98 protein-coding genes and 2 pseudogenes (2 of these 100 running past the window's edge) are annotated in these 112,936 nt (G+C 74.4%); 39 read left to right on the top strand and 61 right to left on the bottom strand.

The window, feature by feature from the left end; genetic code table 11:
• The 3 genes in view from IEX99_RS09085 to IEX99_RS09075 are tightly spaced (at most 43 nt apart) and all read right to left on the bottom strand, a layout consistent with a single transcriptional unit that may run on beyond the window.
• Positions 1-78: the beginning of a DMT family transporter gene (locus tag IEX99_RS09085; protein ID WP_188899693.1), read on the bottom strand. Its footprint begins 783 nt before the window's first position; the window shows 78 of its 861 coding nt (coding positions 1-78); it begins with the start codon at positions 76-78; its stop codon lies off the left edge, out of view.
• 43 nt (positions 79-121) lie between these two features.
• The gene (locus tag IEX99_RS09080) at positions 122-1,459 is read right to left on the bottom strand and encodes an NAD(P)H-dependent oxidoreductase (RefSeq protein WP_188899692.1); all 1,338 of its coding nucleotides are present in this window, start codon (positions 1,457-1,459) and stop codon (positions 122-124) included.
• Positions 1,460-1,487: 28 nt separating this feature from the next.
• Complete coding sequence (locus IEX99_RS09075) at positions 1,488-2,486, bottom strand: NAD(P)H-quinone oxidoreductase (RefSeq protein ID WP_188899691.1); 999 nt, start codon at positions 2,484-2,486, stop codon at positions 1,488-1,490.
• A gap of 141 nt (positions 2,487-2,627) precedes the next feature.
• On the opposite strand from IEX99_RS09075, the gene IEX99_RS09070 reads away from it, so the two are divergent.
• Positions 2,628-3,911: an ABC transporter substrate-binding protein gene (locus IEX99_RS09070; RefSeq protein ID WP_229677895.1), complete on the top strand. Its 1,284-nt coding sequence runs from the start codon at positions 2,628-2,630 to the stop codon at positions 3,909-3,911.
• Positions 3,912-3,941: 30 nt separating this feature from the next.
• On the opposite strand, the gene IEX99_RS09065 is transcribed toward IEX99_RS09070, so the two are convergent.
• From IEX99_RS09065 to IEX99_RS09035, 8 genes and pseudogenes are all read right to left on the bottom strand, one after another.
• Positions 3,942-4,787: an arginase family protein gene (locus tag IEX99_RS09065; RefSeq protein WP_188899690.1), complete on the bottom strand. Its 846-nt coding sequence runs from the start codon at positions 4,785-4,787 to the stop codon at positions 3,942-3,944.
• A gap of 31 nt (positions 4,788-4,818) precedes the next feature.
• On the bottom strand, positions 4,819-5,826 hold the full coding sequence (locus IEX99_RS09060) for a Bug family tripartite tricarboxylate transporter substrate binding protein (RefSeq protein ID WP_188899689.1): 1,008 nt from the start codon (positions 5,824-5,826) through the stop codon (positions 4,819-4,821).
• Positions 5,827-5,924: 98 nt separating this feature from the next.
• Positions 5,925-7,013: an ABC transporter ATP-binding protein gene (locus IEX99_RS09055; RefSeq protein WP_188899688.1), complete on the bottom strand. Its 1,089-nt coding sequence runs from the start codon at positions 7,011-7,013 to the stop codon at positions 5,925-5,927.
• Positions 7,014-7,020: 7 nt separating this feature from the next.
• Positions 7,021-7,920: a sn-glycerol-3-phosphate ABC transporter permease UgpE gene (ugpE, locus tag IEX99_RS09050; protein WP_188899687.1), complete on the bottom strand. Its 900-nt coding sequence runs from the start codon at positions 7,918-7,920 to the stop codon at positions 7,021-7,023.
• Entirely contained in the window at positions 7,920-8,801 is an 882-nt protein-coding gene (gene ugpA, locus IEX99_RS09045; protein WP_188899686.1) for a sn-glycerol-3-phosphate ABC transporter permease UgpA, read from the bottom strand. The genes ugpE and ugpA overlap by 1 nt, the downstream gene beginning before the upstream one ends.
• A gap of 21 nt (positions 8,802-8,822) precedes the next feature.
• A pseudogene (gene ugpB / locus IEX99_RS09040) lies at positions 8,823-9,968 on the bottom strand (sn-glycerol-3-phosphate ABC transporter substrate-binding protein UgpB); the annotation flags it as partial.
• A gap of 12 nt (positions 9,969-9,980) precedes the next feature.
• Positions 9,981-10,181 carry a hypothetical protein gene (locus IEX99_RS22435; protein ID WP_229677893.1) on the bottom strand — a complete coding sequence of 67 codons (201 nt, stop codon included), beginning with the start codon at positions 10,179-10,181 and terminating at the stop codon, positions 9,981-9,983.
• Positions 10,182-10,260: 79 nt separating this feature from the next.
• Entirely contained in the window at positions 10,261-11,454 is a 1,194-nt protein-coding gene (locus IEX99_RS09035; RefSeq protein WP_188899685.1) for a diaminopropionate ammonia-lyase, read from the bottom strand.
• A 66-nt stretch (positions 11,455-11,520) separates the two neighbouring features.
• Between IEX99_RS09035 and denD the strand changes: the two genes are divergently transcribed.
• Complete coding sequence (gene denD, locus IEX99_RS09030; RefSeq protein WP_188899684.1) at positions 11,521-12,504, top strand: D-erythronate dehydrogenase; 984 nt, start codon at positions 11,521-11,523, stop codon at positions 12,502-12,504.
• A gap of 346 nt (positions 12,505-12,850) precedes the next feature.
• Here denD and IEX99_RS09025 read toward each other — a convergent pair whose 3' ends face one another.
• Complete coding sequence (locus tag IEX99_RS09025; RefSeq protein ID WP_188899683.1) at positions 12,851-13,321, bottom strand: acyl-CoA thioesterase; 471 nt, start codon at positions 13,319-13,321, stop codon at positions 12,851-12,853.
• A 329-nt stretch (positions 13,322-13,650) separates the two neighbouring features.
• Here IEX99_RS09025 and IEX99_RS09020 point away from each other — a divergent pair, with 329 nt between their 5' ends.
• A complete protein-coding gene (locus IEX99_RS09020; protein ID WP_188899682.1) occupies positions 13,651-14,643 on the top strand; it encodes a tripartite tricarboxylate transporter substrate binding protein in 993 nt (330 codons plus the stop codon).
• Between the two features lie 167 nt (positions 14,644-14,810).
• Here the strand turns inward: IEX99_RS09020 and IEX99_RS22830 are convergent.
• Positions 14,811-15,281: pseudogene (locus IEX99_RS22830) on the bottom strand (aldolase/citrate lyase family protein); the annotation flags it as partial.
• Positions 15,282-15,449: 168 nt separating this feature from the next.
• On the opposite strand from IEX99_RS22830, the gene IEX99_RS09010 reads away from it, so the two are divergent.
• Positions 15,450-16,442 (top strand): tripartite tricarboxylate transporter substrate binding protein, encoded by a 993-nt coding sequence (locus IEX99_RS09010; protein ID WP_188899681.1) that lies wholly within the window; start codon positions 15,450-15,452, stop codon positions 16,440-16,442.
• Between the two features lie 126 nt (positions 16,443-16,568).
• Here IEX99_RS09010 and IEX99_RS09005 read toward each other — a convergent pair whose 3' ends face one another.
• Genes IEX99_RS09005 through IEX99_RS08990 form a run of 4 tightly spaced genes read right to left on the bottom strand, consistent with a single transcriptional unit; the run spans position 16,569 to position 21,127 of the window.
• On the bottom strand, positions 16,569-17,762 hold the full coding sequence (locus IEX99_RS09005) for a M20 family metallopeptidase (RefSeq protein ID WP_188899680.1): 1,194 nt from the start codon (positions 17,760-17,762) through the stop codon (positions 16,569-16,571).
• A gap of 15 nt (positions 17,763-17,777) precedes the next feature.
• Entirely contained in the window at positions 17,778-18,779 is a 1,002-nt protein-coding gene (locus IEX99_RS09000) for a tripartite tricarboxylate transporter substrate binding protein (RefSeq protein ID WP_188899679.1), read from the bottom strand.
• An 18-nt stretch (positions 18,780-18,797) separates the two neighbouring features.
• The gene (locus IEX99_RS08995; RefSeq protein ID WP_188899678.1) at positions 18,798-19,676 is read right to left on the bottom strand and encodes a fumarylacetoacetate hydrolase family protein; all 879 of its coding nucleotides are present in this window, start codon (positions 19,674-19,676) and stop codon (positions 18,798-18,800) included.
• Entirely contained in the window at positions 19,676-21,127 is a 1,452-nt protein-coding gene (locus IEX99_RS08990; RefSeq protein ID WP_229677892.1) for an amidase, read from the bottom strand. The genes IEX99_RS08995 and IEX99_RS08990 overlap by 1 nt, the downstream gene beginning before the upstream one ends.
• 183 nt (positions 21,128-21,310) lie before the next feature.
• On the opposite strand from IEX99_RS08990, the gene IEX99_RS08985 reads away from it, so the two are divergent.
• Complete coding sequence (locus IEX99_RS08985) at positions 21,311-22,135, top strand: class I SAM-dependent methyltransferase (protein ID WP_188899677.1); 825 nt, start codon at positions 21,311-21,313, stop codon at positions 22,133-22,135.
• A gap of 81 nt (positions 22,136-22,216) precedes the next feature.
• Complete coding sequence (locus IEX99_RS08980) at positions 22,217-23,128, top strand: polysaccharide deacetylase family protein (protein WP_188899676.1); 912 nt, start codon at positions 22,217-22,219, stop codon at positions 23,126-23,128.
• Positions 23,129-23,164: 36 nt separating this feature from the next.
• Here the strand turns inward: IEX99_RS08980 and IEX99_RS08975 are convergent, their stop codons facing one another.
• The 4 genes from IEX99_RS08975 to IEX99_RS08960 form a co-directional block, all read right to left on the bottom strand.
• Positions 23,165-24,751, bottom strand: coding sequence for a gamma-glutamyltransferase (locus IEX99_RS08975; RefSeq protein WP_188899675.1), 1,587 nt, complete (start codon positions 24,749-24,751; stop codon positions 23,165-23,167).
• A 204-nt stretch (positions 24,752-24,955) separates the two neighbouring features.
• The gene (locus tag IEX99_RS08970; protein WP_188899674.1) at positions 24,956-25,465 is read right to left on the bottom strand and encodes a hypothetical protein; all 510 of its coding nucleotides are present in this window, start codon (positions 25,463-25,465) and stop codon (positions 24,956-24,958) included.
• Between the two features lie 695 nt (positions 25,466-26,160).
• Complete coding sequence (locus IEX99_RS08965; RefSeq protein WP_188899673.1) at positions 26,161-27,309, bottom strand: bifunctional 2-methylcitrate synthase/citrate synthase; 1,149 nt, start codon at positions 27,307-27,309, stop codon at positions 26,161-26,163.
• A gap of 278 nt (positions 27,310-27,587) precedes the next feature.
• Positions 27,588-29,126: an MmgE/PrpD family protein gene (locus IEX99_RS08960; RefSeq protein ID WP_188899672.1), complete on the bottom strand. Its 1,539-nt coding sequence runs from the start codon at positions 29,124-29,126 to the stop codon at positions 27,588-27,590.
• A gap of 202 nt (positions 29,127-29,328) precedes the next feature.
• Between IEX99_RS08960 and IEX99_RS08955 the strand changes: the two genes are divergently transcribed.
• On the top strand, positions 29,329-30,717 hold the full coding sequence (locus tag IEX99_RS08955) for a dihydroorotase (RefSeq protein ID WP_188899671.1): 1,389 nt from the start codon (positions 29,329-29,331) through the stop codon (positions 30,715-30,717).
• A 28-nt stretch (positions 30,718-30,745) separates the two neighbouring features.
• Here the strand turns inward: IEX99_RS08955 and IEX99_RS08950 are convergent, their stop codons facing one another.
• Positions 30,746-30,994, bottom strand: a complete 249-nt coding sequence (locus IEX99_RS08950) for a GDCCVxC domain-containing (seleno)protein (RefSeq protein WP_188899670.1) — start codon at positions 30,992-30,994, stop codon at positions 30,746-30,748.
• 259 nt (positions 30,995-31,253) lie between these two features.
• Here IEX99_RS08950 and IEX99_RS08945 point away from each other — a divergent pair, with 259 nt between their 5' ends.
• From IEX99_RS08945 to IEX99_RS08930, 4 genes are all read left to right on the top strand, one after another.
• Positions 31,254-32,204, top strand: a complete 951-nt coding sequence (locus tag IEX99_RS08945; protein ID WP_188899669.1) for an N-carbamoyl-D-amino-acid hydrolase — start codon at positions 31,254-31,256, stop codon at positions 32,202-32,204.
• A 103-nt stretch (positions 32,205-32,307) separates the two neighbouring features.
• Positions 32,308-34,062, top strand: a complete 1,755-nt coding sequence (locus IEX99_RS08940) for a flavin-containing monooxygenase (protein WP_188899668.1) — start codon at positions 32,308-32,310, stop codon at positions 34,060-34,062.
• 26 nt (positions 34,063-34,088) lie between these two features.
• On the top strand, positions 34,089-35,072 hold the full coding sequence (locus tag IEX99_RS08935) for an N-carbamoyl-D-amino-acid hydrolase (protein ID WP_188899667.1): 984 nt from the start codon (positions 34,089-34,091) through the stop codon (positions 35,070-35,072).
• A 119-nt stretch (positions 35,073-35,191) separates the two neighbouring features.
• Positions 35,192-36,226: a Bug family tripartite tricarboxylate transporter substrate binding protein gene (locus tag IEX99_RS08930; protein WP_188899666.1), complete on the top strand. Its 1,035-nt coding sequence runs from the start codon at positions 35,192-35,194 to the stop codon at positions 36,224-36,226.
• 55 nt (positions 36,227-36,281) lie between these two features.
• On the opposite strand, the gene IEX99_RS08925 is transcribed toward IEX99_RS08930, so the two are convergent.
• Together IEX99_RS08925 and IEX99_RS08920 are read right to left on the bottom strand one after the other, a co-directional pair.
• The gene (locus IEX99_RS08925) at positions 36,282-37,178 is read right to left on the bottom strand and encodes a TauD/TfdA dioxygenase family protein (protein ID WP_188899665.1); all 897 of its coding nucleotides are present in this window, start codon (positions 37,176-37,178) and stop codon (positions 36,282-36,284) included.
• A 63-nt stretch (positions 37,179-37,241) separates the two neighbouring features.
• Complete coding sequence (locus IEX99_RS08920; protein ID WP_188899664.1) at positions 37,242-37,934, bottom strand: aspartate/glutamate racemase family protein; 693 nt, start codon at positions 37,932-37,934, stop codon at positions 37,242-37,244.
• 189 nt (positions 37,935-38,123) lie between these two features.
• Between IEX99_RS08920 and IEX99_RS08915 the strand changes: the two genes are divergently transcribed.
• The 3 genes from IEX99_RS08915 (at position 38,124) to mtnA (ending at position 40,584) form a co-directional block, all read left to right on the top strand.
• A complete protein-coding gene (locus IEX99_RS08915; protein WP_188899663.1) occupies positions 38,124-38,579 on the top strand; it encodes a DUF983 domain-containing protein in 456 nt (151 codons plus the stop codon).
• On the top strand, positions 38,572-39,105 hold the full coding sequence (locus IEX99_RS08910; protein WP_188899662.1) for a UPF0262 family protein: 534 nt from the start codon (positions 38,572-38,574) through the stop codon (positions 39,103-39,105). The genes IEX99_RS08915 and IEX99_RS08910 overlap by 8 nt, the downstream gene beginning before the upstream one ends.
• Positions 39,106-39,486: 381 nt before the next feature.
• Positions 39,487-40,584, top strand: coding sequence for an S-methyl-5-thioribose-1-phosphate isomerase (gene mtnA, locus IEX99_RS08905; protein WP_188899661.1), 1,098 nt, complete (start codon positions 39,487-39,489; stop codon positions 40,582-40,584).
• Positions 40,585-40,633: 49 nt separating this feature from the next.
• Here the strand turns inward: mtnA and IEX99_RS08900 are convergent, their stop codons facing one another.
• The gene (locus IEX99_RS08900; RefSeq protein ID WP_188899660.1) at positions 40,634-40,888 is read right to left on the bottom strand and encodes a hypothetical protein; all 255 of its coding nucleotides are present in this window, start codon (positions 40,886-40,888) and stop codon (positions 40,634-40,636) included.
• Positions 40,889-41,105: 217 nt separating this feature from the next.
• Between IEX99_RS08900 and IEX99_RS08895 the strand changes: the two genes are divergently transcribed.
• From IEX99_RS08895 to IEX99_RS08880, 4 genes are read left to right on the top strand one after another with little or no spacing between them, the layout of a single operon-like run.
• Entirely contained in the window at positions 41,106-41,984 is an 879-nt protein-coding gene (locus IEX99_RS08895; protein ID WP_188899659.1) for a transporter substrate-binding domain-containing protein, read from the top strand.
• A gap of 43 nt (positions 41,985-42,027) precedes the next feature.
• Positions 42,028-42,771: an amino acid ABC transporter ATP-binding protein gene (locus IEX99_RS08890; RefSeq protein ID WP_308421478.1), complete on the top strand. Its 744-nt coding sequence runs from the start codon at positions 42,028-42,030 to the stop codon at positions 42,769-42,771.
• Between the two features lie 4 nt (positions 42,772-42,775).
• Positions 42,776-43,456: an amino acid ABC transporter permease gene (locus tag IEX99_RS08885; protein ID WP_188899658.1), complete on the top strand. Its 681-nt coding sequence runs from the start codon at positions 42,776-42,778 to the stop codon at positions 43,454-43,456.
• 2 nt (positions 43,457-43,458) lie between these two features.
• Positions 43,459-44,139, top strand: a complete 681-nt coding sequence (locus tag IEX99_RS08880) for an amino acid ABC transporter permease (protein ID WP_188899657.1) — start codon at positions 43,459-43,461, stop codon at positions 44,137-44,139.
• A 21-nt stretch (positions 44,140-44,160) separates the two neighbouring features.
• Here the strand turns inward: IEX99_RS08880 and IEX99_RS08875 are convergent, their stop codons facing one another.
• Genes IEX99_RS08875 through IEX99_RS08865 form a run of 3 tightly spaced genes read right to left on the bottom strand, consistent with a single transcriptional unit; the run spans position 44,161 to position 45,760 of the window.
• Complete coding sequence (locus IEX99_RS08875; RefSeq protein ID WP_188899656.1) at positions 44,161-44,631, bottom strand: DUF3237 domain-containing protein; 471 nt, start codon at positions 44,629-44,631, stop codon at positions 44,161-44,163.
• A gap of 47 nt (positions 44,632-44,678) precedes the next feature.
• Positions 44,679-45,098: a rhodanese-like domain-containing protein gene (locus IEX99_RS08870; protein WP_188899655.1), complete on the bottom strand. Its 420-nt coding sequence runs from the start codon at positions 45,096-45,098 to the stop codon at positions 44,679-44,681.
• A 2-nt stretch (positions 45,099-45,100) separates the two neighbouring features.
• Positions 45,101-45,760, bottom strand: coding sequence for a peroxiredoxin (locus IEX99_RS08865; RefSeq protein ID WP_188899654.1), 660 nt, complete (start codon positions 45,758-45,760; stop codon positions 45,101-45,103).
• Positions 45,761-45,959: 199 nt separating this feature from the next.
• Between IEX99_RS08865 and IEX99_RS08860 the strand changes: the two genes are divergently transcribed.
• Positions 45,960-47,588 (top strand): long-chain-fatty-acid--CoA ligase, encoded by a 1,629-nt coding sequence (locus tag IEX99_RS08860; RefSeq protein ID WP_188899653.1) that lies wholly within the window; start codon positions 45,960-45,962, stop codon positions 47,586-47,588.
• Between the two features lie 47 nt (positions 47,589-47,635).
• The gene (cuyB, locus tag IEX99_RS08855) at positions 47,636-48,346 is read left to right on the top strand and encodes a cysteate racemase (protein WP_188899652.1); all 711 of its coding nucleotides are present in this window, start codon (positions 47,636-47,638) and stop codon (positions 48,344-48,346) included.
• A gap of 29 nt (positions 48,347-48,375) precedes the next feature.
• Here cuyB and IEX99_RS08850 read toward each other — a convergent pair whose 3' ends face one another.
• Positions 48,376-49,152 (bottom strand): response regulator, encoded by a 777-nt coding sequence (locus tag IEX99_RS08850; RefSeq protein ID WP_188899651.1) that lies wholly within the window; start codon positions 49,150-49,152, stop codon positions 48,376-48,378.
• A gap of 319 nt (positions 49,153-49,471) precedes the next feature.
• On the opposite strand from IEX99_RS08850, the gene IEX99_RS08845 reads away from it, so the two are divergent.
• On the top strand, positions 49,472-54,784 hold the full coding sequence (locus tag IEX99_RS08845) for a PAS-domain containing protein (RefSeq protein ID WP_188899650.1): 5,313 nt from the start codon (positions 49,472-49,474) through the stop codon (positions 54,782-54,784).
• A gap of 30 nt (positions 54,785-54,814) precedes the next feature.
• Here IEX99_RS08845 and IEX99_RS08840 read toward each other — a convergent pair whose 3' ends face one another.
• Positions 54,815-55,024, bottom strand: a complete 210-nt coding sequence (locus IEX99_RS08840) for a hypothetical protein (RefSeq protein WP_188899649.1) — start codon at positions 55,022-55,024, stop codon at positions 54,815-54,817.
• Between the two features lie 170 nt (positions 55,025-55,194).
• Here IEX99_RS08840 and rpsD point away from each other — a divergent pair, with 170 nt between their 5' ends.
• A complete protein-coding gene (gene rpsD / locus IEX99_RS08835) occupies positions 55,195-55,812 on the top strand; it encodes a 30S ribosomal protein S4 (RefSeq protein WP_188899648.1) in 618 nt (205 codons plus the stop codon).
• 243 nt (positions 55,813-56,055) lie between these two features.
• The gene (locus tag IEX99_RS08830; protein WP_229677891.1) at positions 56,056-56,886 is read left to right on the top strand and encodes a hypothetical protein; all 831 of its coding nucleotides are present in this window, start codon (positions 56,056-56,058) and stop codon (positions 56,884-56,886) included.
• 25 nt (positions 56,887-56,911) lie between these two features.
• On the opposite strand, the gene IEX99_RS08825 is transcribed toward IEX99_RS08830, so the two are convergent.
• From IEX99_RS08825 to purC, 8 genes are all read right to left on the bottom strand, one after another.
• On the bottom strand, positions 56,912-58,189 hold the full coding sequence (locus IEX99_RS08825; RefSeq protein ID WP_229677890.1) for a glycosyltransferase: 1,278 nt from the start codon (positions 58,187-58,189) through the stop codon (positions 56,912-56,914).
• Between the two features lie 114 nt (positions 58,190-58,303).
• A complete protein-coding gene (grxD, locus tag IEX99_RS08820; RefSeq protein WP_188899647.1) occupies positions 58,304-58,642 on the bottom strand; it encodes a Grx4 family monothiol glutaredoxin in 339 nt (112 codons plus the stop codon).
• A 26-nt stretch (positions 58,643-58,668) separates the two neighbouring features.
• Positions 58,669-58,902: a BolA family protein gene (locus IEX99_RS08815; RefSeq protein ID WP_188899646.1), complete on the bottom strand. Its 234-nt coding sequence runs from the start codon at positions 58,900-58,902 to the stop codon at positions 58,669-58,671.
• A gap of 5 nt (positions 58,903-58,907) precedes the next feature.
• Complete coding sequence (purL, locus tag IEX99_RS08810) at positions 58,908-61,130, bottom strand: phosphoribosylformylglycinamidine synthase subunit PurL (RefSeq protein WP_188899645.1); 2,223 nt, start codon at positions 61,128-61,130, stop codon at positions 58,908-58,910.
• 8 nt (positions 61,131-61,138) lie between these two features.
• Positions 61,139-61,843 (bottom strand): phosphoribosylformylglycinamidine synthase subunit PurQ, encoded by a 705-nt coding sequence (gene purQ / locus IEX99_RS08805; protein ID WP_188899782.1) that lies wholly within the window; start codon positions 61,841-61,843, stop codon positions 61,139-61,141.
• Positions 61,844-61,934: 91 nt separating this feature from the next.
• Positions 61,935-62,198 (bottom strand): hypothetical protein, encoded by a 264-nt coding sequence (locus IEX99_RS08800; protein WP_188899644.1) that lies wholly within the window; start codon positions 62,196-62,198, stop codon positions 61,935-61,937.
• A 39-nt stretch (positions 62,199-62,237) separates the two neighbouring features.
• Positions 62,238-62,477, bottom strand: a complete 240-nt coding sequence (gene purS / locus IEX99_RS08795) for a phosphoribosylformylglycinamidine synthase subunit PurS (RefSeq protein WP_188899781.1) — start codon at positions 62,475-62,477, stop codon at positions 62,238-62,240.
• 2 nt (positions 62,478-62,479) lie between these two features.
• On the bottom strand, positions 62,480-63,244 hold the full coding sequence (purC, locus tag IEX99_RS08790) for a phosphoribosylaminoimidazolesuccinocarboxamide synthase (protein ID WP_188899643.1): 765 nt from the start codon (positions 63,242-63,244) through the stop codon (positions 62,480-62,482).
• Between the two features lie 490 nt (positions 63,245-63,734).
• Here purC and IEX99_RS22665 point away from each other — a divergent pair, with 490 nt between their 5' ends.
• Positions 63,735-63,860, top strand: a complete 126-nt coding sequence (locus IEX99_RS22665) for a hypothetical protein (RefSeq protein ID WP_268237468.1) — start codon at positions 63,735-63,737, stop codon at positions 63,858-63,860.
• A gap of 91 nt (positions 63,861-63,951) precedes the next feature.
• Here the strand turns inward: IEX99_RS22665 and IEX99_RS08785 are convergent, their stop codons facing one another.
• The 11 genes from IEX99_RS08785 to glmU form a co-directional block, all read right to left on the bottom strand.
• Positions 63,952-64,737: an RNA methyltransferase gene (locus IEX99_RS08785; RefSeq protein WP_188899642.1), complete on the bottom strand. Its 786-nt coding sequence runs from the start codon at positions 64,735-64,737 to the stop codon at positions 63,952-63,954.
• Positions 64,734-66,161 (bottom strand): cysteine--tRNA ligase, encoded by a 1,428-nt coding sequence (cysS, locus tag IEX99_RS08780; RefSeq protein WP_188899641.1) that lies wholly within the window; start codon positions 66,159-66,161, stop codon positions 64,734-64,736. Before cysS ends, IEX99_RS08785 begins: the two co-directional genes overlap by 4 nt.
• 1 nt (position 66,162) lies before the next feature.
• On the bottom strand, positions 66,163-67,506 hold the full coding sequence (gene gltX, locus IEX99_RS08775) for a glutamate--tRNA ligase (RefSeq protein WP_188899640.1): 1,344 nt from the start codon (positions 67,504-67,506) through the stop codon (positions 66,163-66,165).
• A gap of 112 nt (positions 67,507-67,618) precedes the next feature.
• Positions 67,619-68,017, bottom strand: a complete 399-nt coding sequence (locus IEX99_RS08770; RefSeq protein WP_188899639.1) for a hypothetical protein — start codon at positions 68,015-68,017, stop codon at positions 67,619-67,621.
• Positions 68,014-69,681: an NAD+ synthase gene (locus tag IEX99_RS08765; RefSeq protein WP_188899638.1), complete on the bottom strand. Its 1,668-nt coding sequence runs from the start codon at positions 69,679-69,681 to the stop codon at positions 68,014-68,016. Before IEX99_RS08765 ends, IEX99_RS08770 begins: the two co-directional genes overlap by 4 nt.
• Positions 69,682-69,767: 86 nt before the next feature.
• Positions 69,768-70,967, bottom strand: coding sequence for a beta/alpha barrel domain-containing protein (locus tag IEX99_RS08760; protein WP_188899780.1), 1,200 nt, complete (start codon positions 70,965-70,967; stop codon positions 69,768-69,770).
• A gap of 34 nt (positions 70,968-71,001) precedes the next feature.
• On the bottom strand, positions 71,002-72,381 hold the full coding sequence (locus IEX99_RS08755) for a class II 3-deoxy-7-phosphoheptulonate synthase (RefSeq protein WP_188899637.1): 1,380 nt from the start codon (positions 72,379-72,381) through the stop codon (positions 71,002-71,004).
• Between the two features lie 325 nt (positions 72,382-72,706).
• Complete coding sequence (gorA, locus tag IEX99_RS08750; RefSeq protein WP_188899636.1) at positions 72,707-74,086, bottom strand: glutathione-disulfide reductase; 1,380 nt, start codon at positions 74,084-74,086, stop codon at positions 72,707-72,709.
• Between the two features lie 85 nt (positions 74,087-74,171).
• A complete protein-coding gene (gabD, locus tag IEX99_RS08745) occupies positions 74,172-75,650 on the bottom strand; it encodes an NADP-dependent succinate-semialdehyde dehydrogenase (RefSeq protein ID WP_188899635.1) in 1,479 nt (492 codons plus the stop codon).
• 83 nt (positions 75,651-75,733) lie between these two features.
• Positions 75,734-77,557: a glutamine--fructose-6-phosphate transaminase (isomerizing) gene (gene glmS / locus IEX99_RS08740; RefSeq protein WP_188899634.1), complete on the bottom strand. Its 1,824-nt coding sequence runs from the start codon at positions 77,555-77,557 to the stop codon at positions 75,734-75,736.
• 3 nt (positions 77,558-77,560) lie between these two features.
• A complete protein-coding gene (glmU, locus tag IEX99_RS08735; RefSeq protein ID WP_188899633.1) occupies positions 77,561-78,889 on the bottom strand; it encodes a bifunctional UDP-N-acetylglucosamine diphosphorylase/glucosamine-1-phosphate N-acetyltransferase GlmU in 1,329 nt (442 codons plus the stop codon).
• A gap of 279 nt (positions 78,890-79,168) precedes the next feature.
• Between glmU and IEX99_RS08730 the strand changes: the two genes are divergently transcribed.
• On the top strand, positions 79,169-80,053 hold the full coding sequence (locus IEX99_RS08730; protein ID WP_188899632.1) for a sulfurtransferase: 885 nt from the start codon (positions 79,169-79,171) through the stop codon (positions 80,051-80,053).
• A gap of 50 nt (positions 80,054-80,103) precedes the next feature.
• Here the strand turns inward: IEX99_RS08730 and IEX99_RS08725 are convergent, their stop codons facing one another.
• The 3 genes from IEX99_RS08725 to IEX99_RS08715 form a co-directional block, all read right to left on the bottom strand.
• The gene (locus tag IEX99_RS08725) at positions 80,104-80,856 is read right to left on the bottom strand and encodes an SDR family NAD(P)-dependent oxidoreductase (RefSeq protein WP_188899631.1); all 753 of its coding nucleotides are present in this window, start codon (positions 80,854-80,856) and stop codon (positions 80,104-80,106) included.
• A 115-nt stretch (positions 80,857-80,971) separates the two neighbouring features.
• Entirely contained in the window at positions 80,972-82,612 is a 1,641-nt protein-coding gene (locus IEX99_RS08720) for a flavin-containing monooxygenase (protein ID WP_188899630.1), read from the bottom strand.
• Positions 82,613-82,988: 376 nt separating this feature from the next.
• A complete protein-coding gene (locus IEX99_RS08715) occupies positions 82,989-84,122 on the bottom strand; it encodes a TAXI family TRAP transporter solute-binding subunit (RefSeq protein WP_188899629.1) in 1,134 nt (377 codons plus the stop codon).
• A gap of 134 nt (positions 84,123-84,256) precedes the next feature.
• On the opposite strand from IEX99_RS08715, the gene IEX99_RS08710 reads away from it, so the two are divergent.
• The 3 genes from IEX99_RS08710 (at position 84,257) to IEX99_RS08700 (ending at position 88,874) form a co-directional block, all read left to right on the top strand.
• Positions 84,257-86,200 (top strand): TRAP transporter permease, encoded by a 1,944-nt coding sequence (locus IEX99_RS08710; protein ID WP_229677888.1) that lies wholly within the window; start codon positions 84,257-84,259, stop codon positions 86,198-86,200.
• 543 nt (positions 86,201-86,743) lie between these two features.
• Positions 86,744-87,289: a TRAP transporter small permease subunit gene (locus IEX99_RS08705; RefSeq protein WP_229677887.1), complete on the top strand. Its 546-nt coding sequence runs from the start codon at positions 86,744-86,746 to the stop codon at positions 87,287-87,289.
• Positions 87,290-87,299: 10 nt separating this feature from the next.
• Entirely contained in the window at positions 87,300-88,874 is a 1,575-nt protein-coding gene (locus IEX99_RS08700) for a TRAP transporter large permease (RefSeq protein WP_188899627.1), read from the top strand.
• A 328-nt stretch (positions 88,875-89,202) separates the two neighbouring features.
• Here the strand turns inward: IEX99_RS08700 and IEX99_RS08695 are convergent, their stop codons facing one another.
• On the bottom strand, positions 89,203-90,195 hold the full coding sequence (locus tag IEX99_RS08695) for a TRAP transporter substrate-binding protein (protein ID WP_229677886.1): 993 nt from the start codon (positions 90,193-90,195) through the stop codon (positions 89,203-89,205).
• A gap of 607 nt (positions 90,196-90,802) precedes the next feature.
• On the opposite strand from IEX99_RS08695, the gene IEX99_RS08690 reads away from it, so the two are divergent.
• The 5 genes from IEX99_RS08690 to glgP all read left to right on the top strand — a co-directional run bounded on the left by IEX99_RS08690 (position 90,803) and on the right by glgP (position 99,002).
• Positions 90,803-91,921 carry a transposase gene (locus IEX99_RS08690; RefSeq protein ID WP_188899625.1) on the top strand — a complete coding sequence of 373 codons (1,119 nt, stop codon included), beginning with the start codon at positions 90,803-90,805 and terminating at the stop codon, positions 91,919-91,921.
• Positions 91,922-92,473: 552 nt separating this feature from the next.
• On the top strand, positions 92,474-93,082 hold the full coding sequence (locus tag IEX99_RS08685; RefSeq protein ID WP_188899624.1) for a Spy/CpxP family protein refolding chaperone: 609 nt from the start codon (positions 92,474-92,476) through the stop codon (positions 93,080-93,082).
• Between the two features lie 360 nt (positions 93,083-93,442).
• Positions 93,443-95,014, top strand: a complete 1,572-nt coding sequence (glgA, locus tag IEX99_RS08680; RefSeq protein WP_188899623.1) for a glycogen synthase GlgA — start codon at positions 93,443-93,445, stop codon at positions 95,012-95,014.
• Positions 95,015-95,259: 245 nt separating this feature from the next.
• A complete protein-coding gene (locus IEX99_RS08675) occupies positions 95,260-95,601 on the top strand; it encodes a hypothetical protein (RefSeq protein WP_188899622.1) in 342 nt (113 codons plus the stop codon).
• 1,688 nt (positions 95,602-97,289) lie between these two features.
• Positions 97,290-99,002, top strand: coding sequence for an alpha-glucan family phosphorylase (gene glgP / locus IEX99_RS08670; protein WP_188899621.1), 1,713 nt, complete (start codon positions 97,290-97,292; stop codon positions 99,000-99,002).
• 100 nt (positions 99,003-99,102) lie between these two features.
• Here glgP and IEX99_RS08665 read toward each other — a convergent pair whose 3' ends face one another.
• Positions 99,103-99,297, bottom strand: a complete 195-nt coding sequence (locus tag IEX99_RS08665) for a DUF2842 domain-containing protein (RefSeq protein ID WP_188899620.1) — start codon at positions 99,295-99,297, stop codon at positions 99,103-99,105.
• Between the two features lie 194 nt (positions 99,298-99,491).
• On the opposite strand from IEX99_RS08665, the gene IEX99_RS08660 reads away from it, so the two are divergent.
• The 3 genes from IEX99_RS08660 (at position 99,492) to IEX99_RS08650 (ending at position 101,829) form a co-directional block, all read left to right on the top strand.
• Positions 99,492-100,007: an adenine phosphoribosyltransferase gene (locus tag IEX99_RS08660; RefSeq protein ID WP_188899778.1), complete on the top strand. Its 516-nt coding sequence runs from the start codon at positions 99,492-99,494 to the stop codon at positions 100,005-100,007.
• A gap of 245 nt (positions 100,008-100,252) precedes the next feature.
• Positions 100,253-101,266: a hypothetical protein gene (locus tag IEX99_RS08655; RefSeq protein ID WP_188899619.1), complete on the top strand. Its 1,014-nt coding sequence runs from the start codon at positions 100,253-100,255 to the stop codon at positions 101,264-101,266.
• Positions 101,267-101,511: 245 nt separating this feature from the next.
• Complete coding sequence (locus IEX99_RS08650; RefSeq protein WP_188899618.1) at positions 101,512-101,829, top strand: hypothetical protein; 318 nt, start codon at positions 101,512-101,514, stop codon at positions 101,827-101,829.
• A gap of 209 nt (positions 101,830-102,038) precedes the next feature.
• On the opposite strand, the gene IEX99_RS08645 is transcribed toward IEX99_RS08650, so the two are convergent.
• The 7 genes from IEX99_RS08645 to flgE form a co-directional block, all read right to left on the bottom strand.
• Positions 102,039-102,839 carry a DUF1217 domain-containing protein gene (locus IEX99_RS08645; protein ID WP_188899617.1) on the bottom strand — a complete coding sequence of 267 codons (801 nt, stop codon included), beginning with the start codon at positions 102,837-102,839 and terminating at the stop codon, positions 102,039-102,041.
• Entirely contained in the window at positions 102,832-103,203 is a 372-nt protein-coding gene (locus IEX99_RS08640; RefSeq protein ID WP_188899616.1) for a flagellar biosynthesis regulator FlaF, read from the bottom strand. The genes IEX99_RS08645 and IEX99_RS08640 overlap by 8 nt, the downstream gene beginning before the upstream one ends.
• Positions 103,200-103,637 carry a flagellar biosynthesis repressor FlbT gene (locus IEX99_RS08635; RefSeq protein ID WP_188899615.1) on the bottom strand — a complete coding sequence of 146 codons (438 nt, stop codon included), beginning with the start codon at positions 103,635-103,637 and terminating at the stop codon, positions 103,200-103,202. Before IEX99_RS08635 ends, IEX99_RS08640 begins: the two co-directional genes overlap by 4 nt.
• Positions 103,638-103,734: 97 nt before the next feature.
• On the bottom strand, positions 103,735-104,559 hold the full coding sequence (locus tag IEX99_RS08630) for a flagellin (RefSeq protein ID WP_188899614.1): 825 nt from the start codon (positions 104,557-104,559) through the stop codon (positions 103,735-103,737).
• A gap of 115 nt (positions 104,560-104,674) precedes the next feature.
• A complete protein-coding gene (locus tag IEX99_RS08625; RefSeq protein ID WP_188899613.1) occupies positions 104,675-105,742 on the bottom strand; it encodes a flagellin in 1,068 nt (355 codons plus the stop codon).
• 14 nt (positions 105,743-105,756) lie between these two features.
• Positions 105,757-107,283, bottom strand: a complete 1,527-nt coding sequence (locus tag IEX99_RS08620; protein ID WP_188899612.1) for a flagellar hook-associated protein FlgK — start codon at positions 107,281-107,283, stop codon at positions 105,757-105,759.
• A 54-nt stretch (positions 107,284-107,337) separates the two neighbouring features.
• Positions 107,338-108,636, bottom strand: coding sequence for a flagellar hook protein FlgE (gene flgE / locus IEX99_RS08615; protein ID WP_188899611.1), 1,299 nt, complete (start codon positions 108,634-108,636; stop codon positions 107,338-107,340).
• A 1,535-nt stretch (positions 108,637-110,171) separates the two neighbouring features.
• Here flgE and IEX99_RS08610 point away from each other — a divergent pair.
• The 3 genes from IEX99_RS08610 to fliF all read left to right on the top strand — a co-directional run.
• Entirely contained in the window at positions 110,172-110,621 is a 450-nt protein-coding gene (locus tag IEX99_RS08610) for a flagellar hook-length control protein FliK (protein ID WP_188899610.1), read from the top strand.
• A 28-nt stretch (positions 110,622-110,649) separates the two neighbouring features.
• Entirely contained in the window at positions 110,650-111,336 is a 687-nt protein-coding gene (locus tag IEX99_RS08605; protein ID WP_188899609.1) for a flagellar hook assembly protein FlgD, read from the top strand.
• Positions 111,337-111,514: 178 nt separating this feature from the next.
• A protein-coding gene (gene fliF, locus IEX99_RS08600) for a flagellar basal-body MS-ring/collar protein FliF (RefSeq protein WP_188899608.1) crosses the window boundary here: on the top strand, positions 111,515-112,936 show its 5' portion. It continues 270 nt past the right edge of the window; 1,422 of the gene's 1,692 nt are visible here — the first part of the coding sequence; it begins with the start codon at positions 111,515-111,517; its stop codon lies beyond the right edge, outside the window.

Genomic DNA, 112,936 nt, shown 5'->3' with positions numbered 1-112,936 from the left:
CACGGCGGCCTTCGTGACCGGCCAGGTGCCGCCGAACAGCACCACGGAGACGCCGAGCATCGCGAAGGCCGGGCCCATGCGGCCCGGCGATCCCGCCGCCGCCCCGGCGCGCGCGCTTCCCTCAGGCGAAGCCGGCCTCCATCTCCGCACGGATGCGCACCGCCTCCGAGGCGGGATCGAGCGCGACATCGGCGCGCGTCACGATCGCCCCCTCCGCCACGTCGCGCAGCAGCCTCACCCGATGCGCCAGCCCGATCGGCAGCGCCCCGAGGGCGCGCGAGCGCGCCGCGGGGACGCACTTGCCCCACACCGTCGCCCCGCCGTCGCCGTCCAGCACCTCCCCCGCCCTGAGCGCGCGCTTGGCGACCGCCACCACGTCGGCGCGCCACGCCTCCGTGCTCCCCGTCGGCTCCCCCCGAAGGGCGGCGGAGGCGACGGAGACGCCGAGCTCCAGCCCGATGAGGTGATAGGGCCGCCAGAGCGCCGCGTAGCGTCCCGTCTCGTCGGTCGCGACGCCGTACTCGGAGAAGCAGCGGCGCGCGTACTCCGTCTCGCCCTCGAACACCGCATAGACGCCCCAGCGCAGATCGTCCGGGATCGCCGTGCCGTCGCGCCGCACCGAGGACACCACCTCCACCATCCCCTTGCGCGCCAGCACCCCGCCCTCGTCGCGCGGCCGCAGCACCCGGGGCAGCTCGGAGGTGCCGGCGGGCGGGAACAGCAGCCCGTCCTCCGGCGGGGCGAGGCCGGTGGCGTTGGCGATCGCCGCCATCTCGATCCCCGACTTCGTGCCGTCGAGGAAGGAGTTGAACATCTGCGGGTTCATCCCGCCGGCGCGCGCCTGCTCCTCCGTCAGCCCGTAGAACCCCCAGACGGTGGCCGGCGTGGAGGCGTGGAAGTGCGGCAGGTACTTCGTGCCCTTGCCGGCGGCCACCACGGGGAAGCCCGCGGCGCGCAGCGTGTCCACCAGCTCGCACACGAGCGCCGGCTGGTCGCCATAGGCCATCGAGTAGACGACGCCCGCCCTCGCCGCCTCGCGCGCCAGCAGGGGGCCGGCGAGCACGTCCGCCTCCACGTTCACCATCACCACGTGCTTGCCGTGGGCGATGGCGTGGCGCGCGTGGCGCAGGCCGGCGGCCGGATCGCCGGTGCACTCCACCACCACCTCGACGCGCGGATCGGCGATCAGCGCCATCGCGTCCTCGGTGAGGTGCGTCGTCCCGCGGCGCGCCGCCTCGTCGAGCGACGCCGCGGCATGGGCCTCCGGCGGCCAGTGCACGCTCGCGAGCCGCTGGCGCGTGCGCGGCAGCGACAGATCGGCGATGCCGAGCACATGCAGCCCCGGCGTGGCGCGCGCCTGGTGCAGGAACATCGCGCCGAACTTCCCGGCCCCGACCTGCGCGACGCGGACGGGCCGGCCCTCGGCGGCGCGGCGGAGCAGCAGGCGGTGGAGGCTCACCGCCGCCGCCCCGGCCCGGCGGCGCGCCTCACCGCGCCACCTCGAGCATGATCTTGCCGATGTGCGCGCTGCTCTCCATCAGCGCGTGCGCCTTCGCCGCCTCGCGCAGCGGGAACACCGCGTGGATCACCGGCCCCGCGCGCCCCTCCGCCAGGATCGGCCAGACCTTCGCCTCCAGCGCCGCCGCGATCGCGCCCTTCTGCGCCGTGGTGCGCGGCCGCATGGTGCTGCCCGTCACCGTCAGCCGCCGCAGCATGATCGGGCGCAGATCCGCCTTCTCCGCCTCGTGGCCGCCGAGGAAGGCGATCAGCACCAGCCGCCCGTCCCAGGCGAGGCAGCGCAGGTTGCGCTGGAAATACGCCGCCCCGACCATGTCGAGCACGACGTCCACCCCGCGCCCGCCGGTGAGCTTCCTCACCTCCTCGGCGAAGTCCTGCTCGCGGTAGTTGATGGCGGCGTCGGCGCCGAGCCTCAGGCAGGCCGCGACCTTCTCCGCGCTTCCCGCGGTGGCGAAGACCTTCGCCCCGAACTCCTTGGCGAGCTGGATCGCCGTGACCCCGATGCCCGAGGTGCCGCCGTGCACCAGCGCCGTCTCGCCCGGCGCGAGGCGCCCATGCCCGAACAGATTCGCCCAGACGGTGAAGTAGGTCTCGGGCAGCGCCGCCGCGCGCAGCGCGTCGTATCCCTTCGGCCAGGGCAGGCACTGCGCCTCCGGCACGGTGCAGAATTCGGCGTAGCCTCCGCCGTTGGTCAGGGCGCAGACCCGGTCGCCCGGCTTCCACCGCCGCACCTCCGGGCCGACGGCGACGACCTCGCCGGCCACCTCCAGGCCGAGCACCGGGCTCGCGCCGGGGGGCGGCGGATATTCGCCCTTGCGCTGCTGGACGTCCGGACGGTTCACCCCCGCGGCCAGCACGCGGATCAGCACCTCGTCGGCCTTCGGCTGCGGCACCGGGCCGGTCGCGGGGACCAGGACCTCCGGCCCGCCGCCGTCGCCGTGGGCGATGTAGGTCATCGTCTCGGCCATGGCCCCTCTCTCCCCTCCAGGTGCGGCGCCGACGTGAACCCGCCGCTTCGCCGCCCGTCAAGCCCGTCCGGCGGGGTTGCGCCGCGCCCGATCGCGTCCGAACATCCGCCGCGCCTCGCGTCGCTTCCGGGAGTGGAACCCGTGTCCGCCGCTCAGCTGCACCGCCGCCCGCTGCTGCTGGGCACCGCGGCGTTCGCCGCGACGGCCGCGCCCGCGGCCGTGCCGGCGCGCGCGCAGCCGCAGCTGCAACAATCGCCACAGCCGCAGCCGGCGGCCGAGATCCGGCTCGGCGCGCTCTACCCCCTCTCGGGCCCGTTCGCGCTGCTCGGCGACGAGAGCTTCCGCGGCCTCGAGCTCGCGGTCGAGGAGTGCAACGCGCAGGGCGGCGTCCTCGGCCGCTCCGTCCGCCTGGTGAAGGCGGACGCCACCGACCCCGCCCAGGCGGTCGCCGAAGCGCGGCGCCTGATGGCGCAGGAGCGCGTGTTCGCGATCCTCGGCACCCGCTCCTCGGCGCTGTCGCTCGCCGCGAGCCAGGTCGTGGAGCTGCAGGGCGTCCCCTACATCGAGCTCGGCGCCACCGCCGACGCGATCACCGAGCGCGGGTTCCGCAACCTCTTCCGCACCTGCCCGCGCGCCTCGGACTACGCCGCCGTCGCCCTCGACGCCATCGTCGAGGTGCTGGCCCCGCCGCACGCCACCGATCCGACCGCCTTCAAGCTCGCCCTGGTGCACGAGGACGCGCCGGGCGCGCAGTCCGCCGCCGCGGCGATCGAGCAGCAGGCCGCCCAGCGCGGCATGCAGCTGGTCGAGAAGATCGCTTACCCGCCGCGCTCGGGGGACCTGGCCGGGCTCGCCCCGCGGCTGCGCGGCATCGGCGCCGACATCCTGCTGCACCCCGGCGGCCAGCAGGCCGACATCGTGCCCCTCTTCCGCGGCATGCAGGAGGCGGGCTGGCGCCCGCGCATGGTGATCGGCACCGGCGGCGGCTATTCGCTCGCCGAGACCGCGCGCACCGTCGGACCGGACTTCGAGGGCGTGATGAACGTGGACGTCACCCAATTCGCGGTGCAGGAGCGGATCGCCCCGGGCGTCGGCGCGTTCGCGGAAGGCTACAAGCGCAAGTACGGCTCCGAGCCGCGCACCGGCGATTCCCTCGCCAACGCCTTCGGCGCGCGGGTCTTCCTCGACGCGCTGCGGCGCGCCGGCGCCGCCGAGAAGGACCGCCTGCGCGCGGCGCTGCTCGCCACCGACATCGCCGAGGGCACCACCGCCACCGGCTGGGGGGCGCGCTTCGACGACAAGGGGCAGAACCAGCGCGCCCGCCCCTTCCTCGTGCAGTGGCAGGGCGGCCAGCTGGTGACGGTGTTCCCGCCGCCCGCCGCGGTCGCGCCGCCGCGCCCCCGGCTCGGCCCGCCACCGGGCTGATTCCCGATCCCGCGATCGCGGCCGATCCGCCTACGGCGCGGCGAGCCGCTCCACCACCGGCCGCAGCACCTCCGCCCCGATCGCCGCGGCGATCGCGGTGGCATGCGGATCGAGCGGCGCGTCGAACTCCGCCGCCTCGAGCCCGACGACGCGCCCCGTGTCCGCGAGCGCGGCGAGGCAGGCGCGCAGCTCCGCCGGCTGCAGCCCGCCGGGCACCTTGTATTCGGCCGGGAAGGCGGCGGGGTCGAGCACGTCCCAGTCCACGTGCACGAGCAGCGGCCCCTCACCGGGCAGTGCCCGGCCGAGCCGCGCCACCAGGTCCGGCCCCGGCGGGACGCGCCGCACGCCATGCGCCTCGATCAGCGGCACCTCGGTCGGGTCGAGGTCGCGCGCCCCCACCATGACCAGCCGGCGCGGATCGAGGCCGCTGCCCAGCCCGCTGTCCCACAGCCCGGCTGCGGCGCTCAGCACCATGCCGCCGAGATAGCCGGTCGGCGTGCTCTCCGGCGTGTGGAAGTCGCCGTGCGCGTCGAACCACACCACGCCGAGGCCCCGATGCGCGGCGGCGAAGCGCGGCAGGGTGGCGATGCTGTTGGCGCAGCGTCCGGCGATCACGATCGTCCGCTCGCCGGCGCCGAGGCCGCGCGCCAGGCGCTCCGACACGGCCTCGAGCAGCGGGCGGGCGCGGCGCAGCGCCGGCTCCCACGGCTCGCGCCGCGGCGCGGCGTCCGGCTCGCCGAACGCCTCGGGCGTCAGCCCGTGCCGCTCGGCCAGCGCCCGCGCGAGGGCGGCGGCGCCCCGCATCGCGCCCGGCGTGCGGTCGCTGACGGGGCCCTGGACCAGGATCAGCCGAAGGCCGGGAGCGTTGCCGCTCATGGCGGCCCAACGCGACGGCGCCGGGGCGGGTTCAGTTCACCGTGATGCCGGCCTGGCGGATGATGGCGCCCCACTTCTCCATCTCGCCCTGCATCCACCGCACGGCGCCGGCCGGCGTGGTGTCCGAGGCGAGCTGCATGGTCAGCTCGGTCAGCCGCTGCCGGATCGCCTCCTGCTGGAGCACCCGGTTCACCGCGGCGTTCAGCGCCTCCACGACCGGCTGCGGCGTGCCGGCGGGCACCAGCATCATGTGCCAGGTGTAGGCCTCGTAGTCGGGCACGCCGCCCTCGATGAAGGTCGGCAGGTCGGGCGCGAAGGGCGCGCGCTCCCGCGTGCTGATGGCGAGGCCGCGCAGGTCGCCGCGCTGGATGTAGGGCAGCGCGCTCGCCGCGACGTCCACGATCATCGGCACGCGCCCGCTCAGCACGTCCGGCAGCGCGGCGGAGGAGCCGCGGTAGGGGATGTGGTTCACGCGCAGCCCCCCGGCCTGGCGCAGGAACAGCTCGGTCGCGAGGTGCACCGCGCCGCCGTTGCCGGAGGAGGCGTAGTCGTACCGTCCCGGATTCTCCCGGCACAGCCGGATCAGATCGGGCAGGGTCTGGGCTGGGAAGTCCTTGTTGACCATCAGGATCATCGGGATCTGCCCAACCAGGACGACCGGCGTGAAGTCGGCCACCGGATCGAACGGCAGGCGCGGGAACAGCGCCGGCAGAACGGAATGCGCGATGGTGGTGTAGAGCACCGTCTGCCCGTCCTTCGGCGCCTTGGCGACCACCTCGGTGCCGACCACCACGCCGGAGCCGGTGCGGTTCTCCACCACCACGCGCTGCGGCAGGACCTTCGAGAGCTCCTCCGCGATCAGTCGTGCCGGAACGTCGGTCGGACCGCCGGCGGCGAAGGGTACGACCATGCGCACCGGCTGGTTCGGCCAGTTGCCGGCGGCGCCCTGGGCGGCGGCCGGGCGGCCGAGCGTGGCCGGCCCGGCGGCGCCGATCGCGGCGGCGGCCGAGCCGAGGACGAGATGGCGGCGGCGATGCATGGGGCCTTCTCCGATGTCCCGGCAATTCCGCGCATCTCAATGGGATCGCCCGCGCCCCGCGTCAACGGCGTCGCACCGCGGGCCGCCTCCCCCGGGGCTCAGGCGGGCAGGGGATCGAGCCGCCGGCCGGTCTCGGCGTCGAAGACGTGCAGCGCCTCCGCCGGAAGCAGGAGCGGCAGGACCGTGCCCGCCTGCGGCGCGCCGGCGCCCGGCAGCCGCGCGGTGAAGGCCTCGCCGCCGGGCAGGCGTCCGTGCAGCACCGTCTCCGAGCCGAGCGGCTCGGCGAGGTCCACGGCGAGCGGAATCCCGTCCTCTCCCGCCGCGGCGGCGCGCACATGCTCGGGCCGCACGCCGAGGACGAGCCGCCGCCCCTCCGGCCCCGGCCGCGCGCCGTCCGCGAAGCGCAGCACCGGCCCGGCGGCGAGCGCGGCCGCGCGTCCCTCCGCGGCGAGCCTCGCCTCCAGGAAGTTCATCGCCGGGCTGCCGATGAAGCCGGCGACGTAGGTGTCCGCCGGCCGCGCCCAGACCTCCATCGGCGTCGCGATCTGCGCCGCGCGGCCCTGGTGCATGACGACGAGGCGGTCGCCGAGCGTCATCGCCTCGGTCTGGTCGTGGGTGACGAACAGCGAGGTCACGCCGAGCCGCCTCTGCAGCCGCCGGATCTCCGCCCGCATCTGCACGCGCAGCTTCGCGTCGAGGTTGGAGAGCGGCTCGTCGAACAGGAACAGCCGGGGCTCGCGCACGATCGCCCGCCCCATCGCCACGCGCTGCCGCTGCCCGCCGGAGAGCTGGCGCGGCCTGCGGTCGAGCAGCGCCGAGATGCCGAGCAGCTCCGCCGTCTCCTGCACGCGGCGGCGGATCTCCGCGCGCGGCACGCGGCGGATCTTCAGGCCGTAGGCCATGTTGTCGAACACGCTCATGTGCGGATAGAGCGCGTAGTTCTGGAACACCATGGCGATGTCGCGGTCCGCGGGCTCGAGCGGCGTCACGTCCCGCCCGTCGATCAGCACGCGGCCCCCGGTCGGCGTCTCCAGCCCGGCGACGATGCGCAGCAGCGTGGACTTGCCGCAGCCGGAGGCGCCGACGATCACCACCATCTCCCCGTCGGCGACGGCGAGGTCGATGCCGTGCAGCACCGGCACGGCGCCGAACGACTTCCTCACGCCCGCGAGCTCGAGGGTGGCCATGCGCGCGCTACTTCTCCGTCTCGGTCAGGCCGCGCACGAACCAGCGCTGCATCAGCACCACCACCGCCACCGGCGGCAGCATCGCCAGCACCGCCGTCGCCATGATGGTGTTCCACTCGTTCTGCGCGTCGCCGGTGCCGATCATCTTCGAGAGGCCGACGACGATCGTCTCCAGCGAGCTGTCGTTCACCACGAGCAGCGGCCAGAGGTACTGGTTCCAGCCGTAGATGAACAGGATCACGAACAGCGCCGCGATGTTGGTGACCGAAAGCGGCACCACCACGTCCCGGAAGAAGCGCAGCGGGCCGGCGCCGTCCATCTTCGCCGCCTCCACGTACTCGTCCGGGATGGTGAGGAAGAACTGGCGGAACAGCAGCGTCGCCGTGGCGGAGGCGACCAGCGGCACCACCAGCCCCGCCATGGTGTTGATCAGGGCGAGATCCACCATGACCTGGAAGGTCGGGATGATGCGCACCTCCACGGGCAGCATCAGCGTGAGGAAGATCATCCAGAAGAACGCCATGCGCCCGGGGAAGGAGAAGAACGCCACGGCGTAGGCGGAGAGCAGCGAGATCGCGATCTTCCCTGCCGCGATCAGCAGCGCCATCAGCGCGCTGTTCCAGAGCATCACCGCCGCCGCCGTGGTGCGGAACCGCCCCCCGCCTTCCGCCCAGGCGGTGGCGTAGTTCCCGATGGCGTGATGCCCCGGCAGCAGCGGCACCTCGCCCCGCCCGATCGTCGCCGCGTCGTGCGTCGAGCCGACCAGGGTGATCCAGATCGGCAGGGCGAAGACGAGCACGCCGAGGACCAGCCAGCCATGCGTCCAGGCGCGGTCGAGCAGGCGCCGCCGCCGCGCCGCGGCCGCCGCCCTGCCCTCCGCCGGGCCGATGCCCTCCGGCGCGCGCATCAGTAGTGCACCCGGCGCTCGACATGGCGGAACTGCACCGCCGTCAGGGCGATCACGATCGCCATCAGGATCACGCTCTGCGCCGCCGAGCCGCCGAGGTTCAGGTTCTGCACCCCGTCCACGTAGACCTTGTAGATCAGCGTCTCCGTCGCCTTGCCCGGCCCGCCGCCGGTCAGCGCGTGGATCACCCCGAAGGTGTCGAAGAAGGCGTAGGTCAGGTTCACCACCACCAGGAAGAAGGTGGTGGGCGAGAGCAGCGGGAACACCACGGTCCAGAACCGGTAGGCCGGCCGCGCGCCGTCCATCGCCGCCGCCTCCAGCACCGAGCGCGGGATGGACTGCAGGCCCGCGAGGAAGAAGATGAAGTTGTAGCTCACCTGCTTCCAGGCCGAGGCGAGGATCACCAGCGCCATCGCCTGCGCCCCGTTCAGCTTGTAGTCCCAGGCGATCCCCGCCGCGTTCAGCGCCCGCCCGACGAGCCCGATCGAGGGATGGAACAGGAACAGCCAGAGCACCGCCGCCACCGCCGGCGCCACGGCGTAGGGCCAGATCAGCAGCGTCTTGTACGCGCCCGCGCCGCGGATCTGCTTGTCCGCCAGCACCGCGAGGAACAGCGCCGCGCCGAGCGCGAGCGCCGCGACCGCGGCGGAGAACACCGCCGTGTTCCATACCGCGTTCAGGTAGAGCGGATCGGCCAGCACCTCGCGGAAATTCTCGAGGCCGACGAATTCCGAGCGCAGCCCGAACGGGTCCTCGCGCAGCACGCTCTGCCGGATCGCCTGCCCCGCCGGCCAGAAGAAGAAGACCAGCGTCACGGCGATCTGCGGCGCGAGCAGCAGGTAGGGCAGGACCTTGCCGCGGAAGATGACGCGCCTGCGCATGGCCCTGGCCGAGGGCGGCGGTCAGCCGCCCCGGTTCTGCCGCTCGAAGTTGCGCAGCACCTGGTTGCCGCGGCTCGCCGCGTTGTCCATCGCCTGCCGCGCGTCCTGCTGCCCCTGGAAGGCCCGCTCCATCTCCTCCTGGATGATGTTGCGGATCTCGACGAAGCCGCCGAGGCGGATGCCGCGGCTGTTCTCGGTCGTCCGCCCGCCGCCGCGCAGGAGCTGGCGGATCGGGATGTCGGCGCCGGGGTTCCGCTCGTAGTAGCCGCTCGCCCGCACCTGCTCGAAGGCCGTGCGCGTCACCGGCAGGAAGCCGGTCTCGGTGTGCCACCTCGCCGCCACCTCGGGCCGGGCGAGGTAGCGGAAGAACTCCGCCACCGCGCGCCACTCCTCGGCGCTGCGGCCCTGGTTCGGGCCGCGGTTCATCGCCCAGAACGCCGCGCCCCCGATGATCGAGTTGATCGGCGCCCCTGGCACGTCCGGATAGTAGGGCAGCATCGCCACCCCCCACTCGAACCGCGCCTCGCGCAGGATGCGCGCGCGCAGGCCGGAGGAGGCGAACAGGACCGCGCACTCGCCGGAGGGGAACAGCGCGTCCCCCGCGGCGTCGCGCCCGCCGTAGCGGAACAGCCCCTCGCGCTGCCAGTCCACCAGGTTCTGCACGTGGCGCACCAGGGTCGGGTTGTTGATCCTGAGCTCCGCGTCGAGGCCCTCGAACCCGTTCGCCCGGGTGGCGAGCGGCAGGTCGTGGATGGCGCTGAACTGCTCGATCTGGATCCAGGTCGGCCAGGCCGTGCTCATCGGGCAGGCGACGCCGGCCGCCTTGAGCCTGCGCGCCGCCTCCGCCACCTCCGGCCAGGTCTCCGGGAAGCGTTCCGGGTCGAGCCCCGCGCGGCGGAACGCGTCCTTGCTGTAGAAGGCCACCGCGGTCGAGGAATTGAACGGCATCGCCATCTGCCGCCCGTCGGCCGTCGCGTAGTAGCCGCGCACCGGGGCGAGGTAGTCGTCGAAGTCGATCTCCACCCCCGCCTCGCGCAGCAGCTCGTGCACCGGCTTCACCGCGCGGCCGGCGGCCATCATCGTGCCGGTGCCGACCTCGAACATCTGCACCACATGCGGCGCGCTGTTGGCGCGGAACGCCGCGATCGCCGCCACCATCGTCTCCGGGTAGGAGCCGCGTTAGGCGGGCGCGACGCGGTAGCGCGGCTGGCTGCCGTTGAAGTCGCCGACGATGCCCTCGAGGATGCCGCCGAGCGGCTGCGGCAGCCCGTGCCAGAACTGGATCCCGACCGTGGCCTGCTGCGCCCGCGGCGCCGCGAGGGGCAGCGCGGCGGCGAGGCCGAGGCCGGCGGCCCCGGCGGCCAGGAAGCGGCGCCTCATGACCTTGTCCTCTCCCGTGGATGAGCCCGGGCGGCTCCCGGCTACATGGCCGCCATGGCGCCCCTATTACAGGAACGCGTCAGTCCGATGAAGCGCCGGCCACCTGCTCCGGCCTCCGCCCGACCAGCCGCGCATAGACCTCGGGGTCGGTCGCCCCCTCCGTGCCGAACAGCAGCACGCGGCTGTCCGGCCCGAGCCCCAGCGCGGTGCGCGCGATCGGCTCGCGCGCGGCGAGCAGCAGCCCGGCAAGGCCGGCGACCGCGCTCTCCCCCGCCACCACCGGCGGGGTGCGCGCGGCCAGCGCCTTCATGCACGCCACCGCCGCCTCGTCCGGCACCGCCATGAAGGCGAAGGCGCCCCGCTCCAGCTCCTGCCAGGCGAGCAGCGAGGGCTCGCCGCAGGCGAGGCCCGCCATCAGCGTGTCGAGCTCGCCGCGCACCGTCGCCGGCTCGCCGGCCTCCGCGCTCTCGAGCAGGCACGCGGCCCTGTCCGGCTCGACCACCACCACCTTCACCGCGTCCCCGTAGCGCGCGCGCATCTGCGCCGAGACCGCGGCCGCGACGCCGCCGACCCCGCCCTGCACGAAGGCGTGGGTCGGCGGCGCCGGCATCTGCTCCGCGGCCTCCTCGGCCATCACCCGGTAGCCCTGCATCACGTCGCGCGGCACCTCGGTATAGCCGGGATAGGAGGTGTCGGAGACGACGAACCACCCCTCGCGCTCCGCCGTCCGTTGCGCCTCGCGCACGGAATCGTCGTAGGTGCCCTTCACCTCCCGCACCTCGGCGCCGTAGCGGGCGATCGCGTCGCGCCGCCCCCGGCTGACATGCTCGTGGACGAAGATCACGCAGCGGCAGCCGAAGCGCCGGGCGCCCCAGGCGACGGAGCGGCCGTGGTTCCCGTCGGTCGCGCAGGTGACGGTGATGCGCCCGGTCGCCTCCCGGTACTTCCCCTCGACCAGCTCGGCCGAGGTCGCCGCGCCGGCGACGCCGCGCCTCGCCAGCTCCGCGACCAGCAGCCGCGCCACCGCATAGGCGCCGCCCAGCGCCTTGAACGAGCCGAGGCCGAAGCGCCCCGCCTCGTCCTTGTAGCGCACCGCCGCCACGCGCGCCGCCTCGGCCACGTCGGGCAGGTCGAGCAGCGGCGTCGGGGCGTAGCCGGGCCAGGAGGCGATCTCCTCCTTCGCCCGGCGGAAGCCGGACTCCGGCAGCACGACGGTGCCGGGCGTGCCGTGCCGGCGGTTGAGCAGGAAGCGGAACGGAAGGGCGGGGATCATGGCCGGCACCTTGGCGCGCGCCGCGCGGCGCGGCAACCTCCGCGCGTGGAGAGGCAGGAGGCGGCGATGCGCGTCACGATCCTCGGCGGCAACGGATTCCTGGGCCGCAAGCTGGCCGCGCGCCTGGCCCGCGACGGCGCCCTCGGCGGCCGCCCGATCGCGGAACTGACGCTGTTCGACCTCACCGAGCCGGCGCGGCTCGAGGCCCCCTTCCCGGTGCGCCGGATCGCCGGCGACGTCGCCGACCAGGCCGCCGTCGGCGGGGCCATCCCCCCCGGCACGGAGGTGGTCTTCCACCTCGCCGCCGTCGTCAGCGCCCAGGCGGAGGCCGACTACGATCTCGGCCTGCGCGTCAACCTGCACGGCACCCTCGCGGTGCTGCAGGCCTGCCGCGCGCTGGGGACGAAGCCGCGCGTGGTGTTCACCTCCTCCGTCGCCTCCTTCAGCGGCGGGCAGGAGGCGGTGCTGCCGGACGACGCGCGCCAGCTCCCCACGAATTCCTACGGCGCGCAGAAGGCGATCGGCGAGCTGCTGCTGCAGGACGCCTCGCGCCGCGGCTTCCTCGACGCGGTCAACCTCCGCCTGCCGACCGTCATGGTCCGCCCCGGCCGGCCGAACCGGGCGGCCTCCTCCTTCGTCTCCGCGATCATCCGCGAGCCGCTGCTCGGCCTCGCCACCGATTGCCCGGTCCCCGAATCCTTCGCCGTCTGGATCTGCTCGCCGCGGAGCGCCGTCGGGTGGTTCCTGCACGCGGCGACGATGGACACGGCGCCGCTCGGCCTCGACCGCGGCATCAACCCGCCGGGACGCAGCGCCACCGTCGCCAAGATCCTGGAGGCGCTGGAGCGCGTCGCCGGCCCCGAGGCGCGCGCCCGCGTGCGCTTCGTCCCCGACCCGGAGGTCCAGGCGATCGTCGAGGGCTGGCCCGCCGCCTTCGAGGCCGAGCGGGCGCGCCTCCTCGGCTTCGCCGAGCAGGAATCCCTCGAGGAGCTCGTGCGCGCCTTCGTCGCGGAGGACCTCGAGGCGACGCGGCGCGACCGCGGCCTCTGATCGGGTTCAGGCCCGCCGGCGCCCGCACGGCGCGGGCGGCGCGCCGACCATCAGCCCGCTGGCGGCGGCGAGGAGGTACCACGTGGCCCGGTCGGTGTAGCGCCCGGCAAGGGCGTTCGGGAGCTGCTCGATCGGCGCGTCGGTGGCGGGAGACCGAGCGCGAGCACGATGGCGCCGACGATCAGCAGCCGACGCCGGCGATCCGGCTGGTGGTCATGGCGGGCCGCCTTCCGGTTGGCCGGGCATCGCCCCGGCACAACGCAACGGACCGGACATGGTCGCGCGGACGGCCCCACCGCCGCGCAGGCGGGAGGGCGGGGCGCCTCGCCCGACGCGGACGGTCCCTTCAGCCGCCGCTCTCGTCAGTCGCTCCGTCCACCTCCAGCAGCGCGCGGCGCACCTCGGGCGGGATCGCCGTCTTCTCGCCGCTGCGGCTGCGCACCAGCACGCAGACGGCGCGCGCCGAGCACACCAGCCCGTCGCCGCGCCGCCACATCGCGTACTCGTGCACGAAGCTCGATCGGCGGAAGCTCGGCGTGCGCTGGGTCAGCAGCACCTCGTCGTCGAAGCCGGCGGCCTTGAGGTAGCGGACGTCGAAGTGGATCACCGCCGGCCCCGGCTCGCCGGGCCCGAAGCCGCCGCCGCAGCGCAACCACCAGGCGACGCGCAGGTCCTCGAACAGCACCAGGTAGGCCGTGTGGTTGACATGCGCGTGCATGTCGCACTCGGACCAGCGGATGCGGTGGTGCCGCGCCTGGCTCCAGTCGCCCTCGACCAGGAACCGCGCCCGGTCCGACTCGGTGATCGCCGACCTCATGCCGCCTCCCCCGCGTGCCATGGCCGCGGCGTTCTTGCCCGGAGGCGCGGGGCAGACGCAAGGCCGGGCGCGAGGCGCGGTGGCCTCCGGCCCGGCGGTCCGGCCGGTGGCCCGCAGCGTCCGATCCGTCCGCCCGGCGGCCGGGCACGGTCACGGAGGCCGCCGCATCGCGCCCGCGCCGCGACGCGTGCCCGGAGCCGGGCGCCACGGCCCGCCGAGCATGCCGCGATCGTCGCGGCGCGAGCGCCCCTGCCGTACGGAATGCTTGAAACCGGCGAAGCCGCCGGGCCACCCTTCCGGGCAAGGAAGCGATGAAAAGGAGGAACGTCATGCTCACCCGCCGCCAGGTCGGAGCCGCGACGCTCGGCGCCGCCGCAGCGCTCGGCGCCCCCGCGGTCGCCGGCGCGCAGCCGTCCGAGGCCTGGCCGAACCCGAACCGCCCGGTCGAGGTGATCGTCCTCGCCAACGCGGGCGGCCCGGTGGACGTCATGACCCGGCTGATCCTGCCCTTCGTCGCCGAGCGCATCCCCGGCCTGCGCACCGTCGTCACCAACCGCCCCGGCGCCGGCGGGCAGATCGGCCTCGAGGCCACCTTCAACGCCGCGCCGGACGGCTACACCCTCGGCGCCACCACCATCCCCGCGCAGATGGCGATCCCGATCGAGCGCCCGACGCGCTACCGGGCGATGGACTTCACCTTCATCGCCAACATCGTCGAGGACCCCAACGCCTTCTACGTCCCCGCCGACAGCCCCTTCCGCACCATCGGAGACCTGATCGAGCGGGCCCGCGCCGCCCCGGGCACGATCCACTGCGCGACCACGGGAATCGGCTCGGACGACCACATCTTCCTGCTCGCCTTCGAGGCGGCCGCGCGCATCCCGCCGCTGGTCCACGTGCCCTTCACCGGCAACGCGCCGCTCTTCTCGCAGCTCCTCGGCGGGCACCTCCAGCTCGCCGCGGTGAACATCAACGACGCGATCGCGCTGATGCGCGAGGGCCGGGTCCGCGCCCTGGCGATGGCCGGCACGGAGCGGAGCCGCTTCGCCCCCGAGGTGCCGACCCTGCGCGAGCTGGGCTTCGACATCGTCACCGGCGCCTCGCGCGGCATCCTCGGCCCGCCCGGCTTGCCCGGGCCGATCGTGGCGAAGCTGGAGGAGGCGTTCCGCGGCGCCCTCTCCGACCCCCGCTTCGTCGCCGACGCGGAGCGCCAGTTCATGCCGCTCCGCCCGCTGGTCGGCGCGGAGTACAGGCGCATGGCGCAGGGCGTGGATGACATGGTGCGCAGCCTGTGGGAGGTGCGCCCCTGGCGCGAACGCTGAGGACCGGCGCGCGGCACCGGGGCGCGGCCCGCCGCCCGGCCCGTCGCCGGGCGGCCAGCGCCTCCGCGCGCCGCAGCAGGCGCCGCGCCGCAAGATAGGTCGGCACCTCCACGAACAGCCCGTCCACTTCGGCGCGGTCCTCGCCGCGGGCGCGCGGTGACGCGCGGGCTCGCCCGGGCGATCGCCAGCGTCCGCACCACCCCGGCGGCGGTCTCCACATTCGGGACGATCTCGGTGCGCCCCGGCACCCGTTCCAGCGCGGCGATCGCCTCGTCCAGCGCCTGCACCTGCCCGTGCGAGACCACCTTGCTCATCATCACCACGTCCGACTCGCCGGCCATGGCGGCGGCGAGATCCTCGCGCCCGCAGTCCTCGAGCGGGTTGATGCGCACCGCCGCCACCACCCCGGCCGCCCGCCAGGCGAGGAACAGCGCGGCGCACAGCGCCCGCGCCTCGGGCCGACGCCCGGGCGGCGTGAAGTCCTCCAGCTCCTGGATCAGCACGTCGGCGCCCAGCCCCGGTGCGGCGCGCAGCACCGTCTCCTCCGCGCCCGGCAGGAACAGCCAGGAGCGGCGCAGCGCAGGGGGCCGGACGCGGCGATCCGGACCGGGGGACCCGTCCGGGCTCTGGCACGGCATGTCCCGAGCCTATGGGCCGACGATGCCGCCGGCAACCGCGGCCGCGCCCCCCATGCGAGGCGCCGATGCGCGCGCGACGCGCCCAGCCCGCCCTTTTCGTGACCCTTGAACCGCGTCGCGCAGCGAGCGACGCTCGGCCTCGACGATCCTCCGGAGGAAAGGACAGCCATGACGACCACGCCGATCCGCCGCCGCGCCGCGCTCGGCGCAGGCGCGGCCCTGCTCGCGGCGCCGCCCGCGCTCCGCGCGCAGACCGCCGCCGCGGCCTGGCCCACCGAGCGGCCGATCGAGGTGATCGTCCCCTTCCCGCCCGGCGGCGGGGTGGACGTGATGACCCGGCTGATCCTGCCGCTCGCCCAGGCGCGGCTGCCCGGCAGCAACTTCGTCGTCCTCAACCGTCCCGGCGCCGCCGGCCAGATCGGCCTCGAGGCGACCTTCAATGCCGCGCCCAACGGCTACACCATCGGCGCCACCACCATCCCCGCCCACAGCGGCATCGCCATCGAGCGGCCGACGCGCTACCGCCCGCTCGACTTCACCTTCCTCTGCAACATCGTGGACGACCCGAACGCGATCTTCGTCCGCGCCGACTCGCCGATCCGCAGCCTCGGCGACCTGATCGAGCGGGCGAAGGCGGGACCGGGGCAGATCAATTACGGCACCACCGGCATCGGCTCCGACGACCACATCTTCATGCTGGAGCTGGAGCACGCCGCGGGCCTGCCGCCGCAGACCCACATCCCCTTCGCCGGCTCCGCGGTGCTGACCCCGCAGCTCCTCGGCGGCCACCTCGACATGGCGGTGGGCAACGCCGGCGAAATGATCACCCTCGGACGCGAGGGCAAGGTGCGCGGCCTTGCCGTCGCGACGGCCGAGCGCATGCGGCAGGCGCCCGACGTGCCGACCTTCCGCGAGCTCGGCTACGACCTGGTCGCCGGCGCCTCGCGCGGCCTGGTCGGCCCGCCGGGCATCCCGGAGCCGATCGCCGCCCGCCTGCGCGCCGCCTTCGGCGAGGCCATGGCCGACCCCGCCTTCCAGCGCGACGCCGAGCGACTGGTGATGCCGCTGCGCCCGCTGCTCGGCGAGGACTACAGGAAGATGGCGTCGGAGGTGGACGCGCAGCTCCGCGCGCTGTGGCAGAGGAGGCCGTGGCGCGGCTGACCGGCCCGGGGCGCCGCCCGCGCGCCGCGGCGCGCTACCGGGCCGGCGGCATCGCGGTCGCCGCGGCCGTGCCGCCGGCCGGCCCTCCCCCGCCTCCCGCGGCGCGGCCGCGCGCTCGGCCCCCGCTCAGAGGCCCGTCCTGTCCAGCCGCAGGATCGCGCGGGCCAGCGCCTGCGCCCGCGGCACCATGCTGTCCACCATCAGGTACTCCTCGGGGCTGTGCGCCCTGCCGCCCACCGGGCCCACGGCGCAGAGCGTCGGCGTCCCGACCGCCGCGGTGAACCCCGAGTCCGCGCAGCCGCCGGAGAACTCGCCGTCCGCGGTGAAGCCGGTCTCCGCCGCCGCCGCGCGGTACAGCTCGAACAGCCTCGCCGAGGCCGGCGTCTGGGTCAGCGGCAGGAACTCCCCCTTCACGGCGAGCGTCGCGCGCGTGCCGGGCACGAAGCTCCGCGCCACGATCTCGTGGATCTTCCCCACGATCTCGTCGCGATCCGCCGGCTCCACATAGCGCAGGTCAATCTGCCCCTGCGCCCAGGGCGCCACCGTGTTCACGCTCTGCCCGCCGCTCACCAGCCCGACGTTGAGGGTGATGCCGCGGTTGAGGTCCGTCAGCGCGTGGATCGCCTGGATCTTCCGCGCCAGCTCCTCGATGGCGCTGATGCCCTCCTGGAAGTTCCCGCCCGAATGCGCCGCCCTGCCCTCGATCTCCATCGCCATGAAGACGCCGCCCTTGCGCCCCGTGACGACGTTGCCGGAGGGCCGCCCGGGCTCGGCGTTGAACACCACCCGCGCCTGCCGCGCCTCGGCCTCGATCACCGGCCGCCCCTCCGGCGAGCCGATCTCCTCGTCGCCGGTGAACAGGCCGACCAGCGGGCCCGGCGCCCCGCCGAACTTCGCGAAGGCGGCGAGGACGAACATGTTCATCACGATGCCCGCCTTCATGTCGGCGACGCCCGGGCCGTAGGCCTTGTCGCCCTCGATGCGGAAGGGCCGCCGCCGCGGCTCCCCCTTCGGGAAGACGGTGTCGCGGTGGCCCATCAGCACGATGTTCCGCTTCTGGTTGCCGCTGGCGGCCCGCGCCGCCGCCCCGCCCGCCACCGTCGCGCGCAGGCAGTCGCCGTGCTTCTCGCGCGGGATGGTCTCGACCGGGATGCCGTGGGATTCGAGGAAGCGCCGCACCTGCGCGCCCACCGCGTCCACGCCCGCCTTGTCGTAGCTGCCGCCGTCGGTGTTCACCATCTCGCGCAGCGCCTCGATCATCGCCTCGCGCTGCCCGGCGAGCCAGGCGGTGATCCGCGCCTCGATCGTCTCCCCGTCCATCCGGCCGGTCCCCCCTCAATCCACCTTGCCGATGCGCTGCACGGCGCGGATCAGCCGCGCCGAGTCCTCGCGGAAGAAGCGCTCGAACGCCTCCCCGTCGCGGTAGTCGATCGGGCTCCCCGCCGCCTCCAGCGCCCGCCTGAGCTCGGGGTCGGCGACCGCCTGGCGCAGCGCCGCGCGCAGCCGCTCCTGCACCGCCGCGGGCGTTCCCGCCGGCGCGAACAGCCCGGCCCAGATGTAGAACTCGACCTCCGGATAGCCCTTCTCGATGAAGGTCGGCACCTCCTCGAAGCCCGGCGCCCGCCGCGCCCCCCAGCAGGCGAGGGCCCGCAGCTTCCCCTCGCGCACATGCGGCAGCGCCGGCCCGGGTCCGGAGGAGAGCGCCTGCACCGTCCCCGACAGCAGCGCCGTCATCGCCGGCCCGCCGCCCTGGTAGGGCACGTGCAGCAGGTCGAGCCCCGCCGCGCTGGCGAACATCGCCATCGCCACGTGCAGGGTGGAGTAGTTGCCGGCCGAGGAGTAGGTGATCTGCCCCGGCCGCCGCTTCGCGTCCTCGACGAACTCCTCGAGCGTCCGCCAGGGCGCGTCCGCGCGCACCACGAGCAGCGTCGGGTCGGCGGTGATCAGCGCGATCGGCGCGAACTGGTCCACCGTGTAGGCGGGCGGCCGGCCGTACAGGCGGTCCGCCTCCGGCAGCACCGCGAGCGAGGAGAGCGCCATCAGCAGCGTGTGGCCGTCCGGCGCGGCGCGGGCGACGAAGGCGTTGCCGATCGCCCCGCCGGCGCCGCCGCGGTTCACCACCGGCACCGGCACCCGCCAGATCCGCTCGAGCGCCGCCGCCACCGGCCGCGCCACGACGTCCGCCTGCCCGCCCGGCGGGAAGGCCACGACCATCGTCACCGCGCGCGAGGGGTAGGCCGCCGCGTCCTGCGCCGCGGCCCGTCGCGGCGCGACGACCGGCGCCGCCGCGACCGGCGCGATGGTGGCGAGGCCCCTGAGCAGGTGCCGTCTGCGCATGTCCGTCTCCTCTCCGCTTCAGCCCACCGGGTTCTCCAGCACGCCGATGCCGGAGACCTCGATCCGCACCACGTCCTTCGGCCTGAGGAACCGCGGCGGCTGGAAGCCGATCCCCACGCCCGCCGGGGTGCCGGTGGCGATGATGTCGCCCGGCTCGAGGGTGATGCCGGCGCTGATGGTCTCGATCAGCGTCGGGATGTCGAAGATCAGATCGGCCACCGTCGCGTCCTGGCGCAGCTCCCCGTTCACCCAGGTGCGCAGGCGCAGCGCGCCCGGGTCCGGCACCTCGTCGGCGGTCAGGATCGCCGGCCCCATCGGGCAGAACCCGTCCAGCCCCTTGCCGAGGATCCACTGCCGGTGCCGGTGCTGCAGCGTCCGCGCCGTCACGTCGTTGACGATGGTGTAGCCGAAGACGTGCCGCATCGCCTCCGCCCGGCGGATGCCCCGCCCGCCGGCGCCGATCACCACCGCCAGCTCGCCCTCGTAGTCCACCGAGCCGGTCGGATCGAGATAGGAGGGGATCGGCTCGCCCGGCCCGATGACCGAGGTCGGCGGCTTGGAGAACACCACCGGCGCCTCCGGCACCACCTCCTTCGCCGTGGCGTCGAAGCCGGAGCCGGCGAACTCCTTCGCGTGCTCGCGGTAGTTCTTGCCGACGCAGAAGACGTTCTTCGCCGGACGCGGGATCGGCGCCAGCACCTGCGCCCCCGCCACCACCGGCGCGGCCGGGAGACGCGCCGCCGCCCGCGCCAGCGCCGCCGGCCCGGCCGCGATCACCGCGCGCATGTCCTGCGGCAGCGCCGCGTCCACCAGCACGAGGTCGCGCACCAGCCCGTGCGCGTCCAGCGCGCCGACCCGCACCCCGCCCTGCGGATCGCGGAAGGTCACCAGCCGCATCAGCCCCTCTCCTCTCGCCGCGCCGCCGCCTCCGGATCGGCGAGCGGCACCGCCGCGGCCCGCTCGATCGCCCGCGCCCCGCGCAGCGCCAGATCGTCCCGGTACATCGCCGCCACCACCTGCACCGCCCTCGGCATCCCCTCCGCGTCGAGTCCGACCGGCACCGTGACCGCCGGCTGGCGCGTCAGGTTGAAGGCGAAGGTCCAGGGCGCCCAGTCGCGCCACAGCGCCTCCGCCGGGCGCAGCGTCGGCGCGTCGGCGGCGAAGGCCGCGGTGGGGGTGGCGGCGGTCAGCACCAGGTCGTAGCGCTGGTGGAACCGCGCCATGGCGTGCGCCGCCTCCAGCCGCATCGCCTCCGCGGCGAGGACGTCGGCGGCGCCGACCGCACCCTCCCGCGCCGCCACCTCGCGGATGCCGGGCTCGAGCAGCTCCCGCTTCTCCTCCGGCGTCAGCGCCACCACGCGGGCGAGCGCCACGGCCCAAACGCGGCCGAAGATCGCGCGCGTGTCGGGCAGGCCGGGATCGGCCTCCTCGACCACCGCGCCCTGCTCCTCCAGCAGCCGCGCGGCGGCGGCGAGCGCCGCCTCGCCCTCCGCGTCCAGCGGCGGATCGAAGCCGAGGCGGCGCACCAGCGCGACGCGCAGCCCGGCCACGCCGTCCTCGATGCCCTGGCGCCAGTCGCGCGGCTCGTCCGGCAGGCAATAGGGATCGCGCAGGTCGAAGCGCGCCATGGCGGAGAGCATCAGCGCCGCGTCGCGCACGCTGCGCGTCATCGGCCCCGCCACCGCGATGTGCCCGAAGGCCCCGTGCGGCCACTGCGGCACCCGCCCGAAGGTCGGCTTCACCCCGACCAGCCCGCTATAGGCCGCGGGGATGCGGATCGAGCCGCCCGCATCGGTGCCGATGTGCAGCGGCCCGAAGCACGCCGCCCCCGCCGCCCCGGCGCCGGAGGACGATCCCCCCGGCGTGCGCCGCGGGTCCCAGGGGTTGCGCGTGATGCCGTGCAGCGGGCAGTCGCCCGGCGACTTCCAGCCGAACTCCGTCGTCGTCGTCTTGCCGAGGATCACCGCCCCCGCCGCCTTCAGGCCGAGCACGGCGGGCGCGTCCTGCGCGACCGGCGCCGGGTCGGTGGTGCGGCTGCCGCGCCGCGTCGGGAAGCCGGCGAGGTCCAGCAGGTCCTTCACCGTCGCCGGCACGCCGTCGAGCGGCCCGATCGGCCGCCCGGCCATCCAGCGCGCCTCGCTCTCCCCGGCGGCGACGACCGCGCGCGGGTTCATCACGGCGAAGGCGTTGACCCAGGGGTTGTAGCGCGCGATGCGCTCGGTCACGGCCTGCAGCGCCTCCACCGGCGAGAGCGCGCGGCGCGCGTAGAGCGCGAGCAGGGTCTCGGCGGTCATCAGGGCAGGATCGGTCGCGTCCATCGGCAGGCCTTCGGCAGGCGTGCGCAGCATGACGGCTCCCCCGCCCGAGGCAACCCCTGCCGCGCCGCAGGGGCATCGCGCCAGCGGGCGAAGGCGTGGTCGCGTCCCGCCGCCGCCCGCTCGCCACGCCGCTGGGCAGGCCGCGCGTCATCGCGTATCGCAACGGCAACGCCGATCCGCGGATCGCCCCGCGCCCCGAAAGGACGCACCGACATGCAGGCCGACCACCCGCCCGCCGCCCCCGGCGATACGCCTTCCGCCGCGGCCGCGCCCCCGGAGCCGGCTCCGGCCGCGCCGGGGCGCGATCCGCGCCTGTTCGCGCCCCCGCTCGGCGGCGAGAGCTATCTCCAGGTCCTGACGCGCCTGCACAGCGTCCTGCAGCCGCGCACCTATCTCGAGATCGGCGTGCGCACCGGGGCGTCGCTCGCCCTCGCCGCCTGCCCCTCGATCGGCGTGGATCCGGCGATGGAGCCGTCGGCCGCCGCCCTCGGCCGGAAGCCGGCCCTGTTCCTGTTCCAGATGCCGAGCGACCGGTTCTTCCAGCAGCACGACCCCTGCGCGCTGCTCGGCGGCCCCCTCGACATGGCCTTCCTCGACGGCCTGCACGAGTTCGAGACCCTGCTGCGCGACTTCCTCAACACCGAGCGGCACTGCCGGCCGAACTCGGTGATCGTGCTGCACGACTGCCTGCCGACGGATGCGGGAATGACCCGGCGCGCCCAGAGCGGGCCGCGCGGCCCGACGCGCGACCCCAACGTCTGGACGGGCGACGTCTGGAAGCTGGTGCCGATCCTGCGCCGGCACCGGCCCGAGCTGCGCCTCCACCTGCTGAACGCCCGCCCGACCGGCCTCGTCCTGATCACCGGCCTCGACCCGGGGAGCACGGTGCTCAGCCGGCGCTACCACGAGATCGTCGAGGAGTTCGCGCCGCTCGACATCGCGGAGATCGGCGTCACCGCGCACCTCGCCTCCCTGCCGGTGCGCGACACCCGCGCCTACCGCGCGCCGCAGGACCTGCGGCGCCACTTCTGGCTGTAGCGCCGACGGGCCGGGCTTCCCCCGCGCCGCGCCGGGGCGCAGCATCGCCGCGCACCCGCCGCGACCCGGAGGATTCCCCGCATGCCCGACACCTCGCCGCCCGGATCCGCCCGGCCCTGGGAATGGCCGGAGTCCCATTGGCGCAAGATCGTCGGCCGGGCCCGCGCCGGACGCTCGCTCCGCCCCGCCTCCTGGCCGGGCGGCGCCCGGTGCTGCGTCGCCCTCTCCTTCGACGCCGACCACGACACCATCCCGCTGCGCGACGGCGACGAGAGCCCGATGCGCATCAGCCAGGGCCAGTACGGCAACCGCCAGGGCGTTCCGCGCATCCGCGCCCTGCTCTCCCGCCACGGCATCCGTGCGAGCTTCTTCTACCCCGCCGTCTCCGCCCTCCTGTATCCGGAGGAGGTCCGCGCCGTCGCCGACGACGGTCACGAGATCGGCCTCCACTCCTGGATCCACGAGGCCAACACCCGCCTCCCGCCGGGCGTCGAGCGCGACCTCACGCTGCGCGCCGCCGAGGTCCTCGAACGCCTGTCCGGCCGCCGTCCGGTCGGCATCCGCACCGCGAGCTGGGACTTCTCGGCCGACACCCTCGCGATCATCCGGGAGATGGGGCTGCTCTACGACTCCAGCCTGATGGCCGACGACGACCCCTACGAGCTGCTCGACGACGGCGAACCGACCGGCATCGTCGAGCTGCCGCCGGAGTGGATCCGCGACGACGCGGTCTACTTCAACATGGTCCGCTTCTCGGCGCTCCGCCCCTACACCCCGCCCTCGGCGGTCGAGGAGATCTTCCGCACCGAGTTCGACGGCGCCTATGCCGAGGGCGGCCTGTTCCTCCTCACCCTGCACCCGCACGTGATCGGCCACCGCAGCCGCATCGCCCTGCTCGAGCGCCTGGTGCGCCACATGAAGAGCCACCCCGGCGTCTGGTTCGCGACCCACGAGGAGGTCGCGCGCCACTGCCTGGCCGCCGCGCCGCGCTGAGGGGCGGGCGGGCGCAAGGCGCGGCCGCCGCCGGCTCTACTGCGCCACCGCCGCGCTCCAGGGCGAGATGGCGTCGCTGATCCCGACCCGCTCGCCGTCCGCCCGCACCTGGATCAGGTTCGGGCAGGCGAAGTTCACCGGCAGCACCGCGTGCTCCACCGACTCCACCGGCGCCCCATCCGCGGCGATCGCCTCCACCACCGCTCGCGGCAGCCGGCGGTCCGCGGTCACCCCGTCCGGCCCGGAGACGTCGATCCGCGGATGATGCGCCGCCCGCTCCGGGTCCATGCCGAAATCCGCCACCAGCGACAGCATCTGGAACACCGACGCCATGATCCGTCGCCCGCCGGAGGCGCCGCACGCGATCTCCGGCCCGCCGCGCTCGCCCGCCGCGATCACCGGGCACATGTTGGTGAGCGGCCGTCTGCCCGGCGCGATCGCGTTCGGCGTGCCGGGGCGCGGGTCGAACCACATCACCCCGTTGTTCATCAGCACGCCGGTGCGCGGCAGCACCACCCGCGAGCCCATCGAGGAGAGCAGCGTCGTGGTCATCGCCACCATCGAGCCCTCGGCGTCCACCACGCTGAGGTGCGTCGTGCAGCTCTCCGCCGCGCGCGGCTCGCTCTCGCCGAGCCCGGCCAGGCGCTCGGCGTAGGCGGCGCGCATCACCCGGGCGAGGCGCGCGTACCAGGCCGGCCCCGGCTCGGTCCCGCCGAAGGGCGCGTCGGCCATGCCCTCGAGCACGCGCCGCAGCGTCGGCGTTGCGGTGAGGCCGTTGGAGAGCATGAGCCGCCGTCCGCGCCAGGGCACCTCCACCGCCGGCAGCACACGGGCGCGGCAGCCGGCGAGGTCGGCGGCCGACAGCACGCCGCCCATCTCCCGCACGTCCGCGGCGATCGCCGCCGCGATCTCCCCCTCGTAGAAGTCGCGCAGTCCGGCCCGCTGCAGCCGCTCGAGCGTCGCCGCCAGGTTGCCCTGGGAAAGGAAGCCCGGCGTCCCCTGATAGGGCGGCACCGGCGGTAGCCCGTTGGGCAGGTAGATGCGCGCGCTCTCCGGATAGAGCCGCAGCACCGCCGCCGAGCTCGCGATCTTCAGCGTGGTGAACCAGTCCTGCGGCAGCCCCCGCTTGGCCAGCGCCACCGCCGGCGCCAGCACCTCGGCGATCGGCAGGCGTCCGTGTCGCTCGTGCAGCAGGGCATAGCCCGCCACTGCCGAGGGGATGCAGAAGGAGAGCGGGCCGTGGATGTTGCGGTCGCCCTCCACCTCGGGCCAGGCGAACAGATCGAGCTTCATCCGCCCGGTCAGCGGGAAGGCGGAGGGATCGAGCCCGCGCGGCGCCACCGGCCCGAAGTCGAAGGTCTCCGCCCGCGCCGCGCCGGCCGCCATGTGCTGCGCGAAGCCGATGCCGCCGATGCCGCTGTTCCATGGCTCGAGCGTGGCGAGCGCGAAGGCGGTCGCGACGGCGGCGTCGGCGGCGCTGCCGCCGGCGTCGAGGATCGCCACGCCGGCCTCGGCGGCGGCCTTGCATTGCGCCGCCACCATGCCGCGGCGCCCGCGCGCGGCGGGCTTCGCCAGCACCCAGTGCTGGGTGGTGTGCGGGGAGGGGGTGAAGTCGAGGGCCATGCGGGTTCGCGTCCTCTCTCGCCATGACGCGTCCGCGCCGGCAGGGGGCGGCGGCAACGCGTGCGCGCCGCATCGTCGGACCGATGCCGCATGCCCGCAAGCCGGACCGGGCCGGCGCCCGCCAGCCCACCCCGGCCGGCGCATGCGAAAAGGGCGCCGCCCGCTCGCGCAGGCGACGCCCCTTCGCCGGGATCGCTCAGTGCGTCACATGGAGGAGGGCTCGCCGCCCTCGCCGCCGGCCGGAGCGGCCGCCGCCGCGGCGGCCGCCGCGGCCTTCTTGCGCGCGCGGGTCGCGGCCGCCTTCTTCGCCGCCTCGGAGCGCGAGGTGGTGCCGGCTTTCGCCGCCGCGGCGCGGCGCGCCGGCGCCTTCCGCGCCGTGCCGGCCGCCGCCTTGCGGGCGGTGGTCTTGCGCGCGGTGGTGCGCTTGGCGGCGGCGCGCGGCGTGGTCGCCCTGCGGGCCGTGGTCCGCTTCGCCGCCGTGGTCCGCTTGGCGGGCGCCTTCTTGGCGACGGTCTTGCGCGCCGCCGGCCGCTTCGCCGCCGTGGTCCGCTTCGCCGCCGTGGTCCGCTTCGCGGTGGTGGTGCGCTTCGCCGCCGGCTTGCGGGTGGCCGGCCGGCGGGTGCCTGCGGTGCGGCGGCTGCCGGACATCGCCATCGCCTGGGCGCGCGGCGCGCCTTCCGCGTTCACGGTGGTCTCGTTGGTGTCGGTCGTCATTGGGTCAGGATCTCCGTTAGCGTTCCCTGGAGGAGCGGCGGCGTTTGGCCGAATGCGCGCCGGATGGCCGGAAGGGGCCGGCCGGCCGCATCGGGACCGTGCGTCGCGCCGCGGAGCAGCGGGGAGGGGCGTGCTGAGGTCCGGGTGGACCGCGCGGAACCGCGCGGCCCCCCTTCGGCGGCGGCGCGCGGATCCCGAATCGCGCGGCGCCGTTCCTGTCGCCGTCCGGTGTCGCAGGCGCCGCGGGGGTGCACGATGATCTTCGCGGCATCGCCGGGCTGCATCGCGCCTTCCTCGGCCTCTCTCCCGCCGGCACGGAGCGCGCTGTGTCCGCCCCTTGGCGGCGGCGCCTCCTGCGGCGGTGCGGCCTCCGCGCCTGCGGGGGCCACGAGCCTGCGGTCCATGGACCGTCCTTCCCTGCTGCGCGGCGTCGCCTCGACGATGCTCGGTGCGAGCCGTCCGACTTGCTGCGGCGGAACTCGCTTCGACGAATCGCGTGCAGCGACGCGCGCGCGAATCACGCTATCTGCACGCGCACCATGCATGTCAACAAAATCCGTCACATGCGCACGGGATTTGTGTGCGTCACGGCCTGCGCAGCGCGCGTCCGTGCCGAGCGATCATCCCGATGCGCCGGACAGGCCCGGCGCCAGCGCGGCATGGCGTCTCCGCGCCGGCGCCGCGCGTGCCGCCCGTCAGCCGCGCTGCGCCAGCGGCACCACCGGGCGCTGCTCGACGCCGGTGTACCAGGAGAGCGGGCGGATCAGCCGGTTGTCGGCCATCTGCTCCAGCACGTGCGCCGCCCAGCCGGTGATGCGGGAGGCGACGAAGATCGGGGTGAACAGCGGGATCTCGAAGCCCATCAGGTAGTAGGCGGGCCCCGCCGGGAAATCGAGGTTGGGGTGGATGTTCTTCCGCCGCAGCATCTCGGCGGCGAGGATGCGGCTGATCTCCATCCAGCGCCGGTCGCCCACCACCTCCGCCATCCGCTCGGCGTACTTGGTCATGGTCGGCACCCGGCTGTCGCCCGACTTGTAGACCCGGTGGCCGAAGCCCATGACCAGCGCCCGGTGGTCGAACTTGCCCTCGAGCCAGGCCGCCGCCTTCTCCGGCTCGCCGATCTCCTTGAGCATGTGCATCACCGCCTCGTTGGCCCCGCCGTGCAGCGGGCCCTTCAGCGCGCCGATCGCGCCGGTGATGGCGGCGTGGATGTCCGCCCCGGTCGAGGCGATGGTCCGGGCGGTGAAGGTCGAGGCGTTGAAGGTGTGCTCGGCGTAGAGGATCAGGCTGACGTCGAAGGCCTTCACCACCTCCGGCTGGGGAACCTTCCCGAACACCACGTGGAAGAAATTCTCGCTGAAGGAGAGCTTCGGGTCCGGCGGGACCGGCGCCTGGCCCTTCGAGAAGCGGTGCGCCGCCGCGATCGCGGTCGGGATCTTGGCGAGCAGCCGCATCGCCTTGCGCCGCGTGGCGGCGTCGGAGACGTCCGCGACCTCCGGGTCCTCCATCCCCATCAGGGAGACCGAGGTCCGGATCGCGTCCATCGGGTGGGCGTCGCGCGGGTAGCCCTCGATCGCCTTGAGCAGCCGGGGGGAGAGCGCCCGGTTCGCCGCCTCCTCCTTCCGGAAGGCGTCGAGCTGGGCGCGGGTCGGCAGCTCCCCGTTCCAGAGCAGGTAGGCGACCTCCTCGAAGCTGCAGTTCTCGCAGAGGTCCTGCACCGCGTAGCCGCGGTAGGTGAGGCTGTTGGTCTCCGGCATCACCTTCGAGATGGCGGAGACGTCGGCATAGACCCCGACGAGGCCCTTCCGGATCTCGGGCTGCGGCTGGGTCGTCGCGTCGCTCATGGCTGGGCTTCTCCCGTTGCGTGCAGGACCGGGCGGAGCCGCCGGCGCCCCGCTCCGGGGCACGCGGCGGACCCGCCCCTGGCGTTCACCGCGCCGCCGCCGCTGGCGCGACGGAGGCGCAGCCGGTGTCGTTCAGGGAACGCGCGACGGGCATGGTTGCGCCGGATCGCGCGCCGCGCCAAGCCGGCGCCGGCGCGCGGCCGGGCGATCACCTATATATATGTGCGCGGCGCCACGGCCCCGGCACGGGCGCGCGGGGACGGCGGGTGCCGCCGGCCTCAGAAGATGCCGGGCCGTCCCTTGACCAGCGCGCCGTCCGGCAGCGCCACGTTCAGCCGGTGCAGCTCGCCCGGCTTCAGCCGCCGCAGCTCCTGCGCCGCCTCGAGGAAGCGCTCGGACTCCGCCGGCGCGATCAGCCCATCGGTCAGGATGCGGAACTTGCGGATGTAGTCCTCCCGCCCGAAGGGCCGCGCCCCGAGCGGGTGGGCGTTCGCCACCGCCATCTCGTCCTCGATCCGCGAGCCGTCGCTGAGGAAGATCTCCACCCGCGCCCCGAACGCCTTCTCGTTCGGGTCGTGGGAGTGGTAGCGCCGCGTCCACTCCGGGTCCTCGCGGGTCTCGATCTTGTGCCAGAGCCGCACCGTGTCGGGCCGGCCGGCGCGCTCCGGCGTGTAGCTGTCCACGTGGTGCCAGCGCCCGTCCTGCAGGGCGACGGCGAAGATGTACATGATCGAGTGGTCGAGCGTCTCCCGGCTCGCCTTCGGGTCCATCTTCTGCGGGTCGTTCGCCCCGGTCCCGATCACGTAGTGGGTGTGGTGGGAGGTGTGGATGACGATCCGCTCGATCGCCTCGAAGTCCTTGATCCGCTCCCGCATGCGGAAGGCGAGGTCGATCAGCGCCTGGCTCTGGTACTCGGCCGAGTGCTCCTTGGTGTAGCTCGCGAGGATCGCCCGCTTCGGCTCCCCCGCCTCCGGCAGCGGCACCTGGTAGTAGACCGGCTCGTAGACGCTCGCCCGCCCGTCCCGGTCCGCCTTGGTGCGGCCGGAGAGGATCCAGGCGACCACCGAGTCCTCGCCCTCGTAGATCGGGCTCGGCGCCCCCTCGCCGCGCATCGCCCGGTCCACCGCCTCGACCGCGAGCTTGCCGGCGTGCGCCGGCGCGTAGGCCTTCCAGGAGGAGATCTCCCCCTTGCGGCTCTGGCGCGTGGTGATGCTGACATGCACCGCCTGCTGCACCGCCTGGTAGATCGTCGCCTGGTCGAGGCCGAGCAGCGTCCCGATCCCCGCCGCCGCCGCCGGGCAGAGATGGGCGATGTGGTCCACCTTGTGCTCGTGCAGGCAGATCGCGCGCACGAGATCAATGTGGATCTCGTAGGCGGTGGCGAGGCCGCGGATCACCTCCTCGCCCGACCGCCCCATGCTCTGCGCCACGGCGAGCACGGGCGGGATGTTGTCCCCGGGGTGCGAGTAGTCGGCGGCGAGGAAGGTGTCGTGCATGTCGAGCTCGCGCACCGCCGTCCCGTTCGCCCAGGCGGCCCACTCCGGCGAGAACCGCCGCCCGGCGTCCACGCCGAAGATCGTCGCCCCCCCGTCGCGCGGATGGCCGAGCGCCATCTGCCGCGCCGAGACCACCGGGCGCCGGTTGACCGCGGCGATCGCCACCGCGGCGTTGTCGATCACCCGGTTGACGATCATCTCGGCCACCGCGTCCTCGACCGGCACCGGGTCCACGGCGACCCCGGCGATCTTCCAGGCGAGCTGCTGCTCGCGCGGCAGCAGCGCCTTGGACGGATGGACCTTCACGGGATGGAGCTGCATCGGCGGGCGATCCCTCGCGCTGGTTCAGGCCGGGCGGCGTTCTCCCGCCGGCGGTCCACGGCGTCAATTGCGCCCGTCCGGCCGCCTGCCCGCGACCGGCGCGCCGCGACGCGCCGCGGCGGCTGTTCGCGCCCCGCGCGCCGGCCTAGGGTGTCGCCATCCCCTGCCGGCGAAGGCCGACGACACCGAGGACCCGACGCGCATGGACCAGCCGCCCTTCGACCGCCTCATCCGTGGCGACCTCGTCCTCCCCGACCGCGTGCTGCGCGACGGCTGGATCGCCGTGCGCGGCGAGGCCATCGCCGCGATCGGCGAAGGCCCGCCGCCGCCCGCCCGCGAGACCGCCGACCATTCCGGCCGCCTGGTCCTCCCCGGCCTGGTGGACGGCCACATGCACACCTCCTCCTCGACCGGCTGGCCGGGCATCGAGGGCGCCACCATGTGCGCCGCCGCCGGCGGCGTCACCACCTGCGTGGACATGCCCTACGACGTCCCGCGCCCCGTCACCGACGCCGCGATCCTCCGCGAGAAGGTCGAGTGGGTGGAGCGCCTCGCCCATGTGGACGTCGCGCTCTACGGCACCATCCGGAAGACGGGCGGCGTGGACGCCATCCCCGGCCTCGCCGAGGCCGGCGCCTGCTCCTTCAAGCTCTCCACCTACGAGTACGACCCGGTCCGCTTCCCGCGCATAGACCACCCGACCATGGTCGAGGCCTTCCGCGCCATCGCCCAGACCGGCCTGATGGTCGCCGTGCACAACGAGGACCAGGAGATCGTCGTCCGCCTCACCGAGGAGGCGAAGGCGCGCGGCGACACCTCGCCCATCTGGCACTGCCGCACCCGCCCGCCGCTCTGCGAGACCATGGCCGACCTCGAGATCTTCGAGATCGGCCTGGAGACCGGCGCCCACGTCCACATCGCCCATTCCTCCCTCGCGCGCGGCTTCGAGATCGCCGAGGTGTTCCGCCGCATGGGCGGCAAGGCCACCGGCGAGGCCTGCATCCAGTACCTCTGCATGACCGAGGAGGACATCGTCCGCCTCGCCGGCTTCGGGAAGTGCAACCCGCCCTTCCGCACGCGCGAGGAGGTCGAGCGCATGTGGCGGGCGCTGGCCGCCGGCCAGGTCGCCTACGTCTCCACCGACCACGCCCCCTGGCCGCGCGAGCGCAAGGAGTACAGGGGCGACATCTTCGCCCTCGGCGCCGGCCTCACCGGCCTGCAGAGCTTCGCGCCGCTGATGTACACGCTGCTCACCGAGCGCTCGCTCCCCCTCACCTGGATGGCGCGCTACTGCGCCGAGCGCCCGGCGCGCTTCCACGGCCTGTTCCCGAAGAAGGGCGCGATCCGGGTGGGAAGCGACGCCGACCTCTGCGTGCTGGAGCCCGGCGACTTCACCTTCGACGAGCGCGACATCCGCGACCGCGAGGACGCCAGGTGGTCGCCCTATCACGGCCGCCCGATGGCCGCGCGCGTCGCCGCCACCTACCTGCGCGGCCGCTGCGTCTGGGACGGGCGGGAGGTGAAGGCCACGCCGGGCACCGGCCGCTTCGTGCCGCGGCAGACCACGGGCACCTATCTCGGCGAGGAGTGATCCGCGCGAGGGCCGCGGGGCGGGGCCGTCATGCCGGGCGCCCGCCGCCCGGTCCCCGCTGCGGGGCGGCCGCCGGGGGGCGGCAGGCGCCCTCGGCCTGCACCGGCGGGCATGGCGTGTCGCCGTAGGAGCAGAACACGCAGCAGTCGCCCGCCCTGGGCCGCAGCGCCGCGCCGCAGCCCTTGCAGTCGTAGAGGATCCGGCAGGCGTCGGTCGGCATCGTCTCGGTCCGGCGGTGGCCGCACAGCGGGCAGGTGATGGTGGACGAAAGGATCATGACCGCAGGATAGGGCGGCCAGGCCGAGGCTTCACCCGTCGTCGCCCGGCTCCGGCCCCGGACCGGGGGCATCCGGTCCCGCCGCGGCGTTGCGCGCCCGATCATGTTCATCGCATGTTCGCCCTTCCATCCGGCGCGCGCAGCGTGCAGCCGGCCGCGCCCCCGCTCCCGCCCACCGCCGTGTGCCGCCGCCCCCCTGCCCAGCGCCGCCCGGCCCTGCCAATCTGGCCCCCTCCGCGCCGCAAGGACGATCGCCGTCATGACCGCAAGCTCCCGCACGATCCGCGTCGCCGGCGCCCAGATGGGCCCAACCCAGCGCGCCGACTCCCGCGCCCACACGCTCGACCGCCTGATCGCCCTGCTCGAGAACGCCGCCGCGCAGGGCGCGCAGCTCGTCGTCTTCCCCGAGCTCGCCCTGACCACCTTCTTCCCGCGCTGGCCGATGGAGGAGGCCGAGCTCCTCAGCTACTTCGAGCGCGCCATGCCCAACCCGCAGGTGCAGCCGCTCTTCGACCGCGCCCGCGCGCTCGGCGTCGGCTTCTATCTCGGCTACGCCGAGCTCGCCGAGGACGGCCGCCGCTTCAACAGCGCCATCACCACCGGCCCGGACGGCGTGATCCTCGGCAGGTACCGCAAGGTCCACCTCCCCGGCTCGCGGGAGATCCGCCCGGGCCAGCGCTACCAGCAGCTCGAGAAGCGCTACTTCGAGTACGGCGACCTCGGCTTCCCCGCCTTCCGCGGCCCGCGCGCCTGGGGCTCGCCGGTGCTCGGCATGCTGATCTGCAACGACCGCCGCTGGCCGGAGGGCTGGCGCTGCTACGGCCTGCAGGGCGTCGAGCTGATGCTGATGGGCTACAACTCCGCCGCCTACGACCCCAACGGCGGCGAGAGCGAGAGCGCGGAGCTGCGCACCTTCCACTCCACCCTCGCCGTGCAGGCCAACGCCTACATGAACGCCACCTGGGCCGTCTCCGTCGCCAAGGCGGGCGTCGAGGACGGCGCCGGCCTGATCGGCGGCAGCGTCATCGTGGACCCGAACGGCCTCGTCGTCGCCCAGGCGAAGACGCTGGAGGACGAGGTGATCGTCGCCGAGGTGGACCTCGACGCCTGCCGCCAGGGCAAGGAGAAGATGTTCGACTTCGCCGCCCACCGCCGCCCGCAGCACTACCGGCGCATCGTGGACCAGGTCGGCGCGGTCCCGCCGGCGTGACCGGAGCCGGGTTGCCGCACCACGGGGCGGGGCCCAGTATCCCCGCCAAGCGCCCGCGCCGGCCCGCCCCGCCGACGCGGCCATTCCGGAGGAGACTCGCGCCATGGACGGCACCCTGATCGGCACCTCGGCGGAAGCGGCCGCCACCGCATGGCTCGACGCCTTCGAGCGCGCCCTGTCCGGCCGCGACCCCGCGCGGATCGGGGCGCTGTTCCATGCCGACAGCCACTGGCGCGACATCCTCGCCTTCACCTGGGACCTCCGCACCGCCTCCGGCCCCGCCGCCATCGCGGAACGCCTCGGCGCGGCGCTCGCCCGCATGCGGCCGCGCGGCTTCGCCCTCGCCCGCGGCCGCACGCCGCCGCGGCGGGTGCGGCGCGCCGACACCGAGGCCATCGAGGCGATCTTCACCTTCGAGACCGCGATCGGCCCCTGCAACGGCGTGGTGCGGCTGGTGGAGGCCGGAGGCGCGCCGCGCGCCTGGACGCTGATGACCGCCCTCGACGAGATCCGCGGCCACGAGGACCCCGCCACCGGCCGCCGCTGGAAGGAGGTGGACTGGACGCGGAACTTCGGCGGCGAGAACTGGCTCGACCGCCGCAACCGCGCCCGCGCCTACGCGGACCGCGACCCGGCGGTGCTGGTCGTCGGCGCCGGGCAGGCGGGCCTCTCCGTCGCCGCGCGGCTCGGCCAGCTCGGCGTGGACACGCTGGTCGTGGACCGCGAGGCGCGGCTCGGCGACAACTGGCGCCGCCGCTACCACTCGCTGACGCTGCACAACGAGACGCGCGTCAACCACCTCCCCTACATGCCCTTCCCGCCGACCTGGCCGGTCTTCATCCCGAAGGACATGCTCGCCAACTGGTTCGAGCTCTACGCCGAGGCGATGGAGCTGAACGTCTGGACCGGCACCGAGCTCGCCGGCGGCGCCTGGGACGAGGCGGCGCGGCGCTGGGAGGTGCGCCTGAAGCGCGCCGACGGCACGGAGCGGGTGATGCGCCCGCGCCACCTCGTCTTCGCCGTCGGCGTCAGCAGCATCCCCGTCACGCCCGACCTGCCGGGCCTCGAGGAGTTCCGCGGCACGGTGCTGCATTCCGGCGACTACGGCAGCAGCACGGAATGGCGCGGCAAGCGGGCGCTCGTCCTCGGCACCGGCACCAGCGGGCACGACGTGGCGCAGGACCTCTGCACCGGGGGCGCCGAGGTCACCATCATCCAGCGCAGCCCGACGATGGTGGTCAGCCTGAGGGAGGCGCAGTCCGCCTACGCCCTCTACGACGAGGGCATCCCCTTCGAGGACTGCGACCTCCTCGCCACCTCCTTCCCCTATCCGGTGTTCCGCCGCGCCCACCAGCTCCTCACCGCCAAGGGGCGGGAGGCCGACCGGGCGCTGCTGGAGGGGCTGGAGCGGCGCGGCTTCCGCCTCACCTTCGGCCCCGACGACACCGGCTGGCAGATCATGTACCAGAACCGCGGCGGCGGGTACTACTTCAACGCCGGCTGCTCGGAGATGATCGTCGAGGGCCGCGTCGGCCTGCTGCAGTACGACGCGATCGAACGCTTCGCGCCGGAGGGCGCGCTGCTCAGGGACGGCACGGTGAAGCGCGCGGACCTGATCGTGCTCGCCACCGGCTACGCGAACCAGCAGGAGGTGGTGCGCCAGGCCCTCGGCGACGCGATCGCCGACCGCGTCGGGCCGGTCTGGGGCTTCGACGCGGAGGGCGAGCTGCGCAACATGTGGCGCCCGACCGCCCAGCCGGGACTGTGGTTCATCGCCGGCAGCCTCGCGCAGTGCCGCATCTACTCGAAGACGCTCGCGATGCAGATCAAGGCGCGCGAGCTCGGCCTGGTCGGGTGACGGGCGGGCCGGAGGAGCACCGCGCCATGCCCCGCATCGTCACCCTCGCCGCCGCGCAGCTCGGCCCGATCCAGAAGGCGGATGGCCGCGAGGTCGCGGTCGGCCGCATGGTCCGCCTGATGGAGCGCGCCCATCGGCGCGGCGCCGAGGTCGTCGTCTTCCCCGAGCTGGCGCTGACCACCTTCTTCCCGCGCTGGTACCACGAGGACCTCGCCGATGCCGACCACTGGTACGAGACGGCGATGCCCTCCGACGCCACCGCCCCGCTGTTCGAGGCGGCGCGCAGGTACGGCATCGCCTTCCACCTCGGCTACGCCGAGAAGACGCCGGAGGGGCGCCGCTTCAACACCGCGATCCTCGTCCATCCCTCCGGCGAGATCGTGCTGAAGTACCGCAAGGTCCACCTCCCCGGCCACGCCGAGTACGACCCGCGGCGCAGGGTGCAGCACCTGGAGAAGCGCTATTTCGAGGTCGGCGACCTAGGCTTCCCGGTGGTGCGCGCCCCGGTCGGCGCGCAGGAGGCCAACGTCGGCCTGATGATCTGCAACGACCGCCGCTGGCCGGAGGCCTGGCGCGTGATGGGGCTGCAGCAGGTCGAGATCGTCATGCTCGGCTACAACACGCCCTCGCTCAACATGGAGAACCGCGGCTTCGAGGCGCACCACCTGCGCGTCTTCCACTCGCATCTCAGCGTGCAGGCCGGCGCCTACCAGAACGCCTGCTTCGCCGTCGCCACCGCCAAGGCCGGCACCGAGGACGGGCACGAGCTCTTCGGCCACTCCATCATCGTCAACCCGCAGGGCGAGATCATGGCCCAGGCGACGAGCTGGGACGACGAGCTGATCGTCGCCGACTGCGACCTCGACATGTGCGCCCTCGGCCGCAGCACGATCTTCGACTTCGCCCGCCACCGCCGCCCGGAGGCCTACCGCCGCATCGTCGAGCAGACCGGCAGCGTCGCGCCGCCGGCCTGGCGGCCGGGCGGCGGCACGGCGCAGGCGGCGGACTGACGCGGCAGCCGGATCCCGCGCGGCGCCGGCGCGGTCTCGCGCACGGGCTCGCGGCGGCCCGGTCCTCGGATATGATGCCGCCTGTGCGGCCGAGGACCGGGCCGCAGGGAGGCAAACGCATGCGACCTCACACCACGTCCGCCCCGGCCAAGGGACCCGCGGCCGGCACCCGCCGCGCCGTGCTCGGCCTCGGCCTCGCCGGCTCAGCCGCGGCCGCCGTGTCGCCGGCGCGGGCGCAGCAGCGGGCCCAGGGCCCGGACTGGCCGACCCAGACGATCCGGTACATCAACGTGTTCGCCCCCGGCGGCACGACCGACATCATGGGGCGCATCTGGTGCACGAAGATGTCGGAAATCACCGGCCAGCAGTTCGTGATCGACGTGCGGACCGGCGCGGCGGGGACGGTCGGCTCCACGGCGATCGCCCGTGCGGCGCCGGACGGCACGACGATCGGCCTCGGCTCCATCGCGCCGCTCGCCATCGCGCCGTCGCTCTACCCGAGCCTCGCCTATGACGCAGGGCGCGACTTCACCTACATCAGCGGGATGTTCCAGATCCCGAACATGCTGGTCGTCAACAACGACCTTCCCGCACGCACCGTGCCGGAGCTGATCGCCCTGCTGAAGCGCGAACCGGGGAAGTACGTGTTCGGCTCCGGCGGCACGGGCACGACGGTCCACCTCTCGGGCGAGATGTTCAAGCAGATGGCCGGGGTGGACATGGTCCACGCGCCCTACCGCGGCGAGGCGCCGGCGTTGACCGACATGCTCGGCGGCCGCGTGCACATGGTGTTCGGCAACATCCCGAGCGCCATCGCCCATGTCCGCCAGGGCACCGCGCGCGCCCTCGCCGTCACCGGGGCGCAGCGCAGCCCGGTCGCGCCCGACGTCCCGGCCATGGCGGAGTTCCTCCCGGGATTCGAGATCACCTCCTGGGGCTGCGTGGTCGGCCCCGCAGGCATCCCCGCACCGATGGTCGAGCGCATGGCGGCGCTCTCCAACCGCGCGCTCGACAACCCGGATCTGGTGAGCAGGTTCCAGGAGAGCGGCGCGACGCCGTGGAAGATCGCGCCCGACGCGCTCAAGGCCTACCGGGCCGAGCAGGAGGCGCTGTTCGCCCGCGTCATCCGCACCGCCGGCGTGCGCCTGGAATAGGCCGCGGGGGAGCGAGGGGAGCGGGGCGTGCCCCGCTCGCTCCCTGCCCGCCCGCTCAGACCGGCCGCTCGCCCTTGATCGTGACGCGGTTGCCGTAGCGCGTGTGCGGCCAGTAGTCCCACATCGCGCGGTGCTGGACGCAGCGGTTGTCCCAGAAGGCGATGGAGTTGGCGCGCCAGCGGAAGCGGCACTGGAACAGCGGGTGCTCGGCGAGGTCGAACAGGTAGCGCAGGATGCCGTCGCTCTCGTCGCGCGGGATGCCGTTGATGCGCACGGTGAAGCCGCGGTTGACGAACAGCGCCTTCTTCCCGGTGACGGGATGGGTGCGGATCACCGGGTGCTCCGCGCGCGGATAGCTCGGCTTGTCGGCAACGCCGAGGTCCGCGTAGAGGCCGCGATAGACGTGCTCGCCGTCATGGATCGCGGTCAGGCCCTCGAGGTAGGCCTTCATGCGGTCCGACAGCGCCTCGTAGGCGGCGTACATGCTGGCGAACAGCGTGTCGCCGCCGACCGGCGGGACCTCCTTGAGGTAGAGGATCGAGCCCATCGGCGGCTCGGGGTCGCAGGAGACGTCGCTGTGCCAGCCCTCGCCGTTGGCGCGCGACGAGTTCTTCTCCGTCCTGATGATCATCAGCTCGGGGTGGCCCGGCTCGTGCGGCGCGGCGGGGTGGATGTGCAGCTCGCCGAACTGGCGGCCGAAGGCGAGGTGCTGCTCCGGCGTCAGGTGCTGGTCGCGGAAGAAGATCACCAGGTTCTCGGCCAGCGCGCGGTGGATCTCGTCCATCTGCCGGTTGCTGGGATTGCCGAGGTCCACGCCGCCGATCTCGGCGCCGATGATCGGCGTCAGCTTCTCGACGGTGATGGTCTCGTAGGGCGTGCCCTCGGGCGCGAGGTGCTTGTAGCGGGGCCCGGCGTTGCCGCGCATCGCCGAGGCGCTGATGGTGGCGGACATGCGTCTCTCCCTCTGCGTGTCGTTCCGGGACGGTCGAAGGGGGCCGGATGCGGAGCGCCCGCGCTACTGCGCCGCGTCCGCGAGCGCGGGCGTCGCCGCGCCGCGCCGCGCCGACAGCACCGCGAGCAGCGCCTGCGCCGCCGCCGCCTGGCAGGGCTCCACCACCGGCACGCCGGCCGCGTCCTCCGCCGCCGCGAGGTGGCCGGCCATGCCGGCGCAGCCCAGCACCACCGCCTCGGCGCCCATCGCGACCAGCTCGCGCGCCGCGGCCTGCAGCCGCTCGCGCGGCGCGACCGGGTCGGTCAGGCTCTCCATGTCGAGGCCGAGCGGGATCGAGCCGACGCAGCGCTGCTCCGCGCCCATCGCCTGCAGCACGCGGCGCTGGCGCGGGCGCGAGGTCTCGAGGAAGGCGACGATGCCGAACCGCTCGGCGCGCGCCAGCGCCGCCGCGACCGCGCAGCGCATCATGCCGAGCACCGGCCGGTCGGTGACCATCCGCACCGCCTCGAGCCCGGGATCGGAGACGCAGCCGATGACGTAGCAGGCGGCGGGCTCGCGCTCCACCAGGCGGCAGAGCGGCTCGGCGACGGCGTACCAGTCGCGCCAGGTGGCGATGGCCGGCGGCCCCCCGGGCAGGCTGGTCACCTCGATGCGCGGCAGGCCGGGCGCGGCGAACCGGGCCATCGCCGCCGCGATGCCGGCGGTGCAGGACGCCGAGGTGTTGGGGTTCACGACCAGGATGCGTTCGGCGCTCATGGGGGCAAATTCCCTTAGGCGCCGCGCCTCGGCAAGCCGCTTGCGCAAAGATGAGGGTTGGATTCCGTCGCCGTGCCGCCTAGATTGTGCAGCGCACAACAACCGGCGCATGGCGTGGAGGTCCGGCCGATCGGGCGGGGACCCGTTCCCTCTTCAACCGCGGCGCGCCGGAGGAACAGGAATGCCGCCATGCGCTGGGAACCGAACCGCTTCCCGCCCGCATCGCCGCCGCACCAGCCGCCCTCGTTCTGGACCGGCCTCGGGCGTGGCGCCTCCGGGCGCTGCCCGGCCTGCGGCGACGGCCGGCTCTTTGCCGGCTACCTGCGCCTCTCGCCATCCTGCACGGGCTGCGGCGCCCCGCTCGCCGCGCTGCGGGCCGACGACGCGCCTCCCTACTTCACCATCTTCCTCGCCGGTCACCTGCTGCTGCCCTTCGTGCTGTGGATCGAGCGCGCCTGGCAGCCGCCGATGTGGCTGCACATGGCGCTCTGGCTGCCGCTGTTCACGGTGATCTGCACACTGATGCTGCGCCCGGTGAAGGGCGCGGTGGTGGGCTGGATGATGCGCCTCGGCATCACCGGGACGGAGTACCAGGACGCGCCGCGGGCCATCGCCGCCACCGCGCGGGACCGGCGCGATGCCTGACCGGCGCCTGGCCGACCCGGCGCCGGCCGGCGCGGGCGAGTCCGCCGCCCAGCCGCCGTGCGACCTGATCCGGATCGAGCTGCCCGAGGCGGCGCCGCCGCCCAGCCCCTATGCCGAGGCAGATCGTCGTCAGGCGGTCCGGGACCTGCTCTGCGGCAACCGCTTCCGTCCCGCCGGCGTGCCGCGCCCCGGCCCCTTCGCCCTGCGCCTGTGGCTCCGCGACGGACGCCTCGTGCTCGACATCCGGGATGGGCAGGACGGCCGGCCGCTGCGCGCCGTCGCCCTGGCGCTCGGCCCGTTCCGCAGGCTGATCAAGGACTACCAGATGGTGGTCGAGAGCCACGAGCGCGCGGTGGCCGAGCACCAGGGCGAGGCCCGCATCCAGGCCATCGACATGGGCCGGCGCGGCCTGCACAACGAGGGCGCCGAGATCCTCGCCGAGCGGCTGAAGGGGCGGGTCGCGGTGGACTTCGAGACGGCGCGCCGCCTGTTCACGCTGGTCTGTGCGCTGCACCAGAGGGTCTGAGCCGCCGTCCCGCCTCCGGCGGCCAACCCCGCGCCGCGCCGCGCGCTGCCCCGCCCATCCGGAGGCAAGCCCGAGCACATGGACGTGAGGCTTCTGGGAATCCCGGCGGTGACCCAGACGGCGCTGTCGCCGGTGCCGGGCGGCGCGCGGCCTGTCCCTCGGCCCTCGCTCTCATGGCGACGCTGCGGATGGCGGCGAACCTGGCGGTCTCCTTCGTCCGGACCCTCCCGGCCGACATCGCGACCGGGAACTGCACCACCCCCGCACCGGGGCGGGAGGCGCTGCGCCTCCAGTGGGAGTATTCCCGCGCGGCACGCGGTGCTCGCCGCGCCGGCACGCCGCGGAGGGCCGGAGAGCCCGCAGATTCACGAGGATGTCGCCATGAGGATCGCCGGCAGGCACTACCGCAGCGTCTGGGTGGACGAGGAGGACGGCTGGTCGGTGCGGATCTTCGACCAGACGCGGCTCCCCTGGTCGCTCGAGATCCTGCGCCTGACCGATGCGGGCCAGGTGGCGCACGCCATCCGCTCGATGCAGGTGCGCGGCGCGCCGCTGATCGGCGCCGTCGCGGCCTACGGCGTGGTGCTGGCGATGCGGGCGGACCCCTCGACGGCGCATCTGGACCGGGTATGCGAGGCGCTCGGCCGCACCCGCCCGACCGCAGTCAACCTGCGCTGGGCGCTGGAGCGCATGCGGGCGGCGCTGCACGACCGGCCGGCCGGGCGCCGCGCCGCCGCCGCCTACGCCGAGGCCGCGGCGATCGCCGAGGACGACGTCGAGACCTGCCGGCGCATCGGCGCGCACGGCCTGCCGCTGCTGCGGGAGATCGCGGCGCGCAAGGCGCCGGGCGAGGCGGTGAAGGTGCTCACCCACTGCAACGCCGGCTGGCTGGCGACGGTGGACTACGGCACCGCGCTCAGCCCGATCTACCAGGCGCACGACGCCGGCCTGCCCGTCCATGTCTGGGTGGACGAGACCCGCCCGCGCAACCAGGGCGCGGCGCTGACCGCCTGGGAGCTCGGCAGGCACGGCGTGCCGCACACGGTGGTCGCGGACAACGCCGGCGGGCACCTGATGCAGCACGGGGAGGTGGACATCGTCATCGTCGGCACCGACCGGGTGACGCGCCGGGGCGACGTGGCGAACAAGATCGGCACCTACCTCAAGGCGCTGGCGGCGCGCGACAACGGCGTGCCGTTCTGGGTGGCGATGCCGCACTCGACGCTCGACATGCGCGTGCGCGACGGCCTCGCCGAGATCCCGATCGAGGAGCGCGACGCGGCGGAGGTGACGGAGCTCACCGGCCGCACCGCCGACGGGCGGATCGAGACGGTGCGCGTCGCCGCGGAGGGCAGCCCGGCCGCCAACCCGGCCTTCGACGTCACGCCGGCGCGCCTTGTGACCGGCCTGATCACCGAGCGCGGGCGCTGCGAGGCGTCGGAGGCGGGCCTGCTCTCGCTCTATCCCGAGAAGGCATGAACCGTCCCCTCCCGCCCCGTGCCGCGGCCGGTCCCGGCGCGCGGCGCGGTCAGCGCGGGGCGAGCGCCGGGCGGCCGCGGTGCCCGAGCTCGGCCGCCGGCCGCCGCGGCTCGACCAGGAACAGGCCGGTCAGCAGCATCGCCCCGCCCAGCACCGCCAGGATGGCGGCCAGGCCGGTCGGCAGGCGCCCCGGGACGAAGCCCTCGCCGAGGATCAGCACCACGAGGATGAGGTCGAGCAGGAGCCCCCCGACGACGAGGCCGAGGGCGAGGATGGTCCGCAGCGTGCCGCGGGTCGTGCGCATCGGTGCCGCATCCCTTCGGGTTCGGTCGCGCGTTTCCTGGCCCGCCTCCAAGGCGGCGGCGCGACGCCGATGGGGCAATTCCGTGGCAGGCGGGCGGCGGGCGGCTCGCCGGCAGTTCCGCGCCGGGCGCGGCCGGCGGTCCCTCGGCGGTTGCCATCGGCCGGTTGTTCTGGGATCGTCCTCCGATCGCGATGTCACAAGCGGGAGACGACAACAGATGTTGCGACGCCCCCGACTCGCCGCGGCCCTGTCCGGGGCCGCCGCCGCCTTCGCCGCCGCCTTCGCCGCCGCGCCGGCGGCCGCCCAGCAGGCGCAGGCCCAGCCGCCGCTGCGCTGCGCCGTGGACGGCACCTTCGCCCCGCACGCCTTCCCCTCGCTCCAGGGCGGGGTGCAGGGCTTCCAGATCGACCTGTTCCGCGAGGTCGCGCGCCGCATGGGGCGCGAGATCGTCATCGATTCGGCGAGCTTCTCCGGCCTGATCCCGGCGCTGAACGCCGGCCGCTACGACTTCCTCTGCGCGCCGACGACGGTGACGCGCGAGCGCGCCGAGAACCTGCTCTTCACCGAGGGCTACCTCTGGACCGAGCTGCAGTTCGGCATCCGCCGCGGCACGCCGCCGATCCGCTCCGAGGAGGACCTGCGCGGCAAGGCGATCAGCGTCAACAAGGGCACGCCCTACGAGCAGTGGGTGACGCGGAACGCCGAGCGGCTGAACCTCACGCTGCTCGCCTTCGACACCCAGCCGGACGCGGTGCAGGCGGTGCTGCAGGGGCGGGCCTACGCGAACCTCTCGGGCAACACGGTGATCCGCTACAGCGCCTCGCGCACGCCGCAATTCGTGGCCGACTGGGTGCTGCCGGGCACGCGCTTCCACTGGGCGACGCCCTTCCGGCGCGACAGCGCGGCGCTGCGCAACCAGGTCGAGGAAGTGATCGAGTGCATGAAGCTCGACGGCACGGTCGCGCGCCTGTCCGAGCGGTGGTTCGGGAACCGGCCGAGGCCGGACCAGGCCGAGAACATCGTCTTCCCGGGCTACGGCGTGCCGGACATGCCGGGCTACGACCCGACGCCGCACACGCCGCGCTGCGGCGGGTGAGGGCCGGGGCGAACGCGCCGCGCCTGCGGCGGGATGCGGCGGCGTGACCAGCCGCCCGATCGTCGAGGCGCGCGGCGTCCACAAGCATTTCGGCACGCTGCACGTGCTGAAGGGCGTGGACCTGGTGGTGGCCGAGCGCGAGCTGGTGTTCGTGATCGGCCCCTCCGGCTCGGGCAAGTCCACGCTGCTGCGCTGCCTGAACCGGCTGGAGGAGCCGAGCGCGGGCTCGATCGTCGTCGACGGGATAGACCTGCTCGACCGGCGCACGGACATCAACAAGGCGCGCCGGCGCATCGGCATGGTGTTCCAGGGCTTCAACCTCTACCCGCACATGACGGCGCTCGGGAACGTCACGCTCGCGCTGCGCAAGGTGCTCGGCCTGCCGCGGGCGGAGGCGGAGGCGCGCGGGCGGGTGGCGCTCGAGCGCGTGCACCTCTCCGACCGGGCGGACCACTACCCGAGCCAGCTCTCCGGCGGGCAGCAGCAGCGCGTCGCGATCGCGCGCGCGATCGCGCTGGAGCCGCGCGTGATGCTGTTCGACGAGCCGACCAGCGCGCTCGACCCGGAGCTGGTGGGCGGCGTGCTCGCCGTGATGCGCGAGCTGCGCGAGGACGGGATGACGATGGTGGTGGTGAGCCACGAGATGGGCTTCGCCCGCGCCGCCGCCGACCGGGTGCTGTTCATGGACGACGGCCTGGTCGTCGAGGAGGGCACGCCGGAGCAGATCTTCGGCGCGCCGCGGCACGAGCGCACGCGGGCCTTCATCTCGCAGATCGAGCGCCATTAGTCCCGTGACCGCCTGGGAACGCTTCGCCGATTCCTTCCTCAACGCCCGTGTGGCGGCGGAGTACCTGCCGAAGATCGTGGACGGCTTCCGGCTGACGGTGGTGCTCGCCCTGCTGATCGTCGTCAGCGGGCTCGCCGCCGGGCTGCTGCTCGCGCTGGTGCGCTCGCTCGGCGTGCGGCCGCTGAACTGGCTGATCATCTTCGTGGTGGACCTGTTCCGGGCGCTGCCGCCGCTCGTCGTCATCGTGCTGCTGTTCTTCGGGCTGCCGGCGGCGGGGATGCAGCTCTCCGGCTTCGCCTCGACCTGGCTCGCGCTGTCGCTGGTGCTGATGGCCTTCGCCGAGGAGATCTTCTGGGCCGGCATCACCTCGGTCCCCAAGGGGCAGTGGGAGGCGGCGCGCTCGACCGGGCTCACCTTCGTCCAGACGCTGCGCTTCGTGGTGCTGCCGCAGGCGATCCGGCTGACCATCCCGCCGCTCACCAACCGCACCATCGCGATCACCAAGGGGACGGCGCTGGCCTCGGTGGTGGCGGTGCAGGAGATCCTCGGCGCGGCGCATGCCGGCGTCTCCTTCAGCTTCAACCCGACGCCGCTCACCCTCGGCGCGCTGGCCTACCTGGTGCTGTTCATCCCGGTGGTGGTGTTCGGCCGCTGGGTCGAGACGCGCTTCGCCTGGAGGCGCTGAGCATGTCCTGGGAGGACTTCGCCCTCGCCTTCCTGAACCTCGAGATCATGCGCGAGGCCTCGCCGATCCTGGTCCAGGGCCTCGTGCAGACGATCCTGCTGTCGCTGCTGGTGGTGCCGCTCGGGCTGGTCGGCGGGACGGTGCTGGCGCTGCTCTCGACGGTGCGGCACCCGCTGGTGCGCTGGCCGCTGATGGCCTGGGTGGACACCTTCCGCGCGCTGCCGCCGCTGGTGCTGCTGGTCTTCATCTACGCCGGCATGCCCTTCGCCGGGCTGGAGCTGCCGGCCTGGGGGGCAGTGGCGATCGGCTTCTTCCTCAACACCGGCGCCTACTACGGCGAGATCCTGCGCGCCGGCATCGAGAGCGTGCCGCGCGGGCAGATGGAGGCGGCGCGCTCCACGGGCCTCACGCGCGGCCAGGCGATGGCCTATGTCGTGATGCCGCAGGCGGTGCGGAACGTGCTGCCCGACCTCATCAGCAACACGCTGGAGGTGGTGAAGCTGACCTCGATCGCGAGCGTGGTGGCGCTGCCGGAGCTGCTGTTCCAGGCGCGCCAGGCGCAGAGCGTGACCTACAACGCGAGCCCGCTCGTCGCGGCGGCGGTGGTGTACTTCGTGCTGCTCTGGCCGGTGGTGCGGCTGCTGAGCCGCCTCGAGAACCGGCAGCTGGCGGGGCGGGGCTGAGCGCGCCCCGCCGCCGGCGGTTCACCGCACCGCGTACACGTCGTACACCGGCCCGCCCGGCGGGCGCTGGCCGACGCCCACCGCCAGCACCCGGTTCAGCCAGCCGAAGGCGGCGTCGCCCGTCTCGAACCGGATCGCGGTGCGGAAGTAGTACTCGCTGGGGTCCACCGTCTCGCCGCGCGCCAGCCGCGCCAGCACCTCGGGCGGGGCCGTGCGCAGGCCGGTGTAGTGCATGTAGACGATCGCGCCGGAGGCGAGGCGCAGCGTCAGGCGCACGTCCATGTGCGCGGTGCCGTCCGGCTCCACCCGCAGCCAGTCGGCGGCGGTCGCGGGCAGCACCTCGCCCCTGAGCTGCGGGCCCTCGATCCGCCCGCCGGTCACGGGGATGATGCGCAGCTCGCCGCCGCGCACGCCGCCCACCATCTGCGGCGCGCCGGCGTCGAGCGACATGCGGAACAGGAACTCGGTCTTCAGCGGCAGCGGCGCGTCCATCGCGTCCTCCTTCCTCGGGGCCCGGGCGCGGCCAGTCTGCTACGGCTTCACCGCTGCCGCCAGGGCAGTCCCTCCGCCTTCCAGCCGCCGCGCGTGCCGCGGTGGCCCTCCTCGTCCACCGGCCCCTCGAAGCCGTCGGCGATGTTGAAGGCGTGCGGGAAGCCCGCCGCCTGCGCCGCCTGCGCCGCGGCCAGGCTGCGCGCCCCCGAGCGGCAGAGGAAGTAGAGCTTGTGCAGCGGCGTCAGCCCCGCCTTGCGGAGCTGCTCGACGAAGTGGCCGTTGAGCTGCATCGAGGGGTAGAGCTGCCACTGCACCAATACCGGCTGCTTCCCCGCCGCGCCGAGGTCGGGCAGGCCGACGAAGGTCCACTCCGCCTCGGTGCGCACATCCACCAGCGCCGCCTGCGGGTCGTCGCGCAACGCCTCCCAGGCGGCGCGCGGCGGGATGTCGGGAACGCCCGCGCCCATGTTCAGGCGTTCACGTCCACGTAGCGGAGATAGGGCTTCTTCGCCTCCCAGCCCTGGGGGAAGAGCTTCCTCGCCTCCTCGTCCGGGATCGAGGCGAGGATGATCGCCTTCTCGCCGGGCTGCCAGTTCACCGGCGTCGCGACCTTCCGCCGCGCGGTGAGCTGCAGCGAGTCGATCACCCGCAGGATCTCGTCGAAGTTGCGCCCCGTGCTCATCGGATAGGCGATGATCAGCTTGATCTGCTTGTCCGGCCCGATGACGAAGACGTTGCGCACCGTCTGGTTGTCGGCCGGCGTACGCCCCTCCGAGGTGTCGCCGGCGCTCGCCGGCAGCATGCCGTAGAGCTTGGAGATCCGGAGGTCGGGGTCGCCGATCATCGGGTAGTTCGGGGCGGCCCCCATCACGTCCTCGATGTCCTTCGACCAGCCCTTGTGGGATTCGACCGGATCGACGCTGAGGCCGATGATCTTGACGTTGCGCTTCTGGAACTCGGGCATGAGCCTGGCCATGTAGCCGAGCTCGGTCGTGCAGACGGGGGTGAAGTCCTTCGGATGCGAGAAGAGCACGCACCAGGAATCGCCGATCCACTCGTGGAAGCGGATCCGGCCCATCGTCGTGTCGGCCTCGAAGTCGGGCGCGACCTGGCCGAGCTGGAGCGCCATGAGTCCCTCCTCCTCGATTGTTCCGGTCCGGAATTGGGTTCCCGCCCGCCTCCGGGGCAGCGCTAAGATGAGCGCGGCGGCGCGGCGTCGCAACCCGCGCATCGCGCGCGCCCCCCTTGGCGCGGAGGGGCCGGCTGGGCCTTAATCCGCGCCGTCTGCCGGCCGCGCCGGGGCCGGATCGTCAGGGAGGTTCGCGTCCATGCTGGGGCTGATGCAGGACTGGCCGCTGCTGCTCCACCGCCTGATCGACCACGCCGCCCGCCACCACCCGGGGCGGGAGATCGTCACCCGCTCGGTGGAGGGGCCGATCCACCGCACGACCTGGGCCGAGGCCCGCCAGCGCTCCCTCCGCGTCGCCCAGCGCCTGGCGCGCGACGGCATCCGTCCCGGCGACCGCGTGGCGACGCTCGCCTGGAACACCGGGCGCCACCTGGAGGCCTGGTACGGCATCGCCGGGATCGGGGCGATCTACCACACGGTCAACCCGCGCCTCTTCCCCGAGCAGATCGCCTGGATCCTCAATCACGCGGAGAGCCGCGTGATGATGGCCGACCTCACCTTCGTCCCCCTGCTCGAGGAGCTGGCGCCGAAGCTCGCGCACGTCGAGCGCTACATCCTGCTCACCGATGCCGCCCACATGCCGGCCTCGACCCGGCTGCCGGACGCGATCCCCTACGAGGACTGGCTCGCCGAGGCGGACGGCGACTTCGCCTGGGCGAGCTTCGACGAGAACACGGCCGCGGGGCTCTGCTACACCTCCGGCACCACGGGCGAGCCCAAGGGGGTGCTCTACTCGCACCGCTCCAACGTGCTGCACGCCCTCACCTGCACCATGCCGGACGTGATGAGCCTGTCCTCGCGCGACCGGGTGATGCCGATCGTGCCGATGTTCCATGCCAATTCCTGGGCCATCCCCTTCGCCGCCGCGGCCGCCGGGGCGGCGCTGGTGATGCCGGGCGCGAGGCTCGACGGCGCCTCGGTCCACCAGCTCCTGGAGGAGGAGCGCGTCACCTACGCGGCCGCCGTGCCCACGGTGTGGATGATGCTGCTGCAGCACCTGGAGGCGACGGGCGGGCGGCTCTCGACCCTCGAGCGCACGATCATCGGCGGCTCCGCCTGCCCGCGCGCGCTCGCCAAGGCCTACCAGGAGAAGTACGGGGTGCAGGTCCGCCACGGCTGGGGCATGACGGAGATGTCGCCCGTGGGCACGGTCTGCGTCCGCAAGCCGGAGACGGAGGGGCTCGACGCCGAGGCCTGGCTCGACGTGCAGGAGAAGCAGGGCATCGCGCTGTTCGGCGTGGACATGAAGATCACCGACGACGCGGGGCGGGAGCTGCCCTGGGACGGCAGGACCTTCGGCCGGCTGAAGGTGAGGGGCCCCGCCATCGCGCGGCGCTACTTCCGGCGCGAGGAGGAGGAGATCCTCGACGCCGAGGGATACTTCGACACCGGCGACGTCGCGACCATAGACCCGAACGGCTACATGAAGATCACCGACCGCTCGAAGGACGTGATCAAGTCGGGCGGGGAGTGGATCAGCTCGATCGACCTCGAGAACCTCGCGGTCGGCCACCCGGACGTGGCGGAGGCGGCGGTGGTCGCGGTGCCGCATCCGAAATGGGGCGAGCGGCCGCTGCTGCTCGCCGTGCCCAAGCCGGGGCGGGCGCCGACGAGGGAATCGCTGCTCGACTTCCTGCGCCCGAAGGTCGCCAAGTGGTGGCTGCCGGACGACGTGGTGTTCGTCCCGGAACTGCCGCATACCGCCACCGGCAAGCTGCTCAAGACCAAGCTGCGCGAGGACTACCGGGACCACCGGCTGCCCGACTGAGCGCGGGCAGGGCGGCGCCGCAGGGGAGCGAGGGGAGAGACCCGCAGGTGAACGAGACCGCGACCCGCGTCCTCGGCGTGCTCGGCGGCATGGGGCCGCTGGCGAGCGCGCAGTTCATGCTTCGGCTGACGCTCCTCACCCCCGCCGAGCGCGACCAGGACCACATCCCCGCGGTGCTGTGGTCCGACCCGCGCGTGCCCGACCGCACCGCGGCGCGGCTCGCCGGCGGCGAGGACCCGCTGCCCTGGCTGGTGCGCGGGCTGCGCGGGCTGGAGGCGGCGGGCTGCGGCGCCGTCGCCATCCCCTGCAACACGGCGCACGGCTGGTACGACGCGATGCGCGCGGCGACGCCCCTGCCCATCCTGCACATCGTGGACGCCGCGGCGGCGGAACTGCGCCGCCAGGGCATCGCGGGCGGCCCGGTCGGCGTGATGGGCACGGCCGGCACCCTGGCCATGCGGCTCTACCAGGACCGGCTGGAGGCCCTCGGCCACGCCTGCCTCACGCCGGACGAGGCGGAGATGGCGCGCCTGGTCACGCCGGCCATCGCCGCGGTGAAGGCCAACCGCGTCGCCGCGGCCTACGCCCCGCTCGCCGAGGCGGCGCGGGCGCTCGCCGCGCGCGGCGCGCGGGCGGTGGTGCTGGGCTGCACGGAGATCCCGCTCGGCATCGCCGCCGGGCCCGCCCTTCCGTTCCCGGTCGTGGACACGATCGACGCCCTGGCGCGCGCCGCCATCGCCTGGGCCCGGGACGCCTGAGCGCCGCCGCGCCAACCGCCGCGGCGCCGTCAGCCGCCGGGCGGGACGAACATGTAGCCGACGCCGCGGACGGTGCGGATCGCCTCCGGCCGGGAGGGGTTGCGCTCGACCTTGCGGCGCAGGCGCATGATGCGGAGGTCGATCGAGCGGTCGAAGGCCTCCGGCTCCTCGCCCTCGCTCGTCGCCTCCAGCAGCCAGTCCCGCTGCAGGGGGCGGTTCGGGTGCCGGACGAGCAGGTGGAGCAGGGCGAACTCGCTCGGGGTCAGTGGAGCCTCGGAGCCGTCGGGCAGGATCAGCACGCGCCGCGTCACGTGCAGCAGCGCGGCGCCGACGGCGACGCAGTCGGGCGGCAGGGCGGGGCGCTGCGGCCCGGCGGTCTCGGCAACGCCAGGGCCCGGAGCAACGGCGGGGACGGCGGCGCCCCCGCCGCTGCGCCGCAGCACGGCCTTGACGCGGGCGAGCAGCTCGCGCGGCTCGAAGGGCTTCGGGATGTAGTCGTCGGCGCCCGATTCGAGGCCGACCACCCGGTCCACCAGGTCGCCGGCGGCGGTCAGCATGATGATGCCCACCCGGGCGCTGCGGCCGCGCAGCCAGCGCGCCAGGGCGAAGCCATCCTCGCCCCCCGGCAGGCCGACATCGAGCAGGACGACGTCGGGCATCGTCGCTTCCACGGCGGCGCGGAAGGCGGCGCCGTCGCCCACGGCGGCGACCCTCAGGCCCTGCATGGCGAGGTATTGCTCCACCGTCTGGCGTTGGAAGGGATCGTCCTCCACCACCAGCACGGCCGGCATCGCCGTGCCCGTCATTCGCCGCCACCCCCTCGATACCGCAGCGCAACGCCTAATTGCCGCCGCCGGCGCCCCGGCGTCAAACGCCGCGATCGGATCGGGGGAGCCCGCCCCGGCCCCGGACCGCGCCGCCGAGGAGCGATCGAAACCGCGGTGAAACCGCGGCGAAACACTTCCGGCACGATGGAAACCGCAGTGAAACACGCCCCCGCATGGCCTGGGGCAGGATCGTGAGAACATGGCCGCCGCCCCGCCCATGCCAGCGACTGCCGCGGAAACCGCTGCGCCGCCTCGCCCGGAATGCCTGCCGGAGCTCTGCGCCGAGGCGTTCGCGGGGATGGAGGAGGGCATCGCCCTGTTCGGCCCGGACCGCCGCCTCGTCCTCGCCAACGCCGCCATCGCGCGGCTGCTGCCACAGGGGGCGCCCGAGCTCGCCCCCGGCACGCCGCTCGACGCGCTGCTCGGCGCGGTCGGCGCCCATGGCGCGGCGCACAATCCGGAGGTCCCGGAGGCGGCCGATCCCGCCCGCTGGCGCCCCGGCCCCGGCGAGGCCGAGCGCGTCACCGAGTGGCGCCGCGCCGATGGCGGCCGGGTGCGCGTGCGCGTGCGGACCAGCGCCCACGGCGTCGTGGTGCGGAGCACCGACCTGAGCGAGATCTCGGCCCGCGACGCGGCGCTCGCGGCCGCGCGGCGGGCGCAGCAGGTCGTGCTCGACCACATGACCGACGGCGTGGCGCTGTGGGACGCGGCGGAGCGGCTCGTCCTGATCAACCGCCGCGCCGCCGAGCTCCTCGACCTGCCGCCCGACCTCACCCGCCCCGGCCTCGCGCTGCGCGCCATGATGCGCTTCCAGGCGGCGCGCGGCGACTTCGGCCCGCCGCCGACCGACGAGGCGGCGATGCAGGCGCTGTGCGAGCGCCGCGCCGCACGGCTGCGGCACCCCGAGGGCGCGCGCTACCTGCGGCGGACGCCGGGCGGGGCGTGGCTCGAGATCCATGCGGTGCCGCTGGCGGAGGGCGGCCACGTCCTCGTCATCCGCGACGTCACGGCGCTGAAGCGGCGCGAGGCGGAGCTCGAGGAGGCGGAGGTCCTGCACCGCCTGATCCTCGACAACGCCGCCGACGGGGCGGCCCTCTTCGACCGCGACCTGCGCTGCCGCGTGATCAGCCGCCAGGCGCTGCGCCTCCTCGACCTGCCGCCGGAGCTGGCCCGGCCCGGCGCGGACGGGCGCGACATCCTGCGCTTCATGGCGCGGCGCGGCGACTTCGGCCCGGTCCCCGCGCCCGGCGACGCAACGGCGCTGGAGGCGGCGGTCGAGGAGCGCATCCGCTGGATGCGCCAGCCCGGCGGCGCGCGCGACCTGCGCCGCACCGCCGCCGGGTTCTGGGTGGAGTGCGCGACCGTCGGCGTCGGCGACGGCGCGCTGCTCGTGGTCTGCCGCGACCTGACGGCCCTCAAGGAGCGCGAGGCGGAAGCGGAGCGCGCGCGCGCGACCCAGGCGCTGGTGCTGGAGAACACCACCGACGGCCTGCTGCTCTGGGACCGCGACTTCCGCGTCCGCCTGGCCAACCGGCGGATCGTCGAGCTCTATGCCATCCCGGAGGCGCTGGCGGCGCCGGGCGCGGACGGGCGCGAGATCCTGCGCTTCATGGCACGGCGCGGCGACTTCGGCGCGGTGCCGGGGAACGGCGCAGCGCTCGAGGCCTATGTGGAGCGGCGGGTGGCGGAGATCCTGCACCCCGTCGGCACCGAGCCAGACCTCCGGCGCACGCCGACCGGCGCCTGGGTGGAGATCACCCGCGCCCCCCTGCCCGACGGCAGCGTGCTCAACACCTACCGCGACGTGACCCGCCTGAAGTCGCGCGAGGAGGAGCTGAAGGCGGCCCGCTCGACGCAGCAGCTCATCCTCGACCACATGACCGACGGCGTGGTGCTGTGGGACCAGGATTTCCGGCTGCTCTTCTACAACCCGAAGGCCACCGAGCTCGGCGAGTTCCCGCCCGACCTCGCCGGCCCGGGCACCTCGGTCCTCGAGGTGATGCGCTTCCAGGACCTGCGCGGCGACTTCGGCCCGCCGCCGAAGGACGAGGCCGAGCTCGAGGCCCGCGTGCAGCGACGCGCCGCGGTGCTGCGCCAGCCGGGCGGCGCGAGCTACATCCGCAGGAGCCCCTCCGGCAAGTGGATCGAGGTCAAGACGACGCCGGTGCCCGGGGTCGGGCACATCCTCGTCTATCGCGACGTCACCGTGCTCAAGCAGCGCGAGCAGGAGCTGGCCGAGGCGCGCGCCATCTACCAGCAGGTGGTGGACAGCATGACCGACGGCGTCGCGCTGCTCGACGCCGAGGAGCGCCTGCGCCTCGCCAACCGCCAGCTCGCGAGACTGTTCGACCTGCCGAACGAGCTGATCGCGCCGGGCACGCCGGGGCGCGACGCCCTGCGCCACATGGTGCGCCGCGGCGATTTCGGGCCGCCGCCGGCCGACCCGGCGGCGCTCGAGGCGATGGTCGAGCAGCGCGCCCGGGCGATCATCGCCCTCCAGCCAGGCCAGCGCCCGGTGCGCCGCACCGCCGCCGGCTACTGGGTCGAAACCTCGACGGTGCCGCTCCCGGACGGCGGGCGGCTGCTCCTCTACCGCGACGTCACGCGGCTGAAGGACCGCGAGGACCAGCTCGAGCGCCAGCGCGCGACGCACCAGATGGTGCTCGACAACCTGACCGACGGCGTCGCGCTGTACGATTCCGAGTTGCGGCTGCAGCTCGCCAACCGCCCGCTGATGCGCTTCCAGAGCCTGCCGGAGGAGTATGTCCGCCCCGGGCCGCTGCTGCCCGACGTCCTCCGCATGCAGGTCCTGCGCGGCGACTTCGGGCCGGTACCCGGGGACGAGGAGGCGGTGGCGGCGCTGGTCCGGCAGCGGCTGGAGCTGATGCTCCGGCCCGGCGGCAACCGCTACGTCCGCCGGTCCGCGGGCGGCTACTGGATCGAGTACTCCTTCCTGCCGCTCGCCGACGGCGGGCTGTTCTGCCACTACCGCGACATCACCGGCCTCAAGGAGCGCGAGGAGGAGCTGGCGCAGGCGCGGGCGACCAACCAGCTCGTGCTCGACACGATGACCGACGGCGTGCTGCTGCTCGACGCCGATCTCAACATCCGCCTCGCCAACCGCCAGGCGCGGCTGTTCTACGACATGGAGGGCGGCGGGGGGCGCGGCCTGACCTCGATGCGCGAGGTGCTGCGCCTCATGGCGCGGCGCGGCGACTTCGGCCCGAGGCCCGAAACCGAGGAGGCGCTGGAGGCGCTCGTCGCCGAGCGCGCCGCGCGGCTCCGCCGGCCCGGCCTGGAGCCCGCGCTGTTCCGCAGCTCGAAGGGCTACTGGATCGAGATCAACCGCATCCCGCTCGACGACGGCGGCATCCTCAACGTCTACCGCGACGTCACGCGGCTGAAGGAGCGCGAGGAGGAGCTGGCCCGCGCCCGCGACGAGGCGGAGCGGGCGCGCGACGCCGCGGACGCGGCGCGCCGCAAGGCCGAGGAGGCGGAGGCCGCCCTCACCGCCACCATCGAGAGCATGAGCCAGGGGCTGATGATGCTCGCCCCGGATCGCACGCTGCGCGTAATCAACCGCCGCGCCGTCGCGCTGCTCGGCCTGCCGCCCGACTTCGCCGTGCCGGGGCGGCACATCCGCGAGATCCTCGACTGGCAGATCGGCGCGGGCGAGTTCGACAACGCGCCCGACCTGCACGTGCGCGCGCTGCGCGAGGTCGAGGCGCCGACCCTCCACGCCGGCACCTACGAGCGCGAGCGGCCCGACGGCACGGTGCTCGAGGTGCGTTCCGAGCTGATGGGCGACGGCGGCCTGGTCCGCACCTTCACCGACATCACCGAGCGCAAGCGCAACGAGCGCGCGCTCGCCGCCGCGCTCGCCGCGGCCGAGGCGGCGCGACGGGCGGCGGAGGCGGCGCGCGCCGAGGCGGAGGCGGCCGACCGCGCGAAGTCCACCTTCCTCGCCGCGATGAGCCACGAGATCCGCACGCCGATGAACGGCGTGCTCGGCATGATGGAGGTGCTGGAGCGCACGCGCCTCGACCAGGACCAGTCGCGCTGCGTCGCGGTGATGCGCGAGAGCGCGGGGGCGCTGCTGCGCATCATCGACGACATCCTCGACTTCTCGAAGATCGAGGCCGGGCGGCTCGAGCTCGAGGACCTGCCCTTCTCGCTCCGCAGCCTCGTGGACGGCGCGGTGGACACCCTCGCCGTGCAGGCGAGGCGCAAGGGGCTCACCCTGTTCGCCGACCCGCCGGGGATCGGTCCCGACATCGTCTCCGGCGACCCGGTCCGCGTGCGCCAGATCCTGTTCAACCTGATCGGCAACGCGATCAAGTTCACCGAGCGCGGCTACGTCCGCGTGATCTGCGACACCCGCGCCGCGAAGGACGGGCGGTCGGTCGCCGTGACGCTCGGCGTCGAGGACAGCGGCATCGGCATGACCGAGGAGCAGGTGGCGCGCCTGTTCCAACCCTTCGCCCAGGCCGACAGCTCGACGACGCGGCGCTACGGCGGCTCCGGCCTCGGCCTCTCGATCGTGCGGCGGCTGGCGCAGATGATGGGCGGCGACGTGACGGTGGAGAGCACGCCGGGGCGGGGCAGCCGCTTCACCGTGCGCCTCGTCCTCGCCGCCGCCGCGGCGGAAGACGTGACGCCGCCGGCGGCGGAGGGCGCCAGGGCCGCGGTACGGCCGGAGCGCGAGGCGACGGGCGCCTCGGGGCACGACCGCGGCGAGGCGGCGCCGCGGCTGCTCGTCGTGGACGACCACGCGGTCAACCGGGAGGTCCTCGCGCGCCAGCTCGAGCTGCTCGGCTACGGCGCCGACATGGCCGAGGACGGGGCCCAGGCACTGAGGATGTGGCGCGAGGGGCGGCACCGCGTCCTGCTCGTGGACGTGCACATGCCGGTGATGGACGGTCTCGACCTCGCCCGCGCCGTGCGCCGCGAGGAGGTCGCGACCGGCCGCCCGCGCACGGTCCTGATCGCCGTCACCGCCAACGCGCTGCGGGGCGAGGACGACCGCTGCTTCGCCGCGGGCATGGATGCCTTCGTGCCGAAGCCGGTCGCGATGGACACGCTGGAGCGGACCCTGGCGCGCTGGCTGCCCCCCGCCGGCGCCGCGGCGACCGTGGCGGGCGCGGCGCCGGCCGGCGCCGCAGCGCCTTCCGGCGCCGACACGGTGCCGCCCGACGGCCAGGGCGAGCTGTTCGACCCCGAGACGCTGCGGCAGCTCTTCGGCGCCGATCCGGCGCGCCTCTCGAGCCTGCTCGGCACCTTCGCGGAGACGGTGGAGCGCGACGGCGCCGCGCTCCTTGCCGCGGTCGAGGGCGACATGCTCGCCGAGGCGAGCGGCACGGCGCATCGCCTGAAGGGCGCGGCGCGGATGGCCGGGGCCCGGCCGCTCGCCGACCTCGCGGCGCGCATCGAGGCGGCCGCCCGCGGCGGCGACCGCGCGGCGGCCCGCGCCGCCGCTGCGGAGCTTCCCGCCCTCGCGGAGGCCACGCTTGCGGCGGTGCGGCGCAACGGGGGCTGGCAGCCTCCGCCGCCCGAACCAGGCCCGGCCCCGCGAGGCACCAACCGCCCCCGACGGCGAGCGCGGGCCCCCTGACGGCGCGCCCCCGTCGCGGCAGCGCCCGCCTCAGCGCTCGTCCAGCCGCCGCGCCAGCCGCCGCGCCAGCAGGTAGCCGATCGCGCCCGAGACGGGGGCGCCCGGCAGCAGCAGCAGCCAGCCGATATGCGCCCCCTGCACCAGCAGGCCGAGCCCGATGCCGAGCATCAGCCCGCCCACGAGCCCGCCGGTCACGCCCGCGGTCAGGCCGAGCACCAGGATGTCCTCGCGCGTCACCATGGGGCGGCACTAGGCGGCCGCGGGCCGGTTTGACAAGCCCCGCGCGCGGCCCCTATAGGCCGCCCGCTTCCCGGGAACGCGGACATGCCCTCGGGGCATGCGCCCGCCCGCGCGCGCCGCGCGGGACTACCGGGACAACGCCAGCGAAGAAGAAGGATTCGCGCAGCGCCATGACCAAGCGCGTGGAAGCCAAGTACAAGATCAACCGCCGCCTCGGCGTGAACCTCTGGGGCCGCTCGAAGAGCCCGATCAACAAGAAGGCCTATGGCCCCGGCCAGCACGGCCAGCGCCGAAAGTCGAAGCCGACCGACTACGGCGTGCAGCTGATGGCCAAGCAGAAGCTCAAGGGCTACTACGGCAACATCGGCGAGCGGCAGTTCCGCCGCTACTACCAGGAGGCGGTGCGCCGCAAGGGCGATACTTCCGAGAACCTGATCGAGCTGCTCGAGCGGCGGCTCGACACCGTCGTCTACCGGATGAAATTCGCCATCACCCCCTTCGCCGCGCGGCAGTTCGTCAACCACGGCCACGTGCTGGTCAACGGCAGGCGGGTGAACATCCCCTCCTACCTCGTGCGGGACGGCGACCAGATCGAGGTGAAGGAGAAGTCGAAGCAGCTCGTCGCCGTGCTCGACGCGGCCCAGAGCGCCGAGCGGGACGTGCCGGAATACATCGAGGTGGACCACCGCGCCATGCGCGGCCGCTTCCTGCGGGCTCCCAAGCTCTCGGACGTGCCCTATCCGGTGCAGATGGAGCCGAACCTGGTGGTGGAGTTCTACTCGCGCTGATCCCGGCGGATCCGCTCCGGGGCTGACGGCGCCGGCGCCCGCCTCGCGCGGAAGGGCGGCGCTCTGCGTCCTGCAGGCGTGCTCGCGGGCCCTTGCCGGGGTAGGCTCGGAGGCGACGCCGCCGCGCTGGAGGAGAGCGATGCCGCCGAACGCCTGCCGCCGCCCCGCGGCCCCGCCGCCGCCCTCCCCGGGCGCGGGCGGCGGCGGTCCTCCCGGCCGGCCGCAGACCGGGCGGAGGACGCCGTGATCGGACCCCCGGCAGGCAGGGCCGATCGGCTGCGGCAATGGAGCACGATCCTGCTCGCCCTGGCCCAGCCGCTGGTGGGGGCGCTGGCGCCGGTGTTCGGCATCGGCCGGCCGATCGCCGCCGTCGCGGCGGAGAGCCAGACGCCGGTGGTCCCGGCCGGCTACGCCTTCCTGATCTGGACGCCGATCTTCGCCCTCGCCCTCGCCTACGCCGTCTGGCAGGCGCTGCCGGCGCGGCGGGAGGACCCGCTGCTGCGCCGCCTCGGCTGGTGGATCGCCGCCGCCTTCGCCGGCAACGTCCTCTGGATGCTGGCGGCGCAGATCACGGGCCGGAACGGCTGGCACCTGTTCGCGCTGATCCTGCTCGCCCTGGCGCCGGCGCTGGTCGCCTTCCTGCGCGAGCGGCGCGGGCGGCGCGCGCCCGCCGAGCCGACCGGGCCGTGGCGGCGCTGGCTGCTGCGGCCGCTCCTCGGCCTGCAGGCGGGATGGGTGACGGCGGCCGCCTTCGCCAACCTCTCGGGCGCCGCGCGGGCGGAGGGGGTGGCCTGGTTCGGCCTCGGCGAGACCGCGGCGGCGGTGCTGCTGGTGCTGGTCGCCGGGCTCTGCGCGGCGGCGATCCTGTGGCTGTCGCGCGGCTCGCCCTGGTACGCCGGCGCCGCCGCCTGGGCCTTCGCCGCGATCCTGCTCGCGAACATGGGCGAGCGGGAATGGAACCTGTTCGTCGCCGCGGCCGCGGCGGCGGCGCTGGTGCTGCTCGGCGTCGTGCTGCGCGCGGCCTGGCGGCGGGAGGACCGGCAGGGCGTCGCCTCGCCCGCGCCGGGCGGGTAGCGCGGCCGCGCGGTGGCGGTCGCGTTCAGCCCGTCTCCTCCACGGCTTCGGTGAGGGCGGCGAAGACCCGGTCCGGCGCGTAGAGGGCGCAGTAGTCGAGCGCCGCGCGCTCGCGCCGGGCGAAGCCGGCCTCGTCGGCGGCGAGGCGGGCGGCCTCGCGCGCGAAGGCCTCGGCATCGGTGGCGACGGCGAAGGGGCGGTCCGGCGTCGGGGCGAAGCCCTCGGCGCCGACCGGCGTCGTCACCACCGGCAGGCCGTGCGCGACGCAGTCGAGCAGCTTGATCTTGAGGCCGGAGCCCGCCAGCACCGGGGCCACCGCGCAGGCGGCGCGATGCAGCACCGGCGCGAGGTCCGGCACGATGCCGCGCGCCCGCACGCCGCGCGGCAGGCCGGGGCCGAGCGCGCGCCCGACGCTGCCGCAGATCTCGAGCCGCGCCCCGGGCAGCAGGCGGCGCAGGAGCGGCCAGACCTCGGCGAGGAACCAGCGGATGCCGTCGAGGTTGTGCACGCTGTCGCTGCCGACGAAGGCCAGCAGGCCCGGCTCGCGCGCGACCGAGGGCGGGCGCGGCCGCGGCACCGCGGGCATCGGCGCGCAGAGGACGCGGCGGTCCGGCAGCAGCGCGCGCAGCAGCGCCTCCTCCTCCGGCTGGATCGCGGCGACGACGCGCGCGAGCCGCAGCAGGCCGCACTCCTCCTCGCGCGTCAGGCTCGCCGGATGCAGGCGCAGGCCGCGGGCGCTGAGCGAGGCGTGGCGGCGGTGGAACACGTCGTGCGCGATCAGCACCGAGCGGGTCCCGGCGAGGCGCGGGTCGCGCAGGAGGGGCGCGCGGAAGATGGTGTCCACCAGCACCGCGCCGGGCGCGAGATCGGCGATCCGCGCCGCGGCCCAGTCGGCGGCGGCGGGCTCCAGGAACCGGCCGAGCACCGCGTCCACCAGGCCATACTCCCCGGCCCGCGCCCGGCGCCGCAGCCGCTCGCGCGGGCCGACCGGCAGCAGGCCGAGGGCCTGGCGCGCGAGGATGCGAAGGGCGGGCCGCGGCGGCACCGCGATCCAGCCGCGCCCGCGGAGCAGGCCCCGCCCCTCCACCCGCACGCGCGAGGCGGGCTCGAGTCTGGCTGGCGCGAGGCGCTGCACGGGCCAAGGCAGGCGCGGCTGCGCGAGCAGCACGATGACCTCGTGCCCGCGCGCGGCGAAGTGGCTCAGGATGGCATGGTTGACGGCGAGATGGCCGGCGAGGCCGGGCCGGGGCACCTCGTCGGTGACGAGGACGAGGCGCATCGGGCGGGCGGCGGTGCTCTCCACGCGCACGCATTAGGGGTGCGTGCGCCACCGGCGCCACTCGAATCCCCGCGACGCGCGAAAGCGTTTGCCGCCCGGCCGGCCGAGGGCGCGGGCGCGCCGCGCCCGCCCCCGGGCTCAGGCGCTCGCGTCGTGCGGGATGCCCTTCTCCTCGAGCAGCTGCGCCAGCTCGCCCGACTGGAACATCTCGGTGACGATGTCGCAGCCGCCGACGAACTCGCCCTTGACGTAGAGCTGCGGGATGGTGGGCCAGTTGGTGAACTGCTTGATGCCCTCGCGCAGCTCCATGTCCTCGAGGACGTTCACGCCCTTGAAGGGCACGCCCATGTGGCTGAGGATCTGCACGACGCGCGCGGAGAAGCCGCACTGCGGGAAGACCGGCGTGCCCTTCATGTAGAGCACGACCGGGTTCTCCTCGATCTCGGCCTGGATGCGCTGGAAGACGGGGTTGGTCATCGCGGTGGGTTCCCTGCGGGGCTGGCTCAGTCGGGAGCGGAGGTCTGCAGCGCCAGCGCGTGGAGCTGGCCGCCCATGCGGCCCTGCAGCGCGGCATAGACGATCTGGTGCTGCTTGACGCGGGGCAGGCCGCGGAAGCGTTCCGAGATCACGGTCGCGGCGTAGTGGTCGCCGTCGCCGGCGAGGTCCTCGATCGTCACCTGGGCGTCGGGCAGGGCCGCCTTGATCAGCGCCTCGATCTCCTGCGGCTGCATCGCCATCCGCGCTATCTCCCCTCCATGAGGGCGGGCAGGACGCCTTCATGGGCCTCCCGCAGCCCCGCGAGCGATATGGACCGTCCGCCGGGGAGAACCAAGGCCCCGCCGGGGGCGCCGGCGCGGCCGATGCGGGCGGCGGGGACGCCGGCGGCCGCGGCGGCGGCGAGGAGCGCGGCGCCGTCCTCGACCGCGAGGACATAGCGGCCCTGGTCCTCGCCGAACCAGAAGGCGTGGGCGGGGATGCCGGCCGGGGGCGGCTCGAGGGCCGCGCCGACATCGCCGGCGAGCGCCATCTCGGCGACGGCGACGAGAAGGCCGCCGTCGGAGACGTCGTGGCAGGCGCGCACGCCCCCGGCGAGGATGCGGGCGCGGACGAAGTCGCCGTTGCGGCGCTCGGCGGCGAGGTCCACGGGCGGCGGCGCGCCCTCCTCGCGCCCGGCGATCTCGCGCAGCCAGAGCGACTGGCCGAGATGCCCGCGCGTCTCGCCGACCAGGACCAGCTCGCAGCCGGGGACGAGGGCGAGGCCGACCGCGCGCGCCGCGTCCTCGATCACGCCGACGCCGCCGATCGCCGGGGTGGGGAGGATCGCACGCCCCACGGTCTCGTTGTAGAGCGAGACGTTGCCGGAGACGACCGGGAAGTCGAGCGCGCGGCAGGCCGCCGCCATGCCGCGGATGCAGCCGGCGAACTGGCCCATGATCTCCGGCTTCTCCGGGTTGCCGAAGTTCATGTTGTCGGTGATGGCGAGCGGCGTGGCGCCGGTCGCGGTGATGTTGCGCCAGGCCTCGGCGACCGCCTGCTTGCCGCCCTCCTCCGGGTCGGCGGCGCAGTAGCGCGGCGTGCAGTCGGTGGTGAGGGCGAGGGCGCGGCGGAGGCCCTCGATCTTCACGATCGCGGCGTCGGCGGCGCCGGGGCGGCGGACCGTCTGGCCGCCGACCGTGCTGTCGTACTGGTCCCAGATCCAGCGCCGCGAGCAGAGGTCGGGCGAGCCGACCAGGCGGCGCAGCGCCTCCGCGACGCCGACCGGATCGGGGACGGAGGCGGGATCGAGCGGGGGCGGCTTCGGCGTCTCCGCGGCGGGGCGGCGGTAGAGCGGGGCCTCGGATTCGAGCGGGGCGAGCGGGATGTCGGCCTCGACGACGCCCTTGTGGCGGATGACGATGCGGCCGGTGTCGGTGAGCCGGCCGATCACCGCGAAGTCGAGCTCCCACTTGCGGAAGATCGCCTCGGCCTCGGCCTCGCGGCCGGGCTTGAGGATCATCAGCATCCGCTCCTGGCTCTCGGAGAGCATCATCTCGTAGGCCGACATGCCCTCCTCGCGCTGCGGCACGGCGTCGAGGTCGAGCTCGATGCCCATTCCCCCCTTCCCCGCCATCTCGACCGAGGAGGAGGTGAGGCCGGCGGCGCCCATGTCCTGGATGGCGACGATGGCGTCGGTGGCCATGAGTTCGAGGCAGGCCTCGATCAGCAGCTTCTCGGTGAAGGGGTCGCCGATCTGCACGGTCGGGCGCTTCTCCTCCGCGTCGGCGGAGAATTCGGCGGAGGCCATGGTGGCGCCGTGGATGCCGTCGCGCCCGGTCCTGGAGCCGACATAGACGACGGGATTGCCGACCCCGGTCGCCCTCGCGGTGAAGATGCGGTCGGCGCGGGCGATGCCGACCGTCATGGCGTTGACCAGCGGGTTGCCGTTGTAGGCGGGGTGGAAGTTGACCTCGCCGCCGACGGTCGGGACGCCGACGCAATTGCCGTAGCCGCCGATGCCGCGCACCACGCCGTCCAGGATGCGCCGGGTGAGCGGCAGCTTCGGGTCGCCGAAGCGCAGCGCGTTGAGGTTGGCGACCGGGCGCGCGCCCATGGTGAAGACGTCGCGCAGGATGCCCCCCACCCCGGTCGCCGCGCCCTGGTAGGGTTCGATGAAGCTCGGGTGGTTGTGGCTCTCCATCTTGAAGACGGCGGCGAGGCCGTCGCCGATGGCGATCACGCCGGCGTTCTCGCCCGGGCCCTGGATCACCCAGGGTGCCCGGGTGGGCAGCTCGCGCAGCCAGACCTTCGAGGACTTGTAGGAGCAGTGCTCCGACCACATGACCGAGAAGACGCCGAGCTCGGTCAGGCTCGGCGCGCGGCCGAGGATGGCGAGGACGCGGTCGTATTCCTCGGGCGTGAGGCCGAACTCGGCGGCGAGCTGTCTCGCGCGCCCGGCGGGGAGCGGCTGGGGGGCTGCGGTCGTCATCGGCGGTCTCAGGCGGGGGCGGCGGCGAGCGCGTCCACCAGGCTCTCGAACAGCGGCAGGCCGTCGGTGCCGCCCATCAGCGGGTCCACGTAGTCCTCGGGATGCGGCATCAGGCCGAGGACGCGGAGGTTGGGCGAGAGGATGCCGGCGATGTTGCGCGCGCTGCCGTTCAGGTTCGCCTCCGCGGTCGCCTCGCCGCGGGCGTCGCAGTAGCGGAAGGCGACGAGGCCCTCGCCCTCCAGGCGGTCGAGCGTCGCGGCGTCGGCGAAGTAGTTGCCGTCGCCGTGCGCCATCACCGAGCGGAACACCGCGCCCTTCTGCCAGCGCCCGGTGAAGGGGGTGCCGGCGCGCTCGACGCGCAGGTGGCAGTCCATGGAGAGGAAGCGGAGCGAGGCGTTGCGCAGCAGGGCGCCGGGCAGCATCTGGGCCTCGCAGAGGATCTGGAAGCCGTTGCAGACGCCGAGCACGTGGCCGCCGCGCGCGGCGAACTCCCGCACCGCGCGCATGATCGGCGAATGCGCCGCGATCGCGCCGCAGCGCAGGTAGTCGCCGTAGGAGAAGCCGCCGGCGAGGACGACGAGATCGGTGCCGCGCGGCAGCTCGGTCTCGCGGTGGAACAGCATGGCGGGCGGGCGGCCGGCGGCGCGCTCCAGGGCGATGGCCATGTCGCGCTCGCGGTTGGTGCCGGGGAAGAGGACGATGGCGGCGTTCAGCGGAGCCTCCTGCTGACCGGTACGGACGGACGGGGCATAGATGGCGTGCGGCGGGGCGAGCCGGAAGGCCGCCGGGGCGCGCGGAGGTCCCTCACCCGCCCTGCCAGACGCGCAGCCAGTGCAGCCCGCCGAGCGTGACCATCGTGACCAGCACCGCGATGGCGGCGGCGGTGACCCAGCGGTTCAGGGCCCGCTTCCGGGCTGCGAGCCAGCCTCCGGCGAGGCCCGGGCGGCGCCCGCCCTTGACCGCGCCGGCCGCCCGGGCCGCGGCGTCCATCCGCTCCTCGCGCCAACGCAGGACGACGGCGATCACCACCGTCAGGCCGAGCATGAGGAAGAGGCTGGCCTTGATCACCGACGGCGCGCTCCCGGCGGCGGGGCGGCGGGCGCCACTTCAGCCGATCTCCACGCGGTAGCTCTCGATTACCGTGTTGGCGAGCAGGCGCCGGGCCATCTCCTCGGCCACGGCCTTCGCCTTGGCGGGGTCGGTCTCGGCCAGCTCGAGCTCGATCACCTTGCCGGCGCGCACCTCGCCGACACCGGCGAAGCCGAGGTTCGCGAGGGCATGGCCGATCGCCTTGCCCTGCGGGTCCAGCACGCCCGGCTTGGGCATGACGGTGACGCGGGCACGGATCGTCACTGCATCAGCTCCGGGCCTTTGAGGTCGCGCACCCCGGCCTCGGGCAGGATGCCGAGGCGGCGCGCGACCTCCTGGTAGCCTTCCTCGACGCGGCCGAGGTCGCGGCGGAAGCGGTCCTTGTCCATCTTCTCGCCGGTCTTGGCGTCCCACAGCCTGCAATTGTCGGGGGAGATCTCGTCGGCGAGGACGATGCGCATCTCGTCGTTCTCCCACAGCCGTCCGAACTCGAGCTTGAAGTCCACGAGCAGGATGCCGACGCCCAGGAACAGGCCGGAAAGGAAGTCGTTCACCCGCAGCGCGAGGCCCACCATGTCGTCGAGGTCCTGCGTGGAGGCCCAGCCGAACGCCGTGATGTGCTCCTCGCAGACCAGCGGGTCGCCGAGCTGGTCGTTCTTGTAGTAGTATTCGACGATCGAGCGCGGCAGGCGCGTGCCTTCCTGGATGCCGAGGCGCTGGGAAATGCTGCCGGCCGCGATGTTGCGCACCACCACCTCTAGCGGGATGATCTCCACCTCGCGGATGAGCTGCTCGCGCATGTTCAGCCGGCGGATGAAATGGGTCGGGATGCCGATCTCGCCGAGGCGGAGCATCAGGTACTCGCTGATGCGGTTGTTGAGCACGCCCTTGCCGGTGATGGTTCCCTTCTTCTGTGCGTTGAAGGCCGTGGCGTCGTCCTTGAAGTACTGGACAAGGGTGCCGGGCTCGGGACCTTCGAACAGGATCTTGGCTTTGCCCTCGTAGAGCTGCCGGCGTCGCGCCATGGTCGGGAAATCCTCAGATCGCCGCGGTCCGAGGGAGGGGGCCGGGCGTGTCGGGCGCGGTATAGCAAGGCAAGGCTGGCGAGACCACCCGGCGTCCGGAGCATGGCAGGGAGCCACGGCGCATGCCGCACGGATGCGCCCTGCGATCCGGGAACCGGCGGTTGCCGGCGACGGCGCGAGGTTGCGCCGTCTTGCCGCCCGTTCCGGTCCAGGCCCGTTCCGGATCCATCCGCGGGGGTCGTCGCGTTCCGAATTCCATTCGGCGCCGGGATTCCCGGAAGGGTTCGGCGCAAATGGAACATGCCTGGTATGTCGAATTCGCATCCACCGCCGGGTCGGCGTCGCCCGGGATGCACGCCTGACACCATGGCCGACCAGCAAGGGCTTCCATTGTGTTCCGGGCGCGGTTGGGGTATTCGAGGCTAGGTCCATTCCCTGGCATGGGGCGATGCCGCCCTGCCGGGACACCATCTCGGAAAGGCAGGAGCCCATGCCGAACGACCCGAGCGGCACCGAAGCGCCGCGCCCCCGCTCCGGCGACATCGCCTGGATCCTCGTCTTCATCGGCGTGACGGCGTTCGCTGTCGCCGGCATGATGGGAGTGGTCAGGCTGTAGCGCGCCAGGCTCCGCCGCAGCGCAGAGGCCGCACGCCAGGGTCCGACCCGGCGAGGCGCCCGAGCGCGGCGCGGCGCGCGAGGGTTCGGCGCTACTCCGGACGCCCGCGGCGCATCCGCCCGCGCGAGAGCTCGGTGACGACGCCGTGCAGGGTGCGCAGCTCCTGTTCGGTGACCTCGCCGCGCTCGAACCAGTGGCGCAGGTTGCGGATCATGCCGGGGCGCTTCTGCGCATGATCGAGGAAGCCGCTGGCGTCGAGCTCCGCGACCAGGCGGTCGAGGAAGGATTCGAGCTGGGCCTTGGTGGCGGGGCGCGTCTCGTTGGTCATCAGCACGCGCGGCGGCGTCGTGTCGGCCGCGGTCCACCATTCGTAGGCCAGCACCATCACCGCCTGCGCCAGGTTCAGGCTCATGAAGACCGGGTTGAGCGGATAGCGCACCAGCGTGTCGGCGCGGGCCAGATCCTCGGCGTCAAGCCCGGCGCGCTCGGGCCCGAAGAGGACGGCCGCGCGCAGCCCGCGCGCGGCGATGGCGCGCAGCTCCTCGGCGGCGGCGCGGGCGGTGAGCACGGGGATGATGACGTGGCGGGGCCGCGGGCAGGTGGCGAGGACGCGGTGGCAGTCGGCGACGGCGCTGGCGACGTCCGGGAACACCCGCGCGGCCTCGAGGATGCGGTCGGCGCCGGCGGCGGCGCGCCAGGCGTAGGGCTGCGGCCAGCCGTCGCGCGGGGCGACGAGGCGGAGATGGAACAGGCCGCCATTGCCCATGGCGCGGGCGACGGCGCCGATGTTCTCGGCGAGCTGCGGGCGGACGAGCACGACGATCGGGCTCTCGCCCGGCGGCGGGGAGAGGTCGGCGCCGCCGTCGCGTCCGGTCATGCCCGGCGCCAGGTGGTGCCCTGGGGCCCGTCCTCGAGGAGGATGCCCCGGGCGGCGAGTTCGGCCCGGATGCGGTCGGCCTCGGCGAAGTCGCGGCGCTTGCGCGCGGCGGCGCGCGCGGCGATGGCGGCCTCGATCGCGGCGGCGTCCACGCCCCCGTGCAGCCACGCCACCGGGTCGGAGGCGTAGAGGCCGAGCAGCGGCGCCGCGGCCTGCCGGAACGCCGCGGCGGCGAGGCCGGGGATGACGGGCCAGTCGCGGCCGATGCGGTTGAGCACCGCCGTCGCCGAGCCGCCGACGCTCGCCACGTTCTCCAGGGTGCGCAGGTCGCGCAGCCGGGCGAGCGCGAGCGGGGTGTTGAGGTCGTCGAGCAGCGGCTCGGCCGCCCAGTCCGCCATCTCGGCGATGCGCGCCTCGTCGGCCGGCGGGGCGGGCGCGCGCGAGAGCATGGCGTAGCCGTCGTTCAGCTCCACCCGCGCCTCCTCCAGCGCGGCGAAGGTGAAGTCGATCTCCTGGCGGTAGTGGGTGCGCAGCAGCAGCAGCCGGAACGCCTCGCCGGCCCAGGCGCCGCGGGCGAGGATGTCGCGCACGGTGAAGAAGTTGCCGAGCGACTTCGACATCTTCTCGCCGTTCACCAGCAGCATGCCGTTGTGCAGCCAGTAGCGCGCCATCACCGGCGTGCCGAAGGCGCAGCGGCTCTGCGCGATCTCGTTCTCGTGGTGCGGGAAGATCAGGTCGTGGCCGCCGCCGTGGATGTCGAACACCTCGCCGAGGTGCTTCCAGGACATGGCGGAGCACTCGATGTGCCAGCCCGGCCGGCCGCGGCCCCAGGGGCTGTCCCAGCCGGGGAGATCGGGCGGCGAGGGCTTCCACAGCACGAAGTCGCCGGGATCGCGCTTGTAGGGCGCGACATCCACGCGGGCGCCGGCGAGCAGCTCCTCCGGCGAGCGGCCGGAGAGGCGGCCGTATTCCGGGAAGGAGGCGACGGAGAACAGCACGTGGCCTTCCGCGACATAGGCGTGGCCCCGCTCGATCAGCCGCTCGATGAGCGCGATCATCTCGGGGATGGTGCCGGTGGCGCGCGGCTCCACGTCGGGCGGCAGGCAGCCGATCGCGGCCATGTCGCGGTGGTAGTCCGCCGTGGTGCGCGCGGTGATCGAGGCGATCGGCTCGCCCGTCTCCGCCGAGCGCGCGTTGATCTTGTCGTCCACGTCGGTGATGTTGCGGACGTAGGTCACGCGCGGATAGAGGCGGCGCAGCAGCCGGTAGAGCACGTCGAACACCACCGCCGGCCGCGCGTTGCCGAGATGCGCGAGGTCGTAGACCGTCGGGCCGCAGACGTACATGCGCACGTGCTGCGGATCGAGCGGGACGAAGCGCTCCTCGCGGCGCGTCAGGCTGTTGTGCAGGATCAGGTCGGGCATGTCAGCTCGCGGCGGTGGCGGCGATGCGGAGGCGCTGCGCGGCGCGCGCGCGTCCGATCAGCGGCAGCAGGGTCTTCAGGTCGGGGCCGTGCTCCTCCGCGGTGAGGGCGAGGCGCAGCGGGCGGAACAGCGCGCGGCCCGAGCGGCCGGTGCGCGCCTTGAGCGCCTCGGCCCAGGCCTGCCAGGTGGACTCGTCCCAGGGCTCGGGCGGCAGGGTGTCGAGCGCGGCGCGCAGGAACTCCCCCTCGCCTTCCAGCGCCGGCGGGACGACGGTGCCCTGCACCACCTCCCACCAGTCGCGCGCCTCGGAGAGCAGGTCGAGGTTGCCGCGCACGGCGAGCCAGAAGCGCTCGTCCGCGCCCTCCGGCAGCCGGTCCCGCACCGCCTCGAACGGCGCCTCGCGCAGCGCGCGGCGGTTCAGCGCGAGGAGCTGCTGCGGATCGAAGCGCGCGGGCGAGCGCGAGACCTGGGAGAGGTCGAACTCCGCCACGAGGTCGCGCGGCATCGCGGGATGCGGATCGCGCGAGGTGCCGAGCGCGGCGAGATAGCCCGCGAGCGCCGCGGGCTCGATGCCGTCGCGGCGGAATTGGCGCAGCGAGACGCTGCCGAGCCGCTTGGAAAGCGGGCCGCCCTCCGCGTCGGTCAGCAGCGGCAGGTGGGCGAAGCGGAGCGCCGCCGCGTCGCCGCCGAGCGCCTCGTAGAGGTCGATCTGGATCGCGGTGTTGGTCACGTGGTCCTCGCCGCGCACCACGTGGGTGATGCCGGTCTCGAGGTCGTCCACCACCGAGGCGAAGGTGTAGAGCGGCGTGCCGTCGGCGCGGATCAGCACGGGGTCGCTGATCGTCTGCAGCCTCACCTGCCGGTCGCCGAGCACCAGGTCCCGCCAGGCGACGGAGCGCGCGGAGAGCAGGAAGCGCCAGTAGGGCGACCTGCCCCTGGCGAGGGCGCGCTCGTACTGCTCGCGCGTCATCTTCAGCGCCTCGCGGTCGTAGACGGGGGGGCGACCCTCGCGCAGGCGCCGCTCGCGCCTGGCGCGCAGCTCCTCCTCGCTCTCGAAGCAGGGGTAGAGGCGGCCTGCGGCCTTCAGGCGCTCGGCGGCGGCGGCGTAGCGGTCGAGCCGCTCCGACTGGCGCAGCGGGCCCTCGTCCCAGTCGAGGCCGAGCCAGCGCAGGTCCTCCTCGATCGCGGCGGCGAATTCCGGCTTCGAGCGTTCGCGGTCGGTGTCGTCGAGCCGCAGCAGGAAGGTGCCGCCGTGCCGGCGCGCGACCAGCCAGTTGACGAGCGCGAGGCGCGCGTTGCCGACATGCAGATAGCCGGTCGGCGAGGGGGCGAAGCGGAGCTTCATCCCGGCGCCCGCCGCCTGGGGCCGGGCGCGGCGCGGCCCGCGTCCTCGGAGCGCGCGGCGGGGGCCGCGGCGCGGCGGCACGCCTCGACGCCGGCGCGGACGAAGCGGCCGCTCACGAGTCCTCGTCCCCCTCCTCGTCGTCGGCGTAGCGCCGCGGGTCGAGGGCGCGCCAGTTGCGCTCCTCCGCATCCGTGACGGGGATGCGGGCGAAGTCGCGCAGCTCGGCCGCGCTGCGCCAGGCCTGGTCGTCGCCCCCGGCGATCTCGGCGTCCTCGCCGTAGGCGAACCAGGCCTCCAGCACCTGCTCCGGCGTCATGCCGGGGGCGCGGCAGCGCTCGACGGAATCGCGCACGTAGCGGCGGGCGAAGGCGTTGGCGTGGGCGAGCGTGGCGAAGCCGCGGACGACCTCGACCGGCTCGCTGCCGCTGGCGCCGGAGAGGTCGCGGATGCGCACCTCGTAGCCGCCGGGGGCGCCGAACAGGCCGCTGTCGAGGACGCTGCCGCCGCTCACGCGACCAGCCCCGTGAAGCCGTTGGTGATGGGGTAGCGGCGGTCGCGGCCGAAGGCGCGCTCGGTGATCTTCACCCCCGGCGGCGCCTGGCGGCGCTTGTACTCGGCGCGGTCGAGCATGCGCCAGACGCGCAGCACGGTGGCGCGGTCGAAGCCCGCGGCGACCATCGCGTCCACGCCCTTCTCGCCCTCGACGAGGCCCTCGAGGATCGCGTCCAGCACCTCGTAGGGCGGCAGCGTGTCCTGGTCGGTCTGGTTCGGCTTCAGCTCGGCGGAGGGAGGCTTGACGATGACCCGCTCCGGCATCACCGGGCCGCGCGGGCCGAGCGCGCCGGGCGGGAGGTTGGCGTTGCGCCAGCGCGCGAGGGCGAAGACCGTCGTCTTGTACACGTCCTTCAGCACCGAGTAGCCGCCGCACATGTCGCCGTAGAGCGTGGCGTAGCCCACGCTCATCTCGCTCTTGTTGCCGGTGGTGAGCAGCATGCCGCCGAACTTGTTGGACAGCGCCATCAGCGTGACGCCGCGGATGCGCGCCTGGATGTTCTCCTCGGTGGTGTCGGGCGGGAGGTTGCCGAAGGCCGGCGCCAGCATGGCCCGGAAGGCCTCCATCGCCGGGCCGATGCCGATCGTCTCGTAGCGGATGCCGAGCAGGTCGGCGACCGCCGCCGCGTCCTCCAGGCTCTCGCGGCTGGTGTAGGGCGAGGGCATCATCACCGCGCGCACGCGCTGCGGCCCGAGCGCGTCCGCCGCGACCGCGGCGGAGAGGGCGGAATCGATGCCGCCCGAGAGGCCGAGCACCACGCCGGGGAAGCCGTTCTTGCCGACGTAGTCGCGCAGGCCGAGCATCATCGCGCGGTAGATCTGCTCGAGCCGCGGCACCGGCGGCGGCAGGGGCTGCGGCGCGCAGACCAGGCGCCCGCCCTCGCGCCGCCACTCGGTGAGCGTGATGGCCTCCTCGAACATCGGCAGCACGGCGGCGAGCGAGCGGTCGGGATTGAGCACGAAGCTCGCCCCCTCGAAGACCAGCTCGTCCTGGCCGCCGATCTGGCCGAGGAAGACGAAGGGCAGGCCCGTCTCCACCACCCGCGCGATGCCGAGCTGGAGGCGGCGCTCGTGCTTCTCCGCCTCGAAGGGCGAGGCGTTGATCGAGAGCAGGATCTCGGCCCCGCTCTCGGCCAGCGTCTCCGAGACGGCCTGGAACCACCAGTCCTCGCAGATCATCAGGCCGAGGCGGAAGCCGCGGAAGGCGACGGGCCCCGGACACGGACCGGGATCGAAGACGCGCTTCTCGTCGAACACGCCGTAGTTCGGCAGCTCGTGCTTCGCGCGCCGGGCGAGGATGCGGCCGCCCTCGAGCACGAACAGGGCGTTGTGGAGCTTCCCGCCCTCCTGCCAGGGGCCGCCGACGACGAGGCCGGGCCCGCCGTCCGCGGTCTCCTGCGCGAGGTCGGCGATGGCGGCGGCGCAGGCCTCGACGAAGGCCGGCTTGCGCACCAGGTCCTCGGGCGGATAGCCGGAGATCGAGAATTCCGGCGTGACCACGAGGTCGGCGCCGAGCCGCGCCCCCTCCGCCCGCGCCCGGCGGAGGCGCTCCGCATTGGCGCGCAGCGCGCCCACGTGCGGGTTGATCTGGGCGAGGGCGAGGCGGAGCGTGTCGGCGGCCATGGCTGCCGGAACCTAGGGATGCGGCGGGTGGGGGTCAACGCGCGCGGCCCGGCCCGCGCGGCCGGCGCCGATCGCTCGGCGGCGCGTCAGTCCCCGGCTTCCGCCGCCCCGATGCCGCCGCGGCGGCGGGCGCCGTTGCGGCGGAGGAGGAATTCGCGGCCGACCTTCACCCGGGGCGTGCCGTCGTACTCGACGATGTCGGCGGTGGCGTAGGTCTCGCTCCAGGCCTCGGGGAGGAAGCTGCCGGTGCCGACGACGTCGATCGGCGCCCGGGCCTCGGCCATCACCCGGCACTTGGCGACGCCGAAGCCGGAGGAGGCGACGATGCGCACCCGCGGGAAGCCGGCCTCGTCCAGCGCCTCGCGCATGCGCCAGACGGCGGCAGCGGAGACGCCGGTGCCGACCAGGTAGCGCAGCTCCGTCTCGCTGCGGTAGCGGCGGATCACCTGGGGCGCGTGGCGCTCCAGCACCGCGTAGCTCTCCGCCGGGTCGAGCGTCTCGAGGAAGCGGCCGCCGTGGGTGTCGAGGCGCACCGCGAGCCGGCCGGCGGCGGCGAGGTGGGGGAAGCGGCGGCAGACGGCGAGGCCGTCCGTCACCTCGCGGCCGAAATAGTCGGTGAGGACGGTGAGGTCCTCGTCCGGGAAGGTCTCGTGGAACATCTCGGCCGCGCGCACGGTCGAGCCGGCGTAGCCGATCAGCGCGTGCGGCATGGTGCCGCGGCCGCGCGTGCCGCCGAAGTAGTGGGCGGTGGCGTCGCTGGCGCTGCCGACGAAGCCCTTCGCGCCCTCGCGCCGCGCCGCGGCGCTGCCGACGGCGGCGGCGTACTCCATCATCTCCTGCATCTCGAAGCCGGCGCAGTGGCGCGCCTCCATGGCGAGGAAGGCGACCTGCGGCAGCTCCAGGCACATCTGGTAGGCGTTGTGCGCGGCGACGCAGGGCGGGCCGAGCTTCTGCAGATAGATCGTCTCGAGGTCGGCGAGCTGCGCGAGCGGGCCGGTGAGGTAGAAGATCGGGTCGCCGGCGCCGACCCAGCGGCCCTCCTCGTGCATCAGCTCGATCTCGAAGCGGGTGCCGCGGGCGGCGGCGACGCGCTCCAGCCACTCCACCGCGAGGCGGGGGGCGGAGATGACGGGGCGGCGCATGAACACCGCGTAGGTGACGCGGCAGTCGCCGAAGCGCGAGACGATCGCCCGGGTGCGGTTGAAATAGCTGTCGGTGCGCGCGGCGATGGCGGCATCGGAGACGTCGCAGGCCGGCGGCCCCTGCCTCGCCGCCGCCTTCGCCACCGGCGCGGTCACGGAAGGGCCGCCCGCCCGCCCGTCACTGCGCCGCCTGCGCCGGCGCGGCGTCGGCCCGCGCGCGGCGCGCCTTCAGCTCCTCGGCCACCAGGAAGGCGAGCTCGAGCGACTGCTCGGCGTTGAGCCGCGGGTCGCAGAAGGTGGCGTAGTTCGCCGCGAGGTCGGCTTCCGAGAGGCGGTGCGCGCCGCCGAGGCACTCCGTCACCTCCTGGCCGGTCATCTCGACGTGGACGCCGCCGGGCCAGGTGCCCTCGGCGTGGTGGACGTCGAAGAAGCCGCGCACCTCGGCGAGGATCGCGTCGAAGCGGCGGGTCTTGTAGCCGTTCACCGTGGTGGTGTTGCCGTGCATCGGGTCGCACAGCCAGACGACGTTGCGCCCGGCCCGCTGCACGGCGCGGATCAGCGCCGGCAGCTTCGCCTCGACCTTGTCCGCGCCCATGCGGGAGATGAGGGTGAGCCGCCCCTTCTCGTTCGCCGGGTTGAGGATCTCGGTCAGGCGGACGAGCTCGTCGGGGTCCATGGTCGGCCCCACCTTCATGCCGATCGGGTTCCTCACGCCGCGCAGGAACTCGACATGCGCGCCCTCCGGCTGGCGGGTGCGGTCGCCGATCCAGAGGAAGTGCGCGGAGCAGGCGTACCAGTCGCCGGTGGTGGAATCGACGCGCGTCAGCGCCTGCTCGTAGGGCAGCAGCAGGGCCTCGTGGCTGGTGTAGAAGTCGGTCTCGCGCACCTCGCGCAGCTCGGCCATGCCGCAGGCGGCCATGAAGTTCAGCGTCTCGTCAATCCGGTGCGCCAGGTCGGCGTAGCGGTCGGCGAGCGGGCTGCGCTGCACGAAGCCGAGGTTCCAGCGGTGCACCTGGTGCAGGTCGGCGTAGCCGCCGGTGGCGAAAGCGCGCAGCAGGTTCAGCGTGCCGGCGGACTGCAGGTAGGCGAACTCCATCCGGCCCGGGTCCGGGGTGCGCGCCTCCGGCGTGAACTCGGCCGCGTTGATGATGTCGCCGCGGTAGGAGGGCAGCGTCACGCCGTCGCGCGTCTCGGTGTCGGAGCTGCGCGGCTTGGCGAACTGGCCGGCCATGCGGCCGAGCTTCACCACCGGGACCGCGGCGCCGAAGGTCAGCACCACCGCCATCTGCAGCAGCACGCGGAAGGTGTCGCGGATGATGTTGGCGTTGAAGTCGGCGAAGCCCTCGGCGCAGTCCCCGCCCTGCAGGACGAAGGCCTGGCCGTCGGCGACGCGGGCGAGCGCGGCCTTCAGGCGCCGCGCCTCGCCGGCGAAGACGAGCGGCGGGAAGCCCGCGATCCGGCGCTCCATGGCGTGCAGGCGGGCGGCATCGGGATAGTCCGGCACCTGCCGGATCGGCATGTCTCGCCAACTGTTCGGGGTCCAGGCGCGGGCGGCCATGGTCGCAGTCTCCAGGAAAGCGCCGGACTCTAGCCGACCGGCGCGGCCCGGTGAACCCGCCCCGGCCCGGCCGCTCCGCCGCCGCCCGCCCCGCGCGCAGGGCGAGGAAGGACGGCCGCCGGGCGCGACCGTGACCGCGCCCGGCGGGACGCATGGCCACGCGCCCGGGCGTGGCGGGGCGCGCCCCCGTCCCGCAGGACCCGGCGATCGGGGCGGCGCCGGTGCCAGGCAAGGGCGCCGCCTCCGCCGGGCGCGACGGTCTCCGCGCGGGAAGGCCCGGCCCAGGCGAAGGCGACGATCCGACGCGGCCCCCCTCGGCGCACGGCTACTGCGCCGCCGCCCTCTCCGGCAGCCCGACCTCGCGGACCCGGGTGCGCAGGGTGACGAACTCCTCGGCCGCGGTCGGGTGGATGCCGATGGTGCGGTCGAAGTCCTCCTTGGTCGCGCCCATCGCCACGGCGATGGCGATGCCCTGCATGATCTCCGGCGCGTCCTCGCCGAGCATGTGGGCGCCGAGGACCTGGCGCGTGCGCTGGCAGACGACGAGCTTCATCAGCGTGCGCCGCGGCCGGCGGCTGATGGTGTGCCGCATCGGGGTGAAGCGGGCGAGGTAGATGTCGCAGGGCCCCTGCGCGGCGGCGTCGGCCTCGGTCATCCCGACCGTGGCGATCGGCGGGGAGGAGAAGACGGCGGCCGGGACGTTGCGGTAGCTGGCGCGGCGCGGGGCGTCGCCGAACAGCGTGTCGGCGAGCGCGTGGCCGACGGCGGTCGCCATCGGCGTGAGGTTCAGCCGGTCCGTCACGTCGCCGATGGCGAAGATGTGGGGCCGGGTGGTGGCGTGGTCGTCGTCCACGATCACCGCGCCCTCCTCGGTGCAGCCGACGCCGGCCGCCTCGAGGCCGAGGCCGTGGGTGTTGGGCTCGCGGCCGGTGGCGAAGAGGACGCAGTCGGCCTCGATCTCGCCGCCTTTCAGGGTGCGGAGGACGACGCCGCGGCCGCGGCGCTCGACCGCGGCCGGCTGCTGGCCGGGATGCAGGCGGATGCCCTGGGCGTCGTAGGCGTCGCGCAGCGCGGCGCGCAGGTCCTGGTCGAAGCCGCGGAGCGGCAGCTCGGCGCGGTAGACCAGGTCCACCTCCGCGCCGAGGCCGTGATAGACGCCGGCGAACTCCACCGCGATGAAGCCCGAGCCGACGATGGCGATGCGCCGCGGCAGGGCGTGCATGGTGAAGACGTCGTCGGAGACCAGGCCGAGCCCGGCGCCCGGGATGTCCGGCCGCACCGGGCGTCCGCCGGTGGCGATCACGATGCGCTCGGCGGTGACGCGGGACTCGCCGACCTGGAGGGTGTGGGGGTCCACGAAGGCGGCGCGGCACTCGAACACGGTGCAGCCGGCGTTCTCCAGCATAGTGCGGTAGAGGGCCGAGAGGCGCTGCACCTCCGCGTCGCGGGCGGCGGCGAGCTTCGCCCAGTCGTGCGGGCCCTTGCGGACCTGCCAGCCGAAGGCCGGGGCGTCCTCGATCCAGGCGCCGTATTCGGCGGCGTTGACCATGATCTTCTTGGGCACGCAGCCGACATTGACGCAGGTGCCGCCCCAGAAGCGCTCCTCCGCGATGGCGACGCGCGCGCCGTGCCCCGCGGCGATGCGCGCGCAGCGCACGCCGGCGGAGCCGCCGCCGATCACGAAGAGGTCGAAGTCGTAGGCCATGCGTCTCTCCCCTGCCGGCGCGCGCCGCGCCCGGCTGCTTCGCCCCGGCGGCCGCGCGGTCGCGGCGGGGCCGGCGGCGCGCCGCTCAGGTCCCGATGCCGCCGAGGGCGAGGTACTTGATCTCCAGATACTCCTCGATGCCGTAGTGGCTGCCCTCGCGCCCGAGGCCGGACTGCTTGAAGCCGCCGAACGGCGCCTCGGCGGTCGAGATGATGCCCTCGTTGATGCCGACGATGCCGTATTCCAGCGCCTCGGCGACGCGGAAGATGCGGCCGACGTCGCGGGCGTAGAAGTAGGCGGCGAGGCCGAACTCCGTGTCGTTGGCCATGCGGATCGCCTCCTCCTCGGTCCTGAAGCGGAAGAGGGGAGCGACGGGGCCGAAGGTCTCCTCCTTGAAGATCAGGGCGTTCGGCGGGACGTCGGCGAGGACGGTCGGCTGGAAGAAATTGCCGCCGAGCGGGTGCCGCTTGCCGCCGGTGACGATCCGCGCGCCCTTCGCCGTGGCGTCGGCGATGTGCTCCTCGACCTTCGCCACCGCGGCGGCGTTGATCAGCGGGCCCTGGGTGACGCCGGGCTCCATGCCCGGGCCGACCTTCAGCGCCTCGACCGCGGCCTTCAGCTTCTCGGCGAAGGCCTCGTAGACGCCGTCCTGCACCAGGATGCGGTTGGCGCAGACGCAGGTCTGGCCGGTGTTGCGGTACTTCGAGGCCATCGCCCCCTGCACGGCGGCGTCGAGGTCCGCGTCGTCGAAGACGATGAAGGGCGCGTTGCCGCCGAGCTCCATCGAGGTCTTCTTGATCGTCGGCGCGCACTGCGCGAGCAGCACCCGCCCGACCTCGGTCGAGCCGGTGAAGGAGAGCTTGCGCACGATCGGGTTGGAGGTGAGCTCCTTCCCCGTCTCGCCCGAGGGGCCGGTGATGACGTTGCACACGCCGGGCGGCATGCCCGCGCGCTCGGCCAGCACCGCGAGGGCGAGGGCCGAGAAGGGCGTCTGCGAGGCGGGGCGGATCACGCCGGTGCAGCCCGCGGCCCAGCCCGGCCCGGCCTTGCGGGTGATCATGGCGGAGGGGAAGTTCCAGGGCGTGATCGCGGCGAAGACGCCGATCGGCTCCTTCTGCACGATGATCCGCCGGCCCTTGGCGTTCTGCGGGATGGTCTCGCCGTAGACGCGGCGCGCCTCCTCGGCGAACCACTCGATGAAGGAGGCGGCGTAGGCGACCTCGCCCTTGGATTCCGCGAGCGGCTTGCCCTGCTCGGCGGTCATGATCGCGGCGAGGTCGTCGGCGTGCTGGTGCATCAGCTCGGCGAGGCGGCGCAGGATCGCCGCACGTTCCTTGGCCAGCATGGCGCGCCAGGCGGGCCAGGCGGCGTTCGCCGCCTCGATGGCGCGGCGGGTCTCGGCGGCGCCCATGGCGGGGACGGTGCCGACGAGCTCGCCGTTGGCGGGGTTCCGCACCTCGATGGTGCGGCCGCTGTCGGCCTGCACCCACTTCCCGGCGATGTAGTTCGCCTGGCGCAGCAGCTCCGGGTCCTTGAGCGGCAGCTTGGCGGTGACATCGAGCATGGCGGCGTCTCCCCGTTCGGGCGTGCGGGGAAGATAGGCCTGCCGCGCCGGGCTGTCAGCCCGGCGGCGCCGGGCGCCCGCCCCTACTCCACCGTCACGCTCTTGGCGAGGTTGCGCGGCTGGTCCACGTCCGTGCCCTTCAGCACGGCGACGTGATAGGCGAGGAGCTGCACCGGGATCGCGTGCAGGATCGGCGCGACGAAGGGGTCCACCCGCGGCAGCTCGATCACGCGCTCGGCGAAGCGGCGCAGCGCCGGGGCGCCCTCGGCGTCGGTGAAGGCCATCACGCGCCCGCCGCGCGCCGCGGCCTCCTGCAGGTTGCTCGCGGTCTTCTCGAACAGCGGGCCGGAGGGGCAGAGCGCGATCACCGGCACCGCCGGGTCGATCAGCGCGATGGGGCCGTGCTTCATCTCGCCGGCGGCGTAGCCCTCGGCGTGGATGTAGCTGATCTCCTTGAGCTTGAGCGCGCCCTCGAGGGCGATCGGGTAGAGGTTGCCGCGGCCGAGGAACAGCACGTCGCGCGCCGGCGCCACCTCCTGCGCCAGCGCCTGGATGGTCCTGCCGTCCTCGAGCAGCGCCGCGGCGTGGCCGGGCAGCTCGAGCAGCGCCGCGGTGAGCCGCGCCTCCTCCTCCGGCGCGAGCCGCCCGCGCGCGCGGGCGAAGCCGATGGCGAGGGAGGCGAGGACCGAGAGCTGCGCGGTGAAGGCCTTGGTCGAGGCGACGCCGATCTCCGGCCCCGCGACGGTGAGGAGGCGCGCGTCGCTCTCGCGCGCCATGCTGCTCTCGTCCACGTTCACCACCGCGAGCGTCCGCTGGCCGCCCGCCTTGAGCAGGCGCAGCGCGGCGAGGGTGTCCGCCGTCTCGCCGCTCTGGCTGACGAGGAGCGCGGCGCCGCCCTCGGCGAGCGGCGGGTCGCGGTAGCGCAGCTCGCTCGCGATGTCGGCCTCGACCGGGATGCGGGCGAGCCCCTCGATCCAGTAGCGGCCGACCAGGCCGGCGAGGAAGGCGGAGCCGCAGGCGGTGACCGTCAGCCGCGGCACGGCGGCGGGATCGAAGGGCAGCGGCGGCAGCGCGACGGCGCGGGTCGCGGGCTCGACGTACTGGCGCAGCGTCTCGCCGATCACCACCGGGTGCTCGTGCAGCTCCTTCTCCATGAAGTGGCGGTAGTTGCCCTTCCCCGTCGCCGCGCCGGAGAGGGCCGTGACGCGGACCTCGCGCTCCACCGGCCGGTCGCGGGCGTCGAAGAAGCGCGCGCCGGTGTCGGACAGCACCGCCCAGTCGCCCTCCTGCAGATAGGCGATGCGGCGCGTCAGCGGCGCGAGGGCGAGCGCGTCGGAGCCGACGAACATCTCGCCCTCGCCGTAGCCGACGGCGAGCGGCGCGCCCTGGCGCGCGGCGATCAGCGTGCGCGGATGGCCGGCGAAGACCATCGCCACCGCGAAGGCGCCGTGCAGGCGCCGGAGCGCGCGCGCCGTCGCCTCCTCCGGCGAGGCGCCCCGGGCGAGCAGCCGGTCGAGCAGGCGGGTCAGCGTCTCGGTGTCGGTCTCGGTCTCGAACTCGGCGCCCCCGGCCTCCAGCTCGGCGCGCAGCTCGGCGTGGTTCTCGATGATGCCGTTGTGCACGACGGCGACGCGCGCGGTGGCGTGGGGGTGGGCGTTGCGCTCGGTCGGCGCGCCGTGCGTCGCCCAGCGGGTGTGGCCGATGCCGGTGGTGCCGGGCAGCGGCGCGCGCTCCAGCGCGGCGGCGAGGTTGGAGAGCTTGCCCTCGGCGCGCCGCCGCTCGATGTGGCCGTTGACCAGGGTGGCGATGCCGGCGCTGTCGTAGCCGCGGTATTCGAGGCGCCGCAGGGCCTCGAGCAGACGCGGCGCGGCCTCCGCGCGCCCGACGACGCCGACGATGCCGCACATGCGTCAGCCTCCCTTGCCCGGCTTGCCCTTGAAGCCGCGCCCCGGCTTCACCGCCTGGCGGCCGCGCGCGATGGCGAGCGCGTCGTCCGGCACGTCCTCGGTGATGACGCTGCCGGCGCCGACCAGGGCGCGCGCGCCGACGCGCACCGGCGCGACGAGGGCGGTGTCGGAGCCGATGAAGGCGCCCTCGCCGATCTCGGTGCGGTGCTTGGCGAGGCCGTCGTAATTGCAGGTGATGGTGCCGGCGCCGATGTTGGCGCCGGCGCCGATGGTGGCGTCGCCGAGATAGGCGAGGTGGTTGGCCTTCGCCCCCTCCCCCAGCACCGCCGCCTTCAGCTCGACGAAATTGCCGACATGGGCGCCGGCCTCGACCACCGTGCCGGGCCGCAGCCGCGCGAAGGGGCCGACGATCGCCCCGCGCCGCACGACGCAGCCCTCGAGGTGGGAGAAGGCGCGGATCTCGGCCCCCTCCTCCACCGTCACGCCCGGGCCGAACACCACGTTCGGGCCCACCGTCACGTCCGCGCCGAGGCGCGTGTCGTGGCTGAGGAACACCGTCTCCGGCGCGACCAGGGTGGCGCCCGCCTCCAGCGCCGCCCCGCGCAGCCCGGCCTGCACCTCCGCCTCCGCCGCCGCCAGCTCGGCGCGGCTGTTGATGCCGCGCAGCTCGGCCTCCGGCGCCTCCACGGCGACGCAGCGCCGGCCCTCGGCGCGGGCCAGCGCGACCACGTCGGTCAGGTAGTACTCGCCCTTGGCGTTGTCGTTGCGCACCGCGCGCAGCCAGCGCAGCAGGTCGGCGGCGCGGGCGCAGACGACGCCGGCGTTGCACAGCCCCTCCGCGCGTTCCGCCTCGCTCGCGTCCGCCCATTCGACGATGCGCGCCACGCCGCCCGTGCCGTCGCCGATCACCCGGCCGTAGCGGCCCGGATCGGCGGGGCGCATGGCGAGCAGGGCGAGGTCGGCCTCGCGCCGCGCCGCGCGCAGGCGGCGCAGCGTCTCCGGCCGGATCAGCGGGTTGTCGGCGTAGAGCACGGCGGCATCGCCGCCCCAGCCCTCGAGCAGCGGCGCCGCCTGCAACGCGGCGTGGGCGGTGCCGAGGCGCTCGGCCTGCACGACCGTCGGGTGCGGCGCCGCGGCCTTCTCCGGCGCCGGCATCTCCGGGCCGACCACGACCACCACCCGCTCGAACACCGGCTCCACGGCGGCGAGCAGGTGGCGCAGCATGGGCCGGCCGGCGATCGGGTGCAGCGCCTTGGGCAGCGCCGAGCGCATCCGGGTGCCGAGTCCGGCGGCGAGGACGATGGCGACGGCGGGAGCGGCCGAATCGGTCATGCCGACCGGGTTAAGCCGCCGCCCGCGCCGGGGCAAGCACGGCCCGGCAGGGCGCCGGTCAATCCGTTTTGCGCGATGTGACGGGCGTTGGGAGGCGACCCTCACGCGGACATGAGAAACGCCGGCGCCGCCGCCCGGCCCGTGCCGCGGAAGGGCGCGGCGTGCGTCCGGCGGATCCGCGCCAGAGCCCGGGGCCTGCTTGCGGCCCCCGCCCGTTCGGCGCAGCCTTGGGCAGCGCACGACGGCGAGAGCCGCGCCATGATGCCGGAAGGACGCCCGATGACAGCGACACCGCGCTACGCCCACCCCGAGGCCATCGTCGATACCCGCTGGCTGGCGGACAATCTCGGCGCCCCCTCGCTCCGCGTCTTCGACTGCACGACCTATCTGCACTACGAGACGGGGACCGGCCGGCCATACCGGGTCGAGAGCGGCCGCGGCGACTACGACAAGGCGCACATCCCGGGCTCGGCCTTCCTCGACCTGCAGGGGGAGCTTTCCGACCGCGCGAGCCCGCTCAACTTCACGATGCCGGCGCTCGACGACCTCGCAGCGCGATTCGCGGCGAAGGGCATCGGCACGGGAACGCGCGTCGTCCTCTATGCGCGCAAGAACCCGCAGTGGGCGACGCGCGTCTGGTGGATGCTGCGGGCGATCGGCTTCGACGACGCCGCGATCCTGGACGGCGGCTTCGACAAGTGGAGCGCTGAGGGGCGGCCGACCGAGACGACCGAGACCCGCTATCCGGCGGCGACCCTGGCCGCCAGGCCGCGGCCAGGGCTCTTCGTCGGCAAGGAGGAGGTCAGGGCCGCCATCGGCGATGCGGCAAGCTGCACCATCAACGCTCTCGCCCCGGACCTGCACAGCGGCGCGAACCCGCGCTACGGCCGCCCCGGCCGCATCCCGGGGAGCGTCAACGTCCCGGCACTGTCGCTGGTGGACACGGCCTCGATGACCTTCCGGCCGCCCGAGGCGGTGGCCGCGGCCTTCGCCGCGGTGGGCGCGGAGCCGTCCAAGCGCATCCTGGTCTATTGCGGGGGCGGCATCGCGGCGACGCTCGACGCCTTCCTGCTGCACCAGCTCGGCTACCCGGACGTCGCGGTGTACGACGCCTCGATGAGCGAGTGGGCGAAGGACGAGTCGCTGCCGATCGAGCGGGACTGAACCGCGGCGCCGGTCGGGCGCCCCTCGGCACGGACGAGGGGGGCCCTCGCTCAGTGGAAGACGCGGCCGGAGTCGATGACCACCGTCTGTCCCGTCATCGTCTCGGTGCGGCACATGGCGACCACCATGTCGGCGCAGTCGTCCTTGTCGGCGGCCTTCTTCAGCAGCGAGCCGGCCGCCGATCGCTCGATCTGCTCGGGCCGGAGGTTGGCGGTCGCGCGCGTGCCCTCCAGCAGGCCCGGCGCGACGCAGTTGACCAGCGTCGCGGGCGCCAGCGCCACCGCCATGCAGCGCGTCAGGTGGATGAGGCCCGCCTTCGACACCGCGTAGGCGATGGACGAGCCGGTCGGCCCGAGCCCCGCCACGGACGCGATGTTGACGATGCGGCCCCTCCCCTGCGCCTTCATCAACGGCGCCACCGCCTTCATCAGCCGCAGCGGTCCCGTCAGGTTGACGGCCATGATCCGGTCCCACACCTCGGGCGTCAGGCCGTCGAGGTCGTCGAAGGGGATCGCCTTGTTGTAGGCGGCGTCGTTGACCAGGATGTCAAGGCGGCCGAAGCGCGCCGCGACGTCGCCGACGAGCCGCTGCACCGCCGCGCCGTCGGTGACGTCGCAGGCGAAGGCGGCGGCGGCGACCTGGTGGTGCGACGCCAGCTCGCGGGCGACGCCCTCCGCCTGGTCGCGGCTGCGGGCGTAGACCACGGCGATGTGGGCGCCCTCCCTCGCCAGCGCGTGGCAGATGCGCTGGCCGAGCCCGCCGTTGCCACCCGTCACCAGCGCGACCGCGCCCTTGAGATCCATCGGCGTCCTCCCCTGCCCAGGCGTCGGTCGCCCGGCCGCAGACTTCCCGCGTCGGCGGGGAGATTGCGGCCCGCCCGGCCGGACAGGCAAGCGGCGCGGCGCAGCGGGCGGGCGCCTACCGGAACTCGAACTCCCGGTAGCCCTGCGCGGCCACAGCCTCGATCTTGCGGCGGTAGGCGACGGCACCCCCGTAGTAGCCGAGGGTGCGGCGCACGTCCCGGCCCTCGACGTTGCGGTTCACGCCGGTCTGCCAGGAGTTGACCCGGCTGAACAGGAGGCGCGACGCGGCCTCCTCCACATGGGCGGTCCATTCGGCCACCGCCTCGGGCCGCGGCTCCACCCGCGTCAGGCCGTGGGCGCGCATGTGCCGGATCAGGCCGGTCAGCCAGTCCACGATCTCCTCGATGTTGCGCGGTATGTTGCCGCGCGCGGTGTGCGGGCCGAGGACCATGAGCATGTTGGGAAACCCCTCGGCCTGCATGCCGAGGAAGGTGCGCGGCGTCCCGGCCCAGTCGTCCTTCAGCCGCCGCCCGCCAGGGCCGCGGATGTCGATGCGGTCGTAGGGGCCGGTGACGCCGTCGAAGCCGGTCGCGTAGATGAGCACGTCGAACTCGTGCTCGGCGTCGCTGGTCCTGATGCCCTTGGGCGTGATCCGCTCGATCGGCGTCTCGTTGATGTCCACCAGCAGGACGTTGTCCTGGTTGTACACCTCGTAGTAGCCGCTCTCGAGCGGCAGGCGGCGCGTGCCGAAGCCGTGGTTCTTCGGGATCAGCTTCTCGGCGACCTTCGGGTCCCTCACCCGCTCGCGGATCTTGCGGGCCACGAACTCGCTGGCCAGGGCGTTGGCCCGCGGGTCGGTCAGGACGTCGCGGAAGTTGCCGACCCAGATGCCGAAGCCGGGCTCGGCGTACAGCTTCTCCCAGAAGGCCTCGCGCTCCTCCGGCGAGACCTCGAGCGCGCTCCGCGGGTCGGCCTGGTGGATGAAGCAGGTGTCGGTCTGGCGACAGCGCTCGAAGATCTCGCGGTAGCTGGCCTTGATCCGCTTCTGCTCCTCCGGGGTGATCGGCCGGTTGTGCAGCGGCGCGGCCCAGTTGGGGGTGCGCTGGAACACCGCGAGGTGTCCGACCTCCCCGGCGATGGTCTGGATGACCTGGATGGCGGTGGCGCCGGTGCCGATGATGCCGACCCGCTTGCCCGCGAGGCTCATCGGCTCGCGCGGCCAGCGGGCGGTGTGGAAGGCCGGCCCCTCGAAGCTGTCGCGGCCGGGGATGTTCGGCAGCGTGTGGGCCGAGAGCGGGCCGAGCGCGGTGATCAGCAGCGGGGCCCGGGCCTGTTCGCCGCTCTCCAGCGTGACGGTCCAGCGGTTCGCGGCGTCGTCGAAATGCGCGGCGACGACGCGGCTGTCGAACCGGATGTCCCGGCGCAGGTCGAACTTGTCGGCGACGTGGTTGAGGTAGCGCAGCGTGTCCGGCTGGGCGGCGAAGTGCTCCGGCCACTCCCATTCCTGCAGCAGCTCCTCGGAGAAGGAGTAGCCGTAGGACCAGCTCTCCGAGTCGAAGCGCGCGCCCGGGTAGCGGTTCCAGTACCAGGTGCCGCCGACGTCGGAGCCGGCCTCGAACACCCGCACGCGCATCCCGAGCTCGCGCAGGCGGTGGAGCTGGTACATGCCGGCGATGCCGGCGCCGATGATGATCGCCTCCCAGCCGGCGGCCGGGTCCGACTCGGCGCCTGCCGTGGGCGCGGGCGAGGCAACCATCCGAATTCTCCCAGGATGAGGACGTTTCCGGCGAGGCCGCCGGCCTGGCCACCGCTGTCGCATTCCAGAGCCTTTCGATGGCTGCGGCAAGTCGTGGGGCCACGGGCCGGCCAAGGGCAGGCGGCCGCGTTCCCCTTCCCGCCCCCGATCGGGAAGCCGGGGCGGTCCCCGGCTTCCGTAGCCGGATTGGCGGACGCGGGCGGGGAGGGCCGGTCGGCAGCGCGTGACGCAGCCGATCCCGCGGCGCGCCGGCGGCCCTTTCGTTCGCCTGCGGGGGCTGGGTCGGGTGGGCGCCACCGCCCACGCCGGCGCATGCGCGCCGGCGCGCCCGATGCTGGCCATGGGTCGCGAGGCCCGGCGGCCAGTCGGCCGGAGGCTAGACCTCGGCGGGCGGCAGGCCCAGCTTCTCGACCCGGTACTTCTCCCAGTGCTGCAGCCAGGCCTCGTCCCCCTGGCCCCGGAACTCCCTCTTCGCCGCCTCCCACCCCTCCTGGATCCGCCGCAGCCGCGCGAGGCGCCGGTCGTGCCAGGCCTGGTGCTCGGCCTGCCAGATGCCCTTCTCCTTCAGGTAGCGGATCGCGCCCTCGTGCCACGGCGCGTCGGCCGGCGGCTTGCCCGACAGCTGCGGCGCCCAGTTCCCCGCGCTGCCGGTGATGTTGCGGATCTGGTCCATCGACGCGTCGATCGCCGCGACCAGCGCGTAGACCTCGTCGGGATCGGTGTTCGCGTAGGTCGCGATCATCGGGTAGCGGAAGCCGATCAGGTCGATGGGATTGTCCGGCGAGACGCCGGCGCCGGTGGTCTCCTTGTACGGCTCGAAGAAGTCGGCGACCCGGCGGATGCGTTCCCAGCCGGCGGCGTCGCCGGGCGGGAAGGGCGGGTAGGTGAGGCCGCGCGGGCTCGCCTCGATCTCGCGCATGTTGGCCGAGGTGGTGACGCTGCTGAAGCAGTCGAGCTGGTTGTTGATCACCGCGGTCTTCATGGCGTTGTAGCTGCCGAACCAGACCACCTGGACGTCGGCGCGCGTCAGTCCGCCGAACGCGAGATACGCGTCGGTCTTTACGTTGACGGAGGGGTTGCCGCGCACGTAGCCGATGCGCCGTCCGCGGAGATCGGAGAGGGCCCTCGCGCCGATGTCGCCGGCGCAGGCGAGCGCGGCGCCGGCCGGGCGGGCGAGCACGACGCGCACATCCTGCGGCCCCCAGGACTGGGCGGCGAAGTCGTAGGTCCCCTCGGCGGCGAAGTAGAGCTCATTGGCGAGGAAGCCGTAGGTGGCGCGCCCCTGGCGCAGCGGCAGCAGGCGTCCGATCGAGGTGCCGGAGGGCATGATGCGCACCCGCGTCGCATGCTTCTGCATGATCGCGTCGGCGATGCCCGACGCCTCGGCGTAGCCGGAGGAGCCGAGGTCGTAGGCGGTCCAGACCGAGGTGGCGGGCAGCCTGGCCTGCGCCGACCGCCCGGCCAGCAGGGCGGCGGATGTCCCGACCAGCACGTCGCGTCGTGTGACCATCGCGAAATCCTCCCAAGACCGTTTTGTGTGCCCAGGCTTTTTTGTGCGCCTAGCATGCTGTCGCCTTGCACGGCTGTCAATTTTGGGGAAGGAGATTCCAAAACAAAGCACGACGGTCAGGGAGGCCAACAAGGATGGGCGGCGACACGGGGGCCGAGCCGGCCAGGCTCGCGCCGGCCGAAGGCGGCGGCGACCGGCTGCGCGGCTTCGCCTACTGGATCGCGTTGGTCCTGGGCTGCGGCGGCATCCTGCTGACCATCAACCAGACCTTCAACCTGCACCTGACCGGCGCGCCGATCATCGACACGTCGTTCTATTACCTGCTGCTCGGCCTGTTCCTTTCGCTCGCCTTCCTCGCCTATCCGGCGCACGGGGCCGCATGGCGGACGATCCCCTGGTACGACTGGGGGCTGTTCGCCGCCTGCCTCGGCGCGACCTCCTACCTCGCCTGGAACGGCTCCCGCATCGTCAGCGAGGGCTGGGACCTCGCGGCGCCGCCCGAGGCGGTGGCGGTGGCCGGCATCGTCTGCGCGATCGCCCTCGAGGCGGTGCGCCGCGCGGCCGGAATCGTGCTGTTCCTCATCTGCGCGGTGTTCGCCGCCTATCCCCTGTTCGCCGATTCGATGCCCGGCTTCCTGTGGGGGCCGGGCAGCGGCTTGGCGGAGACGCTGAGCGCGCACGCGATGGGGGTGGAGAGCATCATCGGCGTGCCGCTGCGCACCGTGGCCTCGCTCCTGGTCGGGTTCCTGATCTTCGGCTCGGCGCTGGTGGTCACCGGCGGGGGCGAGTTCTTCATGGCGCTCGCGGTGGCGCTGCTCGGCCGCACGCGCGGCGGACCGGCCAAGGTGTCGGTGATGGCGAGCGGCTTCTTCGGCTCGCTCTCGGGCAGCGTGATCTCGAACGTGGTCACGACCGGCCGGCTGACGATCCCGACCATGAAGCGGGTGGGCTATCCCGCGCACTACGCCGGCGCGGTCGAGGCCTGCGCCTCCACCGGGGGCGCGCTCATGCCGCCGGTGATGGGCGCGGTGGCCTTCGTCATGGCCGAGTTCCTCAACGTGCCCTATAGCACGGTCCTCATCGCGGCGATCGTGCCGGCGCTGCTCTACTATGGCGGGCTGCTGCTGCAGGCCGACCACTACGCCGCCAGGAACGGCCTGAAGGGCCAGCCCGCCGAGGAGATCCCCCCCCTCCTGCCGATCCTCAAGGAGGGATGGCACTTCCTGTTCAGCCTCGGGCTGCTCGTCTACCTGCTGCTGGTGATGAAGCGGGAGGCGCTGGCGCCCTACATCGCCACCTGCGTGCTGCTCGGCACCACGGTCGCGTTCGGCTCGAAGCGCTTCGGCCTGGCCGGGCTGCGCGACCTCGCCATCGACACCACGCGCAGCATCGTCAACCTCGTGGCGGTGCTGGCGGGGGTGGGGTTCATCGTCGGCTCGCTCTCCTACACCGGCGTGGGCGGCGCCTTCTCGCGCGAGCTGCTGCAGTTCGCGGGCGGCAACATCTACCTGCTCCTGGTGCTGGGGGCGCTGACGAGCTTCATCCTCGGCATGGGGATGACGGCGACGGCCTGCTACATCTTCCTCGCCGTGACGCTGGCGCCGGCGCTGATCAGCGGCGGGCTGCATCCCACCGCCTCGCACCTGTTCATCCTCTATTGGGGGCTGATGAGCTTCATCACCCCGCCGGTGGCGCTGGCCGCGATCACGGCGGCGAGCATCGCCAAGGCCGACCCCTGGCGCACCGGCACGCAGGCGATGCGGCTCGGCGTCGTGAACTTTTTGGTGCCGTTCCTCTTCGTCCTCAACCCGACGCTGATCATGGTGGGCGAGCCGCTGCACATCCTGCACGACGTAGCCACGGCGTGCTTCGCCGTCTGGATGATCGCGGCGACGCTCGAGGGCTGGCTGGTCGGCATCGGCCGCATCGCGTGGCCGGCGCGCGCGTTGCTGGCGGTCGGCGCGCTCGGGATGCTGACGCCGGGGCTCACTTCCGACCTCGTCGGGGGCGCGCTGCTCGCCCTGGTCTATGGCGGCACCGCGCTGTTCCGCCGGCGCGCGCCGGCGCGCGGCGCGTGAGCCGTGGCGCGGGCCTGCGCATCGTTGCGCCGCTGCGGCGGCCCGGAACCGCCCGCCGGCGCCGGCTGCGACGGGGCAGTGGGCGGAGCGACGCATGCGCCGCGCGGCCCGCACCATCGCCGTTGCCCCGCGCGTGCGGCCCGGGGCATGATCCGTGCCAGAGCAGCGGACGGCAAGCATCCGCGCCCCGGGGAGGGAGACATGACGGACCTCGAAAGGGCGTTCCTCGGCGCGCCGCGCGCGTGGGCCGGGCTTCCCGCCGGGGCATCGAGGTCCCAAGCCGCCCGAGGGCGGCCCGGGCGGCGGCAGCGCGGCGCCCGGTCCGGCCGACAGGGCCTTTCGGCGCGGCCGGTCGCGGGCGGCGCAGCCGGGCGGCGAAGGCTGCAGGCGCGCCATGCCCCGGCGCCGGATGACCCGAACGGGCATCGCCGGCACGGGGCGGCGGCCCGCCACCGGAGAGAACCGGGATCGAGCCCATCGTGAAGACACCCGCCCGGCTGCGCGCCAGCCAGGCGCAGCCGACGGCCAGCAGAGGGAATGCGCGTGGACACTCTGGTCCGTGCCGTCAGCGCCATCGAGGCGATCAACCGCGTCGTCGGAAAGGGCACCGCGTGGCTGACACTGGCCACGGTCCTGATCTGCGCCACCGTCGTACTGCTCCGCTACATGTTCGGCATCGGCTACGTCTGGATGCAGGAGCTCTACGTCTGGACCCACGCCATGACCTTCCTGCTGGCGTCGGGGTTCGCCTACCTCCTGAACGCGCACGTCCGGGTGGACATCTTCTACGCCGGCATGAGCCAGCGCGGCCGGGCCTGGGTCGACCTCTGCGGCGTGGTCTTCCTGCTGATGCCGTGGCTGGCGCTGCTCGGCTGGACGGCCTGGACCTACGTCTCCTACTCCTGGCTGACCAACGAGAGGTCGGTGCAGAACGACGGCATGCCGGCGGTATACGTCCTCAAGGCGACGATGCTCGGCTTCGTCGCGCTGCTGGGGCTGCAGGGCCTGGCGTGGATCGGCCGCTCCGTCCTGGTGCTCGCCGGGCGCCAGCCGCCGCCGGCCGAGACGCTGACCGGCCCGGCGGGCTGACGCGCGCGCCATGTCCCCTGCCCTGATCGGCGACCTCCTGGCCGTCGCCCTCTTCGTCGTCGGCACCTTCGGCGTCCTGCTGGGATTCCCGATCGCGTTCAGCCTGGCGGGCTTCTCGCTGGTCTTCGCGGCCATCGGCTGGGCGCTCGGCGTCTTCGACCCGATCATCCTGACCAGCCTGCCCTCGCGCTACTTCGGGCTGATGACCAACGAGGTGCTGGTCGCGGTGCCGCTGTTCATCTTCATGGGCTCGGTCCTCGAGCGATCGAAGATCGCGGAGGCGCTGCTCGAGACGATGGGCCAGCTGTTCGGAACGGTGCGCGGGGGCCTCGCGATCTCCGTCGTCATCGTGGGCGCGCTGCTCGCGGCGTCCACCGGCGTGGTCGGCGCGACCGTCGTCACCATGGGCCTGCTCAGCCTGCCGGCGATGATCCGCGCCGGCTACGACCCGAGGCTCGCCACCGGCGTGATCTGCACCTCGGGCACGCTCGGCCAGATCATCCCGCCGTCGGTCATCCTGATCTTCGTCGGCGACCTGCTGATGGGGGCCAACCAGCTCGCGGCGCAAAGGATGGGCCGGGCGGTGGAGCCGGTGTCCGTGGGCGACCTGTTCGCCGGCGCCTTCCTGCCCGGCCTCGGGCTGGTCGTGCTTTACATCCTCTACATCGTCGCGATGGCCCTGGTACGTCCGTCGAGCTGCCCGGCGCTGGAGATGGACAGCGTGCGGAGGGCGGCGCTCGGGCGGCGCGTCGTCCGCGTCCTGGTGCCGCCGCTCCTGCTGATCGTTGCGGTGCTCGGCTCGATCCTCGGCGGCCTCGCGACGCCGACCGAGGCGGCCTCGATCGGCGCCGTCGGGGCCATGGTCCTCGCCGCCTTCAACCGCGCCTTCTCGTTCCAGATGCTCCTGGGTGCGATGCGCAACACCGCGGTGATCAGCGCGCTCGTGTTCGCCATCGTGCTCGGCGTGTCGGTGTTCTCGCTGGTCTTCCGCGGGCTGGGCGGCGAGCACCTGGTCGAGCAGCTCCTCACGGACGTGCCCGGCGGCGCCTTCGGGGCGGTGATGGCGGTGATGCTGCTGATGTTCGTGCTGGGCTTCTTCATGGACACGATCGAGATCGTGCTGATCGTGGTGCCCATCACGGCGCCGGTCCTGATCGCGATGGGCGTCGATCCGCTGTGGCTCGGCGTGATGATCGGCATCAACCTGCAGACCGCGTTCCTCACCCCGCCGGTCGGCTTCGCGCTGTTCTACATGCGCGCCGTGGCGCCGCCCTCGATCACCACCGGCGACATCTACCGCGGCGCCATCCCGTTCGTCTGCCTGCAGGCCGCGGCCGTCGCGACCCTCTGGGCGGTGCCGGAGATCGCGACCTGGCTGCCGAAGATCGTCTTCCCCGACGCCGTCCCCGCCCTCGCCGCCGACGGCGCCCAGCCCGGCTCGGTCCTCGACGACATCCTGCGCGGAACCATCGGCGACGCGCCCGCCCTGCCCGGCTCTCCGCTGGACCAGATCCTCGACCTGCCGCGGGCCGAGCCGCAGCCGCAGGGCGACCCCATCCTGGACCGGCTGCTGAGGGGCAACTGAGCGTTCGGGCCGATGCCGCCAGGGCACATCCCGGCCGGGCCGCCGATCGGCCGGCACGAAGGCGCGAGGCTGGAGCCGCGCCGGCTCCGCTCCTCGTCGGTTGCGGTCGTTCGCCGCCGCACCGCGCGCATCCGTGGCGTCACGGGACACGGCGCGGGGACCGGCGATTGGCCGGCGACCCGCGGGCGCCGGCAACCGGCGTGCCTGCCCCGCGCCCTTGATCGCCGCTCCGCCACACGCGGCCCGGGCGCGCTCCGGCCCGCGACGATGATCGCAACCGAAGGGATCGGGAGCGGGCGTCGCCGCCAGCCCCCGCGCCGCGGCGGCGTCAGGTGGCCCGCAGGGCCATCAGCCGCGCATTGAGGTATTCCTGCATGCCGATCCGGCTCCATGCCGTCTGCTCGCGCAGGAACTTGTAGTACGAGTCGAGCGTCCGCTTCGTCAGGTCGTCGCCGGTGTCGCGCAGCTCGGTCAGCACCTCGTTCCACGCCCGCCCGTAGGCCTGGAGGAAGTCGTCCGGCAGCCTGCGGAGCTGCACGTTGTGCTGCCGCACCAGCACCTCGAGCGAGCTTCCGTTGTTGGCGTCGTTGTCGGCGGTGACCTGGTTGTGCTCGTCGCCGCAGCCCCAGGCGAAGATCTGCTGGATGTCCTTCGGCAGCGCATCCCAGCGTGCCTTGTTCACCGTGATCTCGTTGATCGTCGCCGGTTCGTGCATGCCCGGCCAGTAGTAGAAGCGGGCCACCTTGTAGAAGCCGGCCGCCAGGTCCTGCCAGGGCCCGACCCACTCGGTGGCGTCGATCGCGCCGGACTGCAGCGCGCCGAAGATCTCGCCCACCGGCAGGTTCACGATGGTGGCGCCCATCTTGCGCAGCGCGTCGCCGCCGAAGCCCGGGATGCGGATCTTGAGGCCGCGCACGTCGGCGGCCGAACGGATCTCGCGGTTGAACCAGCCGGCCATCTGCACGCTGGTCGAGCCGGCGTGGAAGCCCTTCAGGCCGAACTGCGCGTAGGCCTCGTCCCACAGCGCCTGCCCGCCGCCCAGCCGGAGCCAGGCCACGTGCTCGTAGTTGGTCATGCCGAAGGGCATGGTGGTGTAGATGCTGAGGATCTTGGACTTGTTCTGCCAGTAGTAGGGCGTGGAGTGCATGCAGTCGGCGGTGCCGCGCTGCACGGCGTCGAAGGCCTCGAAGGCGGGCACCAGCTCGCCGGCGGCGAACAGCCTGATCGTCAGGCGCCCGCCCGTCGCCTCACCGATGGTCCTGGCGAAGCGGTCGGCGGCGGTGCCGCCGCCGGGGAACATCCTCGGCCAGCTCGTCACCATGCGCCATTCCTGACGGCCCTGCGAGATCGCGGGCGCCGCAAGAGTCGCCGCCCCGGCCGTCGCGGCGACGCCGCCCACGGCGGCCCGGGTCAGTCCACGGCGTCGGATTCCTGCCATCGTCTGTTTCCTCCCTGACACGCGTCACCGTTCCACCGCCGCCCTTCTCGCGCGGCTGGCCTGACGCGGCCTCCGCGGCAGGATCGGCGAGCGCCGCCGGAAGGCGCCGCAGCACGCCGCGCCACGCCAGGGATGGAACGCTAATGCCTCGCCCCGCCACGTTCAACTTGCGCATGCGCGCCGGCGTCCGCCACCGGCGGTCGGGCGGCGGTTCCGTTGGCGTCCTCGAGCGGAGGGCGGGAGAGCGACGACATCCGACCGTCCGACCGAGACCTTCGCCGAGCGGTGCGGCGCGATCGCGCAAACCATCCGTCGCGCCGCCGGGAGGATGCGCACCGGCGCTGCAACGGCCCGGAGCGGCCGGGCCTGCGCCTGGCCGGCTGCGCGGCACCCGCTCGGCGTCCGGGCCGGGCGATCGCGGCCTGGATCCGTGCCGCCACGGATGGCAGCGTGCCTCGCCGCGCACCGGAGGCGCAACGCAGCGCCGCGAATGCGCACGGCGTTGGAGTCGACCTGCGAGCCTGGCGGAGGCGCTGCTGCCGGCGGGCGCGGGCTCCAATCGCCGGCTGGAACGCATCGCCGGCCTGGTCGCCCGGGCGCCGATGGATTCCCTGCTCGCCCCGCTGCGCGCCGGCAGGGGTGGTCCGGCTACCCGCCGCTGGCGCCGTTCCGCGCGCTGCTGCTGGCGCAGTGGTACCAGCTTTCCGATCGCGGTCTCGAGGAGGCGCTGGCCGACCGGCTGCCGTTCCGTCACTTCTGCGGCTCCGGCCTGGACGGCGGCACGCCGGACGAGACGACGTTGAGCCGCTTTCGCGTCGCGCTGACCGAGCGCCGCCTGGCCGAGGCGGCGGTGGCCCGCCCGCCGCAGAGCGGGGCCGGAATCTCCGCCAAGGACCCGGAGGCCGGCTGCACGCGGCGCAGCCGGCGCGGCTTCTTCGGCTTCAAGGCGCAGGTCGCTGCGGATCTCGGCTCGGACCTAATCCGTGATGCGGTGCTGACCGGCGCCGATGTCGGCGACAGCCTGGACGCCGAGGCCGTCGGCTACGAGCTGCACCACCGCGAGGGCTTGGCCCGGCTCCTCGGGGATGGCCGGATCGAGCTCGACACCAACGCCGCCGAGCGCACCATCCGCCCGATCCGCCTCGGCCACAGGGATGCGCCGCTCGCCTCCGGCGACGATGGCGGGGCAAGACGGGCCGCCGTGGCCTCGCCGCTGGAGACATGCGAGCTCAACGGCGTCGACCCGCAGGCCATCCGGCCGAGGCGCCGACCCGCCTCGTCAACGGCTGGTCCAACAGCCGTCTCGAAGAACCCACGCCGTGGTGCTGGGCCGCAGCCGAAAAGGGCTGGCCGTCAAGCGCGACCGCAAAGAGCCCGTCGCCGCGCTTACCGACGACACCACGAAGGGTTCGAAGAAGCACCGCTCCTCGTTCGACAGCGGGCCAGGATCAACGCCGATCTCCGCCCAAGAGATCAGCCTCGGATCACAGCCGCGCCAGGAGGAATCCCCCCAGACTCTCGCTTGTCCATGCAACCTGGATCTCTCGACGTCAGGGTCGCGGATGAGCGGGCGCCCGTCCGCGGCGACCGGGACCGAGCGGGGGTGTGACGGGCGCATTCCCGCGCGTCCGGTTTGACTGATGTCAACCCGGAAACGCAGGGGAAGTGCTTTATTTGCATCGCCTCGAGGCTGAACCGCCGTGCGACGGGTGCCCGTCCTCGAATGGTGCGATGACGAACCATCCCCGGCGGCCGCGACGAGGAACGGCGCGCCTATGCCACGAACATCCGTGGGGACACCCTCGCGGAGACCGGGGTCGCGAGGCGGCGCTTCGCAGCGGAGGCGGTCCCGACGACGTCGCTGGTGGCCGGCGGGCCGGGCGGAAAGCGGAGGACGAGAACGATGCGCAGGACGACGATGCCGATCGGCGCGGGTGCGGCGATGGGAGCGGCTCTGCTGCTGGCGCTGCCCGCGGGGGCGCAGCCGGGGCCGCAGCAGGATCCGCACCATCCGGCGGCCGGCGCCGCGACAGCGCAGGCCGCGTCGCCAGGCCCCGCGCCGGGCGGCGGCCCCGCGGGCAGCCCAGGGGCTCCCGGCGCCGCCCCCCGCGGCGCCGGCCCGATGGGCGGCCCGGGCATGATGATGGGCCCAGGAATGGGCATGGGCGGGCCCGGCAGCATGCCCGGCATGGGCATGACGATGATGGGCGACGAGGGCCGCGGGCCCGGCATGACGATGCGGCGCCACGGGTTCGGCGGCGCGCCGATGAACGTCATCATCAACGTCGGCCCGGGGATCCGCGTCGAGGTCGAGGACGACGGCGGGCGCGCGGGCCGGATGATGGGCATGCCGCGCGGCGGCGCCATGGGCCCCGGGATGATGATGGGTCCGGGCGCGATGCGCCCGTTCGAGCGCGTCGAGGGCCGGCTCGCCTATTACCGCGCCGAGCTCGGCATCACCGAGGCGCAGATGCCGCAGTGGAACGCCTTCGCGGAGGCCCTGCGCGCCGCCGCCGGACGGCTGCGGCAGGCCCATGCCGAGGCGATGCGGGCCGCCGCCGATCGGCCGGGCACCGTGCCCGAGCAGCTCGCGCGGCGGATCGCGCTGCTCTCGTCCCTGCTCGAGACCACGCGGTCGGTGGCGGAGGCCGCGAGGCCGCTCTACGAGGCGCTGTCGGAGGAGCAGAAGCGCACCGCCGACGCGCTGATGGCGGAGCATCTGCGCATGATGCGGATGCGCGGGCCGTGGGCGGCGCCGGCGCGATGGTGAGGGCGGCGCCCGGGCGGGCAGCCCGAACCCCCTCGTCCTGACGGCGTCAACGACGGGCGCCGCACCGGCGGGTGCGATCGCCCTGCCGCGTGCGGGCACGGGCCGCGCCCCGCCCGCAGCCGCCGTGGAGGCGCGGCCAAGGCGGGGGCCGCTTCGAGGCGGTCGCGCCAGGAGGCGCGGTCCGCTGCCCCGAGGCGCGGGCGATGCCGGCGCTCGGCCGCCGACCGCCGGTCCCGTCCGGGCGACGAGAGGCTCCCCTTCCCATGCCCGAGCGCAGGCGCGAGGGCGATCGTTTGACCTGGGTCAATGCCTCGCGCCGGCCCGAGGATGTCCATTCCGGCAGCAGGGAGATGCCGCGGGATGCCGGCCCTGGAGCCCACGGAGCGCGCTGGCAACGGGCGGGCCCACCCGTCTCCGCCGGTCCGCGCCGCGCGCGATCCGGCCGCCGCCCCCAACGGCCACCGGGCCCTGTTCGTCACCTCCGAGATGGCGGATTTCGTCAAGGCCGGAGGGCTGGGCGAGGTGTCGGCGGCCTTGCCGCGCTCCCTGCGCCGGCGCCTCGACGTCCGGGTGCTGATCCCGGGCTACCGCGAGGTCCTCGCTCGCGGCGGCCCGATCGCCGTCGTCGGGCGGCTGCCGGCGCTCGGCGAGATTCCGACGTGCGAGATAGGGCGGCTGGAAACGGCGGACGGCCTCATCGTCCACGCCCTCCTCTGCCCGGCCCTGTACGACCGCGAGGGCTCGCCCTACGGCGACGCCCACGGCGTGGACTGGCGCGACAACGACCTCCGCTTCGCCCGGCTCGGCCTCGCCGCCGCCGCGTTCGCGCGCGGCCTGGCCGACCCCGGCTGGCAGCCCGACATCCTGCATCTCAACGACTGGCCGACCGCCCTCGCGCCGGCCTACCTCGCCTGGTCCGGCACGCCGGTGCCGAGCGTCCTGACGATCCACAACCTCGCCTATCAGGGCCTGTTCGCCCGCGAGCGCGCCGGCAGTTTGGGGATCCCCGACCATGCCTTCCGGATCGACGGCGTCGAGTTCCACGGGAAGCTCTCCTTCCTGAAGGCCGGCCTGTTCTACGCCTCGCACCTCACGACGGTGAGCCCGACCTACGCCGAGGAGATCCTCAGGCCCGAGTTCGGATGCGGCCTGGAGGGCCTGCTCCGCACCCGCGCCGCCGAGGGCCGGCTGTCCGGCATCCTGAACGGCATCGACGAGAGCTGGGATCCGCGCACCGACCGGCATCTCGCGGGCCGGTTCGGCGTGGACGACTGGCGGGGCAAGCAGGCGAACGCCGAGCACGTCCGCCGCGCCCATGGCATGTCCGATTCGGCAGGCCCGCTGTTCGCGATCGTGTCGCGCCTGGTGCATCAGAAGGGGGTGGACCTGGCCGCGGCCGCCGCCGAGGCGATCGTCGAGCAGGGCGGCCAACTCGTGGTCACCGGCCGGGGCGAGAGCCGCCCCGAGGCGGCACTGCAGGACGTGGCGCATCGGCACCCGGGCGCGGTGGCGGTGCGGATCGGCTTCGACGAGACCGAGGCCCGCCGCACGTACGCGGGCAGCGACTTCCTGCTGATGCCGTCGCGCTTCGAGCCGTGCGGCCTGAGCCAGATGTACGCGCAGCGTTTCGGCTCGCTGCCCGTCGCCCACCGCACCGGCGGGCTCGCCGACACCATCGAGGACGGCATCACCGGCTTCCTGTTCGGCGAGTGCTCGCTCTCAGCGCTGACCGCCGCCATCGCACGGGCCTTCGCCGCCTTCCGCTCGCGCGAGCGGCTCGACGCCATGCGGCGCGCGGCGATGACCCGGCCGCGGGGATGGGAGGAAGCGGCCTCCGCCTACGAGGGCGTCTGCGCGCGGCTGCACGCCGCGGCGCGCCGCTCCACCCTCGTCCGGACCCTCGCCGGGCACACGCCGCGCGAGGCGCGATGAGGCGACCGGCGCCGCCCTGCCCCGCCGCGCATGTCCGCGCGGCGTACCGTCCTTCCGGGAGCGCCGCGGGCCTCCGGCGTCGGGCGCCCGGGGGGCGCCGAGGTGCCGGCCTGAGCCCCCAGCGCGCCGCCGGCGCATCCTGGCGCAGCGCCCCCGCCCGCCGCCGGAGCGTCCCGGCAGGTCCCGGCGAAGGCGAGCCGGTGCGCCGCCCCTCCCGCGCGCGGCCGGGACGCGACGGGCGCGTGATGGCGGGCGCGATCGGCATCGAGCCCGGCGAGCCGCTGCCGCTCGGCCTGAGCGAGACCCGCGACGGCTTCAACCTTGCCGTCTTCAGCCGCAACGCGACACGCCTGACGCTCCTGCTGTTCGAAGGTGCGCGCGGCGCGGCGGCGGCGGAGATTCCGCTCGACCCGGTCCGCCACCGCACCGGCGACCTCAGGCACGCGCGCCTCGTCGGGCTGCCGCGCGGCACGGCCTACGCGCTGCGCGCCGACGGCCCCTTCGCACCGCAGGCGGGCCACCGCTTCGATCCGAGGCGAGTGCTGCTCGACCCCTACCCCGCCGCGGTCGAGACGGAGGCGGACTGAACCGCGGGCCGCTGCCTCGTCCCCGACCACCGGTTCGACTGGGGCGACAACCGGGCGCCGCGCCATCCGTGGCGCGAGACGGTGATCTACGAGACCCACGTCCGCGGCCTGACGATCCATCCGTCCGCCGGCGTGCGGCGGCCAGGCACCCTCGCGGGCGTCGCCGAGATGATCCCCCCACTTCCGTCGGCTGGGCGCGACGGCGGTGGAGCTGATGCCGGTGGCCGAGGCGCCCATGCGGGCGGCGGCGGGCCGGCGCCGCGATCCCCGCACGGGAGAGCCCCTGCGCAACCACTGGGGCTACGACCCGGTCGCGCTGTTCGCGCCGCGCGCCGCCTACGCCGCCGGCGGGGCCGCGTCCGCCGTCGCCGAGTTCGAGGCGATGGTGCGCGATCTGCACCGCGCCGGGATCGAGGTGATCCTCGACGTGGTCTTCAGCCACACGGCCGAGGGCGGCGAGGACGGGCCGACCTTCTCCTTCCGCGGCCTCGACAACGCCGTCTACTACCTGCTCGGGCCGGGTGGCGGCTACCTCGACCTCACCGGCTGCGGCAACACGCTGAACTGCAACCACCCGGTGGTGCGCACGCCGATCGTGGACTGCCTGCGGCACCGGGTGATGCGCGGCCACGCGGACGGGTTCCGCTTCGACCTCGCCTCGGTGCCCGGCCGCGGTCCGGATGGCGCGCCACTGCCGAATCCGCCGCTGCCCGAGCAGATCGCGGAGGATCCGGTCCTGCGCGAGGTGAAGCTGATCGCCGAGGCGTGGGACGCCGCCGGGGCGTTCCAGGTCGGCGCCTTCCCGCACCGCGCCTGGGCCGAGTGGAACGTCCGCTTCCGCGACGACGTGCGCCGCCTCTGGCGCGGCGATGCGGGCATGACCGGCGCCTTCGCGACCAGGCTCGCCGGCAGCTCCGACCTTCATGGCGCCGGCGCCGGTCCGCTGCGCAGCGTGAACTTCGTCACCTCGCACGACGGCTTCACGCTGAACGATCTCGTGAGCTACGCCCGGCGGCACAACGGGGCGAACGGCGAGGACAACCGGGACGGACCCGCCGAGGAGTTCAGCGAGAACAACAACGGCGCGGAGGGCCCGAGCGACGACCCGGCCGTGGAGGCCATGCGCCGGCGCCAGGTCCGCAACCTGCTCGCCACGCTGCTCCTCGCGCGCGGGGTGCCGATGCTGCTCGGCGGCGACGAATTCCACCACACCCAGCGCGGCAACAGCAACGCCTGGTGCCAGGACAGCGAGATCTCCTGGTACGATTGGGACCTGGCGCGGCGCAACGCCGACCTGGTCCGCTTCGTGAGCGGCCTCGCCGTTCCGCCGCTCCCACCCCGTGCCGGCCGCCGAGCGCTTCTACGCCGCGGACGAGATCCGCTGGTTCGGGCCCGACGGCCGGCCGCCGGACTGGCACGGTCCCGACAACCGCCTGAGCTGCGCCATCCGCGAGGCGGACGTCTCCGGCGGCGGTCTCTGCCTGCTGCTCAACGCCGCCCGCGGCCCGGCCCGCTTCGTCCTGCCCGCGCCGCCCGCCGGCCCCCGGCGGGTGGCCCTGAACGCCGCGGCCCCCCGCCCGCGGACATCGCCGCGCCCGGGTCCGAGCCGCCGCTGGCCGACCCCGCGCCGCACCTGCTCGTGCCGCCCCGCTGCACGCTGGCGCTCGTCTCGCGCCGAGGAGCCCGTCATGGCCCCGCCTCTCGACCCCTTCCTCGCCCGGACCCGCGTCGCCTACTTCACGATGGAGATCGCGCTGCGGCCGGAGATGCACACCTATTCGGGCGGGCTCGGCGTGCTCGCGGGCGATACCGCGCGCGCCGCCGCCGACCTCGACCTGCCGATGGTGTTCGTCAGCCTCGCCAGCCGCGAAGGCTATCTGCGCCAGGAGATCGGGCCGGACGGCGCGCAGATCGACCACCCGGATCCCTGGGATCCGGCGGCCCACGCCGTGCCGCTCGACGCCGCGGTGGCGGTGCGGCTCGAAGGGCGCAGGGTCTGGGTCGTGGCCTGGCTCCACCTGCTCTCCTGCCCGCTCGGGCACCGGGTGCCGGTCGTGCTGCTCGACACTCGCCTCGAGGTGAACGCGCCCGAGGACCGCGGCATCACCGACCGGCTCTACGGCGGCGAGGAGACGATGCGCCTGAAGCAGGAGGCCGTGCTCGGCATCGCCGGCGAGCGGATGCTGCGCGCCCTAGGCTTCGAGATCGAGACCTACCACCTCAACGAAGGCCACGCCGCGCTGCTGCCCCTGGCGCTGCTGCGCCGGCACCGGCGGGCGCCGGACCGCCCGGCGGAGGGCCCGCTGTGCTACGACCTCGCCCCGGTGCGCGAGCGCTGCGTCTTCACCACGCATACGCCGGTCGAGGCCGGGCACGACCGCTTCCCCTACGGGCTCGTCGAGCGGGTCCTGGGCGAGTTCTTCGAGACCGACCAGCTCCGCCTGCTCGCCGGCGCGGACACGCTGAACATGACGCGCCTCGCGCTCTCCCTCAGCGGCTGGGTGAACGGCGTCGCGAGCCGCCACGCGGAGACGGCGCGCCGCATGTTCCCCGGCTACCGCATCAGCGCGATCACTAACGGGGTGCACGCCGCGACCTGGGCGCACCCCGCCTTCGCGCGGCTGTTCGAGGAGGCCGCGCCCGGCTGGGCGCACGAGACGGAGGTGCTGGCGCGCGCCGACCGCCTGGCGGATCAGGCGGTGCTCGGGGCGAAGGCCGAGGCCAAGGCCGAGCTGCTGGAGGAGGCGCGGCGGCGCGCCCCCGACGCGGCCCGGGCGCTGCGCGCCGACCTGCCGCTGCTCGTCTTCGCGCGCCGCATGACAGGCTACAAGCGGCCGGACCTGCTGTTCTCGGATCTGGACCGGCTGCGGGCCATCGCGTCCCGCCTGCCGTTCCAGGTCCTCGTCGCCGGCAAGGCGCACCCGCGCGACGGCCACGGCAAGGAGCTGATCCGGACGCTGCATGCGCAGGCGGAGGCGCTGCGTGGCGCCGTGCCTGTGGCCTTCCTGCCCGGCTACGACCTGGCGCTGGCGAAGTGCCTCGTCGCCGGCGCCGATGTCTGGCTGAACACGCCGCTCCCGCCGCTCGAGGCATCGGGCACGAGCGGCATGAAGGCGGCGCTGAACGGCGGGCTGAACTTCAGCGTGCTCGACGGCTGGTGGGTCGAGGCCTGGGAGGAGGGCGTCACCGGCTGGGCCATCGGCGCCGACGGCGCGGCGCCGCCGCCGGAGGAGCACGCGCGAGACCTCTACGAGAAGCTCGAGCGCGTCGTGCTGCCGGTGCAGCACGGCGACCCGGCGCATCGGGCCTGGATGATGTGCCAGGCGATCGCCCGCATCGGCGCGCGCTTCAGCAGCCACCGCATGATGCGCCGCTACGCCACCGAGGCCTACCTGCGATGAGCGCCGACGGCCGGCGCCGCAACGCGATCGGAAGCCTGCCCGCCACCCGGCCGCCGCGGATCTCCCGCCGCGACCATTCGGCCCCGCCCGGTCCGCCGGTTCAGCGCCGCCCGGCCGCCCAGAAGATCAGCGCACGGGCGGGCAGCACCCAGAGCACCCCGGCAACGGCGAAGTACAGCGCCTCGAGCGCCCAATGCAGCCCGCGAACCCGGTCGGCGAAGGCGACCACGCCGGCGAGGTAGAGGGCGAAGCCGATCAGGCCGATCAGCAGCGCGATGCCGGTCCGTGCGGTCATGGCGCCCCCATGCCACGGCGCCCCGACACGGCCAAGACCGGCCCCCGCCCGCGCCGGCATCCGCGATTGCCGGCCGCGGCGCGCTGCGCCACAAACGGCGGCGCCTCGCAGGCGCAGCCTGGCCCGCCCGCCCCGTCCCGCACCCCAGGAGGATCGGCCGAAGCATGTCCCTCGCCGACACCGACCCGAACACGATCGACCTGCGCGAGCACATCCGCGGCATCCCGGATTTCCCGAAGCCGGGCATACTCTTCTACGACATCTCGACCCTGCTCCGGCACGGCCCCGCCTGGCGCGCCGCGATGGCCCGCCTCGCCGCGATCGTGCGCCCGCACCGGCCCGACCTGCTCGCCGGCATCGAGAGCCGCGGCTTCCTCGTCGCCGCCCCGCTCGCGCTCGAGCTCGGCCTCGGCTTCATCATGCTGCGCAAGCCGAACAAGCTGCCGGGCCTGACCATCGGCCTGAACTACGCGCTCGAATACGGCACCGACCGGATCGAGATGCAGGCGGACGCCGTGCAGAAGGGCCAGCGCGTGGTGCTGCTCGACGATCTCCTGGCCACCGGCGGCACCATGGCGGCGGGGATCAACCTGCTGCGCCAGGCCGGCGCGGTGGTGCCGGCCGCCGCGTCGCTGATCGAGCTGACCTTCCTCGGCGGCCGAAGCCGGCTCGACGTCCCCTTCGAGGCGCTGATCGCCTACGAGAGCTGAGGGGCCCCGCGCCCCTCTTCGCCACAATTTCGCCGCATCCGGTCCGGAGGAGGGTCCGCCCACCGCCCGCCGATGCCCCGCCGTGGCGGTCGGCCAAGCGTTCGGTCGGGACGCGAGCCAGGGAGGAGAAGGCGGCGATGCCCGTACCCGCTACCACCGGTCCTGCCTTGCGGCGCCGTGTCTGGCTGCTGGGCGGCCTTGCGGCCGCCGCGGCCGCCCTGTCCTCCAGGCACGGCGGCCACGCCATGGCCGCCCTTCCCGCGGCCGCCGTGCTGCTGGCCCCTGGCCCCGAGGACAGTTCGCAGGGCCGCTGGGCGGCGAGCTTCGCCGCCGCCCTCGGCCGCCGCACCGCGCCGCAGCCGACCCGGCTCGAGCCGCAACCGCTCGGCGGCGCCGACGGCGTGACGGCAGCCAACCGCTTCGCCACCTCCGCCGCTCCGGACGGGCGCACCCTGCTCGCCATGGCGGGCGCCGCGGCGCATGCCCGGATGATCGGCGATGGCCGGGCCCGCTACGAACCCTCCGCCTGGCTGCCGGTTTGCGGCCTCGTGCAGCCGACGGCGCTCCTCGTCCGTTCCCCCGCCGTGGCAGCCCACCTCGTCGCCGTCCGCCGCGCGGAGAACGCCACGCCGGCGCCGCTGCGCCTTGGCCTGCCGGGGCCGGAGGCACCCGAGGCCGCCGCCCTCCTCGCGCTCGAGCTGCTCGGCGTTCGCGCCCAGCCGGTCTTCGGGGTGGACGTCGCCGCCGCCGAGCCGGCCCTGGCGGAAGGGCGGGTGGACGCCATCCTCGCCAGCGGCGCGAATCTCGCGGCGCGCGCCCGGGCGATCGGGGCCGAACCGTGGTTCGCCGCGGCGCGCGCCGAAGCGGGCCCCCACGCCGCGGCGCGGCGCGACCCCGCGCTGCCCGGTGTGCCGAGCCTGGCCGAGCGCATCGCCCTCCGCGTCGCCGCGGGCGTCGCCTCGCCAGCGGCCGAGATGGTTCTCGCGGCCGATGCCGGCCTCGCCGCCGCGCGGATGCACGCCGCGATCGTCCTGCCGGCGCTGACGCCCGCCGATCTGGTCGCGCTGTGGCGCCACGCCGCCGCCCGCCTTGCCGAGGAACTGCTCGAAGATGGCGCACCGGAAGCCGAGACAGCCTGCCCGCTGCTGCCCGGCACCGAGGCCGCCGCCGCCTACGCCGCGGCCTGCGCCGTGCCGGAGCCGGTGGTGCAGGCCTATCGCGGCTGGCTGGCCCGTCGGCTCGACTGGCGCGGCAGTTGAGGCGCGGAAGCGCGCCGGATCGCCGCCGCCGGCGCGCGTCAACGCTTTCTCAACCCCTCTCCCGCAAGCTGGGACGCGGGTCACACCGCGCGATGCCAACCGATCTTCCCCCGCTCCGTCCCCTGTCCGCGGCCGAGGCGCATCCTCGTGCCGCCAGCAGGCCGGCCGAGGCGGTCGCCCCGGGTGCCCCGCACCCGGATGCCGGCGGCCCGGCGGGCGAGGCCGGTTCGCGGCGACCGCCTCCGGTGCCCGAGATGCCGGAGGGCCGGGTCATGGTGCCGAATCCGGCGCTGCGGATCGACCACGCGCTGGGCATGGTGGTGATCGAGTTCCGGAACAGCGCGGGGGGCCTCTCCTGGAGCATTCCGTCCGCACGTGAGCTCGCTGCCTATCGGGCCGCCGTGCAGGCGGACCCCGTCCCCAACGCGCGTGCGGTGCCGCCAGCTCCCTTGCCGTCCACCGACGCGCCGTCGGAGACTTCGCGGCCGGACGCGCGCAGCGCTTCCCGCGACCAGGCGGCCGTCGCGCCTTCCGCGCCAGCGCGGGGGCAGCGTTCGGGCTGATCCGCCCGGGCAGCGCGCCGGAGGTCCGTCGCCCTGCAGCACAAGACCCATGCATGGCGCATCCGCCGCGGCTCCGCGGCGGTGGCCCTCGCTTCGGGGCCTCCCCGTCTGCCGGCGGGCAGCCTGCCGTCAGGCCGGCGCAGAACCGGCCGCGCCTGCCGGGGCAGCGGCCGGCGGCGCTGCTGGCCGGAACGATCGGGGCTTCGTCCTCATGCGAACAGCGCGACCAGCGGGGATGGCGCCCCGGCCAGGCCGGCCGGCCCAGCCTCACCCGCGCGGGCCAGGAGATAGCGTTCGGCCAACTGCCCCGCCACCCGCGGATCGGCCAGGGTCTTGACCTGGAGCCGCGACGTGATCGCCCGGGCCTGGGTCTCCACCGGCTGGATCGCGATCTCCATCGGCAAGCCGAGCGCCCCCGTCACCACCCGGCGGAGCACCGGATCGCCCAGGATCTCGTAGGCGCTGTTCACCGACGCGGCGCGCCGGCGGAAGTGCAGCGCGTCGGAGAGGCCCGGATGGGACGAGTCCAGATCGGCGTGCCAGCGCTGCCGGCGCAACCCTTCTTCCAGCCTCGCCTGCACCGCAGGGTCGCGCAGCGCGTCCATCCCGCGCCGTCGCAGATCGAGCGTCGCCGCGGCCTCGCGCCATCGCTTGTCGGAGAGCCGCATCAGCAGCCCCTTCGGATCCGACGGGTCGGCCATCAGCGCCCGCGCGGCGAGCCCGCCCTGCCCGACCGCATCCGGCATCCCCATCGCCGGCAGCAGCACCTCGAGGATGCGCGGATCGCGCAGCGCGCGCGCCGGATCGGAGGTCGCCGCGGCAGCGGCGCGGAACCGCTCCATGGCGCGCCCGAGCCCGTGGTCCCGCGCAAGCCGCGCCAGCGCCCGCGTCTCCTCGCCCGGCGCGCTCGCGCGACGCAACGCGGCGATGGCGCCCGCGCCGTCGCCCGCGGTGAGGGCGCCGATACCGCCCCCCGCGCCGTAGAGCGCGGCGAGGATCGGATCAGCCACGGGCGGCAAGCCCCGCAGTGATCTGCTCGTTCACCCCGATCAGGAAGCCGATGTCGGGAGATGGCAAGTCCAGCTCGCGCTGGACCGCCCGGGCGAGCGAGACCAGATCGGCGCGCAATGGCGCCGGAAGCACGTTCGCCGGATGCAGCGCCGCCGCCTCCACCGCAAGCCACAGCCGCCGGTTGTCGGCAAGCGCCCGTGCGCGGGCCGGACCGCCCTGGGCCGCCGCCCCCCCTTCCACCCCGGCGACCGCTCGCAATGCGCCCGTCACGCGGCGGAACACGTCCGCCTCCCGCTCGCGCGGATCGAGTGCCGCATGGGCGGCGCCATAGGCGCGGCGCAGCGCCATCAGCGTCGGACTCATGCCGGAATCCCCTCCTCCTGCTCGGCCGCGCCCCCCGCCGGATCACCGCCGAGCACGGCCTCCTCGTGGCGGATCACGCGCCGCACCAGCTTCAGTGCGACATAGCACTCATCGGCCTCGGCCGCGGCCAGCGCGCGGTCCAGCAGCATCTTCGCGAGCGAGGAGGTGGTGGCGGCCTGGAACTCGGCGATCAGGCGATGCGCGACGGCGAGGGCGCGCTCGCGCTCCTCGTCGGTGCCGATGTAGGCGGTCTGCAGGGCGAAATAGATCCGCCGCGCCGGAGTGGTCGCCTGCTCGGGCGGCATGACCTGCTTGCCGAACAGGAAGCGCGCCTTGGCCGTCAGCTCGATGCGACAGCGGTTGCGGAAGCGGATTGGCGCGCCGTTGACGACCATCGTGTCGCCCGGGCGCAGCTCGAGGACCAGGGTGGACATCGTCTTGCGCGCGCTCCTCGCGGACGGATGGCGGGGCGGCCGCGGAGCGGCGCGCGCCGGCCCCGAAGGGCCCAGCGCGCGCCTCCCCGCCCGCGCCTCAGCGGAACAGGCTCAGCAGCGTCTGCGGCGACTGGTTGGCGATCGAGAGCGCCTGGGTGCCGAGCTGCTGGCGGATCTGCAGCGCCTGGAGCTGCGCCGACTCCCTGGCCAGGTCGGCATCCACCAGCGCCCCGATGCCACCCTGCAGGCTGTCGATCTTCTCCTTGTTGTAGGTGATCTGCGCGTCAACGTAGCGGTTGTGCGCCCCGAAGGCGTTCAGCGCATCGTTGATCGCGGCCTCGACGACCCGGAAGTTGCCGCCGGCGGCGAGCGCCGCCTGCGCCGCCGCCGCATCCGCCGGCGGAGTGGCCGCCACGATCAGGTCGGCCTTGGTCACCCCCGTGATCGTGTAGGTGTCGCCATTCTCGTTGCGGGTGGTGACGATGCTCGCCGTGATCGTATCGTCGAGCAGGTTGCCGTTGTTGTAGGTGGCGTCGTCGATGAAGTTCGTGATCTGGTCGACCAGCGAGACGTACTGCGCCTCATACTGCGTGCGCTGATCCGCGCTGAGGTTGCCGTCGGCCAGCTTCACCAGCACCGACCGCACCTCGATCATCGTCTCCGACACCTTGGTCAGGCCGGCCAGGGCCGTGTCCAGGATGCCCTTCACGCCGCCGAGCTGCTCGTTGGCGGAGGTGAGGCCCGCGATGTCGGCGCGCACCGTCTGCGCCACGGCGAAGGCCGCGCCGTCGTCCCGCGCGTCGGCGACACGGAAGCCGGTGGAGATGCGCTTCTGGGTGACGCCCAACGCGTCGTTGGTCCGGTTGAGCGCCTGCAGCGCCACCATCGCGTTGACGTTGGTGTTCACGGAGTTCATGGCCATCGGGATATTTCCCTGGACTGAGAGGCCCCAGCGGGGCCGGGTTGCACGCCGCGTCTTGCGGTGAGGAGTGAAGCTTGCCCCGGGCCGCCTTAACGCCCGCTGAACGCCGCGCCGGTCAGCCGAGGAACCGCGCGAGGCTCAGCGAGCCCAGCACCGAGATCGCCCGATAGCTCGCCTCGAGCTGCATGCGCGCCCCCTGAAGGCGGACCAGCGTCTCCGCCATGTCCACCTCCTCGATCGCGGCGAGCTGGCCGCGCAGCGCGACGGTGACGTCCGCATGGCGGGTCCGCAGCGACTCGAGCCGCGCCTCCGCGGCGCCGAGCAGGCCCGCCTCCTGGCCGAGCGCCCGCACGGCGCTGCGCAGCCCCTCGCGCACCGTGCCCACGAGCGCGACGAAGTCGTCGCCGAGCTGCGCCTGCGCCGGGTCCAGCGCGGCCAGCGTCGCCAGCCCGCGCAGAAGGTCCCGCGCCCACGACCCGGTCGTCTCCCCGGTGGAGACCGCGCGCGCATTGCGGTTGGCCAAGAGGCCGTAGCCGACCCGCTCGCCGTCCGCGGCGAGGAGGTCGCGCGGCGCCTCCGTGCCGCCCCGGAGCGGATCCGAAAGGAAGGCGGAGAACGGCGTCACGCCCGGCGCGTCATCGAGCGCCGCCGCCATGGTCGCCGCCGCCACCGCGGCGGCGTTGCCGCCGCCGAGCCCCGCCACCGCGGCGGCGATCTGCTGCGCCATGCCGCTCGCCGCGATCCCGTTCGGATCCGGCACGGGCGGATTCAGGGAATCGCTGCCGCCGAACAGGTACTCGCCCGCGTAGCGCTCGTTCAGCAGCCCGGCAACCTGCACCATCGCCGCCCGCGCCATGCGCGCCGTGGCGGCGATGCGCTCCGGCACGACGCCGTTGAGGTGCATGGTCTCGGCGAAGAACTGCTCGGCGATCGCGGCGAGCTGCCTCAGCGCCCCCTGCGCCGCCGCGGTTCTTCCGAGCACGCGGCCGATCACCCCCTCATAGGCCTCCCGTCGCGCGATCTCGCCGCGCAGGTCGATCGCGAGCCGCGCCTCGGGCGCGATGTCGCCGTACAGCACCCCGCGCCGCCCGTCCGCCACCTGGCGCGCCAGCACCTCCATGCGCGCCCGCAGCAGCGCCGACTCCGCCGCCAACCCGCCGAGAGCGCCGACCGTCGCCGTCATGACCCCTCCCCCGTTCAGCGCAGCGCGGCGAAGAGCTGGTCCCACATCCGCTGCACCACCTCGACCACCTTCGCGTTGGCCGCGTAGGCGTTCTGCAGCTGCACCATCGCCGCCATCTCCCCGTCCACGTCCACCCCGGAGCGCGCGGCGAAGCGCGCCTCGAGGCCGGCCGCCAGGCCGTCGGCGGCCTCGCGGGCGGCGGTCGCGGCGGCGCGGTCGCCGGTGTGCGCCGCGGTCACCGCCATGGCGTAGCCCGTCAGCGTGGGCGGCGCCGCGAAGGGCGAGGCCAGGGTTCCGTCCGGGCCGAGGCCGGTGGTGGCGATCGCCGGCCAGGGCGCGCCGGCAGCCGCCTCCGCGCCGAAGGAGAAGTCCAGAACCCGGTCGAGCAAGGTGACGAAGCCCGCCGGCCCTCCGGGCGGGTTGGGCGTGAAGGCGGACGGCCCGCCCGGCGCGCCCGTCACCGCGTGGGTGCCGTCGCGCAGCAGGCTCGGCGCCGCGCGCACCGCCGGATTGAGGCGGATCGCCGCGGCGAAGCCGACCTGCGACGAGCCCGCATAGGGCTGCGACGGATCGGGGACCGCGCCGGCGGCGTTGGTGAACAGCCGCAGCCCCTGCGCCTCGAGCCGCGCGGCGAGCTGTGCCGCCGCGATGTCGAGCTCGGCCTGGTAGCGCGGCAGGGTGGCGTCGCGCAGCGCGACGTACTCGGCGAGCCGGCCGCCGCGCAGCTGCGCCGTGACGTCCACCCCACCGAGCATGATCCCGGGCAGCGTCCCCCCCGCCCAGGAGGCGCCAGGGCCGACCTGCGCGTCCGCCGTGGCGAAGGCGTCGCGGTCGGGATCGAGCGGCAGCACCATCCCGCCGCGCGCGATCAGCGTCATGCCACCGTCCGGCCGCGCCACCGCGCGCAGCTCGAGCGACTCCGAGAGCCGCGCGATCGCCGCGTCGCGCCGGTCCTGGAGCGCGGCCGCGCTGCCACCGCGCGCGATCTCGGCCCGGATGTCGCGGGTCAGCGACGCGACCTCGCGCAGGCCGGCGTTGAGCCGCGCGACCTCGGTGACGATGCCCTCCTGCGCCCGCTGGCGCGCCGCGCCGATCGCCTGCGCGACCTCGTTGAACCGGCCGGCGATGTCCTCGGCGGCGAGCAGCACCGCCGCCTGCCGCCCCGAATCCGACGGTTCGGCGCGCAGACCGAGGAAGGCGTCGCGCAGCGCGCCCATCAGGTCACCGAGCGACTCGCCGGCCTCCGCCCGGCCGTGCGCCAGCTCGATGCCGCCGAGCAGCGCCTCCCGCACCCGCGCCGCCGCCAGCGCCGCCCGCTGCGCGTTGAGCGCGGCGACCAGCGCCGCGTCCACGTCGCGCTGCGCGTCAAGCGCGCGCACGCCGAAGGACAGGCCCGCCGCGGCCAGCGTGACCGCGGCGACCGTCTTGTTGGTGTGCCCCGCGACGCCGGCCGCGGCGATGTCCTGGGACGTCGAGGCGAGCGCCCGCTGCACGTAGAGCAGGCCGGAGCGGGCGGTCAGGAGGGCGGCTTCGAGGCTCATGGCGGCTCCAGCCTCCGGGATTCCGGTTAACGCGACCTTGCCGGGCCGCGCCGGTCAGCGACGCATGTTGATCGTGTCCATCAGCATCTGGTCGGACGCCGACACGATCTGGGTGTTCGCGGTGTAGGCGCGCTGCGCGACGATCAGCTTCGACAGTTCGGTCGCGAGATCCACGTTCGAGCGCTCCACCGAGCCGACGGCGAGCTTCCCCGCGCCGTTCGAGGCCGCGTCGGACAGGCTCGCCTCGCCGCTCGCCATGGTCCGCATGAAGGCCTGGCCGTCGAGGCGCTCGAGCCGGTCCGGATCGGGGAAGGTGGCGATCGGCACGCGCGCGATGACGCGGCTCCGGCCGTTGTCGTAGGTGATCGCCACGTCGCCGTTCTCGCGGATCGCCATCGAGGAGTAGGCGCCGGGCGGCACGCCGTCCTGCGTCCAGTTGCGCACGCTGTACTCGCCGCCCGCGTACTGCGTGACGCCGCCGGCCTGGCCGAACACGCCGAGGTTCAGCGTGATGCTCTGCGGCCCCTGGCCGAAATCGGCGGCGAAGGTCAGCTCCGCCGGGGCGCCGGCGGCCGCGGGCACGATGCCGATGCTGCCGGTGGCGTTGGCGAACTCGCCGATCGTGCCGTCGGCCACCGGCGTGGCCGCGGCGCCGCCGAAGCGGACCTCCACCGTGCCCAGCGCGGCCGGCGCCGCCCCGGGCGCGCTGAGCGAGAGCGTCCAGGTGTTGGGCGCCGTCTGGGTCCAGTCGAGCGTGACCGTCTCCGGGCGGCCGAGGCTGTCGTAGACCTGGACCTGGCTCGTCATCGGCGTCGTGTCGGGATCGGCCGGCAGATTCGCCACCATGGCGACCCGGCCGGTCGGCACGGGATCGGAGACGAGCTGGCTCACCTGGATCGGCAGCAGCGCGCTGCGGTCGGGGTTGCCGGCGGCGTCCACGGCCCAGCCCTGCAGGTAGTAGCCGGCGCCGTTGACCAGGTAGCCGGCGTCGTTCAGCCGGAAGTCGCCCGCGCGCGTGTAGAACTGGCGCTCGTCGAACAGCGTCTGGCCGTTCCTCTCGCCGCGCGCCAGGGCGACCGAGAAGAAGCCCTGGCCGGCGATGGCGAGGGCGATCGGGTTCTCCGACTGCTCGACCGTGCCCTGGACGGTGTTGGTGTAGTCGGGGCGGGCGATCACCGAGCCTGGGCGATGCAGCGTGGCGCTGCTCTCGGTCAGCAGGTTCACGAAATTCGTGTCGGTGCGCTTGAAGCCGACGGTCTGGCTGTTGGAGACGTTGTCGGCGATGTGGCCGAGGGCACGCGACTGCGCGGTCAGGCCGCTGATCGCGGTGTTCATCGAGCCGAACAGGGACATGGCGGGCGGACCTCCGACGTGCGACGCGACGGGTCGCGACGCCGGCGGCCGCGCAAGCGCCGTGCCAGTGGCGGCCGCGTCTCGGAGGCCCGGCGTCCTCGCCGATGGCGCGCCGCGTCGTTCTCCGGCGGGCAAGGATTGCCGCCGCTGCGGCGCATCCTGCCGAGGCGCGGAGCCCAGGGGCGACGCACGGGCTGGCAGGCCTCTTGCACGTCCGGGGTTCGCGGGGCCGCCCGCCGAAGGCGCGGCGGGGCGGGTCGCCGCAGTCCGCGACCGGGCGGCGCTTGCGCCGCGCCCCATGGAGCCCGCCGATGGAACCCGCACCGACCCTGACGAACGCCACCGCGGCGAGGACGGTTGGAACCCCGTCGGCCGCGCCGGGCCCGTCCGCCGTGCTGGTCGCGCTCGGATCGGCTCCGGAGGGCGGATTCGCCGCGCTGCTGCGCGGCCTCGGCGCGCCGGACATGGAGGTCGCCGACACGCGGGAAGTGCGCGGCGGCCGCGGGCCGGCGCTCCTGCGCGCCGCGCGCGCGGCCATGGTCGAGGAGCCGCCGGTGCCTGCCGTGCCGCCACCGCCGGGCGGGGCGGTCGCCGGCGCCGCAGAAGCCCGACCAACCGCCGCGCCTTGCGGGGGGGAGGGGGAGGCGCGTCTGCCGGCGCCGGAGGCGTCCGAAGGTCGGCAGGCCCTCCTTGCGGCCGGGCCGAGCGCGGCCGGAGAGGGCCGGGCGCGCCCCGACGGGGACCCCCCACCCCCGCTGCGGCCGCGCATTGCCGATCCCCCGGCGCCACCCCCGCCGCCGCCGGCGATCCCCGCGGCGCCGGTGGCACCCCATCCGCCCGAGGCCGCGGCGGCGCGGTGGCTGCCCTCCGGCGACCCCATGCCCGCATCCGGCGACGCCCCGTCCGCCTCGCCGCCGCCGGGGGTGGTGCGCCCTGACGATCGGGCCGGGGCGCCCGGCCCGGCCCGGGAGCCCTCCCGGCCGATGCCGGAGCCGGGATCGGCGGCGCCCTTGCCCGGGGGCGGCACGGCCGTCGCCGCGGCGGCATCCATCGGGGCCGGAGCGAGCCGGTCCTCGGCCGCCGCGTCCGACGACGGCCAGGGACAGCGAGCGGCCGCGATCCGGCCTCGCGCCGGCGCCCCGGACCGTCCTGCGGCGGAAGGCGCCGCGCCGGCCGCCGCGCCTTCCGAGGATCCCGCCTTCCCCGCGGCCCCGGCGCTCGGAGGCCGGGCGACGGACGAGAGGGGCGCGAGCGGTGTTCCGGCCCCGCCGCCGCAGGACGACGCCACCATGGCGCCCGCTCTGCCGGCCGTCGCCCGGCCTCCGAGCGCCGGGGCCGGCGCGGCGATGCCGGCCGGCGCCGCGCCGTCCGTGCCCGCCGCCGGCGGTGCGCCGGAGTTCCCCCCGCTGCCCCTCGCCGCGGCCACCGGCTCCGGCACCCCCGCATCGGGATTCGCCGGCGCCGCCGAGGCTTCCGGGGCGCCGTCGTCCGGCGGAGCGGTCCCCGGACAGCGCCCGGCGCCGCCCGCCCGCCAGGTGGCGCCGGCCGTCGTCGCGCTCGGCCTCAAGGCGGGCGGAGCGGAAGGATCGGGCGCCGGCCGGATCGAATTGCTGCTCGAGCCCGCCGAGCTCGGCCGGGTGGAGATCCGCGTCGAGCCCCGCGGCGGCCCCGGAGAGACCACCGCCGTGCGGATCCTCGCCGAGCGGCCCGAGACCCTGGCCCTGCTCCAGCGCGACGCGCGCGAGCTGGACCGCGCGCTGACCCAGGCCGGCCTCGGCGGCGCCGACGGCCGCGGCCCGGGCGGCGGCTGCACGCTGAGCTTCGCGCTCGGCGACGGGGCGCGGCAGGGCTTCGGCGCGCACGGCGAGCGCGAGGGCGCGCCGTCCGGCACGCGGCGCGACCTCGCCGCGGCCGGCGCGTCCGCCGCGGCCGCCGCTCCGTCGCGCACCGGAGTCTCGCTCGCCCTGCTCGACATCGCCGTCTGATCCTGACCGCCGGAGGCCACCGCACCCCATGCCGACCATCCAGAACACCCCGTCCATCGCGTCGGCCACGGCCGCCGCCAACACCGGGCGCGGCCGGACCGGCGCGACGCTCGGCGACTTCAACGTCTTCCTCAGCCTGCTCACCACCCAGCTGCGCAACCAGAACCCGACCGAGCCCATGGACACCAACCGCATGACCCAGGAGCTCGCGATGTTCGCCTCGGTCGAGCAGCAGACCCTGATGAACGAGCAGCTCGAACGGCTCGTGGCCCTGCAGCAGGCGGCCCAGCTCACCGCGGCCGCTCCGCTGATGGGCCGGGTGGTCGAGGTCGAATCCGACCACCTGGCGCTTCAGGAGGGCATCGCCGTGCTGCGGCTGCCGCCCGCCGGCGCCGCGGCCGAGGCGCGCATCACGATCACCGACGCCGCCGGGCGCGTGCTGCGCGAGCAGCGCCTGCCGCTCGCCGTCGGGCAGCGGAGCGTGTGGAGCTGGGACGGGCGCGACGCCCAGGGCCGCCTCCTCCCGGACGGCGCCTACCAGGTGCGGGTCGAAGGGGCCACGCCCGAAGGCCAGACTCTCGGCCTCCTTCCCTTCACGGTGCTCGGTGTCGCCACCGCCGCGGAACGGCAGCAGGACGGCGTGCTGCGCCTGATGCTCGGCCCGCTCGCGGTCGGCTTCGAGAAGGTCCGCGGCATCGGCGACACGCTCGGCTGAGCGCCATCGCGGCGCGGCCGGCCGCCGCCTCGCGCCGCGCCTCGCCCGTTAACCGCCACGCAAGCGGGTCGCAGGCAAGACTTGCCGCGACGGCGGGACGAGGCCGGGGCGGGAGAGTGCGAGGGGGATGTCGGATGCGTCGGATCGGGGCGCTGGCGGCGCGCGGCAAGGCGGCGGCATGCGCGGCGGTGGCGTGATCGCGCAGCTGCGCGCGTTCGGGCCGGCGCGGCTCGCGGCGCTCGGCGGCGTCGCCGCGATGGTGCTGGCGCTGCTCGGCTGGCTCGTCCTGCGCGCCGGGGAGCCGCCGATGGGGCTGCTCTACGCCGACCTCGAGCCGCGCGACGCCGCCGCCGTGGTGCAGGCGCTGGAGCGCGCGGGGGTGCCCCATCGCATCGCCGCCGGCGGCGGGCAGGTGATGGCGCCGGAGGACCAGGTGCCGCGCCTGCGCCTGATGCTGGCGCGCGAGGGTCTGCCACACGGCGGCTCGCTCGGCGGCGGCGCGGTCGGCTACGAGATCTTCGACCGCGCGGAATCCCTCACCACCACGCCCTTCCAGCAGGACATGAACCGCGTCCGCGCGCTCGAGGGCGAGCTCGCGCGCACGATCCGCGGCCTCGCCGGCGTGCGCGCGGCGCGGGTGCACCTGGTGCTGCCGCGGCGCGAGGCCTTCTCGCGCGAGCGCGGCGAGGCGCAGGCGAGCGTGGTGCTCACCATGCAGGGCGCGCAGCGGCTCGACGGCGAGGGCGTGCAGGCGGTGCTGCACCTGGTCGCGACCGCGGTGCCGGGCCTGCGGCCGCAGAACGTCTCGATCGTCGACAGCCGCGGCGCGCTGCTCGCCCGCGGCGGCCAGGCGCTGTCCGCGGCGCAGTCGGCGCAGACGCAGGAGGAGATCAGGCGCGCGCAGGAGCTGCGCCTCGCCCGGGCGGTGGAGGAGATGCTCGAGCGCATCCTCGGGCCCGGCCGGGTACGTGCGGAGGCGGCGCTCGAGTTCGACTTCGACCGGGTGCAGACGACCGAGGAGCGGTTCGATCCGGACAACCAGGTCGCGCGCAGCCAGTCCAGCACCAGCGAGCAGACCCGCAGCACCGAGCCGGGGGCGGTGGGCGTCGCAGGCAACCTGCCCAATCCCGATCCCGCCGGCGCGGGCGCCGCGGGCAGCCTGGAGAACCGCCAGGAGGAGACGATCAACTACGAGATCGGCCGCACCACGCGCCAGGTGCTGCGCGAGGGGCCGGTGCTGCGCCGGCTCTCGGTCGCCGTGCTGGTGGACGGGGTGCGCGAGCCGCCCGCCGAGCCTGGCGGCGAGCCGGCCTTCCGCGAGCACAGCGCCGAGGAGCTGGCCCGCCTGACCGCGCTGGTGCGCAGCGCCGTCGGCTACGACGAGCGGCGGGGCGACCGCGTCGAGCTGGTCAGCATGCGCTTCGCCGACCCGCCCGACATGGCGGCGGAGCAGCCGAGCCGGCTCGAGCGCCTGCTGACCCCGGCCGTCGTCGCCCGGCTCGCCGAGAGCGGGCTGATCGCCCTGGTCGCGCTGGCGGCGATCCTGCTCGTCGCGCGCCCGATCGCCGGACGGTTGGCCATCGCGCTGGCCCCGCCGGCC

The sequence above is a fragment of the Caldovatus sediminis genome (genome assembly GCF_014644455.1).
Taxonomy (GTDB): domain Bacteria; phylum Pseudomonadota; class Alphaproteobacteria; order Acetobacterales; family Acetobacteraceae; genus Caldovatus; species Caldovatus sediminis.
Note: the sequence above shows the minus strand (reverse complement) of the source record. Positions and strands in the feature narration are given on the sequence as shown.

Coding starts and splice junctions, on each gene's coding strand:
- IEX99_RS09035 (WP_188899685.1), bottom strand. CDS start 11,454: ATGATCCCCGCCCTTCCGTTCCGCTTCCTGCTCAACCGCCGGCACGGC.
- purC (WP_188899643.1), bottom strand. CDS start 63,244: ATGGCGCGACGCCGGCAGCTCTACGAGGGCAAAGCCAAGATCCTGTTC.
- IEX99_RS08870 (WP_188899655.1), bottom strand. CDS start 45,098: ATGGGCGCGGGCGTTCCCGACATCCCGCCGCGCGCCGCCTGGGAGGCG.
- IEX99_RS08845 (WP_188899650.1), top strand. CDS start 49,472: ATGGAGGAGGGCATCGCCCTGTTCGGCCCGGACCGCCGCCTCGTCCTC.
- IEX99_RS08675 (WP_188899622.1), top strand. CDS start 95,260: ATGGCGGGCGCGATCGGCATCGAGCCCGGCGAGCCGCTGCCGCTCGGC.
- gltX (WP_188899640.1), bottom strand. CDS start 67,506: ATGAAGCTCCGCTTCGCCCCCTCGCCGACCGGCTATCTGCATGTCGGC.
- IEX99_RS08700 (WP_188899627.1), top strand. CDS start 87,300: ATGTCCCCTGCCCTGATCGGCGACCTCCTGGCCGTCGCCCTCTTCGTC.
- ugpA (WP_188899686.1), bottom strand. CDS start 8,801: ATGCGCAGGCGCGTCATCTTCCGCGGCAAGGTCCTGCCCTACCTGCTG.
- IEX99_RS08665 (WP_188899620.1), bottom strand. CDS start 99,297: ATGACCGCACGGACCGGCATCGCGCTGCTGATCGGCCTGATCGGCTTC.
- IEX99_RS08910 (WP_188899662.1), top strand. CDS start 38,572: ATGCCTGACCGGCGCCTGGCCGACCCGGCGCCGGCCGGCGCGGGCGAG.
- IEX99_RS08690 (WP_188899625.1), top strand. CDS start 90,803: ATGCGCACGGCGTTGGAGTCGACCTGCGAGCCTGGCGGAGGCGCTGCT.
- IEX99_RS08685 (WP_188899624.1), top strand. CDS start 92,474: ATGGGCGGGCCCGGCAGCATGCCCGGCATGGGCATGACGATGATGGGC.
- IEX99_RS08635 (WP_188899615.1), bottom strand. CDS start 103,637: ATGTCCACCCTGGTCCTCGAGCTGCGCCCGGGCGACACGATGGTCGTC.
- IEX99_RS08935 (WP_188899667.1), top strand. CDS start 34,089: ATGCCCCGCATCGTCACCCTCGCCGCCGCGCAGCTCGGCCCGATCCAG.
- IEX99_RS08755 (WP_188899637.1), bottom strand. CDS start 72,381: ATGGCCGCCCGCGCCTGGACCCCGAACAGTTGGCGAGACATGCCGATC.
- glgP (WP_188899621.1), top strand. CDS start 97,290: ATGGCCCCGCCTCTCGACCCCTTCCTCGCCCGGACCCGCGTCGCCTAC.
- cysS (WP_188899641.1), bottom strand. CDS start 66,161: ATGCCCGACCTGATCCTGCACAACAGCCTGACGCGCCGCGAGGAGCGC.
- IEX99_RS22435 (WP_229677893.1), bottom strand. CDS start 10,181: ATGAGGCGCCGCTTCCTGGCCGCCGGGGCCGCCGGCCTCGGCCTCGCC.
- IEX99_RS08965 (WP_188899673.1), bottom strand. CDS start 27,309: ATGAGCGACGCGACGACCCAGCCGCAGCCCGAGATCCGGAAGGGCCTC.
- IEX99_RS08960 (WP_188899672.1), bottom strand. CDS start 29,126: ATGCAGCTCCATCCCGTGAAGGTCCATCCGTCCAAGGCGCTGCTGCCG.
- IEX99_RS08995 (WP_188899678.1), bottom strand. CDS start 19,676: ATGCGGCTGGTGACCTTCCGCGATCCGCAGGGCGGGGTGCGGGTCGGC.
- IEX99_RS22665 (WP_268237468.1), top strand. CDS start 63,735: ATGCCGAACGACCCGAGCGGCACCGAAGCGCCGCGCCCCCGCTCCGGC.
- IEX99_RS08715 (WP_188899629.1), bottom strand. CDS start 84,122: ATGGTCACACGACGCGACGTGCTGGTCGGGACATCCGCCGCCCTGCTG.
- IEX99_RS08985 (WP_188899677.1), top strand. CDS start 21,311: ATGCAGGCCGACCACCCGCCCGCCGCCCCCGGCGATACGCCTTCCGCC.
- IEX99_RS08815 (WP_188899646.1), bottom strand. CDS start 58,902: ATGGCGATGCAGCCGCAGGAGATCGAGGCGCTGATCAAGGCGGCCCTG.
- IEX99_RS08970 (WP_188899674.1), bottom strand. CDS start 25,465: ATGACGACCGACACCAACGAGACCACCGTGAACGCGGAAGGCGCGCCG.
- IEX99_RS08860 (WP_188899653.1), top strand. CDS start 45,960: ATGCTGGGGCTGATGCAGGACTGGCCGCTGCTGCTCCACCGCCTGATC.
- IEX99_RS08990 (WP_229677892.1), bottom strand. CDS start 21,127: ATGCTGCGCACGCCTGCCGAAGGCCTGCCGATGGACGCGACCGATCCT.
- IEX99_RS08765 (WP_188899638.1), bottom strand. CDS start 69,681: ATGGCCGCCGACACGCTCCGCCTCGCCCTCGCCCAGATCAACCCGCAC.
- glmS (WP_188899634.1), bottom strand. CDS start 77,557: ATGTGCGGCATCGTCGGCGTCGTCGGGCGCGCGGAGGCCGCGCCGCGT.
- IEX99_RS08640 (WP_188899616.1), bottom strand. CDS start 103,203: ATGAGTCCGACGCTGATGGCGCTGCGCCGCGCCTATGGCGCCGCCCAT.
- IEX99_RS08655 (WP_188899619.1), top strand. CDS start 100,253: ATGGCCGCCCTTCCCGCGGCCGCCGTGCTGCTGGCCCCTGGCCCCGAG.
- mtnA (WP_188899661.1), top strand. CDS start 39,487: ATGAGGATCGCCGGCAGGCACTACCGCAGCGTCTGGGTGGACGAGGAG.
- IEX99_RS09020 (WP_188899682.1), top strand. CDS start 13,651: ATGCTCACCCGCCGCCAGGTCGGAGCCGCGACGCTCGGCGCCGCCGCA.
- IEX99_RS09065 (WP_188899690.1), bottom strand. CDS start 4,787: ATGAGCGGCAACGCTCCCGGCCTTCGGCTGATCCTGGTCCAGGGCCCC.
- IEX99_RS08880 (WP_188899657.1), top strand. CDS start 43,459: ATGTCCTGGGAGGACTTCGCCCTCGCCTTCCTGAACCTCGAGATCATG.
- IEX99_RS08925 (WP_188899665.1), bottom strand. CDS start 37,178: ATGTCCGCCACCATCAGCGCCTCGGCGATGCGCGGCAACGCCGGGCCC.
- grxD (WP_188899647.1), bottom strand. CDS start 58,642: ATGACCAACCCCGTCTTCCAGCGCATCCAGGCCGAGATCGAGGAGAAC.
- IEX99_RS09055 (WP_188899688.1), bottom strand. CDS start 7,013: ATGGCCACCCTCGAGCTCGCGGGCGTGAGGAAGTCGTTCGGCGCCGTG.
- IEX99_RS09005 (WP_188899680.1), bottom strand. CDS start 17,762: ATGGACGGGGAGACGATCGAGGCGCGGATCACCGCCTGGCTCGCCGGG.
- IEX99_RS08950 (WP_188899670.1), bottom strand. CDS start 30,994: ATGATCCTTTCGTCCACCATCACCTGCCCGCTGTGCGGCCACCGCCGG.
- IEX99_RS08945 (WP_188899669.1), top strand. CDS start 31,254: ATGACCGCAAGCTCCCGCACGATCCGCGTCGCCGGCGCCCAGATGGGC.
- IEX99_RS09000 (WP_188899679.1), bottom strand. CDS start 18,779: ATGCGCAGACGGCACCTGCTCAGGGGCCTCGCCACCATCGCGCCGGTC.
- IEX99_RS08720 (WP_188899630.1), bottom strand. CDS start 82,612: ATGGTTGCCTCGCCCGCGCCCACGGCAGGCGCCGAGTCGGACCCGGCC.
- denD (WP_188899684.1), top strand. CDS start 11,521: ATGCGCGTCACGATCCTCGGCGGCAACGGATTCCTGGGCCGCAAGCTG.
- IEX99_RS08875 (WP_188899656.1), bottom strand. CDS start 44,631: ATGGACGCGCCGCTGCCGCTGAAGACCGAGTTCCTGTTCCGCATGTCG.
- gorA (WP_188899636.1), bottom strand. CDS start 74,086: ATGGCCTACGACTTCGACCTCTTCGTGATCGGCGGCGGCTCCGCCGGC.
- IEX99_RS08900 (WP_188899660.1), bottom strand. CDS start 40,888: ATGCGCACGACCCGCGGCACGCTGCGGACCATCCTCGCCCTCGGCCTC.
- IEX99_RS09010 (WP_188899681.1), top strand. CDS start 15,450: ATGACGACCACGCCGATCCGCCGCCGCGCCGCGCTCGGCGCAGGCGCG.
- flgE (WP_188899611.1), bottom strand. CDS start 108,636: ATGTCCCTGTTCGGCTCGATGAACACCGCGATCAGCGGCCTGACCGCG.
- IEX99_RS08625 (WP_188899613.1), bottom strand. CDS start 105,742: ATGACGGCGACGGTCGGCGCTCTCGGCGGGTTGGCGGCGGAGTCGGCG.
- IEX99_RS08630 (WP_188899614.1), bottom strand. CDS start 104,559: ATGGCCATGAACTCCGTGAACACCAACGTCAACGCGATGGTGGCGCTG.
- IEX99_RS08915 (WP_188899663.1), top strand. CDS start 38,124: ATGCGCTGGGAACCGAACCGCTTCCCGCCCGCATCGCCGCCGCACCAG.
- IEX99_RS09025 (WP_188899683.1), bottom strand. CDS start 13,321: ATGAGGTCGGCGATCACCGAGTCGGACCGGGCGCGGTTCCTGGTCGAG.
- IEX99_RS08955 (WP_188899671.1), top strand. CDS start 29,329: ATGGACCAGCCGCCCTTCGACCGCCTCATCCGTGGCGACCTCGTCCTC.
- IEX99_RS08695 (WP_229677886.1), bottom strand. CDS start 90,195: ATGGTGACGAGCTGGCCGAGGATGTTCCCCGGCGGCGGCACCGCCGCC.
- glmU (WP_188899633.1), bottom strand. CDS start 78,889: ATGACCGATTCGGCCGCTCCCGCCGTCGCCATCGTCCTCGCCGCCGGA.
- IEX99_RS08730 (WP_188899632.1), top strand. CDS start 79,169: ATGACAGCGACACCGCGCTACGCCCACCCCGAGGCCATCGTCGATACC.
- IEX99_RS08920 (WP_188899664.1), bottom strand. CDS start 37,934: ATGAGCGCCGAACGCATCCTGGTCGTGAACCCCAACACCTCGGCGTCC.
- gabD (WP_188899635.1), bottom strand. CDS start 75,650: ATGCTCGATGTCACCGCCAAGCTGCCGCTCAAGGACCCGGAGCTGCTG.
- IEX99_RS08895 (WP_188899659.1), top strand. CDS start 41,106: ATGTTGCGACGCCCCCGACTCGCCGCGGCCCTGTCCGGGGCCGCCGCC.
- IEX99_RS08725 (WP_188899631.1), bottom strand. CDS start 80,856: ATGGATCTCAAGGGCGCGGTCGCGCTGGTGACGGGTGGCAACGGCGGG.
- IEX99_RS08850 (WP_188899651.1), bottom strand. CDS start 49,152: ATGACGGGCACGGCGATGCCGGCCGTGCTGGTGGTGGAGGACGATCCC.
- glgA (WP_188899623.1), top strand. CDS start 93,443: ATGCCGGCCCTGGAGCCCACGGAGCGCGCTGGCAACGGGCGGGCCCAC.
- IEX99_RS08930 (WP_188899666.1), top strand. CDS start 35,192: ATGCGACCTCACACCACGTCCGCCCCGGCCAAGGGACCCGCGGCCGGC.
- IEX99_RS09060 (WP_188899689.1), bottom strand. CDS start 5,826: ATGCATCGCCGCCGCCATCTCGTCCTCGGCTCGGCCGCCGCCGCGATC.
- IEX99_RS08840 (WP_188899649.1), bottom strand. CDS start 55,024: ATGGTGACGCGCGAGGACATCCTGGTGCTCGGCCTGACCGCGGGCGTG.
- IEX99_RS08865 (WP_188899654.1), bottom strand. CDS start 45,760: ATGGCGCTCCAGCTCGGCCAGGTCGCGCCCGACTTCGAGGCCGACACG.
- ugpE (WP_188899687.1), bottom strand. CDS start 7,920: ATGCGCGCGCCGGAGGGCATCGGCCCGGCGGAGGGCAGGGCGGCGGCC.
- IEX99_RS08975 (WP_188899675.1), bottom strand. CDS start 24,751: ATGGCCCTCGACTTCACCCCCTCCCCGCACACCACCCAGCACTGGGTG.
- purL (WP_188899645.1), bottom strand. CDS start 61,130: ATGACGACCGCAGCCCCCCAGCCGCTCCCCGCCGGGCGCGCGAGACAG.
- IEX99_RS08785 (WP_188899642.1), bottom strand. CDS start 64,737: ATGACCGGACGCGACGGCGGCGCCGACCTCTCCCCGCCGCCGGGCGAG.
- IEX99_RS08605 (WP_188899609.1), top strand. CDS start 110,650: ATGCCGACCATCCAGAACACCCCGTCCATCGCGTCGGCCACGGCCGCC.
- IEX99_RS08980 (WP_188899676.1), top strand. CDS start 22,217: ATGCCCGACACCTCGCCGCCCGGATCCGCCCGGCCCTGGGAATGGCCG.
- IEX99_RS08620 (WP_188899612.1), bottom strand. CDS start 107,283: ATGAGCCTCGAAGCCGCCCTCCTGACCGCCCGCTCCGGCCTGCTCTAC.
- rpsD (WP_188899648.1), top strand. CDS start 55,195: ATGACCAAGCGCGTGGAAGCCAAGTACAAGATCAACCGCCGCCTCGGC.
- IEX99_RS09075 (WP_188899691.1), bottom strand. CDS start 2,486: ATGGCCGAGACGATGACCTACATCGCCCACGGCGACGGCGGCGGGCCG.
- IEX99_RS08940 (WP_188899668.1), top strand. CDS start 32,308: ATGGACGGCACCCTGATCGGCACCTCGGCGGAAGCGGCCGCCACCGCA.
- IEX99_RS08710 (WP_229677888.1), top strand. CDS start 84,257: ATGGGCGGCGACACGGGGGCCGAGCCGGCCAGGCTCGCGCCGGCCGAA.